93 protein-coding genes and 3 pseudogenes (2 of these 96 cut by a window edge) are annotated in these 115343 nt (G+C 49.4%); 20 read left to right on the plus strand and 76 right to left on the minus strand.

Going from position 1 to position 115343, the window contains the following annotated elements; genetic code table 11:
• A protein-coding gene (locus tag M4D81_RS19065) for an ATP-dependent DNA helicase (protein ID WP_260067672.1) crosses the window boundary here: on the plus strand, positions 1 to 147 show its 3' end. 1830 nt of this gene lie to the left of the window's left edge; only the last 147 of its 1977 coding nucleotides appear in the window; the start codon falls outside the window, past its left edge; the stop codon is at positions 145 to 147.
• Between the two features lie 332 nt (positions 148 to 479).
• Here the strand turns inward: M4D81_RS19065 and M4D81_RS19070 are convergent, their stop codons facing one another.
• The 4 genes and pseudogenes from M4D81_RS19070 to M4D81_RS19085 all read right to left on the minus strand — a co-directional run.
• On the minus strand, positions 480 to 1043 hold the full coding sequence (locus tag M4D81_RS19070; protein WP_260067674.1) for a DUF998 domain-containing protein: 564 nt from the start codon (positions 1041 to 1043) through the stop codon (positions 480 to 482).
• Positions 1044 to 1130: 87 nt separating this feature from the next.
• Positions 1131 to 1562 carry a hypothetical protein gene (locus tag M4D81_RS19075; RefSeq protein ID WP_260067675.1) on the minus strand — a complete coding sequence of 144 codons (432 nt, stop codon included), beginning with the start codon at positions 1560 to 1562 and terminating at the stop codon, positions 1131 to 1133.
• A complete protein-coding gene (locus tag M4D81_RS19080) occupies positions 1559 to 2884 on the minus strand; it encodes an alpha/beta fold hydrolase (RefSeq protein WP_260067679.1) in 1326 nt (441 codons plus the stop codon). Before M4D81_RS19080 ends, M4D81_RS19075 begins: the two co-directional genes overlap by 4 nt.
• Positions 2885 to 3357: 473 nt before the next feature.
• Positions 3358 to 3507, minus strand: a pseudogene (locus M4D81_RS19085) (ArsR/SmtB family transcription factor); the annotation flags it as partial.
• Between the two features lie 193 nt (positions 3508 to 3700).
• Here M4D81_RS19085 and M4D81_RS19090 point away from each other — a divergent pair.
• The 4 genes from M4D81_RS19090 to M4D81_RS19105 all read left to right on the plus strand — a co-directional run bounded on the left by M4D81_RS19090 (position 3701) and on the right by M4D81_RS19105 (position 7068).
• Positions 3701 to 4252, plus strand: coding sequence for an NADPH-dependent FMN reductase (locus M4D81_RS19090; protein ID WP_397376712.1), 552 nt, complete (start codon positions 3701 to 3703; stop codon positions 4250 to 4252).
• Positions 4253 to 4439: 187 nt separating this feature from the next.
• Positions 4440 to 5612, plus strand: a complete 1173-nt coding sequence (locus tag M4D81_RS19095; RefSeq protein ID WP_260067861.1) for an SGNH/GDSL hydrolase family protein — start codon at positions 4440 to 4442, stop codon at positions 5610 to 5612.
• 47 nt (positions 5613 to 5659) lie between these two features.
• Positions 5660 to 6061 (plus strand): ester cyclase, encoded by a 402-nt coding sequence (locus M4D81_RS19100; RefSeq protein ID WP_113059838.1) that lies wholly within the window; start codon positions 5660 to 5662, stop codon positions 6059 to 6061.
• A gap of 521 nt (positions 6062 to 6582) precedes the next feature.
• Complete coding sequence (locus M4D81_RS19105; protein WP_260067681.1) at positions 6583 to 7068, plus strand: SRPBCC domain-containing protein; 486 nt, start codon at positions 6583 to 6585, stop codon at positions 7066 to 7068.
• A 226-nt stretch (positions 7069 to 7294) separates the two neighbouring features.
• Here M4D81_RS19105 and M4D81_RS19110 read toward each other — a convergent pair whose 3' ends face one another.
• The 7 genes from M4D81_RS19110 to M4D81_RS19140 all read right to left on the minus strand — a co-directional run bounded on the left by M4D81_RS19110 (position 7295) and on the right by M4D81_RS19140 (position 17186).
• Positions 7295 to 8182 carry a sugar phosphate isomerase/epimerase family protein gene (locus M4D81_RS19110; protein WP_260067682.1) on the minus strand — a complete coding sequence of 296 codons (888 nt, stop codon included), beginning with the start codon at positions 8180 to 8182 and terminating at the stop codon, positions 7295 to 7297.
• A gap of 245 nt (positions 8183 to 8427) precedes the next feature.
• Entirely contained in the window at positions 8428 to 10086 is a 1659-nt protein-coding gene (locus M4D81_RS19115; protein ID WP_260067683.1) for an ABC transporter substrate-binding protein, read from the minus strand.
• A 52-nt stretch (positions 10087 to 10138) separates the two neighbouring features.
• Complete coding sequence (locus tag M4D81_RS19120; RefSeq protein ID WP_260067684.1) at positions 10139 to 11059, minus strand: carbohydrate ABC transporter permease; 921 nt, start codon at positions 11057 to 11059, stop codon at positions 10139 to 10141.
• 24 nt (positions 11060 to 11083) lie between these two features.
• Positions 11084 to 11938: an ABC transporter permease gene (locus M4D81_RS19125; RefSeq protein ID WP_311200688.1), complete on the minus strand. Its 855-nt coding sequence runs from the start codon at positions 11936 to 11938 to the stop codon at positions 11084 to 11086.
• 395 nt (positions 11939 to 12333) lie between these two features.
• Positions 12334 to 14649 (minus strand): helix-turn-helix domain-containing protein, encoded by a 2316-nt coding sequence (locus tag M4D81_RS19130; RefSeq protein ID WP_260067686.1) that lies wholly within the window; start codon positions 14647 to 14649, stop codon positions 12334 to 12336.
• Positions 14650 to 15024: 375 nt separating this feature from the next.
• Entirely contained in the window at positions 15025 to 16293 is a 1269-nt protein-coding gene (gene xynC / locus M4D81_RS19135; protein WP_260067687.1) for a glucuronoarabinoxylan endo-1,4-beta-xylanase XynC, read from the minus strand.
• Positions 16294 to 16361: 68 nt separating this feature from the next.
• Positions 16362 to 17186, minus strand: a complete 825-nt coding sequence (locus M4D81_RS19140) for a sugar phosphate isomerase/epimerase family protein (protein WP_260067688.1) — start codon at positions 17184 to 17186, stop codon at positions 16362 to 16364.
• Positions 17187 to 17318: 132 nt separating this feature from the next.
• Between M4D81_RS19140 and M4D81_RS19145 the strand changes: the two genes are divergently transcribed.
• Entirely contained in the window at positions 17319 to 18101 is a 783-nt protein-coding gene (locus M4D81_RS19145) for a helix-turn-helix transcriptional regulator (RefSeq protein WP_260067689.1), read from the plus strand.
• Between the two features lie 89 nt (positions 18102 to 18190).
• On the opposite strand, the gene M4D81_RS19150 is transcribed toward M4D81_RS19145, so the two are convergent.
• The 15 genes and pseudogenes from M4D81_RS19150 to M4D81_RS19225 all read right to left on the minus strand — a co-directional run bounded on the left by M4D81_RS19150 (position 18191) and on the right by M4D81_RS19225 (position 38543).
• Positions 18191 to 19585, minus strand: coding sequence for an ABC transporter substrate-binding protein (locus M4D81_RS19150; RefSeq protein WP_260067690.1), 1395 nt, complete (start codon positions 19583 to 19585; stop codon positions 18191 to 18193).
• Positions 19586 to 19936: 351 nt separating this feature from the next.
• On the minus strand, positions 19937 to 21835 hold the full coding sequence (locus M4D81_RS19155; RefSeq protein ID WP_260067691.1) for a family 43 glycosylhydrolase: 1899 nt from the start codon (positions 21833 to 21835) through the stop codon (positions 19937 to 19939).
• 196 nt (positions 21836 to 22031) lie between these two features.
• Entirely contained in the window at positions 22032 to 23900 is a 1869-nt protein-coding gene (locus tag M4D81_RS19160; RefSeq protein ID WP_260067692.1) for a glycoside hydrolase family 127 protein, read from the minus strand.
• Positions 23901 to 23937: 37 nt separating this feature from the next.
• Entirely contained in the window at positions 23938 to 24303 is a 366-nt protein-coding gene (locus M4D81_RS19165; RefSeq protein ID WP_311200689.1) for a carbohydrate ABC transporter permease, read from the minus strand.
• A 165-nt stretch (positions 24304 to 24468) separates the two neighbouring features.
• A complete protein-coding gene (locus tag M4D81_RS19170) occupies positions 24469 to 24684 on the minus strand; it encodes a hypothetical protein (RefSeq protein WP_397376713.1) in 216 nt (71 codons plus the stop codon).
• A 345-nt stretch (positions 24685 to 25029) separates the two neighbouring features.
• Positions 25030 to 27243, minus strand: coding sequence for an ABC transporter ATP-binding protein (locus tag M4D81_RS19175; protein WP_260067694.1), 2214 nt, complete (start codon positions 27241 to 27243; stop codon positions 25030 to 25032).
• Positions 27244 to 27266: 23 nt separating this feature from the next.
• Entirely contained in the window at positions 27267 to 27797 is a 531-nt protein-coding gene (locus M4D81_RS19180; RefSeq protein ID WP_260067695.1) for a DUF1854 domain-containing protein, read from the minus strand.
• Positions 27794 to 28087, minus strand: a complete 294-nt coding sequence (locus M4D81_RS19185) for a P-loop NTPase family protein (RefSeq protein ID WP_260067879.1) — start codon at positions 28085 to 28087, stop codon at positions 27794 to 27796. The genes M4D81_RS19180 and M4D81_RS19185 overlap by 4 nt, the downstream gene beginning before the upstream one ends.
• A gap of 15 nt (positions 28088 to 28102) precedes the next feature.
• Positions 28103 to 30138: pseudogene (locus tag M4D81_RS34705) on the minus strand (ABC transporter ATP-binding protein); the annotation flags it as partial.
• A gap of 21 nt (positions 30139 to 30159) precedes the next feature.
• On the minus strand, positions 30160 to 30930 hold the full coding sequence (locus M4D81_RS19200; RefSeq protein ID WP_260067696.1) for an alpha/beta hydrolase: 771 nt from the start codon (positions 30928 to 30930) through the stop codon (positions 30160 to 30162).
• An 87-nt stretch (positions 30931 to 31017) separates the two neighbouring features.
• Positions 31018 to 32752: pseudogene (locus M4D81_RS19205) on the minus strand (SGNH/GDSL hydrolase family protein).
• 47 nt (positions 32753 to 32799) lie between these two features.
• Positions 32800 to 34503 (minus strand): RICIN domain-containing protein, encoded by a 1704-nt coding sequence (locus M4D81_RS19210; RefSeq protein WP_260067697.1) that lies wholly within the window; start codon positions 34501 to 34503, stop codon positions 32800 to 32802.
• 36 nt (positions 34504 to 34539) lie between these two features.
• Positions 34540 to 36060, minus strand: coding sequence for a glycoside hydrolase family 43 protein (locus M4D81_RS19215; protein ID WP_260067698.1), 1521 nt, complete (start codon positions 36058 to 36060; stop codon positions 34540 to 34542).
• Positions 36061 to 36105: 45 nt separating this feature from the next.
• Positions 36106 to 37146, minus strand: a complete 1041-nt coding sequence (locus tag M4D81_RS19220; protein ID WP_397376764.1) for an endo-1,4-beta-xylanase — start codon at positions 37144 to 37146, stop codon at positions 36106 to 36108.
• 98 nt (positions 37147 to 37244) lie between these two features.
• Entirely contained in the window at positions 37245 to 38543 is a 1299-nt protein-coding gene (locus M4D81_RS19225) for an endo-1,4-beta-xylanase (protein WP_311200690.1), read from the minus strand.
• Positions 38544 to 38857: 314 nt separating this feature from the next.
• Between M4D81_RS19225 and M4D81_RS19230 the strand changes: the two genes are divergently transcribed.
• The gene (locus M4D81_RS19230) at positions 38858 to 39631 is read left to right on the plus strand and encodes a helix-turn-helix domain-containing protein (protein ID WP_260067700.1); all 774 of its coding nucleotides are present in this window, start codon (positions 38858 to 38860) and stop codon (positions 39629 to 39631) included.
• Positions 39632 to 39742: 111 nt separating this feature from the next.
• Here the strand turns inward: M4D81_RS19230 and M4D81_RS19235 are convergent, their stop codons facing one another.
• From M4D81_RS19235 to M4D81_RS19295, 13 genes are all read right to left on the minus strand, one after another.
• A complete protein-coding gene (locus M4D81_RS19235; protein ID WP_260067701.1) occupies positions 39743 to 41407 on the minus strand; it encodes a glycoside hydrolase family 43 protein in 1665 nt (554 codons plus the stop codon).
• Between the two features lie 171 nt (positions 41408 to 41578).
• Entirely contained in the window at positions 41579 to 43201 is a 1623-nt protein-coding gene (locus M4D81_RS19240) for a response regulator (RefSeq protein ID WP_260067702.1), read from the minus strand.
• On the minus strand, positions 43194 to 44945 hold the full coding sequence (locus M4D81_RS19245) for a sensor histidine kinase (RefSeq protein ID WP_260067703.1): 1752 nt from the start codon (positions 44943 to 44945) through the stop codon (positions 43194 to 43196). The genes M4D81_RS19240 and M4D81_RS19245 overlap by 8 nt, the downstream gene beginning before the upstream one ends.
• A gap of 86 nt (positions 44946 to 45031) precedes the next feature.
• On the minus strand, positions 45032 to 46717 hold the full coding sequence (locus tag M4D81_RS19250) for an extracellular solute-binding protein (protein ID WP_260067704.1): 1686 nt from the start codon (positions 46715 to 46717) through the stop codon (positions 45032 to 45034).
• Positions 46718 to 46881: 164 nt separating this feature from the next.
• Positions 46882 to 47826: a carbohydrate ABC transporter permease gene (locus M4D81_RS19255; RefSeq protein WP_007130188.1), complete on the minus strand. Its 945-nt coding sequence runs from the start codon at positions 47824 to 47826 to the stop codon at positions 46882 to 46884.
• Between the two features lie 15 nt (positions 47827 to 47841).
• Positions 47842 to 48759: a carbohydrate ABC transporter permease gene (locus M4D81_RS19260; RefSeq protein WP_260067705.1), complete on the minus strand. Its 918-nt coding sequence runs from the start codon at positions 48757 to 48759 to the stop codon at positions 47842 to 47844.
• Entirely contained in the window at positions 48756 to 51314 is a 2559-nt protein-coding gene (locus tag M4D81_RS19265) for a DUF5696 domain-containing protein (RefSeq protein WP_260067706.1), read from the minus strand. Before M4D81_RS19265 ends, M4D81_RS19260 begins: the two co-directional genes overlap by 4 nt.
• A gap of 12 nt (positions 51315 to 51326) precedes the next feature.
• Positions 51327 to 51953, minus strand: coding sequence for a Yip1 family protein (locus M4D81_RS19270; protein WP_260067707.1), 627 nt, complete (start codon positions 51951 to 51953; stop codon positions 51327 to 51329).
• Positions 51950 to 53410, minus strand: coding sequence for a hypothetical protein (locus M4D81_RS19275; protein WP_397376715.1), 1461 nt, complete (start codon positions 53408 to 53410; stop codon positions 51950 to 51952). The genes M4D81_RS19270 and M4D81_RS19275 overlap by 4 nt, the downstream gene beginning before the upstream one ends.
• Before the next feature lie 17 nt (positions 53411 to 53427).
• Positions 53428 to 54291 carry a carbohydrate ABC transporter permease gene (locus M4D81_RS19280; RefSeq protein WP_260067864.1) on the minus strand — a complete coding sequence of 288 codons (864 nt, stop codon included), beginning with the start codon at positions 54289 to 54291 and terminating at the stop codon, positions 53428 to 53430.
• 14 nt (positions 54292 to 54305) lie between these two features.
• A complete protein-coding gene (locus tag M4D81_RS19285) occupies positions 54306 to 55265 on the minus strand; it encodes a carbohydrate ABC transporter permease (RefSeq protein ID WP_260067708.1) in 960 nt (319 codons plus the stop codon).
• Between the two features lie 20 nt (positions 55266 to 55285).
• On the minus strand, positions 55286 to 58177 hold the full coding sequence (locus M4D81_RS19290) for an extracellular solute-binding protein (protein ID WP_260067709.1): 2892 nt from the start codon (positions 58175 to 58177) through the stop codon (positions 55286 to 55288).
• Between the two features lie 97 nt (positions 58178 to 58274).
• Positions 58275 to 59672, minus strand: a complete 1398-nt coding sequence (locus M4D81_RS19295; protein ID WP_260067710.1) for an ABC transporter substrate-binding protein — start codon at positions 59670 to 59672, stop codon at positions 58275 to 58277.
• 294 nt (positions 59673 to 59966) lie between these two features.
• On the opposite strand from M4D81_RS19295, the gene M4D81_RS19300 reads away from it, so the two are divergent.
• On the plus strand, positions 59967 to 60659 hold the full coding sequence (locus tag M4D81_RS19300; RefSeq protein WP_260067711.1) for a response regulator transcription factor: 693 nt from the start codon (positions 59967 to 59969) through the stop codon (positions 60657 to 60659).
• Positions 60660 to 60733: 74 nt separating this feature from the next.
• On the opposite strand, the gene M4D81_RS19305 is transcribed toward M4D81_RS19300, so the two are convergent.
• From M4D81_RS19305 to M4D81_RS19325, 5 genes are all read right to left on the minus strand, one after another.
• Complete coding sequence (locus M4D81_RS19305) at positions 60734 to 62377, minus strand: response regulator (protein WP_260067865.1); 1644 nt, start codon at positions 62375 to 62377, stop codon at positions 60734 to 60736.
• Between the two features lies 1 nt (position 62378).
• The gene (locus tag M4D81_RS19310) at positions 62379 to 64130 is read right to left on the minus strand and encodes a sensor histidine kinase (RefSeq protein ID WP_260067866.1); all 1752 of its coding nucleotides are present in this window, start codon (positions 64128 to 64130) and stop codon (positions 62379 to 62381) included.
• 103 nt (positions 64131 to 64233) lie between these two features.
• Positions 64234 to 65154, minus strand: coding sequence for a carbohydrate ABC transporter permease (locus M4D81_RS19315; RefSeq protein WP_260067712.1), 921 nt, complete (start codon positions 65152 to 65154; stop codon positions 64234 to 64236).
• Between the two features lie 12 nt (positions 65155 to 65166).
• Entirely contained in the window at positions 65167 to 66066 is a 900-nt protein-coding gene (locus M4D81_RS19320; protein WP_260067713.1) for an ABC transporter permease, read from the minus strand.
• A gap of 69 nt (positions 66067 to 66135) precedes the next feature.
• Entirely contained in the window at positions 66136 to 67845 is a 1710-nt protein-coding gene (locus M4D81_RS19325; protein WP_397376716.1) for an extracellular solute-binding protein, read from the minus strand.
• A 528-nt stretch (positions 67846 to 68373) separates the two neighbouring features.
• On the opposite strand from M4D81_RS19325, the gene M4D81_RS19330 reads away from it, so the two are divergent.
• Positions 68374 to 68583: a hypothetical protein gene (locus tag M4D81_RS19330; RefSeq protein WP_071219080.1), complete on the plus strand. Its 210-nt coding sequence runs from the start codon at positions 68374 to 68376 to the stop codon at positions 68581 to 68583.
• A gap of 786 nt (positions 68584 to 69369) precedes the next feature.
• Here M4D81_RS19330 and M4D81_RS19335 read toward each other — a convergent pair.
• From M4D81_RS19335 to M4D81_RS19405, 15 genes are all read right to left on the minus strand, one after another.
• Complete coding sequence (locus M4D81_RS19335) at positions 69370 to 69498, minus strand: hypothetical protein (protein ID WP_260067715.1); 129 nt, start codon at positions 69496 to 69498, stop codon at positions 69370 to 69372.
• 16 nt (positions 69499 to 69514) lie between these two features.
• Positions 69515 to 69988 carry an HIT family protein gene (locus M4D81_RS19340; protein ID WP_260067716.1) on the minus strand — a complete coding sequence of 158 codons (474 nt, stop codon included), beginning with the start codon at positions 69986 to 69988 and terminating at the stop codon, positions 69515 to 69517.
• Positions 69989 to 70138: 150 nt separating this feature from the next.
• Positions 70139 to 70615, minus strand: a complete 477-nt coding sequence (locus M4D81_RS19345; protein ID WP_260067717.1) for a GNAT family N-acetyltransferase — start codon at positions 70613 to 70615, stop codon at positions 70139 to 70141.
• A 65-nt stretch (positions 70616 to 70680) separates the two neighbouring features.
• Positions 70681 to 71274: a GNAT family N-acetyltransferase gene (locus tag M4D81_RS19350; RefSeq protein ID WP_260067718.1), complete on the minus strand. Its 594-nt coding sequence runs from the start codon at positions 71272 to 71274 to the stop codon at positions 70681 to 70683.
• Between the two features lie 7 nt (positions 71275 to 71281).
• On the minus strand, positions 71282 to 71893 hold the full coding sequence (locus M4D81_RS19355) for a TetR/AcrR family transcriptional regulator (RefSeq protein ID WP_260067719.1): 612 nt from the start codon (positions 71891 to 71893) through the stop codon (positions 71282 to 71284).
• Between the two features lie 374 nt (positions 71894 to 72267).
• Entirely contained in the window at positions 72268 to 74142 is a 1875-nt protein-coding gene (locus M4D81_RS19360; protein ID WP_260067720.1) for a cache domain-containing sensor histidine kinase, read from the minus strand.
• Positions 74135 to 75775 (minus strand): response regulator, encoded by a 1641-nt coding sequence (locus M4D81_RS19365; protein ID WP_260067721.1) that lies wholly within the window; start codon positions 75773 to 75775, stop codon positions 74135 to 74137. Before M4D81_RS19365 ends, M4D81_RS19360 begins: the two co-directional genes overlap by 8 nt.
• Positions 75776 to 75800: 25 nt before the next feature.
• Positions 75801 to 77057, minus strand: coding sequence for an FAD-dependent oxidoreductase (locus M4D81_RS19370; protein WP_311200682.1), 1257 nt, complete (start codon positions 77055 to 77057; stop codon positions 75801 to 75803).
• Between the two features lie 67 nt (positions 77058 to 77124).
• Entirely contained in the window at positions 77125 to 78639 is a 1515-nt protein-coding gene (locus tag M4D81_RS19375; RefSeq protein WP_260067722.1) for an extracellular solute-binding protein, read from the minus strand.
• A 157-nt stretch (positions 78640 to 78796) separates the two neighbouring features.
• A complete protein-coding gene (locus tag M4D81_RS19380; RefSeq protein ID WP_260067723.1) occupies positions 78797 to 79672 on the minus strand; it encodes a carbohydrate ABC transporter permease in 876 nt (291 codons plus the stop codon).
• A gap of 13 nt (positions 79673 to 79685) precedes the next feature.
• Entirely contained in the window at positions 79686 to 80633 is a 948-nt protein-coding gene (locus M4D81_RS19385) for an ABC transporter permease (RefSeq protein ID WP_260067724.1), read from the minus strand.
• Between the two features lie 338 nt (positions 80634 to 80971).
• A complete protein-coding gene (locus M4D81_RS19390; protein WP_260067725.1) occupies positions 80972 to 81973 on the minus strand; it encodes an NADP-dependent oxidoreductase in 1002 nt (333 codons plus the stop codon).
• A gap of 92 nt (positions 81974 to 82065) precedes the next feature.
• Positions 82066 to 82389: an ArsR/SmtB family transcription factor gene (locus tag M4D81_RS19395; protein ID WP_260067726.1), complete on the minus strand. Its 324-nt coding sequence runs from the start codon at positions 82387 to 82389 to the stop codon at positions 82066 to 82068.
• A gap of 205 nt (positions 82390 to 82594) precedes the next feature.
• Positions 82595 to 82828 carry a transcriptional regulator gene (locus M4D81_RS19400; protein WP_071219068.1) on the minus strand — a complete coding sequence of 78 codons (234 nt, stop codon included), beginning with the start codon at positions 82826 to 82828 and terminating at the stop codon, positions 82595 to 82597.
• Positions 82829 to 82932: 104 nt separating this feature from the next.
• Positions 82933 to 83421 carry a DUF6022 family protein gene (locus M4D81_RS19405; RefSeq protein WP_260067727.1) on the minus strand — a complete coding sequence of 163 codons (489 nt, stop codon included), beginning with the start codon at positions 83419 to 83421 and terminating at the stop codon, positions 82933 to 82935.
• A gap of 154 nt (positions 83422 to 83575) precedes the next feature.
• On the opposite strand from M4D81_RS19405, the gene M4D81_RS19410 reads away from it, so the two are divergent.
• Positions 83576 to 84274 carry a MerR family transcriptional regulator gene (locus M4D81_RS19410; RefSeq protein WP_260067728.1) on the plus strand — a complete coding sequence of 233 codons (699 nt, stop codon included), beginning with the start codon at positions 83576 to 83578 and terminating at the stop codon, positions 84272 to 84274.
• On the opposite strand, the gene M4D81_RS19415 is transcribed toward M4D81_RS19410, so the two are convergent.
• Positions 84258 to 84959: a type 2 periplasmic-binding domain-containing protein gene (locus M4D81_RS19415; protein ID WP_260067729.1), complete on the minus strand. Its 702-nt coding sequence runs from the start codon at positions 84957 to 84959 to the stop codon at positions 84258 to 84260. The two genes, M4D81_RS19410 and M4D81_RS19415, sit on opposite strands and share 17 nt — an antisense overlap.
• Positions 84960 to 85264: 305 nt before the next feature.
• Here M4D81_RS19415 and M4D81_RS19420 point away from each other — a divergent pair, with 305 nt between their 5' ends.
• On the plus strand, positions 85265 to 86113 hold the full coding sequence (locus tag M4D81_RS19420) for a helix-turn-helix transcriptional regulator (protein ID WP_260067730.1): 849 nt from the start codon (positions 85265 to 85267) through the stop codon (positions 86111 to 86113).
• 106 nt (positions 86114 to 86219) lie between these two features.
• Positions 86220 to 87605: an ADP-ribosylglycohydrolase family protein gene (locus tag M4D81_RS19425; protein WP_260067731.1), complete on the plus strand. Its 1386-nt coding sequence runs from the start codon at positions 86220 to 86222 to the stop codon at positions 87603 to 87605.
• A gap of 140 nt (positions 87606 to 87745) precedes the next feature.
• On the opposite strand, the gene M4D81_RS19430 is transcribed toward M4D81_RS19425, so the two are convergent.
• The 4 genes from M4D81_RS19430 to M4D81_RS19445 form a co-directional block, all read right to left on the minus strand.
• The gene (locus M4D81_RS19430) at positions 87746 to 88309 is read right to left on the minus strand and encodes a histidine phosphatase family protein (RefSeq protein ID WP_260067732.1); all 564 of its coding nucleotides are present in this window, start codon (positions 88307 to 88309) and stop codon (positions 87746 to 87748) included.
• A gap of 430 nt (positions 88310 to 88739) precedes the next feature.
• A complete protein-coding gene (locus M4D81_RS19435) occupies positions 88740 to 89447 on the minus strand; it encodes a DNA alkylation repair protein (RefSeq protein WP_071219057.1) in 708 nt (235 codons plus the stop codon).
• Positions 89448 to 89581: 134 nt separating this feature from the next.
• Entirely contained in the window at positions 89582 to 90454 is an 873-nt protein-coding gene (locus tag M4D81_RS19440; RefSeq protein WP_260067733.1) for an SDR family oxidoreductase, read from the minus strand.
• Positions 90455 to 90562: 108 nt separating this feature from the next.
• Positions 90563 to 90799 carry a MarR family winged helix-turn-helix transcriptional regulator gene (locus M4D81_RS19445; RefSeq protein WP_397376717.1) on the minus strand — a complete coding sequence of 79 codons (237 nt, stop codon included), beginning with the start codon at positions 90797 to 90799 and terminating at the stop codon, positions 90563 to 90565.
• A gap of 316 nt (positions 90800 to 91115) precedes the next feature.
• Here M4D81_RS19445 and M4D81_RS19450 point away from each other — a divergent pair, with 316 nt between their 5' ends.
• Genes M4D81_RS19450 through M4D81_RS19465 form a run of 4 tightly spaced genes read left to right on the plus strand, consistent with a single transcriptional unit; the run spans position 91116 to position 93648 of the window.
• Positions 91116 to 91574 carry a LytTR family DNA-binding domain-containing protein gene (locus M4D81_RS19450; protein WP_071219056.1) on the plus strand — a complete coding sequence of 153 codons (459 nt, stop codon included), beginning with the start codon at positions 91116 to 91118 and terminating at the stop codon, positions 91572 to 91574.
• Positions 91571 to 91981: a DUF3021 domain-containing protein gene (locus M4D81_RS19455; protein ID WP_260067734.1), complete on the plus strand. Its 411-nt coding sequence runs from the start codon at positions 91571 to 91573 to the stop codon at positions 91979 to 91981. Before M4D81_RS19450 ends, M4D81_RS19455 begins: the two co-directional genes overlap by 4 nt.
• Positions 91982 to 91999: 18 nt before the next feature.
• The gene (locus M4D81_RS19460; RefSeq protein ID WP_260067735.1) at positions 92000 to 92911 is read left to right on the plus strand and encodes an ABC transporter ATP-binding protein; all 912 of its coding nucleotides are present in this window, start codon (positions 92000 to 92002) and stop codon (positions 92909 to 92911) included.
• A complete protein-coding gene (locus M4D81_RS19465; protein ID WP_260067736.1) occupies positions 92908 to 93648 on the plus strand; it encodes an ABC transporter permease in 741 nt (246 codons plus the stop codon). The genes M4D81_RS19460 and M4D81_RS19465 overlap by 4 nt, the downstream gene beginning before the upstream one ends.
• A 79-nt stretch (positions 93649 to 93727) precedes the next feature.
• Here the strand turns inward: M4D81_RS19465 and M4D81_RS19470 are convergent, their stop codons facing one another.
• A complete protein-coding gene (locus M4D81_RS19470; RefSeq protein ID WP_260067737.1) occupies positions 93728 to 94276 on the minus strand; it encodes a GNAT family N-acetyltransferase in 549 nt (182 codons plus the stop codon).
• 298 nt (positions 94277 to 94574) lie between these two features.
• A complete protein-coding gene (locus tag M4D81_RS19475) occupies positions 94575 to 95471 on the minus strand; it encodes an AraC family transcriptional regulator (protein WP_483874641.1) in 897 nt (298 codons plus the stop codon).
• A gap of 1124 nt (positions 95472 to 96595) precedes the next feature.
• Between M4D81_RS19475 and M4D81_RS19480 the strand changes: the two genes are divergently transcribed.
• Positions 96596 to 96880, plus strand: a complete 285-nt coding sequence (locus M4D81_RS19480) for a hypothetical protein (protein ID WP_260067739.1) — start codon at positions 96596 to 96598, stop codon at positions 96878 to 96880.
• 115 nt (positions 96881 to 96995) lie between these two features.
• On the opposite strand, the gene M4D81_RS19485 is transcribed toward M4D81_RS19480, so the two are convergent.
• Genes M4D81_RS19485 through M4D81_RS19495 form a run of 3 tightly spaced genes read right to left on the minus strand, consistent with a single transcriptional unit; the run spans position 96996 to position 100680 of the window.
• Positions 96996 to 97493: an AAA family ATPase gene (locus M4D81_RS19485; protein ID WP_260067740.1), complete on the minus strand. Its 498-nt coding sequence runs from the start codon at positions 97491 to 97493 to the stop codon at positions 96996 to 96998.
• Positions 97494 to 97495: 2 nt separating this feature from the next.
• Positions 97496 to 98923: a response regulator transcription factor gene (locus tag M4D81_RS19490; protein ID WP_260067741.1), complete on the minus strand. Its 1428-nt coding sequence runs from the start codon at positions 98921 to 98923 to the stop codon at positions 97496 to 97498.
• 5 nt (positions 98924 to 98928) lie between these two features.
• Positions 98929 to 100680, minus strand: a complete 1752-nt coding sequence (locus M4D81_RS19495; RefSeq protein WP_260067742.1) for a sensor histidine kinase — start codon at positions 100678 to 100680, stop codon at positions 98929 to 98931.
• Positions 100681 to 101028: 348 nt separating this feature from the next.
• On the opposite strand from M4D81_RS19495, the gene M4D81_RS19500 reads away from it, so the two are divergent.
• The 3 genes from M4D81_RS19500 to M4D81_RS19510 all read left to right on the plus strand — a co-directional run bounded on the left by M4D81_RS19500 (position 101029) and on the right by M4D81_RS19510 (position 104672).
• The gene (locus M4D81_RS19500; protein WP_071219048.1) at positions 101029 to 102729 is read left to right on the plus strand and encodes an extracellular solute-binding protein; all 1701 of its coding nucleotides are present in this window, start codon (positions 101029 to 101031) and stop codon (positions 102727 to 102729) included.
• A gap of 96 nt (positions 102730 to 102825) precedes the next feature.
• Positions 102826 to 103716: an ABC transporter permease gene (locus M4D81_RS19505; RefSeq protein WP_260067743.1), complete on the plus strand. Its 891-nt coding sequence runs from the start codon at positions 102826 to 102828 to the stop codon at positions 103714 to 103716.
• Positions 103717 to 103781: 65 nt separating this feature from the next.
• Positions 103782 to 104672, plus strand: a complete 891-nt coding sequence (locus M4D81_RS19510) for a carbohydrate ABC transporter permease (RefSeq protein WP_071219046.1) — start codon at positions 103782 to 103784, stop codon at positions 104670 to 104672.
• Between the two features lie 307 nt (positions 104673 to 104979).
• Here M4D81_RS19510 and M4D81_RS19515 read toward each other — a convergent pair whose 3' ends face one another.
• The 7 genes from M4D81_RS19515 to M4D81_RS19545 all read right to left on the minus strand — a co-directional run.
• Positions 104980 to 105414, minus strand: coding sequence for a RidA family protein (locus tag M4D81_RS19515; protein ID WP_260067744.1), 435 nt, complete (start codon positions 105412 to 105414; stop codon positions 104980 to 104982).
• 3 nt (positions 105415 to 105417) lie between these two features.
• On the minus strand, positions 105418 to 106314 hold the full coding sequence (locus tag M4D81_RS19520; protein WP_071219045.1) for an AraC family transcriptional regulator: 897 nt from the start codon (positions 106312 to 106314) through the stop codon (positions 105418 to 105420).
• A gap of 294 nt (positions 106315 to 106608) precedes the next feature.
• Entirely contained in the window at positions 106609 to 108324 is a 1716-nt protein-coding gene (locus tag M4D81_RS19525; RefSeq protein WP_260067745.1) for an ABC transporter substrate-binding protein, read from the minus strand.
• A gap of 118 nt (positions 108325 to 108442) precedes the next feature.
• The gene (locus M4D81_RS19530) at positions 108443 to 109345 is read right to left on the minus strand and encodes a carbohydrate ABC transporter permease (protein WP_260067746.1); all 903 of its coding nucleotides are present in this window, start codon (positions 109343 to 109345) and stop codon (positions 108443 to 108445) included.
• A 71-nt stretch (positions 109346 to 109416) separates the two neighbouring features.
• Positions 109417 to 110397, minus strand: coding sequence for an ABC transporter permease (locus M4D81_RS19535; RefSeq protein WP_260067747.1), 981 nt, complete (start codon positions 110395 to 110397; stop codon positions 109417 to 109419).
• A gap of 206 nt (positions 110398 to 110603) precedes the next feature.
• Positions 110604 to 112844 (minus strand): AraC family transcriptional regulator, encoded by a 2241-nt coding sequence (locus tag M4D81_RS19540; RefSeq protein WP_260067748.1) that lies wholly within the window; start codon positions 112842 to 112844, stop codon positions 110604 to 110606.
• A 406-nt stretch (positions 112845 to 113250) separates the two neighbouring features.
• Positions 113251 to 115343, minus strand: partial view of a non-ribosomal peptide synthetase gene (locus M4D81_RS19545; protein ID WP_260067749.1) — the 3' portion only. The gene runs 67 nt beyond the window's last position; 2093 of the gene's 2160 nt are visible here — the last part of the coding sequence; the start codon falls outside the window, past its right edge; it ends in the stop codon at positions 113251 to 113253.

Raw genomic sequence — 115343 nt, forward strand, 5'->3', positions numbered from 1 at the left:
CAAGGATTAGGTAGACTCATTCGCTCATCGACGGATCAAGGGATTGCAGCCATCTTGGATGCGGAAATTTTGCTCAATCAGCATGTCAGAGATAGAGTTGAAGCAGTATTGCCGCCTGGAGCTATACTTGAAGTAGAATCGTTGTAGTTAATCCTTCGAAATCGTATTAACGTAAGCTCGGAAAAACACCTGTTCTGTAACGCAATTCAAGTCATAAAGCAGACCTGGAGCGTCTCAGAACAGGTGTTTTTTATACTGTATTATGTGTGGGAATGTTACTCATAGACACTATTTTGAGATGTAATCAATATAATTGGAACGTAATAACTGAGTAATTTTCTGGATGTCTCGATTCTCGAACAGCCACTCCAATAATCATAAGATCGGACTCTCTTCTCTCCAATCATGGTATTTCCCATAGAAAGGATATCGAAATAACTATACATGTATTTTTTCTTCTGTGTTTAACTCGATTACATTTATTTAGAAGCTCCGAGCTTGGCTCCATGAATCCCTACAATAATCAGCCACGTAATCTCCGCCAAGATTAAGAACCGTCCGAACATACCGGCTAAAACCTCCGGTCCGAATTGCCCGTCTTGCGGAATTTGAAACACAAATACCAGCATCGCGACGATTGTAATACTCGCGATTGTGAGCAGCACTCTCTTCACAGGACGCCAAACATCAAGTCGACATAACGAAAGACTAATCAGTAATGCGGCTACCGGCGTGTAGTCCAGCATCGCTCCGATTGAGTGCATGCTGCCGCTAAACGTCGCATCATCCGGACTAACGGAGATGGGATCGGTCACGAAGATGCCTGCGATTATTACGCCTATTGCACTGATTCCAAGAATAACAAGTCCGATGAAACCCGTAACCGTACGTATATGCGGGAATATCGTAATTGCTACGCTGATTTGAGCAAATGCCAGCAATCCAAAAGCCAGGTGCATCATCCAACCAAAGTCGCCAAGAGCATATTCGCTAATAAAACGCCATGTCGGATCAAATTCGGCTGCAGCAGATGCAGGCTGCATAGGAGAAGCACGAACAATGCTCCTGAGAAAATTGACGCTAGCGCGAATCTGGAAGCCGTCACCGTTAAAGGTTTTGCTACCAACTGCTTAACCAATGCCCATCCCTCCTGCTGGCGAGACTCTCGTCATCGTCGTTTCATAACCTCCCCCGCCGGGGTAATGCCATGCCCCCGAATGGGTATCTCCGTCAGAGCGGAATGCCCCTTTATAATAGGAAGGCGATCCTTTGTCTCCAGCCCAAATGACGAGTGAATCCCCTTCCAATTCATACACATAATCGAAGGTATTGCCTAACGTATCAAAATAACGGGACCGAATATCCGGACTCTTGCTTTCGCCGAAGGGCTTTAAATGCCCAATCATCTCGATCCCTTTCACTTCTTGTCCGTTCTGGGAAAGATGGACGTGTTGTATCAAAAAGTGCCCGCCTTCCATCCACTCGTAGGTTACCGTTCCTTCTGCTCCGCCGCTGATTTGCCAAGTACCGACTAGTCGGTCCAACGTTTGAATATTCGTCATGCTCCCACTCTCCTTAATTGTTCGGAATCCGATATGGCTTTTGCTACAACATCAGGAGCCATGACAACCGCGGAATGATCTTGACCGGCAAGCGAATGTGCAGCAGACTTTGGAAGAAGTTCGACAAGCGCACGTGCCGCGCCATGGAAAAGCGGTTCGCTGTTTTCCCCAGTCATAACCAAAGTAGGAATCGTAACGTTCCATCTGCCGGTTGGCAGCGGGTTCCCGGATTGCGTCGTTCCCATAATGATGCCATCATAAGCAAGAGTATGCGCCAGGGACTCCATCTTGTTCCAAGAAGGATCGGCTTTCATATAGCCGATATATTCCCCGGGAATGCCTAGAGCCTCGGATGCGAAATATTCGACTGCTTCAGACCTTTTCTCATCTTTGATTAGTCCATTCAAATGTTCGACGTAATCACTAGGTACAGGCTTACGGCTGTCGTTAATAATGAATGGCGGTTCATACAAGAAGAGTTTTGCGACTGAATCTCCTAACAAGCTCGCGGCCTCAAGCGCCAACACGGCCCCGGATGAGCTTCCGAACAAGTAAGCTTGCCCTCCGGCGACTGCAATTAAAGCCTCGATATCTTCCACTTCACGTGTGATTTCGTAAGGTGAGGTATCCGTACTGCGGCCTCGTCCGCGACGATCGTAATTGTATACGGTGAAGTTGACCGACAAATGCTCGGCTAACGGAGAAGCATCCTTATAATCAGCCGCTGCCGATGATATGAGGATGATTGCAGGGCCAGTTCCTTGTTTGGTATAAGCGATTTGTGTCCCATCTTTTGAAATAACGGTTTCCATTGAGTTTTTGCCTCCTATTAAATTTTCTAAGTATTCTTCCAGTCGATCATAAGAATCGGTGAATCCTTCAATCATGCCCATCGCTTCAGCGTGGTCCCATTGTTCGTTGGTAGCGAATCGCGTCACGATACTAATCCGCGTTCCTCCGCTTTTCTCCTCGAACAACACGGTTGTGTACATTTCACTATCCGAAACGATATTCCAATCGCTGTCAGCAAAAGTGTCTATGTACACTAGTTTTCCCGGTGCCTCTACTACGTCATATGTGGCTCTGCAATAGGCCGCCTCGCCGCTATTGTCATCCGCTTGAAGACAATACCGCCACACTCCACCTGGCCGCACATCCATTTCGTAAACGGTTGTCGTCCAGCCCATTGGCCCCCACCATTTTGTAATATGTTTGGGCTCCGTCCAGCCTTCCCATGCCAGCTGAACAGGCATCGCAACGATACGCTCGACTGTGAGTTCTCTGCGACCGCGGTTTTTACGAATGGTTGTTTCTCTTTTCATTTGCAGTCATCCTTTTCATGTAGTTTTCAAGGGAATCCAGCCTTTGGTACCAGACTTCTTGGTAGTTCAGCATGTAGCTCGCGATAAAACTGTTGATACCTGTCATAAGTCCTCCTTCTTATTCTTATAGTCCAGCATATACTCCTCGAGATTGTCGAGACGCTCTTCCCATAGAATGCTGAAGGAATCAAACCATTCATCCAGCTCCTGGAACGGTCCGGCTTCGAGGCTTTAACTGAATTGTTGCTGATCTCATGAATTTAATATACATCATTGTGTATATACGCGTCAACACATATAAAAACAAATTAACTCAAATCAAAACCCGTAAACACGAAGAGACAGCCCCGCATAGATTTAAAGCTTTACGAGGCTGCCTCTTTTGTATTGGCATCAATGGATGAGTACTTTCCTATGCCCTTATATTTTGCGAGTACTTTTCTGCTAAAGTATCGTAATTTTAATTGTTTTGGCAAAATCCTCAAATGCTTCATGAGGCCGAATCGGGACATGTCGAGGGGCTCGCAGAGATCACTCAGTGTCCGCCCGCCAGAAGCGTGAAGCAAATCTAAAAGCTTACGGCGGCTGGGATCCGCAAGCGCTTTGAATATGTCAATCTCCATCAAAACACCGCCTTCCTGTCGATTTGAAAAAAAATTCATTTGTACCGCTTGACACGTTACCTTATGGTAACGTATTATAAAAACATAATAAGTGACCTAATGGTCACATGATATCGCAAACGGATCTGTTTGTCAGCCGGTGACTTGCATATCCATTCCGACAACCATTTGAAAATGAAAGGTGATGTTGAAGATGAAAATAACCTTGATTGCAGGCAGTAACCGCACAAACGCAAGCAGCACGAACCTACTTCGGTATATTGACAGCCTTTTAGAAGCCCAGAACATATCTGTCCAATTCGTTGATTTATCGGAGCTGCAGCTGCCGCTTTTTTCACCCGACAACTGGGATTTCCATCCTAACGTTAAGCATGTATTGGAAGCAATCGCAGAGGCAGACGGTTTGATCCTTGCAACGCCGGAATACCATGGCTCCGTATCAGGAGCGCTTAAAAACGCCCTAGACTATATAACCGGAAACCAGGTTGCGGGCAAGGCAGTGCTTTCCGTAAGTTCCGCCGGCGGTCCGCTCGGAGTTAGCTCGCTGTCGCATTTGCAGACTATTGTACGCAACTTGCACGGAATTAACTGTTCGCAGTGGATTTCGATCGGATATGGATCGAACACGTTTGGTCCCGACGGCGCTCCGATAGATGAGGGAATGAGAGACCGGGTACAAGATGCGGTGAGCACTTTCGTGGATCTGACCCGTAAGCTAACACCGATAGCAGCGGCAGCAAACTAACAGCACAATCCCTATTTTAAGAGATCAGAAAGTATAAACTTCCGTAGTTTAACACCCTTATCTCGCAAGAAAAACTACAGTTAAACGCGGTCTGTCTTCTTTGAAAGTACGTCGATAGACGTTTTTCTTATCATCATTAGGTTACCAAATGGTAACGTGACACCAAAGGAGATGTTTCTTCTTGATAATGAATCAACATAAGTATTCTGACGGCCATTGGATGGGATCTTGGTTTGCAAGTCAAACGTACTTTGATGGGAACTTTGCCGAAGAGCGATTCGAGGATCAGACCATCCGAATGATTATACATCCGCATGCCTTCGGTTCAAAGATCCGCTTGAAGTTTTCAAATCTTTACGGTTCCGAGCCTGCGGTCTTCGGCACAGTAACAGCAGCATTAGCCGCAAAAGATGGGGAAACCGTTCCCGGAACTAGTCGGCAAGTTGCCTTGAATGGTCAATTCTCCATCGTCATTCCTGCAGGGGAAGAAGTTTATTCGGACCCTGTCGATCTCCAAGTAAACGAACATGTTGACGTAGCTGTCAGCGTTTATGTTCCTGAGTCGACACGAACCTCGACATGGCATTTTTCGCCTCCTAGGTCGACTTATGTCGCCGAGGGGAATCATGCCGACGATAGTAGCGCGGATTTTTTCCGGAAGAAAATTCATTCTTATTACTGGTTATCCGGTATTGAGGTTTTAACACAAGGTGAGCCTTTACGTGTCATTGTCGCACTTGGTGATTCCATTACAGAGGGGAGTACATCTACTCCAGATGCTAACCATCGTTGGCCGGATATTTTCTTTGAACGACTTCGACGAGAACATACCTCCTATCCGATCTCCGTTCTCAATGCGGGAATCGTTGGCAATCAAATATTGAAAAAGGGGCCAGCGGTTGGTCTGCCAATAGGTGGAGAAAGTGTGCTTTCCCGCCTGGATCGTGACCTGTTTTCACATTCTGGAGTTACCGATGTGATCTTTCTCGAAGGAATCAATGATATTGGACTCGGATATGCGACCGCAAATCAGATTATTGATGGAATGAGGGAATTGGCAGCCCAAGTACATGAGAACGGACTGCGCATTTTTGCTGCTACCCTCCCACCGTTTGGCGGCGCTTCGTACTACTCCAATGAGAAGGAGCTCATCCGGCAAGAAGTGAACCGCTGGATCCTGACCAACGAAGTATTTGACGGTATTATCGACTTTAACACTGCGCTGGCTGATCCGGAGCATCCCGAACAGCTGCTTCCCGTCTATGATTTCGGCGATCATCTTCATCCTAGCGATGCCGGATTCAAAGCATTAGCCGATTGTATTCCATTGTCCCTGTTTATAAAATCTGATTTGGTTTGACCCAGTACAACTGGTTTCAATAAACATTAAAAAAGGAGATGTTTTATATGAAAACGATGGAACAAAAAAATGTGGAAACAGTAAACCAATTTATCGAGGCATTTTGGAATCAGAGTGAATTGGACTCCGTGGATCGATTTCTCTCCAACGATTATCAAGAGCTTTCTTACCAATCCAAGGAAGGTCTGAAAAAATTCGCAGCAACGATCCTGGAGGCATTTCCTGATAAACAATACACCGTGGAAGAGATCATCGGTCAAGGGGACAAGGTGCTCGTGAGAATGACCGTGAAAGGTACACATCAAGGCATGTTCTTTGGAACCGCGCCAACGGGTAATACGATTGATGTCACGCTGTACCGTCAATATCGTGTAGAGGACGGCAAGATCGCAGAGCATCGAGGCTGGATCGACATGGTGACCATGTGGAGCCAAATTCGAGGCAGCTAACTTCCCATAAATATCATCACGTACTACCGATCCAAAACTTGGGTCGGTAGTACGTTTGTAAGAAACTTATCGAATCGGCAATAGGTACATGTTCTTGTCCTCCAACACCTCAGCAATCGTCTCTTACCCTAAAAACCATTGATGTTACCGGCAATGCCAGCAGGTAACAATCCCATGAGTGTAGTGAAATAGTTAAATCTTATTCAAATCGACAGTATTCCTTGACAGGAATATTCCTGTATTGATATATTGTATCCAGAAAGGAGATACGTTTATATGGGCGATACCATAACAAATAGCAGAACGACCAGGCTCCATCAACAGCAGGTTTCTATACATCTACGTGTACTTACTGATTCCAGGCTTGTTAGGTGCATCCAAGTGTGAATCGCCGTATCTAAAAGCTGGGGCCGCAGCCCATTTTGGAACTGAACGATTGGATCCATTTGTTTTCAACCAGGTTCATTGAATGCCGGGAGACGGTAATTGAGAATACCAAAAAAATTATTGGAGGAATCGCGATGTCAACTCAAATCGAAATCACTTATACTTTCAATGCTCCACGAGAACTTGTGTTTAAGGCATTCACCGAATCACAACATCTTCGGAACTGGTGGGGGCCAAAAGGCTGGGCGTTTCATGTTGCGGAAGCAGATTTCCGGCCGGGCGGTGTCTTTCACTACAGCCAGAAACCTTCTGACGGCGACATCATGTGGGTTAAATTTGTATACAGTGAAATTGTTGCGTCGGAGAAAATCGTTTACACCAGTTTCTTTTCTGATGAGGAAGGTAACGTTGTACGTGCCCCCTTTGATGCAAATTGGCCACTTGAAATCTTGAATACCATGACGTTCATCGAGGACAACGGAAAAACAACGATTACAACGATTATTGTTCCCGTATCCCCGACTGAGGAAGAGAACAAAACCTTCTTATCTTCACGTGAGACCGTTCAAAACGGATTTACCGGAACCTTCGATCAATTAGTCGAGTACCTAAAGATATAAACATTTTGGTATAGCCGACACTAAAAAACACCAACCACAGGTGATTTTTTGTTTATAACTATCCTGCCCGTTAGTTTAATACCGCCATCGATGAAATCATATTGAGAATGTAACCATGTTCTTGTCATCAGTCGGGGATGTTATCAAGTTCTTGTTATTATGATTTGACTAGAACTTGATAACATAATTAAAAACAGCCGCCCCGACAAAGCTTAAGTAGTAAAAATCATACCGGATTCGGTATGAAATCTCCACCTCGGCATCGCTTCAAATAATGAAGCGCATGAACCTGTCCAGTCATCTCAAGCTCCCCATTATATACGGGATCGTGCCAGCCTTCAATATCGATCGTTCCCTCATAGTTGCCCTGCCGCAAAATCGTGATGATGTCGGTCCAGTCGATGTCGCCGAATCCGGGCGTACGGTGCCATACATAAGGCTTCGGCCCATGAATGCCATATTCCCTCACGATATCCCAAGCAATCGTCGCGTCCTTGCCATGGACGTGGAATACTTTATCCACCCATTTCCGCAGCTGCGGAATCGGATCGATTAAAGAGACCATCTGATGGCAGGGCTCCCACTGCAGGCCGATATGGTCCGACGGGATGGCGTTGAACATCATCTCCCATGCCGTCGGATTATGGGCAATATTCCAATCCCCCGTCTCCCATGTCCCGCCCATATCGCAGTTCTCGAACGCAATGCGGACGCCTTGATCTGCCGCTCTTTTGGACAGCTCGCCGAACACCTTCGCATATTGCGGAATGGATTCGTCGATGGATTCGCCCGTCAATCGTCCGGTAAAACCGGAAACGATATCGGTGCCGAACAGATGGGCATGATCGATCAGACGCTCCCAGCTCGCCAAAGTATCAGCATTACCGCCTTCTCCGGTTAGCGGATTGCCGAAGATCCCCAGCGTCGACACGATAAAACCGTGTTCAGCTTGCAGCTCACGGACTTGCTTGGCCGTCTCCACAAGATCGGTAGCACCTGTCGTCTGCCAGAAGGTAAGGCTGAACGATTCAAAGCCGTGGGGCGCAATCTGAGGAATTACGCGTGCAGCATCCCCGCCGCCAACCAACGTTCCGATGCGCAATAAATTCGCCATGTAATTTACCACTCCCAATTTAATGTTAGTATGCGTATGCAAGTTCAGTATAACTAGATTTCCCTCCTTTTTCTCCTCCTATCTTGTGCTTCACTAGTTCAATATTGCGGGAGTTTCTAGACTTGACTCCTCCAGCACCACCAAAGCCTTGATCTTCTTCGATTCCGGCAGGAGCCAGCTGTCGCCCTCCGCTTCCTGCGCGCTGGACTCCTGCCCCCAAGAATCCGAGCTTACCGCGCCGCAGCCTACTTCGATATCGTCGATGAATCGTAGGCAGCCTGCATGATTTCTAGATAACGCTGTATGTTCAAACCCTCCAGTCCTTTCACGTAATCCTCCCAATCTTTATCCAGACTCTTGGCGCCGGTAATGAACAGCAGAGCGTTCTGGTCGACATAGTCTTTGATGTTGGTCTGCATCATGCTGGCTTCATCGGCGACCAACGGATCGACCCATAGCGCCCAGTGAGGGAATATTTCCTTCGGCTCCTTGCCTTCCATCAGTAACGTTGCCTCGTACAGGCGGCGTTCGTAACCATCGTTCGCGTAAATATCCGTGCCCTGAACCTCGGCATCGCGGTATGCCCGGTGATGGTTATATTGGGTGAGTGCTCCCCAGCTGTCATTGCGGGGCTGCTCCCCGGATTCGAGCGGGATCGATTTATAGAGAGGCTCCACTTTATCGTTGAGTGCGATTTCCCCATCCTGCGGCTTGCGCCAGCTCTTGCCCTCTTCACCGAGATAAGAGAGCATTGCCCCTTCTTGCGTATAGAAATAATCCAGCATTTTAATGGCGGCGATCTGCGTCTCTTTGCTCGCTTTATTCGTCAGAACGAAGGATGCGCCCGGATCGATCGGATAGTTGAACGTTGCATAATTGGCGTGCGGTCCTTGCAGAGGCGCAAGCGGGTTGTAGTCCTTGCTGTAGGGTGCATCTTCTCCTGTGGTTAAAAACAGCGCGGGATGCATGCCTGCTCCGGCACCCAAAAGCTGTGCGTCCGCGTTATCCCCGATTTTTTTGTACGCGCCTGCATTTTGCGTAAACGCCCCCGGGTCAATGAGTCCGCCGTCATACAGCGATTTGATGTAGGCCAGAGCTTCCCGCCATTCCGGTTTGTTCGCCGCGGTGTCGATCTTGCTCTCCTTCATGATGAGATACGTTCTGTCGTCGTTGTAAATAAAGCCGTTCATGAGGTACGGAATCACGTGAACGCCGAAATTTTCGACGGATCCGCTGAGCGGCACTTCGTCCGCCTTGCCGTTTCCGTTCGGGTCCTGCGTCTTGAAGGCTTCAAGGACCGCTTTGAATTCTTCCGGCGTCGTCGGCTGCGCAAGCCCGAGCTGATCAAGCCACTTCGTATTGATCCACATTTTATTCGGGTACGAGCAGTGGAAGCATTCGTTTAAGCCGGTCAATCCGTAAATCTTGCCGTCAGGAGCGGTGTTCATAGCCTTATAATATTCGTTGTTCTCCAGTACTTCCTTAATGTGGGGAGCATGCTCTTCGATCAGGTCGTTAAGCGAGATGATCACCCCCTGCTGACCGAACTTCAGCAAATCCGTCTGCGAGAAACGGTCCACCCAAGGAATAAGCATATACAAATCCGGATAGTCGCCGGACGCAAGTGAAATTTGCCGCTTTTCGGCCGCGCCGTCAAACGGAACGGTTATCCAGTTGAACTTGATGCCGAATTGCTCTTCCATTTTTTTCGTAAACTTGTTCGTTTTCAGATCCACATCCGAGCTTTGATGGGCAAATACGTTGATCGTAACCTTCTCACCGGAATCCTGTAAGCCGCCTTCCGTTCCTTCGCTTCCTTCGTTGACATTTCCGCCGGAACATCCGGCAAGCGCGAAAATAAGCATTAGTATGAGAACAAGCAGACGGGTTCCCGTTTTTCTCAAATCAATCTCCCCCTCATGAATTGGTTATCAACATAACGGGCGAAGCCCAGGATCAGCCCTTCACGGAGCCAATCAGCATGCCCTGCACAAAATAACGCTGTACGAACGGATAGATCACCAGCACCGGGAGGCTTGCCACCACAATGAGCGAGTATTTCATCAACTCGGCCATTTGCTGCTGCTTCACCATCTCCCCGGCGTCCATATTGCCCGTTCCGCTGCCCAGGATGAGAATGCTGCGGAGAATGAGCTGAAGCGGATAGAGCGATTGCGATTTCAAGTAAATCAGGGCATCGAAATAAGCGTTCCACTGTCCCACCGCATACATAAGTGAGAGCACCGCAATGATCGGTTTGGCAAGCGGAAGAACGACGCTGAAAATGTAGCGGATGTCACTGCATCCATCGATATCCGCAGCCTCGGAAAGCTCATCCGGGATCGAGGTCTGAAAGAAGGTTCTGGCGATAATGACCTGCCATACCCATACGGCGTTCGGAATGAGCAGCGCCCAGCGCGTGTCGATCATGCCCATCGTTTTGACGACCAGATAGGTCGGGATCAAACCGCCGGAGAACAGCATGGTGAATGTAATGAAAACCATAAGCGGCGTGCGGCCGAAAAACGACTTTTTCGACAGCGGGTAAGCGACCATGATGGTCAGGGATACACTGATAAACGTACCGGCAACGGTATAAAACAGCGAATTGGCATAACCCGTCAGCACCTGGCCGTTTCGGAACACCGCCTCATACCCTGCCAGCGATACGTCGACCGGCCACAGCCACACCTTGCCTGCAGAGACAGCGCTAGGACTGCTCAGGGATGAGCTTACGATGTAAATAAGCGGATACAGCACGGCAATTAGAACCAAGGTCAGCAAGATGTAGGTAACGGTCAGAAAGATGCGGTCCCCCAGCGACTCCTTGATCCTCACGCTCCGCCGGCTACCGGAATGGGCCCGCAATGCGTTCATGTCACTCACTCCCTTTCTCGAAGTTTACCAGAGGCTGGTATTAGAAGCCCGCTTGGCAATGGCGTTGACAACCAAGAGCAGCACCAGATTGATCAAGGAATTGAACAATCCGACTGCCGTGGCGAAACTGTAGTTCGCATTCAACAATCCGATTTTGTACACATACGTAGAAATGATCTCGGACGTGGACAGGTTCAGCGGGTTCTGCAATAAGTACATTTTCTCGAAGCCGAGCGCCATGATGCTGCCTACACTGAGAATTAGAATAATGACCGCGGCCGGCAGAATGCCGGGGAGGTCGACGTTCAGGATCTTCTGGAACCGATTGGCGCCGTCCACCTTGGCAGCTTCATATAATGACGGGTCCACTCCCGCCAGAGCAGCAAGATAAATCACGGCGGAATAACCCATGGTTTGCCATACGTCGGACAGCACGTAGACCGTGCGGAACATGCCAGGCTCTCCAAGATAATTGATCGCTTCAAAGCCAAGCGCGCCAGTAATCGTATTCACGATCCCAAGACGCGGGGACAAGAACAGCATGATGATGGACACCATGACCACCGTGGAGATGAAATATGGCGCATAGGTGACCATCTGCACGTTTTTTTTGAACCTTGCGCTCTTCACCTCGTTCAAGGCCAGCGCCAGCAGAATCGGGATCGGAAACCCGACGATCAATTGATAGAACGAAATGTACAGCGTATTTTTGATCAGCGTCGCGAACGCCGGGTTGCGAAAAAACATCTCGAAATACTGCGTACCGACCCATGGGCTGCCCCAAATCCCTTTCACCACGTTATAATTCTTGAAGGCAAGCACGGCGTTTGCCATAGGCAAGTACTTGAAGATGATGAAGTACAAGACCGGCGGAATGATCAGCAGATACAGCTGCCAATGTCTTCTGAAGCTTCGGGAGGCAAATCTCCCGATTTCCGAACGTGTATTGCTCGGGGCTCTGACGGTTTTGGACTTGGAAAATAGAGTACTCAGTTCCATCCCTCCTTCGATGAGTAGCTGCCAATGAAGCCAGAACTTATTTGGCAGCGCTTTCTTGTGCGTAATCATAAAATTGCAAGCTCGGCTTCGTAAAGGCACACTTTCTCCCGTACCGTACATTTTCGGAAACAGATGCTCTCCAAGCCTTGATTTCACTCGGTTTTTCATTGGGCGGGTTCGATTAAAAAACGTCCGCCAAGACGTTCGATCCATTCGTTTAAGCAGGCGGCTGACCTTCCTCTTTCCGCGAAAAGATTGGCGAGCCCGCCGTCTCCTTAATCGGCCATTTGCCGAAATGTGCTCGGTGACACACCGCGAACCCGCTTGAAGGCCCTCCGAAACGAATGCGCGCTGTTATACCCCACCTGCGCGGCGATCTCGTCAATCGTCAAAAGGTTCTGCTGCAGCAGCTCGGCCGCCTTGCCGATCCTCACCAGTTCAATGTAGTCCGAAGGATTCGTTCCCGTATGTTCCTTGAACATTTGGGAGATATATTTCTCGGGCTTGCCGATATGCTCCGCGATACGATAAAGCGTCAGCTCGGCGTCGGAATAACGCTCGTGGATGTAGCGGATAATCTCACCCACGGTCTCGGCGTGCATGTCGCATTTTTTCTTCCGGACATCCATGCAGATCTCATGAATGAGCTGCCCGAATCGCTCCCTGAGCTGATCTACCCCATCCGTCGTCGTAACTGCAGCGATCTGCTCTTTGATATGGTCGGTGAGCGACTCGTCGTGGAATATTCTTTGTTCGGCCAGCTTCAGAAAGGTTCCCTTGAGCTCCATCACGAACTGCTGCGTCATATCGTACGACAGCTCCCTCTCTTCAAAGTTCCGGCTGAACAGCTGGTCAAGAAGGCGGCTTGTTTCCTCGAGCTCACCCGCCTTAAGTGTATTGAGCATACGTTGTTCGGATTCAATCGGATAATAGTACAGCTCCGTAGCCTTCATCGCATCGTCGAACCGGGTGATGCCGACCGCCCCGGTATGAACGGCATACTCCAGCGCTTGCTGCGCTTCGTTGAACGAGTCGCCCACACCGTTCCAAGCGTCGAACACCGAACCCAGCCCGATCGTAATCGACAATCGATGATGCCGGTATACCGTATCGACCAGTTGAAGCAGACCGGCTTCCAGGCGACGATTTAAGTCGTCAAGTGGCTCCCCGGCAAGCGGATGCACGAAAGCGATCTGGTCCGAACCCCAGTCCGTAACCAGCACATCGGGTTCCAGCCGGCTCAAAGCCTGCCGGACGATCAACCGGGCAACGCTGAGTTCCTGGATGATTTCTTCGCTGTCGGCACTGCCATATCCGGCGACTTTCAGAATGCCTGCGCGTCCTTGCTCGCCGCGGAGCGGGACTCCCGTCTGACCGGAAACTGCCTCTAACTCGCGCAGCGTATAGAAGTCGCCAGTCAGCAGCCGTTTGATAAACGCATCCCTAAGCAGCGGGAGCTGATCGTTCAGTGAGGACTCCAACAATTTGTTATTAGCGATCAGAGCCGCGATATTGCCGGCCAGAAAATCATACTCGTTGCCGATCTTCTCCCGGGAATTGTGGTTTTGCTCGCGAAACACGGACAGGAGCGACTGGACCTTTGCACTGTGCCGGTAAGCGAGGATAAGTCCAATCAGCAAGCCAATGATCAGCGCAGTCAGCGTAAACGTCATCGTGACCCGCTGAATTCTATCGGCCTTCGTCATCAGCGCCTGCTCGGGTATTCCGGCTATATAGGTCCAGCCGTTCAGGTCGGACCGGATGGAGATCAACAGCCGTCCGTCTCCCGTGGGGCTGACCTCGCCGTTCTCATCGGAAGAAGCTTCGGTGAAGCGCTTGGCTTCCTCTTCGTCGATGCCGCGGGACAGGATCAATCTGCCTTCCCGGTCCGCAACTACCGCCCAGCCGCCGTATTGATCCACGATATTTTGCAGCAGGCTGCCCATATGATCTTCATCGATCAGTACGCCGATCATCGCCTGCGGATTGTTGAAGCTGTTAAGCGGGATCGATTGCAGAAACGTGACGGCCGGCGACTCAACAAACACCGTGTCGCGGATTTCCCGCCTATATTTCTTAAGCGGAATCATCTCGTTTAGATGCGGTTTCTTCAATACGGCCTCCTCCCAATCCTCGAACGTCAGCCCTTCAAGCCGATTCGCCTCGTAATAATGCTCGGGCCGGTAATAGAGGGTATTCGGCGTAATAATGGCATTATAATTGCGTATGTAGATGAAGAAATTGGAGAGGTAATCATTCGTGCTGCTGTACATGGACAGGCTGCGCTGCATGCGTCCCAAGCCGTAAACGTTGTTGCTGTCGAGCGGCTTGGGATCAGCGATGAGACGATAAAGATCCTGATTGATCGCAAGCTGCTTCGTGAAGGCTTCCACCTCCACCAGATGACGCTCGATGATCTCTTTTCCCAGATTTAAGGAACTCAGACTGTTTTCAATCGAACTTGATTTTGCTACTTCAATTGAAGCCCTGTACGATGCATAACCCGCAATTTGAGGGATTAAGAGCACAATCAAGTAGGAGATCAGAAATCTGCGGAACACCGGGGAGAACTTGGACCATAAACGCTGCATACGTACCCTCCTCAATAGAAAGCGTTTTCAAAAACAAGGCAATTCGATGATACACTTCACTGTTCGCAAGAAAAAGGTACAATTCCTTCCTCGGGGTACAATTTGCTTACGATATGGCTACCGGCTAGGAGAAGAATGGCCGCAAACTCCTTTACAAGGCAATAGGATAAACCGAAGTAATCGCCTAGGGCATAGGGGGAACCCAGGACTGCGCTTTGCTCCCTTTCATGCATCCAACTATAATCAGCTGAAATTTCGGATCAATTCCAGCCCAAAACAAAGAGCTGCCCTTCCAAGTCGCCTGTATGACCTGGAGACAGCTCTTTGTTAAAATGATTTACCTTTGTGATAACTACCGGTACCGTTGACGGTGAGTTACCGCCCGAGTTCGCCTACAAAGGTGGTAACGCTCTGCGCGGGAAGATGGGCCCAGTAGTTGCTCCCCGTTACATTGAGTGTCGTTCCGGGTTGAAGATTGCTGCTGCTGCTCGTGATCCACCTTGATACCTGCGAAACCGATCCGTTCTGCAGAACAAAGTTCTGATTGACCCCGGCGCTGCTCCGATTAATCGCAACGATAACGATTTTGTTGTCACCTTTATAGGCTGATACGTAAACGTTGGATTCAGGATTTTTCGTGGCATCCACCCTGACATAACCGGGGCGGACAAATTTGGAGAAATGAGCCATATTGTAGCCGCGTTTGCTGATCGTGCCGTCCTCCTTCATCGGACCGTAAGATCTGCGGATATACCACCATACGTAAGCTTGAAAATCTCCCTCTACCATCGCGTTGTGGATATGGTAAGACACATCCAGAGCTTCGGGCCAGCGATCCGCCGAGTTGTTGTCGCTGTTCGGGTAGTAAACCTCCGTCATCCAGAGATCTTTTCCCGCTCCTTTTTGTTTGAACAGCGGATAAGCGAAATTGCTAATCTGCGTGCCGTACAGATGAGCGCCGAGGATATCCATATTGGCAAGCGCCTGGGGATCATTCAAAATCGGATCCGACATATTTTTCAGATACTGGAACGATTCCGGCGCGATGACTCTCGTGTTGATCGATCCGGCATTTTCTTTCATAAAGCGAAGCATTTCCTGCGGTGTCCACCACGTCCAGTCATGTGCATAATCGGGTTCGTTTTGGACGGATATCGCATACAGATCGACGCCATTGTTTCTCATGTACGTCATGAAATCGTTAAGATGCTGGGCATACGCGGCGTATTTGTCGTAACGAAGCCGCTTTGCCGTCGTATCGCCGTTGTGGTTGAAGGTCTCAACCATATCGGCCGGCGGATTCCATGGGGAAGCAAATACGATGGCTCCAAGGGCAATGGCCCGTTTGGCCGTCTCCAGCTCACGATGCCACTGATTTCGGTCTTCATGCACGTAGATTCTTAATATTGAGAAACCTAACTGATTCGCCCCGTTTCCGAATGCGGTATCTCTCTGTGCTGCCGTCAAATCGCCGATCCATGCCGGGTGGTTGATGCCTCCGAAGCCGCGAATCACTTGCTTCTCCGAGGAGACATTGATGACGGCATCGCTGGCTGCGGCAATATTGCCAGGTGCAACCAGAATGGACAAAGCGATGGCAAGAGACAAACATACGCATAAGTATTTCTTAAACCGTAAACTCATGAGACTGCTCCTCTCGAATTTTTTGGCTCCTCAAACCAAGGTCACGCGTTGAATCAATATTCAGCCGGTCAATTCCATTCCATTGCTTGCTCCGCTAACAATCGCTTTATCGCTTTGGATGCCACAACGAAAAGCCCCGGATTCGTGAATCCCTCGAATTTTCCGGCGGCGCGCAGATGCGGCTCCAACGACATAAACCCTGAAAATCGCCTGCGGCTGAGCTCATGAATGAGCTCGCGGAGCTCGCCGTCGCCATCGCCTGCAGGTACGACGGTCCCCTTCCCCATGATGGCGTCTTTCACATGAACATACGACGTATAGTCGCCTACCAGTGGATAGGCCTCATTGACGGGCTTCACGCCGCACTGCACGAAATTCGCCGGATCAAAGGCTGCCCGCAAATGGAAGGATGAAACCGTTTGAAGCAGATCCAAACATCGCTCGCCGGTGTCTCCATAAATATGGCTTTCATTCTCATGAAGCAGAACCACGCCTTCGCGTTCAGCCAACCGAGCGAGTCGTTGCATGCGCCGTAACACCTCAGGCCGATGCTTCTCGTAGTCCCCGTCCGGAATGTAAAAGGAGAACACGCGTACAAAAGGCGCATGGAAAAACTTGGCTAGACGAACGGCACGCCGAGCGTCTTCGAGATGGGTTTCAAAGTCGTCGGTGATTTGGATTTTCCCGATCGGCGATCCGATCGAGGAGACTCCGACCCTCCGCTCCGCTAATCGTTCTTTCACGGTCAACGCTTCCTTTTTCGTCAGCTGCAGCACATTTTTCCCCCAAACGCCTCGAAGCTCAAGATAACGGATGCTTTCGGATTCTAGGACATCCAGCTGTACATCCAAATCCGGGGATATCTCGTCTGCAAATCCGGTTAACGTAATCATTGGACCCTTCCCTTTCTTAACGGATGATTTCACATGATCAAGTGGCGATACATCGGGAAATGACCATCCAACCACAGGTTGTAAATGTTCATGAGGACATTACAATTTGTTTAAAAAGGAGGCGATATCCGCATGGAGCTCGAGTATCACCCTCATCTCGTACCGAATATTTTTCTGTTCGTGGACCGCAGATGTTATCCGGATTGGAGAATACAGAAGGCCCGGATCGGGTTTCACGATTTGACGTTCGTCGTTGATGGCCGGGCAAACTACTACATTGACGGCAAAAAATTTGCAGTTGAGGCGGGCGACCTGGTGTACGTTCCGGGGGGAAGCGTACGGGAAGCCCATACATGCAAGGAATCTCCCATGCATGCGTATCCTTTCAATTTTTTCTGGGCCGAACCGCACAATCATATCCGGCTTCCGTTTGGCGTCGTAACGAAGAAATTGATCACCAAGGAGATCCTTGCCTACATCCGGGAGTTCAACCACGTGTGGATGAATAAACAACCGTTTTATATGATCCATGCCCGTGCATTGTTCGAACTCATTCTCCACCGGCTGCTTCACGGTATGCATCGCCAAACGATCATGCACATGGATCCGCGGATCAAGAAGCTGGCTTCCATCATCGAAGAACACTATGCGGAAGACTTGTCGTTTAACGACTTCGCCGAGCAGTTCAACCTCCATCCCGTTTATTTAGGGAAACTATTCAAAAAGAATACCGGTTCGACCTACAAGGAATACCTGCAGCGGATACGCGTGAATAACGCTGAAATCATGCTGATGGCCGGCGGCGTTACCGTGACGGAAGCCGCCGAATCCTGCGGCTTTCAAGATCTTTCCTATTTCAGCAAAGTGTTCAAGGAAGCGAAAGGCTATCCACCGTCTTCCGTTAAGAAGCATTGACTTGAAATCGCTTCCATCTGTAACGCTGTACCTGACTCATCCCTTCAAAATGACGGGAGGACTGGCTGTGATTCCATTTGAGGCCACGATTACTTTTTCCAAACCGCATCAATTGCTGACTGGAACGGTCCTTTATATTTCTCGACGACCGTCGAAACCGGGATGCCTTCCATAATCTCCCCTATAAAATCGTAATAAGGCATCGATGGATATCCGCTCTCGGTATCGATCACTTTAATGCTCTCACCGGCCATCTTGGCATTTTCAATATCGTCCTCGTTGCTGAATAAAGTCTCCAGCGTAGATTGTTTCGGATAGTCGTAGATCGACTCGATATCGTTGATTTTCTCATAAATGTAGACCAGACGTTCGGGATGCTCCACCGCGCTTGGAATCGTCAAGTAGTTTGGGATCGTATTATGCGAATGATAACTTGTTGCGCTTGACCCTTTCGGGAATGGGAGAAAGCCGATATCGTAATCCGGCATGTCCTTCTTGAAGTTTTCCATTTCATAATCGCTGCCTGCAAACATCAATGTGTTGCCTTGGCGGAAAAATTGGCCCGGCTCGGTCCAGTCTCCCCCTTCCGTTGGTCTCCCGACCGCCTCGGTTGCGAGGCGCGACAAGAAGTTCAGCACTTCCAAGGTTTTTGGATCCTCGAGTCCTTGCTGATCGAGAATGACCAGATTCGCTTCGTTCGAAGCCATTGCAGGAACCAGCAATGATGCGGTTGCAAGACCCCAAATATCCAACTTGCCGTCGTTATTTGAATCTTTGTTCGCTTCTTTCGCGACTTGAATGAACGTATCCCAATTCCATTTGTCTTCGTTCACGTATTCCTGCAATGGCTTCATGCCCAATTGATTCATTAACGTGCGGTTATAGAAAATGCCGGATGACGCGCCGTTGATCCCCGTCCTGAACCCGTAGCCCCTTCCTTCGTATTGGGAGTACTCGTTCGTATACTGCTGGATGAATACCTTCTCATTCTTGGTGTATTCATCCACTGGCGCGAACAAACCTTGATTGACCAGCGTCGGAATCATCCATGGCCTTGCAACCCGGATGATATCGCCGATCGGTTCGCCCGCTACCAGCGAAGCTGTCACCTTATCCTGATACTCGCCGAAATCCACGGTTACGTATTCCATTTTAAAATTATGCTTTTCCATTAACTCTTCCAAATTTCGTTTCCGATTAATGTTGTCAGGGTTGTCTTCCTGAATGGACTCGTCATACCAGGACACCCATTTGATGGTGCTGCCGCCCATATCAAAATCCATTTCCGGCGTACCGGTTATGTCTTCCTCGCTGGTTGATTCGTTTGTCGGCTGCTCGTTTGTCGCTTCCGCAGGCGCGTTAACGGCCTCTTCCGCTTTGCCGGGCTCGACTGTCTTCGCGTCGCCGCCCGAGCCGCTGCTGCATGCCGTCATGATCACCAGAATCAGGCTGCAGAACAGCAGACTGATCTTACGCATCCACATGCGTTAATTCCCCCCTTAATTTTTGGCTGCATGAATATGCAGCGCTTTCATTTTGATGCTCACCAAGATCATATAACTGCTTGCGAAAACGAACCATAGAGAAACTAAACACGATTTGTAATTACTAAAAGTGTTGATGCTCTGGGCAACGCAAAGAGCCGGAAAGTGGAAAGCGCATGAGCGTCGGCTAGACGGTGTGCCCAATCTGAATTCATCATTGGCAAAGGATTAACCTCGGGTTCACGTCGTCAAAACGCAAAAGAAGCGCTGCGTACCCGCACACGGGAACACGGCGCTTCTTTTGTTCTTCATGTTCAACAATTCGCACAACCCAGAAAAGTTGTTGTTCCGTCAGCCTTCCACCAATGCTTCCACCTGCACATCCAGGTATACGGACGCAAGCGCTGGATTCAGGTCCTTCTCTTCCGTCAAGCCCAGCATCGGTTCACCGTCAACGTCGAAATGCACGCGACGGAGACCCGAGCAGCGGGGCTCTCCGATGCCTGGACGAGCGTGATATACGCTCCAGATCGTTCCTTCCTCGTCCTTCACATAAGAATTGTGTCCTGGCCCGTATTCGCCCGGCACGCTACTGGAGGTTAGCAGCGGGTAATTTCGCTTCGTCCATTGGTTCGGGTCAAGCAAATCAGCGTCAGAACTGACGCTGAGCATGCCGACGCAATACGTGGCATCGACCAGAGCACCGGATATCGTCACGAAGATCTTCCGGTCTGTCATGAGTGCAAAGGGCCCTTCCTCCACGAACGTTTGATTGTTCGCCCAGCCGTAATCGGGCTTGGACAGCAGGACAGGCTCCGATATCAGTCTCCACGGTTCCCTCGGATCCGCCTCGGCGATATAGATCCACGAGCCCAGGTCATGCGGTACCAATTCCCTTTGCGCCCAGAACACATATAAACGGCCTTTCCGCTCTAATACGGTCATGTCCAGCGTTATGCCGGCTTGAAACAGCGGGCTTCCGTCATTCCTGGCGACCCGGATCGGGGCCCCCCAATCCGCAGCCATTCTCGGATTGCCGCCATTCTTTAACCGCATAACATGCGATTGAATGTCTTTGAATTCGCCGCTGCTGCCGGCAAGAAAAATATACAGATCGCCGCCGATGCCATGAAGTTCAGGCGCCCACAGAAATCGCTTCAGATGATCATGCATGCCTGTACCCAGGATTTTGGTTTCTTCTGCCGAGACCAGACCGAATATGGAATCCGCCTCCCGGATCGATATCGTATGGTTGCCGTCGGCATCATTGGTCGCGACAAAATAATACCTTCCGTCCCACCGAGCAATGCAAGGGTCGGCACGGTTCGTCGCCATCGGAAACGTATAGCGATCCTGCCGAATGCTTCCAGAAATGCGATAAGTTCCGGGACGGCTCCAATCGATTTCGGACGCATCCCACTCAATCGGCTTGATCGCGGTTGTGCCATCACTGTATATCGCCGTCACTTTAACGGCTTGCAACTGTTCTTTGGACGTAACGGCCACACGCTCCGGCAGTTCATTACGCACATGAACCGGTACCGTAAGCTTATGAATCAGCCTCTGAGCCACGCCTCGCGATACACGTATCGCATTGCGGGGCACTGCTCCTTCAATGTCGACGCGTCTCGGGCTTAGCGTGAAAGCTTCGCACGGCTTCGGCTTGGCAGCGTCGTCCGGGCATGTCACGTCCGCCATTTCCCTTTGATAATACCTTCCGTCTTCTTCACGCCAACGAAGGATATACCTTCGGGAAGCAAGTTCATATTCGCACATGATATCTTGTACATGAAGCCCGTTCGTTAGGTTCAACAGACCGAGCTCCCGATACTGCAGCAAGTCCGGGGAAGTGAACAAAAGCACCGAGCCCTTGCTCTGCTGATCGGGAGAACCGTCCGCTTCCGTCCGAATGGCCAGTACGCCAAAGTTTCCGTCAGCCATGTGGAACAGGTACGGATTCTTCAAACTCTTGGCGGACAGCGTGGCGTTTGAGAGCTCGGCGGCTTTAGCGAACAGCACCCCCGAGTTGTGATTAAGCTCCCGATAACTCATCCCGTCTTCGGTGTAAGCGAGATGCATGCTATATGCAAGCTTCGGGGAATAGATTTCCGGTTCAAGCGGTTCTCTCGTATAGCAGAGAACGCTGAGAATTTCATTTTCCATAAGCTGCTCCTTCCCTCCTAACGGATAAGGCTTTTCAAGAATAATCTCTTCCAGCTTTGCACTCGGCTTCGAGTAATGAATATTCACTCCGATCGTCCCGCCGAACAGGAACGTTATATGAGACCTCCGACAGCTTACATCTCTCAAATCTCCATTACGAAAATGGCAATTTTACCGATCTCGGTATCCGCCTGTTTGATCGTACTAGTCATCAGCCTAAATCTATCGCAGGAATGGATGTTGATCGGCTGGACACACAGAATATTTTATTTTTCTCTCTTCACTATAATTTTGTACGCGTTACTTTGAAGTAAATTTGATAAGGTTCGTACCCGATATCCCGAATTCGTTTGAACGTGATGGCAGGTTCCTGGTTGACTGTCTTGAAGAAATACCGCCAACTCCCCCATTCACGTTCATTTTCGTTCTCGATAGCGGACGCAATATCCTCATCCCTCATATAGAGCTGCTGTTCTGATTCGCACAAGCCTGCCAGCACTTCTGGCCCGTATCGGAAGGCACCTGTTCGTTCGTCGTCCGGTAGCGGAATAAACCGAATGCCGATTGGCAGCATAATCGAGACGGTATCGCCTTCCTTCCATGCTCTGTGAATGTCATAGAAGTTCTCGCTGTCCAGAGTCGTCCCCTGCAGAACGTCATTGACGTACACGGATGCTCCCGCCATGATCCACTCAGGTATGCGGAAGCGGAGCGTGAACGTTGTCGGTGCGGCAGCAGATACAACGAAATCGTATTTGCGAAAAGTAGGTATATTTTCATTTGTCGACGCTGTATCATTAATAGCTTGGTACCCGGCCGTGTTAGACGAGGATAGGAGGCTGCCGCTCATTTTGTCCTGCGTCTGTACGATCCGTATGAGGGTTCCAGCGATACTTGTGTGCAACTCGGAATCGAAATATTGACTGATATAGACGATATCCCCGTCCTGATAATAAATTCCCATGTTCCAGGCCGCATTCGCCTGAACCATCGTGCCGTGGCAGCAGAAGAAGCTGTCGGTTTCCGTGCTCCACTCCTTGCGCAGACCGGCCTTCATGGGGAGGAAATAGGTCAGCAGGCCGGTTCTGGGATAGTTATGCTGACTACCAGTCAAACCATATTCCTGATAATAGGCTTGCGCCATAATGCCATTGTATAGATTGTACTCGATATATTGCGCGTAGGTAGGGTCGCTAGATTGACGAAATAAGAAATCTGCTAGTCGGATCATGTTATAGACAGTACAATGCTCCTGATTTTTGTCACCTAGGCGGGCCTTCATCTTCATCTTCGGCATCCAGACCTCTCCAGCGGTTTGACCGCCTGTCGCAAGGCTTCCCCTTTCCGTTACAGCGCAATTCCAATACGCTTGGACGATGGACAGCCACCTGTCGTCTCCGGTAACCTCATAAGCTCTCGCACAGCCGAGCACTTCCGGTATCGTAGTGTTAGCATGCATATTCGTAAGCGGATCCTTGCCCTCCAGCAAGGGTTGAAACAGCCGACTGCGATAATACCGGTCTAACAGCACACGATATTTGTCCGCTCCGGTTATGTGCAACAGATCGGCCCAAACCTCAAGCATTCCGCCTGTCTCCACATCGAGAATATCGTCGAATTGCTCTCTTGTGAATGTGCCGCTCCATTCGACAAACCAGTCCGCGAACCGATCCACGATATCCAGGGCCTGCCGATTACCGGCATATTGCCAGGCATCGACCAACCCCATTAATATTTTGTGCAAATTGTATTGGGGCGCCCAGATGCTTTTTCCGCTTGCAATCCAGTGCAGATATTTTTCGGGTATCGGACCGACCCACTGACCGCCGTTATCGCGTTGGCATTCATGCAATTCATGCACAATAGCATCCAGTTTGGCCTTTAATTCGATGTCGCCGCTTTCTTCATAATGCAACGCCGCACCAGACAACCAATGACCAAGAAAATGGCCGCGCAATTGGCAGACCGGCGTTTCCCAACCGCCGTGCGCACCTTCGGGAATCGTTCTTCCATGAAATCTTCCGGCCTCCAAATGATAATTAAACAACAGATGACCGCTGTCCAGCTTCATCAGATAGCTTCTGTTCGCTCGTTCCCTGCGAATCAGTTCTTGCTCTTTCAAAATGACCTGTTTGCCTCTCAATGCTTTCATTGAGTTCCTCCTTTCGATATATCGGCAGAACGAGCTTTTAATCTTTCAGCCCGGATACCGCAATGCCTTTAATAAAGTACTTTTGTCCTAACATAAACAGCATAATAGGCGGAACGAGAACCATCGTGGCCGCCGCCATCAACAACTCCCATTGAGCTGTGTAATAGCCAATAAATTGCTGCAGGCCAAGCGCCAGCGTGAACTTAGATTCCTTGTTGATGTAAACAAGCGGGCCCAAAAAATCGTTCCACACACCCAGAAACTGAAACAGCGCAACCACAATGACGGCCGATTTGGATATAGGAAAAATAACATGCGTGAAAATGTAAAAATAACCTTCTCCGTCAACAAGAGCTGCTTCGTCAAGTGATTTAGGGATCGTTCTATGAACTGCCTTATTAATAAAATGTTAAACGCTCCGCCACCGAACCAGGCTGGCAAAATCAAGGGCAAATAACTGTTGGATTCGACCACCATTTGCCAACCGAGAAAAGTCGGGATAAGCGTGACAGCAGCCCTCTAACTTACCCATCGCTCCAGCTGTTACGCAAAACGAACAGCAGACGGATCAAACCAGCGTGGAGTGGTGGAGCATCGCTCTTACGTATTCGTAAGCTTTGTCGGCATCCAACGGTTTGTACCCAGAAGTTGATGAACCACGCACGGCTCCAGCCGGTATGTCCGACGCCGTCAGCCAGCCTGCGATCCATGTCGTTCGAGCCGCTGCAGTCAGCTCGGGCGTGGAATTCACGTTAATACCTTCGCCCGGATAAAACGCAAACAAATGGGAAATGTGCGATGACCCGGCACCAATTTCTCATAATTATCCATCCACTCCCGGCTGGCTGGAGGTAATAAGGAAATATCGGCCGAATTGAAAATAGGTTCGATCAGCCCGTTTCCTCTCAGCCCTCCCTTAAACCGTTTCAGCCTGGTCTCCGGTCGACAGCGTGTTTTTTTCCAGGCTATCTTGCAGACTTAGGGTCACCCGGATGAACAGTTCAGTGTACTCTTTACTATGTCGGGCAGCAGCTCAGAATAGGAAGCTTGGCTCAATTTCTCCAACGTTCATAAAGATCCATCTTTGTGTTTTCCATCTCGTCTATTTCACAGTAAGCATCTGGCGGCGTCATACCACCACGGAAGGGTCGTTCTTGCGGGACATGCCGCGCTGGGCGGAGATCAGATTGTAGTAAATTCCCTGCTTCTTCATCAATTCTCGATGCGTGCCGATTTCGGCGATCCGCCCCTTGTCAAGGACGATAAGCCGGTCGGCATTTCGCAGCGTAGAGAGACGATGCGCGATAGCGATCGTCGTGCGATTCTTCGTCACTCGTCTCAGTGCCTCCTGGATGGCCTCTTCCGTCTCGATATCAAGCGAAGCCGTCGCCTCGTCCAGAATGAGGATTCTCGGATCGTTTAGAACGGCCCTCGCGATGGCGATCCGCTGACGCTCGCCTCCCGACAGATTGTTCCCGTTCTCTTCCAGCCTCGTGTCGTAACCGTCAGGCAAGCTGATGATAAAATCGTGCGCGTTGGCGATTTTGGCCGCCTCAATAACCTCTTCCGGCTTCGCGCCCGGCTTCGAGTATTGAATATTCTCCGCGATCGTCCCGCTGAACAGGAACGTCTCCTGCAGCACGACTCCGATCTGCGAGCGCAAATCCTCCTGCCGGATCATCCGGATATCGATATCGTCGATCCGAATCTCCCCTTCGTTCACATCATAAAAACGGGAAATCAGATTGATCGTCGTCGATTTGCCCGATCCGGAGTGGCCGACGAGTCCGATCATCTCCCCCGGTTTCACGGTGAGGTTGATCTCCTTCAGAACAGGCTCATAAGATCGATAACCAAAAAAAACGTCGCGGAACTCGATTAAGCCCCGAATCCGGTGGCCCACCGCGTTGTTTGCATCCATGACTTCCGGCTGCTCGTCGATTACCGAGAATACGCGATGCATCGAAATGACAGCATTCGCGATCCAGCGCGGCATGAACATCAGCCAGGAAATCGGCCCGAAAATCATGGCGGCATAAGCGCTGAACTGGATCAGCTCGCCTACGTTCATCTCCCGGCCGATAATCATGTAGCAGCCGATCAGGAGTACGAGATATTGGCCGATCTGAATCAAATAATTCGAGATCGGCGATAAAACGCTGTACAATTTCTCGCTCTTGATCGCGGCTGCGGCAAATTCGCCGTTGTATTTCCGGAATCTGCGGATTTCCCGCTCTTCCTGGCCGAACGCCTTCACGACCCGGATGCCGCTTAGAACGTCGTGAAGGAATGAGTTCGCCTTATCGGAGATTCGCCACTGCTTGTGAAACAGCTTGTGCAGCACGCGTCTCCAAATATAGTAGTGCAGATAAGCAACGAACGGAGCGGGAAGGAGCACGACCAGCGCTAGCCGCCAATCGGCGGTAAAGAGCAGCGCCGCTGACGCGACCAGGATGATCAGTTGGTAGATGGCCGTTGTGCACATCTCCTGAATCAAATGACGGATGCGGTCCGTATCAGCCGTCACCCTGTTCATCAGGTCTCCTGCCCGCTGGGACGTCAAAAATCCGAGCGACATGATCTGAATCCGATCGAATACCGTTTTGCGCAAATCGGCCGCAATGCCCGTACTGACGCTGGCCATGATCCGGTTTTTGGCGATGCCGAGCAGCTCGCTGAAGGCCAGGGAGAACAGCATCCCGGCGAGGGCAAGGAAGAACACCCTAACGTTCGCTTCTTGCCCGGCGGGGGGCAGCAGCGCAGCGTTGACGAGTAGCTTCTGGAAATAGGGTCCAGCCATCGCCAGTCCCGAAGCGACGATCAGAACGCCAAGCCCAAGCATTAAGCCTCGCCAGTGCCTTCTCGACACGATAAGCAGTCGTTTGAAAGCGGCTGTTCTGCTCATGCATCGGGGACACACCCGCGTACCCGGGACGAGCGATCGTCCGCAAGCTGCACAAACCGGATCCGCTTCATCATGATAAATACGGATCGGGCGAGTGGCAGCCATGTCATTCAAGATTTGGGCGATATAGCCGTACCTGGCCGCATGCTGCATCGTCACCCGGACGACGATTCGCTTCGTCTCGTTCTCCGTGGCTTCGAGGACTGCATTGCCAACGAACGGCACCAGCTTATAATCGCTGGCGTCAGCGATGTTTCCCTCGTCTCGCACCTGGCCGTCTTGCACATAGGCCCATCTGCCACCGCCAATCGCAAGATAGCCTTCCACCCGCCGCCCTTCCACCGACAGGTCGGCCGGGACGCAATAAGCGATCTCAGCTCCGACGACTTGCCGTACCGCCGCTAGATCCTGCTCTGAAAGCGTGAAATTCAAATTCATCGATTTTCCTCCGTTACCGCCGTTTACAATCTCATTTCGACCATTCGGTATTCCTTCTCGCTCAGACGGTCCACCTGCGGGATGACGAACCGGTTTCTGTCAACATCGATAATCAGCAGGCGGTTCTCCGCCGCGAACTTGACGTTGCCGCTGCCGTTTCGCACCGTAAACCTGCACAGTCCGGCAGTCGTTGCAACTTCCCAATAGGAATAGCCGAACTCCTCGGTTACGGCAATAACCTTCGTTATTTCCGGCGTAAAATAGCGGATTATCATCTGCCTTTCAATCAGGGAAGCCGTGCCTTGGGGAAAATCGTCAAGATGGCGGATCATGCCGATCTCCTTGTTATCCGCCGTACGAATCGACAAGAATGAGCGCTGGTTCGTATGCGGAAAGGAACAATGCACGTAAACCGGCGAATGCACTTCGCCCCCGGTACAGACCGATAGCATACGTCCGTTTGTCTCCGTGAAATCCGTATTGCCCGGGGTCAAATATCGGATGCCCGCCGCATCCGCCAGCTCTTTCCCCCGATGTTCGTCCATCGTCGTCATGCGATGATCTCCCCCTTCATTCTGAGCGCTTCGTCATGTTTGCGGACCAGTTCCCTATAGACGCCCTCCATCGCCATCAGCTCGTCGTGCGTGCCCGCTTCGACGATGATTCCTCTATCCATCACAACCAAAGAATCGGATTGCCTTAACGTGGACAGCCGGTGGGCAATCGCGATCGTCGTCCGTCCTTTGACAAGCGAATCGAGCGCCTGCTGAATTTGCAGCTCCGTCTCCGTATCGAGCGAGGCGGTCGCCTCGTCTAGAATGAGCACCTTTGGGTTGTGCAGCACGGCCCTGGCGATCGAAAGCCTCTGCTTCTCCCCGCCGGACAAGCTGTAACCGCCCGATCCGACCTGGGTATCATAGCCGTCCGGGAGCTTTTCGATGAAATCGTGCGCATTCGCGATTTTGGCGCATGCAGAATGTCCACCGTCTGACAATCGGGATCGGCGTACGCGATATTTTCGGCGATGCTGCCCGAGAACACATAGACATCCTGGGATACGATCCCGATATGACGACGCAGTGAAGCAACCGAAAGCTCCTTGACATTGACGCCGTCGATCCGGATCTCTCCCGCGGTTACGTCGTACAATCGTGACACGAGATTGACCAGCGTCGACTTCCCCGCCCCTGAATGGCCGACGACGCCGATCATTTGCCCGGGTCTCGCGCGCAGGGACACCTGCTTCAAAATCGGTTTGTTCGGCTCATAGCCGAACGACACGTTGTCGATCTCGATGTCGCCTTTCATTGTCAATAATGAAACGGCTCCCGGACGCTCTGCTACGCTAGGTACGGCGTCCTGGATCTCGAAGATACGCTGCGCAGCCGCCATGCAATTGGACCACCAGCCGATAATATTATTCATGAACTGAATCGGCCCGTACAGCATCATCATATAGTTGACGAACGTAAGCACGGAGCCAAAAGACATCCGGCCTTGCATCACGTACCAACCGCCGAACGCCCAGATCAATATTCCGCCCGCCTGCGTTAGAAAATTGAGAATCGGAAACACGGTTCCGCTCCATTTATTAAAGCGCTGCTCGGCTCCGGAGAATGCATCGTTTGCCTGCTGAAAGCGGCCGATCTCTACCTGTTCTTTACCGAATGCCTTGACGACCCGCGAGCCGCGAACCGAATCGCTGATGATCGAATTCAGAGCGCTTACCTTGCGGTGCCTCCGCCATGACAAGCGCCACAGCTTCGGGAACGCAGTCCGGACAAGCCAGAAGACCAGCGGCATGGGCAGCAGGCAGATCAGCGTAAGCCGCCAATCCATCCACAGGAGCACGGCAATGATGCCGATTATATTCATCGCATTCACGATGAAGTAGGAGAGCCCGTCGACGAAAAAATATTGCAATTCCTGCGCATCGTTGTTCACGCGAGTCATAAGATGGCCGGTCTGCCTTCGCATAAAAAAATCGAGCGACAACCGCTGTAACGAGGTAAATACTGCTGCTTTCAAATCGAAGGCAACCTTTGCCGCCAGCTTTGCGATGATGGTGCCGAACAAGATACCGAACAACAGCGACAGCGTTCGGAATGCGAGAATGATCACGATGACCAGACCGATCCGCCCCGCAAAAGCGCCATTGCCGGCAAGAGCCTGGTCAAACAGCACGGTGCCCTGGAAATAAGGAATGACGAGACCCGTCGCCGAGTTCAGCAGCATAAACAACACGATAAAAAAGATGGACAGCCTATACTTGCCCGCAAATGATAGCAAACGTGCGAATACCGCATGCCTCTTCATGCATTTCGGACAGAATGGCCTGCCTTCTTCGGGGTACATCAATCCGCATGTCGGGCATGAGGCCCCGTCCGATTTTCCGTCAATTTCGAAGGCTTCAAACGGCTCGTTGTTCTTCAATTTATCGAAGGCTTGCGCAAACCGGACGGCCTGATTCATATGGCCGCTTGTGAATGCACCGATCACTCGCTCCTCCTTTTCCTTGGCAACAACCATGCCGGAAGCGACCAGATTAACGATGGTCAAGGCTTCGAGTCGTTCGAGGGGAATGCGTTCCCAAGCCCAATCGCCGGAACCCTCTTGCTCCGGCTTGCCGGCAGCTTTGCGCCGGCCGGCTGCATAACCCGAAAATGTCTTCTCCTTCGTAACGCCGCTGCCGCGAAAGATGTGGAGGTGTTCTCGGGACAATACGAGATAGCTTTCTGAAAAACCGCCGTCCGGCAGCCGGTCACACTCCATCCCGTGTAGGAGATCAGCAGCTTTTATACCGTTTTGGTCCAAAATGGACACAATGTCCTTCGGCAATAACGTCATGATTTTACCCTTTCGTTTTTGGCTGAAAGTAAAAAGCCCGGCCAACATGGCGCAAGGCTTCCTTCAACATCAGTTATCTTTAAAAAGGAGCTGGGAAAAATGATACAAATCGTTCTTCCATACGGGCCAATCGTGTCCTCCGCTTTCCTCATACCAAACATGAGGAACCCGATGCTCCGACAAATACGCGTGCGTCCGGTCGCTTATCTGCTTCAGATTGTCCTCGTCGCCGCATGACAGCCACAGCAATTTGAGCCGTGCCGACGTTTCTTCCGGATTCGGGACGAGCTGCTCCGGAGATTTCGTATTAGGAGCCGGGGAAAAAGCGCCAATCCATGCGACGCGGTCAAGATGCTTCAAGCCGATATTCAGGGATTGCCCCCCGCCCATGGACAGCCCCGCAATCGCACGGTTTTCCCGACCTGTCGATACCGAGTATCGTGACTCGATAAAGGGAATCAGATCGCTTAGCAGATCGATTTCGAATGTCTCGAATGCTTTTATTTTGTCCGGTGCAAACAGGTCCCCTTCCGCCCGATCATTCGGCATCGCACGGCCATTCGGAAACACGACGACCATGGGCGCGAGTTTCCCGTCTGCATATAGATTATCTAGAATCGTCTGCGGATCGCCATGACGGTGCCATTCCGATTCATCACCTCCGATGCCATGCAGCAAATAAAGAACGTTGTACACGTTGTCTTCCGAATATCCCGGAGGCGTGTAAATCATCGCCTTTCGATCATTGCCTACCGTTTCGGATGCATATTCCACCGTATCGATGTTCCCCCTGGCGATCTCCCGCGGAACGTCGTATCCAGCCGGTGCCGTCTCCTTCATATTCCTCTCCCCTTCATCTTATTGATTGAGCGCCGCTTTATGTCCAATCAAGCTTACCCATGGAGCGTGAAGCTATCTAATGCAATTCTATGGGACGTAACCGAAACCCAGGATCGTAAATCGCTTATCCTCGTGGCCTTCCGCCATCTGGATCTCTACCGCATGTTCTCCTGACTTCGACTCATTGTACAAAATCACGGCGCTGCAGTGCGTCCAATTGACTTCATGCGGATCGGCGGTCTTCTTCAGCTTCCCGTCTACCCATATCTTCGCGGTCCCGAATGCCCGGCTTCCCGAATCTTTATAAACAAGGATAAGACGCTTGCTCCGGATGGTCATCTTAAAGCTGGGAATCGGCCGTGTGCATCCAGTTGTGCGGAAATTGCGGTGTCCCGTATGCATGATCGTCCAGCTCCGCCATTTGCAGATCCGTGTCGGTGTCCGAAAAACCGCCGGGATTAATGCGGGCGATGCGATCGCCATTCCTGCGATCGAGCAGCTGCGTTCCGGAGAAGTCATTTCCGATCAGCGGAGGCTGTTCACCCGTCAGGTCCTCCTCGTCGATGGAGGAACGATCGGTTACTTCGAATAACCAGTCCAAACAATCGGCCATCACCCGATGGCCCGCATTGGTTGGATGATAAATGTCGTAGAAAAACTGTCTTTTCGTTATCACGTTCCCTTGCTCCTTGGTCCATCGGAACTGCTCCGTGACCGCATCCTTCACGCTGACCATCGGAAGATTGTAATGCCAACCGACCGGGGCCAGACGGTCTTGAAGATTCCAGTCGTTCACGAATACGCTGAACAGCAAAATCACCGCGGGTTTGTGATCGGCGCAAAGAGCCTTGAGCACCAGGCTCTCGTAACAATTTCCTTTCGTTTCGTCGCCGGCGTCGTTGACGGCAAATTCGATAATCACAATATCCGGCCGTACCTCCCCTTCTCGAAGCACATCCCGATCATAGCGGACGATGCCGAGCTCAGACGGCGTACCGCCTACGCCAGCTTTGACAAGACGAATCGGGCTGTCGCCTGCGGGTGCAAACCTTCGCTTGAACAGGTCATAGGATTGGTATGCGTAGCATTGGGAATGGAGGGGGACAGCGCCGGCCCCTTGGGTAATGGAACCGCCGATGTAAGCGATGGTTACGGGCTCGCCCCGCTTCGCTTTTTCGATTGCCGCCTTTAATCGTTTGTTATGCCCCGGGCTTATGAGCGATTTCTTAATCATGTCTTGATATGCTTGTGATTCCACATCGACTGGGGGGTCGACTGCAGCCTCGGGGACTTGGTAACCGTCACGCAGATAGAATACGATGCTGACCGTTGCCAACACGCCCCCTCGCTCAAACTCGAAGACGAATTTGCCTGGAACATCGTCATCCGGATGTCGATCTTCGTCCTCATCCAGAGCCAGGAGCGTTTCCGTGCCGTTGGCTGGACAGGTTATACTCTGCCGAGATCCCGTTTCGTATGGATTCGCTTTTCCCCAATTCCAAAATGTGAATAGAACGCTCGATACGTCCCGTTCATGCGCATGAACGGATATTCCGATACAGTCCACCAGCCGGCGAAGACCCCTGCTGCTCTTTAGCAGCTCAAGAATGGCTTCATCCGTCACATCCCCGGTAAATCGGGCTTTATCGACGAGCTGACTCCCGTCCAGGTATATCTCTTGCGTGTACTTCCCGTCGGGACGATTCGTCGCTTCGATGATCGTCTCATACAGGATGTACAGTCCGCGGCGTTTGACTGCAGGATCCTGCGGTGCCACTGGACCTTCCGTTTCATTTCCCGCTGGCGTGAAATGGCCTGCCATGGTTCTTCATCCTCCTCACCTTGCCGCTCTCCACCTGTACGGCAGCGTCAATTTACGTTGATCAACTGCCATTGCTGATGCAAATCCCCTCGATAAGGATTCTGCTGGAGCTTCGCTCCGTCTGCGGACGAACCATCCGCCACTTCGACGGCTTTATTGCTGTTCGCATTAAGAATGCTCCAGTATCCGTTGCTTAGCTTGATCAGACGGAATCGCTGTGCTTGATTCCCATAATCCTGCATGAGCTGTATTGCTTCCCCGTTGTTTGTGGAACCGTTTCTAACATCCATCACCTTGCCGTCGCTCGAACTGACGCTGCGAAGCCGGTATAAATTGTTGTATGCTCCCATATCGTCCGCAACCCATCGCTGGGCCGTGGCGTTATTGTCCGGCCATTGCTGCAGCTGCAGCGAATTGCTGTTTTGTCCGCCGGGGACGTCGATCACCTTCCCTGAGGCACGGTTCACGATTTTATAGGTTTCTCCCGATAAAATCCCGTTCCATATGCCGTTCCATGGATGAAGCTGCGCACGTTCGTAATACCATTCGAAGATAAAGCGGGCCATGCCGTCCCGTGCCGGATCGCCGTCGAAGAGCAGCCCTGCCGTCGGATCGGCAAACGTGCTTCTTGCCCCTGGCTGCAGAAGAAAACCGTTCATGTGGACCGCGATGCTGACGTTCCCGGCTGCCGTAAATATGGCCTTGGTGTTTTTGCCGAAGCCTTCATTCGAGCCGTTGAACAGCTCCCAGTACTCCGAGTCTCCCGGCAGCCGTTTGAACCAGGTCGTTTCCGTAATATTGATCGGATAGTTGTCCGCACAGGGCTTAATGTTGGTATCCCATTGCTGCTGGTTTATCGAGCCGTTATCCTTTGCTCCGTAGCCCGGGTACCAATGCACGGCATATCCGATGTTGTTCAGCGGATCGGTTAGCGGACGCGTGGCGCATAACTGATAATATTGATCCCATCCAAGGCCGGCGGCCCATATCACGTTATCTGCCCCTTGACTGCGGATCGTGGAAATGATGGAATTTTGAAAATTGCGCAGCGAGTCCCAAAACGCCGGAAATTCGGGATCGGACGGGTGTCCTCCCCAGCGACCGTTCGCATAAGACAGCACTGGTTCATTGATGATCTCGAACATGACGTTGTCCGCGCTTTTGATCGCAGGCTGTGCCGCAAGATATCCCCAGATTTGATTAAATTTCTCGAGATTGGCTTGCGTCGTTGCCTGATTATCCTGGAGCGTGAAGTCGAGGCCTAGCGTAACGTAGATTCCCTTGGTCTTTGCATACTGGATATAAGGCACCACGACGTTCTGCGTAAAGGACTGGAGACCGGCAAAATTATACGTTCCGGCCGCCACGTCGCCCATGTCTTCACGGTCGATAAAGAGCCTGACCTGGTTCATATACCAGCCGTGACTGTTGCCGTATTTCGGAGAGGTATCGGAAAATGTGTCGGTAATATCCTTTAAATACGCCAAAATGGCAGCATGGCGATTCCCTCCGCTCCGGTCCAGGTAGTAATCGCTTCCCTGATACGTCCAGTACGAGCCCCCGGGCTGGTGCCACCCGCTGAGGACAACGGGCTGCCCCTCGCTGTTTACCAGCTGATTGCCGCTGACGCGAAGCTTGGACATCGGCATGCCCGACCATGCTTCGGCTGCACCATTATGGAGGCCCAGCGTTGCGGGCAGCAGGAGCAGCGCGGCCAGTAACAGCTTGAGCGTCCATCCTGTTCTTTTCATACATCGATCAACTCCTCTTCACTTCGGTTACGCGCTCTAACGCTCGGCTTTTTCGTAACGAAAATAATCGAAGTCGGCATGGCCGCCGGTTTGCCTGGTCGCATAATAATAAAGCCCGATGCGATAACCCATAAAGTGATCCAAGGTATACCGCATGTTCAGCTGCCCGCCGATCGGCATCCATTCGGCCCCGTCGACAGAATAATGAAAGGAGGCCACATCTTTGCTGTTCTCAAAATCAAAATCAATTCTCAAATGCACTTCCCTGCCGCGATACCGAACCGTTTCCAGCTCCTTCTCCCTGCCGCTCCCATCGTTCACGCTCATCGCGATGAACTTGTCGCCGTTCTCCGCGACCTTGACGCCGACGGTGCCGAAATGGCTTTGCAGGGCAACAAGCCCTGCATGATCGCCGGGCTTCATACGCCCCGTGTCCAATAAGACAGTCCCCGTGCATGCCGGCCCTTCCGTGCGCTGCGTCAGCGTATTCCGAGCCTGAAGCACACTCAATGCCGTGCTCCCCGTTGTCAGTCTTAGGAAACCGGGACGTTCGGTCACGGACCATAACCGATGATCCGGGTTGTGGTTCCATTGCCAATTCAGAGCCAGCTTATTCGATTCGTATTCGAATTCATCGCTGATCACGAGCGGCTTCGCAACGGCTTGCGGCAAGTCGACCTCAAACCGTTCCGGCACCTTGCCTTCGATGCCGAACACGGGCCAATCCTCCTCCCAGGCTACCGGGACCAGGCAAGGGATTCTACCGACGGCATCATGATCCTGGAACAGCATCGCGTACCACTTGCCCTCCGGCGTATCGAACACCCCGCCTTGGGCGATTCCCTTGTTATGGTAGCCGAGATCGTCATCCAATACGATTTTTCGTTCATAAGGGCCCAGCAATTCCCGTGACCGGTAACAGATTTGTCTGCGCCGGCCGCTGCCGAACCCTGCCTTCGGCCATTCAATGAACAGTAAATAATAGTAACCGTTGATTCGATAGGCATGACAGCCTTCGCAGCGCAAGCCGATGCCCTCCGTTTCCGTTTCAAAGAGCCGCTGGTGAATTCCGTTCGGCATAAGGGCGTCTGCATCGGCGGTCAGCTCGGTGATGTAAATATCCCCGTTGCCGTAGATCACGAATACCCGGTCATCATCAAAAAGCAGGCCCGGATCATGCCGCAGTCCATCGATGACGGATCGCTGCCACGGCCCCTGGATGACATCGTCCGTGCGGTACACATAAAACCGCCCGGTATCGTTGCTGGAGAAGCAGACATAGAATTTCCCCCGATGATGGCGGAGACTGGCCGCCCAAGAGCCTTGGCCGTAGATATTGCTGCCGCCTTCCAGACGATGGGCCTCGTTGTCTTCGAACGTATCGTATACGTAACTGACGATCTCCCAATGCATCAAATCCTTGGACCTCATGATCGGACAGCCCGGCATGGAATGCATGCTGGTGCTGACCATATAATAGACGTCCCCTACCCGGATGGCATCCACATCCGGCACGTCCGCCCACATGATCGGATTCGTGATCTGCGTCTTGTTCATCTGATGATTTCTCCTTTCAACCCATGGCGACTGCCGAAATACGACTTACGATCGTACATCTTGGAATGTTGTTTCGGGATTGGCTTCCTTCAACAGGTTCCAATAGGATTCCTTCGGAAGATGGTTCTCGTCGAACACGAACGGCCAATTTTTACGGCCCCTTACCGGAAAATGATCCAGCCAGGTATAATCGTCCGCCGCGCCCCAGAAGGTTACGGAAGTTATGCTGCCGCTGTACTCTTTAAGCAGCCGGAACAATTGTCCGTAACGCTCCGCCTGGCGTTCAAGCATTTCTTCCGTCGGCGCCGCCAGATCGGTCCGCTTATCCTCATGCGCGAAAACGGATATGTCAAGCTCCGTTATATGCAACATCAGGCCAAGGCTGGCATATCTTTCGATGGCCCTGCGGATATGATCAAGCGATGGAAACTCCAGATTCCAATGAGCTTGAAGTCCGACGCCGTGAATCGGCACATCCTGCTCCTTTAATGATTTAAGGAGCTCGTAAATCTTCTCCCGCTTCTCGGATACGGATTCGTTGTAATCGTTATAAAACAGCAGCGCTTGCGGATCTGCCTCGTGCGCGTATTCAAATGCCTTGGCGATAAAATCCTCCCCGATCGAAGCAAGCCACGGGGAGGAACGAAGAAGTTCGCTTCCGCTGTCAGCAATGGCTTCGTTCACGACATCCCAAGCATGGATATCTCCGCGATAACGGCCAACCACCTCATCGATGTGCGCTTTCATCCGCGCAAGCAGCAGCTCGCGGCCGGCTTTTCCGCCGGAGCTGTTTTGAAACACCCATTCCGGCGTCTGATTATGCCATACGAGGGTATGTCCTCGCACCGCCATTCCGTTCGATTTGGCAAACGATACAATCTGGTCGGCTTGCTCGAATGTATATACATCCTCCGATGGGTGCAATCGCTCGAATTTCATTTCATTTTCCGCCGTAACGCTGTTGTAATGGTGCGTCAACAATTCCTTTTGAGTCACCATCGTGATCGGATTCACGGCAGCTCCGATGTTGAAGCTATTTCCAAAGGCTTCATGAAGCTTGGGCAGCTTCTCCACATTCATTCTCATCATTCGGCTTTCTCCTCATCACGTTTTTTTCGGTAAGCGGCATTGAGCTATAAAATTGTTTATCCATAATGCTTGCTCGACTCTGCGGTAACGTCTGTTTATAACTCGGTCTTCGCCGCCTCAACAACGGCCCAGAACGCCGGTTTGGGCTGATGTTGTTGATCGAACAGCAAAGGCGCATTGGTGCGTGCGACCGGAAAACCATGAAGCCAGGTATGATCGTCGGCGAGGCCCCAAAAGACGACACCGCTAAGGATGTCCTTGTTTTGGCGGAATGCCTTAAACAACTCGCCATATCGTTCGGCTTGCAGGTTTAGGATTTCTTGCGGGAGATCTTGGCCGTAATCGCTGCGGTCGTTCCAGGCATAAATGCTCATGTCGAGCTCGGTGACGAGATTGTCGAGGCCAAGCTCCGCGAATTTTCGCATCGACGTGATGATGGAATCCACCGATGGACCATAGATGTCAATATGCGTCTGATGTCCGACACCGTCGATCGGAACACCTTGCTCCAGCAAATCTTTCACCAGCTGAAACAAACGGTCCCTTTTCACAGGGTTATCCGTTCCGTAATCGTTAATATAGAGCTTCGCTCCAGGTCCTCCGGCTTCCCGAGCCGCTCGAAAAGCCGTTGCGATGTAATCGGTACCGGTAATTTTATACCATTCGCTCGCGCGCATCCCGTCCGGATCCCCGGGTTCAATGACTTCATTCACCACGTCCCATGACGTAATCTCGCCCTTATATCGGCCGACGATCGTCCTTACGTGGGTATCCAGGCGTTCCAGCAGCAATTTTTTGTTCGCTTCCTGGCGCTTGGGGTCTGTCTCATCCACCATCGGCTTGCCTTCCGCATCTTGGAAAAACCATGCACCAACTTGGGTATGCCAGACCAGAGTATGGAAACGGACTTGCATGTTGTTCTCCTTGGCAAATTCCACGATTCGGTCGGCGTTCGTCCATATAAACTGGCCTTCCGATGGCTGGATCGAATCCGGCTTCATTGCGTTCTCCGCCACCAGCCAGCGGACATGCTTCTTCAGCAGCTCCGACGATGGGCCGTTGGTCTGATTCGGTTCGATCGCGGCGCCGATCGGAAAATCCTCCTCAAAGAGTTCATGCAGCGAGGGAATATCTTGCGCTAAGGACTGTTGTGTCTTCGGCTCGGTTGACGCCGTTTGGTTAGTGCCCGCAGGGGATTCGGCATTCGGTTTCCCGTTCGACGCTCCGGAATCCCCTCTTAGCTCCGCTGCTTCTTCCCCCGGTTTTCCTGGAGCCTGACTTTCGGCGGGCGGCTTGTCACGGCTGCCCATTTGGGGCAGGATTAACAGGACAACGACGGACGCTGCCACCGCAGCAGCCACCGCCGTGACCACCCATCGGCCGCGTTTAGGCATACGATGCAAAGCATGACCTCCTTTCCACTTCGAGCAAGCGATAGGGATCCGGTATCGGACCCGGCCCGAATATATCATAACCTCATATTAGCGCTTACATATTATTGAAACAACCTGCCAAATTTGGGATCGTTCACCCGTCCATTCTCCGGTTGCCAATGTTCCTTACGCTTACCAGGCCCCCTATATTTCAGTAAGAAGTAAATATCGGTTAGAAATATAAAAATCGGCACATTGTGATTCGGGTTTCCATTCCCCATAATGTTAACAAACCGTATGAAAGCGTTATTACAACGAAGTTGGGGGGAAGCTTTGTGCACGATGTTCTGTTTGTTGATCTGCAATCCCATGATGAAGCAACACCGGAAATCCGGCCGGATTGGAATGAGTTGAGATGCTCGCGGCGCCGCTGCGTCAGGTCCTCCTCGTCCGCCATGCAATTCATTGCTTTGGAGCCTTACACCTTGGTGATTATCCATGCACTCGGTTCAGATTCCGAAGGTATGGAGTTATGCGCAAACATCCGGTGCGTAAGCCAGGTTCCCATCATTGTTACCGGAGGCAGCACGGATTTTTATTGGACCCGGAAAGCCTTGCAGCTGCAAGTCAACGATTATCTGCCTGCACCGTTCACGGTCGAAGAGCTCAACACTTGCTTGCGGACGATCTCGCCGGCAACCCATTCCGGTGACGGGCATCCGGATAATAGATTGTCCCATGTCCATGCGGAAAAGGAGGATCAGGTCATTCAAGAGGTCAAGGAATATTTGAAGGATTCGATGTACCAAAACATCACCTTAAAAGAAATTGCCGAGCGGATGCATTTCAACTATTCCTACTTGGTGCAGAAATTCAAGTTTCACGAGAAGATGACGTTTAACGAATATCTGCTGCAGCAGCGAATGGAGAAAGCGAAATTCTTGCTGACGCATACCGGCATGAAGATATACGAAATTGCTGATGCGGTGGGATACAACGATATGGACTGGTTCTATAAAAAATTCAAGTCTTATGCAGGAGTAAGCGCTAACATGTATAGAAAATTGCATGGCTCCCGTACGGTTCCCGTTGCCTCTGGCCAGCACTAACTTGTACGTACATTTTCACCTGAAGCACCTAAATAAGGCGCTGCTTGACTCGCGAGCGCCTTTTTAGCTTGCCATCATCACGTTATGAATGGACGGGCTGTATATATGCAATCACAGCTCAAATTGCCATGCTTCGAAATCAAATAACTTCTGATCCTGCTTTCCGGTAAATACGAAGTAAAGATGATGGATGCCGGATGCGCCTGAAACTTCAATGGATATTTCCTTACGTGGTTCGGCACCGGATTCTGGCGGTACGTTCACTGTGCCGATCCGTTCTCCTTCCGGATGGTCCAGCCGAAGCTCCAGGCTTCCTCCTCCTTCCACTCCCGAGACCCAAGCCGTAAACGCAGATGCTCCTTTTCCGAAATCAACATTGGCCACTGCGATCCAATCCCGGTCGTGGATGTCCGTGACCGCCAATATCGTGCTGTCCTGCGAGTCTTCAGCAGCAGTAGACGGATTGACTTGAATTCCGGCATTCCATGCCATCGTTACTGCCTCCGTTCGCTGGAAGGGATTGTGCGGCTGGATCCCCTTCACGCCTTCCATGTCAGCGTCTATCTCCCGGATGGTACCGTCCGTCTCGAAATAAACGCGGTTCAGATGGGTTGAGCGATAGCCTTTCGGAACTCCCATGGACTTTGACAACGTTTGGGCGTGATAGGCAATATACCAGTTCTGTTGGAACTGAAAGATGGCGTGATGATTATTCCCTCCGACCCCGAAGAAATGCCCGGGATTTTTCAAAATGGTCCCTTGATACGTCCATGGGCCCATCGGATGCTCACTGACCATATAGGCGATTTCGCCGGGAGGGGGACTGTTCTCCGGCCGCGTTCCTTCCGAGAAATTGGAGCAGTACGTATAGTAGTACTTTCCGTCAAATTTGTTAATCCCTGAATCCTCGAACATATAAGGAGCCGGAATCGTGACGGCTTCGCCAAGCACGCTGATCATATTGTCGCCAAGCTGCATGACGCGAGCCGTATTCGGCATTTCGGCTTCGCCTTCCGGAATGCCGCCGCCAAAGTAGATATAGGCTTTCCCGTCGTCGTCAACGAGCACGGCGGGATCAAACAGCCACGTGACACCTTCCACGCCCGGCGTGTTTCTTGTGATCAGCGGCTTTCCGATCGGATCCGTCCACGGGCCAACAGGGCTGTCGCTCATCAGCACGCCGATGCCGCTGGCATTGTTGGCAAAATACAAAAAGAAGCGGTCCTCGCCGTCAATCACCTTATGCGCGGCCGCTGGCGCCCACGATTGCGTTGCCCATGCGGCAGCGCCGGTCGGTCCTGCGACCTGGATTGCTCCGTGATCGGTCCAGTTGATCAGGTCCGAAGAAGAGATGACGGACAGCTTGTTGATCGTGCTGTAGCTGTTGTCCTTGACATTCCCGTCATCGTCATACTCCAATGCGTCGTACGTGTTATATAAATAAACACGTCCGTCAACTACCAGCGCATAGGGATCCGCGCCGAATTTATGGGAGACGACCGGATTCCCGTTCGGCGGAATCTTGCCGATTGCGGCCGTAGCCTCCCCGCGGGTGCTATCCGCATCCCGGCTCGCAACATTGCCGCTGCTTACCTGGCCCATCATTTCAGTTCCTGATTTGCCGGGTTTGATTTCATCACTCATCTTGTCACTCAGCTCCTGGTTAAACATTTTTGGATCGTCTTGGCCACGACTCGCTAGGTTTGCAAAAACTACGATTATGCAAACGAAAGCAAATACGGTAGATATGACCAGTAACGGCTTTCCGGGCTTCATCCCTGAACACGCCCTCCTTCATCGTTACTTGGTGACCTGTCATTCCGATCTGGTCAGTCCCATCGCGGGTCGACATGAACGGAATTGTTCGTAAAAAGTGTACCTTTTGGTAAGCAGGACAACAACCGGACATTCCATCTGAAAACACCGGGCAAATGACAGGTTGCCTGCCTATTTTACAAGATGGTCCCGGTACTCCTGCGGCGTTAAACCCGTCGCCTTTTTGAAGAAGCGGGTGAAGGAATGGGCGGCGTCGTATCCGACCAGAGGCGCCACGTCCCTTACCTTCAAATCGCCTTCCTTAAGCAGCTCCTTTGCTCTCCGGATTCGGCACTTTTCGATATATTCTGATATGTTGATTCCCCGTTCTTGCTTGAACAAGCGCGATAGATAGGACGGATTAAAATAATAGCGTTCGGCAAGATGCACAAGGGTCACGTCCTGATCCAAATGCTCCTCGATATATTGGCATACCCGATCAATAACATGCGCCGTTTTGCCTCGTTCATCCATTCGTTTGAAAGCGAAGATGTCTTCGGCCGTTCGCCTCAAATACCGAAAAGCTTCCATCATGGATTCATGGCCTTCCAAGTCCAACAGCTTTCCCCGTTCACCGGTCGGATCCTGAAGCCCTAGCCGAGTCAGCTTCGCATACAGCACAAGAGCAATAGAATAATAAGCTTGGGCAGCGTGCTGATGATGATCGTCTCCGTTCAGCACGAATTCCGACAATTGCTCCAATTCATTCATGAATTCGTTCTCCCTTCCGGCCTCCAAGTGGGCTTCCAAGATGCCCGCCTTATGGCTCGTCTCCACTCCTTCCTTGCAGTGAGGCGCCTGGGAAGAGTCGACTTGATCCTTCAGAATCATCGGAATCCCGTCGCCCATCTTTAACTGCTGCAGCCTTCGCAGACGTTCATACTGCGGTGTCACATCCTCCCACCGGCAAAGGAAGCCGCTTATGGTGAACGATACGGCAAGCCCCAGAGAATCAAGGCAGGCTTCCTGGATAAGTTCAAGCGTCCCTTCCAAATAAAGAACAAGACGATCCCCGGATGGGTTCTCGGACCGAGGCTGAAGCATCCATAATAAATCCCCGTGTTTGTCCACGACGCCGATGCTGCGGACATGCTCCTCCATAAAAGAATTCCATATCAGCCGTACCGATCGATGGCCATTTTTCTTTTCTGCATACGCTTTGCCTGCTGAATAAGCTACGCGGCCAAGAGCCAGCAGCACAGGGAGTTTCGGATCCAGCCCGATGTTTAGGGTTCGGAAATCGTCAATCATCGCTTCGCTATCCGCTCCAAACAAGCTGCTGTCCGCTACGAATTGCCGGAAGTACTCCCCCTGCTCCATCCACTCCAGCGCTTCGATCTGCATGCGGGATTGCTTGAGCCATTCATTCATGCGGTTGCCGCTCTCGATTTCATCGATAACGTCCTTCACGACCTCCATGACCTTATCAAAGCCTTCCGTCTTCAACAAATAGCGAACATTGGACATCTGAATCGCTTGATAGGCGTAATCGAAATCACTGTAGCCGGTCAGAAAGATAATTCTGGACCTTGGCCAGAGAGCCCGGATGCTCTCCGTCAATTCCAATCCGCTCATACCCGGCATGCGTATGTCCGTCAGGACGATGTCGATTCTCGTGCGCGACATCCAATTCAGCGCTTCCTTGCCGGAGTATGCCCGGCAAACATCAAGCTTCTCGGGCATCCATTGATGAAATACTTCGTACAAACTGTTCGTTATAATCTCTTCATCGTCGACGACCAGCAGTCTATACATGTCCATTCCCCTCCGTCAGCCTGATTCGAATTTGGACCCGCAGTCCGTTCAATGGACTTCTTGAAAGGACTAATCCGCTGCTTTCCCCATACGTCAGGGCAATGCGCCGATGGATGTTGATGAGGCCCGTCACTTCAGGGGATTCGGCGGATTCGGACGTCCGTTCAAGCCGCCTGTTTAGCGCTTCGATTTCGTTATTCGTCAGCCCGTTCCCATTTTCTTCGATCACGATGGAGGCTTCGTCATCATCTAAACGAAACGCTACACGCAGCAATCCTTCATCCTGCATTTTTTCGAGGCTGTGCTCATAGGCGTTTTCGATAATAGGCTGAATGATCAATCGCGGCACCTTGATGGTCTCCATTTCCTTCGGCAGCTCCCCGAATTCTACGCGGATTCGCCTTGAAAATCTGAGCTTTTGAATCTCCGTATAAATGCGGGAATGCCTCGTTTCTTCCAGCAATGGAACGTTGTCCGCATCATTGCGGGTAATGAATCGAAAATATTCTCCCAGCATGTTCGTGAACAACTCGATTTGCGTGACATCCCCCGTTTTGGCCAGGGAGCTCAGGATGAAGAAGCTGTTATATAAAAAGTGGGGATTGATCTGGGATTGGAGCTGTTTCAGCTCCGCCCTTTGCATCATGAGCTTGTGCCTGAAATCCTGGTCAATCAGATGCTGCAGCTTGATGAGCATCTGATTGAATCGATCGTACAAATAGCCGAACTCGTCCCTCTGTCCGTGCCTGATCCGGATATTAAACATGCCATCCTCCATTTTTCTGAAGCTTTGGACAAGCAGAAGCAGCGGCTTATGAACCAATTTGTACGTCGAAACCGCATAGATGGCAATCGCCAAGAGGGTCGTGCCTGCAAACAGCCATGCCCAGACATAAAATTTACTTAACGGCCGTTTCACCGCCTCAGTTGGCAAGTACGTAAACACGGATAGGTCCAGCTTGTCGGAATACACCTTGTCGATCAAATACCTGCCTGTGCCGATATTCAGAATTTGACGATTCGCATGTTGGATGGCCTGCATGGCCTCTTTCATTAAACGATCCGCCTCCTCATGGCTGGCCAGGGCAAAGCCGGACGGCTCGGAGACGATAAAAGCCCCGCTTTCCGGATATACGCTGATTTGCATCAGGGATTCCCTGAGTTTGCTCGCATCCAGTTCGATCTGAACGATCAGAAGCGGCTCTTCCCCTTTTCGAGCTCCGTATTTGGCCGCCACAAGATGGAAAGTATCGTCGATCTGCAACAGTCTTTGATTGCCGCTCGCCTCTCCTGCATAAACATGGTTATACCGTCTCGAGTCGAATGCATTCATCGCGGTCATGGCCGAAATCGTTTTATCCATGCTGCGGATATGAATGAATACGTCTTTTATGTAGACACTGCTGTTTTTGATGGATACCAGCCGCGGCAGCAAATAATGCAGGCTTGCTTTTCTTTCGACCGTGCTCATCATATCCCATGTCAGCACCATTTTGTTCAGTTCCCCATCCTGCAAAATATCGTATTGCTGAATTTCCAGCCATTCGATTTCCCGGTTCAACCCGTCCAGGTAAGCCGAAAGCTGCGCTTGCGTATTTTTGGATATTTCCTGGCTAGCGTATTGGTAACTCCAGTTATACAGATAAACACCGAGAATGATAAGCGGAAGAATGACGAAGAGATAGGTAGCGACCAGTCGAATAAAGATGGTATTACGAATGGAATTCACAGGTAACTTAAGCAATTAAACTCCTCCGATGTGTGTCAATATGCGTGTTAATCGGCCGCCTGCCGGCCTTTAAAGCCAACCGTGCGGGTGCGGCACATTTTTTATGGACGGCTTTTTTTATCCTCATGCCATTGATTCACTTCAGCCGTAATGTCAGCACCGCCAAGCCGATACCATTCCTCCACGAACCGGTCGAATTGTTCTACGGGCTCGCCGAGTATGATATTGACAAAATAATCATGCTGAAGATTGTCCAGAATCGTTTGTTTTTCAATCATCGTTTCGGTCGGCGCGCCGGCAAAAGCATCGGACAACAACTGATGGTTATCCTCGTATTGGTCGAGAATACTCATCGCACCGGAAAGCCCGTAGATCTTCTCCCAACCCCAGCCGGATTCGCCGTCTTCTGTCTTATCCAGATATCGATCGATTCGGCCTTGTATGAATCCCGGCTCGCCCTGTAACTGAGACGTCGTGCCCTGACGACGCGCTTCGGTGATTTGCCGGTAAGCCTTGAGGTTTTTATCAGCCGGGAAAGGAGTCACGGGAGACAGTCCCCACACGGGCATGACATTGTTGTAGTAAGTCTCGTACTCTGCCGTTTTGCCCCAGTTTTTTTCAAGATGCAGATTGAACATTTTGAGAATCGCTTCCGGGTAAGCAAAATCCTTTCTTACGGCGTAAAAAGAACTTGTGGTAAATTTAAGCGGAACCTTTGGTGCTATGCCCGAGTCAGTAACAATGGGAAAAGCTTGCCACTCCGCATCCGGATCGCCGCTTCGGCTGGACTGAAGCAAGAATGCTCCCCATTGCTCGCCATAGACCATGCCGATCTTCCCATCAGCAACAAGCTGTTTGGCTTTGCTTCCGTTTTTAAAAATGAATTCACTGTCGATTTCATGATGGCGATACATATCCTGAAGCGCCTTGAGCGCCTGTTTCACTTCAGGCTGAATGCCTCCGTATACGAGCTTGCCGATCTCATCTTCAAGCCATATGTTCGGGTAAGCTCCATAACCGGCCATGAATCCGGTTAAGCCCATGACGGGGTCCCACAAATATTGGGTAGCCGCTATTCCATAGGTGTCTTGTAGGCCATTTCCGTCGGGGTCCCCTTCTGTAAACGCTTTCGAAATTGCCAGGACGTCATCCATCGTTTTCGGTGGCAACAGATCCAATCGGTCCAGCCAATCCGTTCGAATCCACAGAAACATCGCCTTTTCAATGGAGGAATCGGTCTCCGGGATGCCCATCAGCTTGCCGTCGATCATGCCGGATTCCAAGGTACCGCTCCCTTCTTGGCGGTGAACTTGCTGTGTCAACGGTGAAGCATATTCCTTGTAAATCTGCGTCAGATCCTGAATCAGTCCGGCGTGGCTCAGCTGCCTGAGCTGCTGGGCATTGACCTTGACGATATCCGGAATGTCCCCTGAAGCCAGCATAATATCCAGCTTTTTGTGGTATTGTTCGCTTCTCACAGCCCATTTGTATTTGATTTGAATGCCCAGAACTTGTTCGTACAACTGACTCCAGCGATTGTCCTCCAGCGTTTCATCAGGCAATGCCTTCAGAATATCTTCCAAGCCGTCGCCGATTTCTCTCACAAACGTGACTTCGATCGGAGGATGATAAGCGCGTAATGACTTATCGCTGTATACGCCCTCCCCGCGTGTTTCCGGCCCTCGATTGTGGTCGATACCGCTGCTTTGGTGACATGACGCCAGTGTTGAACCAAACAGTAAAGCGCTTAGCATGACTTTGGAGAAGTTCTTTACGATGATCAGCAACAGAAAACACCCTTTCCTATCGATTAATTGTATTATTATACTTTAAAGGCCTCGGCCCACAATAAACATTTTTTTACTTCCTATCCCGTTATTTACGTGTTGCTCGTATGCAAACAAAAACCGCCAACCCCTAGATTCGGGGTGGCGGTCTTCAACTTGAAATGTTAACCTACGATACCCGTACGCTCGATACTTTCCACGAAATATCGCTGAACGAACAAATAGATGACGATCAAGGGAAGGATCGCCAGCAAAATGCCGGTATCCTGCACCATGCTCAAATAAAAAGGGTCTGCCTTCGACGGATCGCCGCCCAGCATAATGGACAGGTTGTACGGCAGCGATGACAGCTGGGTGGACATGACTTTGCTTGAAGTCAGATACGTCGTCGTGTAGAAGCTGTCGTTCCACTGCCAGACGAAGGAGAACAACGTCGTGGTAATGATAGCAGGAATCGCGTTCGGCATCATGATGCGGGTAAAGGTGGTTCCGACGCCCGCGCCGTCAATATAAGCCGCCTCCTCCACTTCCTTCGGAATGCCTCGGAAGAATTGCCGGAAAATAAAAATGTACAAACCGGCTTTAAGCGAATTGGCGGTCAGCGAAGTCAGAATGAACGGCCAATAGCTGTTCAACAGATTGACAGACTTGCCGGTGAGGAGCGGAATCAGGCCCATCAGCGTAAAATCCTTCAGATTCAAATAAATCGGGATGAGAATCGTGGTGGGGGGCACGAGAATCGTCAGGACGACACAGGCGAACAAAAGCTGGCTGCCCTTGAACTTCAAACGGGCAAAGCCGTAACCCGCCAGCGCGCAAGAAGCGGCCGTCAAGACCGTCGTCGTCGCGGACAGCGCAAACGTGTTGAACAGCGTTTCCCAGTAATCCATGATGCGGATCGCATCAAGGAAATTGCTCATCGTGAAATTTTCCGGAATCCATACGACGACCGGTGAATAAAGATCGGCCTTGTCTTTGATGGCCGTCGAGATTTTTTGCAGAATCGGATACAGAATGACAAAGGACAGGCCAGCGATCAATGTTAAACGTATGAAAGACCAGAGCCATCGTTTCCAGCTTTCGAGCGATAGCCACCGAGAAACCGACATTGCATTCACCTTCTTCTATTCATGGTAAAAGACCTTCCTGGATACAAAGTACGTGCTGATCAACAGGATGACGGAGATAGCCAGGAAGTAAATCCAGGCCATTGCTGAGCTAAGGCCGAAATCGAATTGGACGAAGCCCGTGGTCTTGATTAAGTCTGTCAGCTCATTTCGGGAGAACGAGTCGATAATCGTATATATCATGTTGACCAGAATCAGCGGGCTGACCATTGGAAACGTGATTTTCCAGAAGGCTTCATAACCCGTAGCTCCTTCCATCTTGGACGCTTCGTACAGCTGGGGGGATATCGTCTGTATGCCTGCCAGGAAAATAAGGATCTGCACGCCGGATTGGCTTACGATCTCATAAATACGATCCACGGCTCCCGTTAAATAGTTTACGATCGTCTCGCTTACGCCGGCCTGAAGCATTAATCGCTCGAGTTCAAAGCTTCCCAATGCGTTAATCAGCCCCCCGGAACCGGCATTCTGATCATTGATCGCCTGAACGAGGCTGCTGCTTTCCAGGGTCAGAATGACCCCGGAAGCAAGAATGACGGGCAGGAAGAATATCGATCGGGCAAAGGAACGGCCAAGGAACTTCTGATTCAGGACGACGGCCAGAAACAGACTGAAAATAACGATCAGGGGCACGTTCACCGCCATGTTCACGATCGCCTCGGTCAGCATCCGGTTAAAGCTGGTGTTGACCGTAAAGGCAGTCACGTAATTTTTCATCCCCATAAACGTAATGCCGATTCCTTCGGAATTTGCCGTTACAGTGCTAAAACTGTAGATTAGGGAAGTCAGCAAAGGGATCAGGAAGAAAAAGATAAAGCCGAGCAGCCAAGGCATCACATAAGCAACGCCCCATAATGCCTTCTGTTTCCCATAGCTTCGCTGCTTTCGCCCAAATCGCTGGGTTATGGATTTCATGGCGCTTCACCACCCGTCACATAACTTTCGGCTTCAATGGTTACGCCGTCTATCGTCACCGGTGCACGATTGTAATTCACGATGACGTAAACGCCACTCTCGTATGTCGTCTTGAACACGCCGTCAGCCAATTCGTCATGCCCGAAGATCCGCTCATGGCGAACCTTTTTCAGAAATGCATTGACTTCCTCATAGATGCGGGCGGCCTCGTCGATCCATAACGCGTAATTGGCAGAGAACAGTTCGTTATGCTCTGTGTCCTTTATTTTGTGATTAGGTTCATAGAACCATTGAAAATACACGCCAGCACCGTACTCCAGGCACTTCAAAATATATGGCTTGGCATCGGTATACGCGGACAGATTGTAAGGCGCTCCCGTGTAATCGATATGCCCGCGGATAACCATTTGATAGAACGGAATTTCCGCGTCTTCGATTTTAAAGCGGCTGCTAGACATGGGCGCATGGGTGATATCGGTTAAGAAAGGCAGTGCATAAGCGTTTCCTCCGTCAGCCATGACCTGAAGATTGGCATCTGAAACCTTGTTCAGCGCATCCAGAGATAGCTGCTCGGACTCCGTACGGTCAATTTGACGATGCTTGCGAAAATCGCTGTCCAGCTCGGCGGCAAGATCACTCAGCGAAACGCCAATAGCGCCGTATTTTCCATAATCCTTTAACAAAGCTTCCGTGTAGCTACCTATGAACCGCGGCGATATGACATAGGCCGGCGAATCGGTCCGATCCCGCCGATTCAGCGCCGGATTGAAGGAATAGATCTCTGCGGGGATGCCTCGCAGCGTTCTGGACGCCTCCTTCGCCTCGTTGAACCCGGAACCGGACAACGCGGTAAGGATAGAGACATCCGGATACAGCTTTACCCCATTCTCGTTCGCATAGGAGAGCAGACGCCGAAGTCCCTTCTCTCCTCCTACCTGTTGATCAACGGAGACGCTGCCTGGAACCTCATGATCCAGCCCTTTGTTGAACCAGCCGCTATATTTCAATTTGATGTCATGGATGCCTCGCTTGCCCATCTCTGTCAGAATACTTTGCGCTTGTTCGAACGTTGTGAGCGGCTCCAGCGCCCGATACGGAATTCCTGCAAAATGCTTTTTCTTATAAATGCTTCCTACGAGCTGAAGATAGAACGGCATATTCTCTTCATTCCTCTCGGCAATTGCCGGGAGGCCTCCCTGTTGCTCCAAGTAATTCCTGTAATAGGCGGCGAGTCCCGGATAGGAAGCCGACTGCTTGCCCACGAACGCATACCGGACCGAAAAATCGCTTCGCATCGGATTCTCCTGGAACTTCGGGAGCGAGCGCTGCTGGCCGTTCGCATCCAGGCTTAAGTCGCCTTTGTTGATTACCGTGAACGTCGGGTAGACGTAGTTATAGCTGTTCAGCCTGCCGCTGACGTCGGCATTGATCGTCGCGGCCGGAGCCCCTTCCTCGATGATGCCGATAAATGCCCCGCCTTCACGGATGATGCCGAACACCGGCAGCCTGACGTCCTGGCTGCTGTCCGCCGTTTCGATTCCGCTCATCGTTCGGTCCATTCCGTACACGCTCTGCTGGTAGGAAGGGTACCGCGTCTTGCCGTTATTAAAATGGATCAGCGCTCCCGATCCGTCCGGAACGAGGATTGAGCCCTTATCCTCCGCCCCCCCTGCACCGAAGAAGCTCAGGAACGAGATCGTGTTCACCGGATATTCAGCGGGGAAATCGATGCTGGAAACCGGAAGCTTGGCGATCAGACTGTCGCCGTCCAGCGTATATTCGATCGAGGCGTGAAATACCCGCGGTTCAGGCTTGGTCTGATCCAAATGGTTCTCCTCGATGTCCACCAACAAATCGTCCTCGGTATATCCGGCATCCTCAAAGGCTTTAAGCGCACGCTCCAACTGCAGACCTTTGAGAGCGCCGTCGGACCGGACATACACCCCTTGCTCGGCATCTTCCGTGTACGCGATTTTCAGCGTTCGCTGGCCGGCGCTGTCCAGCTTGCTTAACAGGTTCTGTTCAAAGCGGGACTTGCTGATCTTCTTGGGCATGTCGTCAATCGTTTTTTTGTCCGTGCCGAACCGGTAGTTAACGCGAACGCCGTTTGGGATTTCCTCCATGCCGAGTTGCTTGTAAGCCGCGCTGTCGGCGTGCGAATTGACCGAATTTATCTGTCCGAAGCTGTTATAAAAGTCAAGCTTCAACTGAGAGGACAACAAGCTTTTGTTCACGCCCGCGGCCAGCGGATCCGACTGATGGCCGGGGGTATTGCTGTGCCAAATTTCGCCGCTTGCCTTATGCACGACGGCGATCCCCCCCGTCTGATCGTCCGCTAGCAGCTGGAGCTGATCGTTCTCGGCAATGCCTTTCATGCCTTTGACGCTCGGATTGACGAACGATGACTTAAGGGCTGCTCCCGGCGTGAAGCTGTTGGCGGGCCCGTTGCCTTCATCGCCAGCTGCCTTTTCCGGTCCTTTATCCGTACAACCGGCCATAATCAGCGCCGTCAGCACACTGGCAGCAAGCAGCATGTATTTAGCGAAATTGCCCATCTTTCCTCCTCCTTAAGTTCTCATGACCAATTCTTGATAGATGACGGAAATAAAGGCCACGATCTGTTGGACCAAGCTGAAAAACAGCAAACTGATAAAAGCCATGAACCCCATGGCGACCAGGGTCAGCATCATAATTCCGATCGTTTTGGACGGGGAAAACTGATGCACCGTCATATTGCCGACAAACAGCAGATAAACGAACCAGAGAACCGCAACGGAGTTGGAAAAATAATAGAATGCGGTCTCTTGCAGCGAAACGAGATTGCTGAGCCAAATCCATGGAAACTGTATGATCACGAGCGGCAGGAGCGCGAAGCAGGTCGACGTAAAAATTTCGACGAATTTGCCCTCCCCGTCCATCAAGGTCGTAAGCGACCAGTTGGCCACGCACCAGAACAATATCGGCACGATCACATATACGATTTCCATGACGCTGTTCATGCTCTCAGGATTGTACACATGGACTAGAAAACCGCTGTACTGGCTCCCCAAAATGTTCGTAACGGCAACCAGGAACAATACGCAAAACGAGATGATCAACGTGAATTTTCGGTTGCGATCGTATTTCAGGTCCCAATAGCCCTCAAAGGGATGAACCATGAGATTTAGGGGAAACCGAATCCAGTCCCTGCTCATGCGGAAGCCCCCTTTCTTCGTTCCTTCACTTTCCGAAGCCTGGACGCGGCAAATATCCCGATTCCGGCCAAGAACAGCATGGTCATGATCAACGGAAAATGTTCCCTCATGACCGCTTTGCGGTATAGCAGGAATGCTTTCGAATAGTTTTTCTGATCCAAGCTGCGTTTGAAATGCATCATGGCACCCTTATAATCGCCTTGACGAAGCAAGGCTTTGCCGATCCCCGCATAGGCGAATTCCAGATTGGTATTCATGGCGATCGTTCGATTAAACAACGCAAAAGCGGTCTCTTCCTCGCCACGATAATAGCTTTTGACTGCTTCATTCAGCGTTCGACCGTATTCAGTCGTTCGGAAGACGGTAATTTCGCCAAGCGCTTTATCCAGCACTAGAAAATCCACGCCGATTCGGTCGATGGCGGCCGGCGTATGAAATTGACCCATTTGGTTTCCCAGCCCGCCGAACACGTACATCAGATGTCCGTCCCCGTTGTAAGTGAACACCCGTCCCCGCTTGCCATCGAGAACGGAGTAAATCTCGCTGTCGGCAACATCGATGTCGATCAGCTTAGAAGGACCTTCGCTGCTGAGGTAAAGAATGTCGCCCTGCGGGTCGGAATACCCCGTTCTTCTTAAAATATCGCTGCCTTGCGCATTAAGCTTCTTAATGTTATTCCCCCACTGGTCCCCGTTCGTGGCATAGATGAACCCTTCCGGGTCAATATCCAGATTCGTAAACTCCGTAGGCGTAAACATGACCATCTGGCTGCGCTGCGCCTTGGTCGAGATTTGCTTCCAGAAATATTCGATCGGATCGATATAAACGCGATTCGCGCCGATGAAGGAAGTAAACGCCCCTCCGGCATCGAATTCCATGAACCCGTCAAACACGCCGGCAGACATGACATAAATTCGCTGCGCATGGTCCATGACGACCCGCACGGGTTCGAATTTAAACGAATCCTGCAATAGCTCCGACTCCGGCGAATCGATGATCTTGATCAGTTGAAAATCCGAATCCAAGTGAACCACCCGCTTGTTACCGGTGTCCGCTACGAGCACCTCGCCGTCATCGGTCACGAAGATTCCTTGCGGTTGTAGGAATGTATCCGGCTCGCCCTCTCTTGTGAAGGAATCCACGGTGGTTACCAGCTTTAGATCATGGTCCAGCACAACGATCCGATTGTTGCCGGAATCCAGCACGTATACGCGATTGTCGGCGGTGACGTGGAGATCGCTCGGCTCTTGGAAAGCTCCGGTCCCCAGATCCGAGCCGCTTATCCATTCAGTCGCTACATAAGCGGCCGGCGCTGCCGCAGCATCGCCCCAATAGGAATAAATATAGGAGTCCGAGGCGCTCTCGGCGCTTACGTTCCCCGCTCCTGCCCCAACCCCCAATATGCAGCAGATCATGATGAGGAGAGGCGTTTTCAGTTTGCGCAAGCTGTTCATCAATCTGACATGCCTCCTTTCTAGTCCTTCATCCCTGAAGTGGCCATCGTCTGCATGACACTGCTCTGGGAGATGATAAAGAGCGTGATGGGAACGATCATCAGGAGCAGCGCAACGGCCGCGCCGACGCCGGCTCTTGCGATTCCGCCCTCCGTGATCTGTCCGAGCGCGAAGTGTAACGTCTTCAGATGCTCGCTGTAAATGAAGCTGCCCCCATCGCTGCCCCAAAGTGCCGGAAATTGTAAAATCATCAGCGTCAGCCAGGCAGGCTTCACGTTCGGCATCACAATGGACCAGTAAATCCGATATTCGCTGGCCCCGTCGATTTTGGCTGCCTCAAGCAGGGCATCGGGAATCTGCTCCATGAATTGCTTCATCAGAAACAGCCCGAGCGGAAATGCCAAGGAAGGCACGATGATGGAGGCATGCGTATTGATCCAACCCAGCCAAGACATGACCATATAGTTGGGAATCGCCGTAACATGGGGCGAAAACATCAAGGCGAGCACCACAATGGAAAACAGCGCCCTTGAGCCGGGAAACCGGTATTTGGCCAGCGGATAGGCTGCTGCAGACGCCAGCAGGATATGTCCGGCCGTGCCAATGATGGTGATCAACAGCGTGTTTACGAAATAACGAGATAAGGGCACCCACGAATTCCCCATTAACACCATCAAATCCAGGAAATTATCCATCGTCGGATTGTTCACAAAGAACCGCGGAGGGAATATGAACAATTCGTCCAGCGGTTTGAATGCGTTGTTCACCGCGTAAATCAAGGGCAATGCCATGAAGGCTCCGAACAAGGCGAGCAGCGCAAACAGCAAAATGCTAACGGGCAAAGAGCGGTTCAGCGTTCTCGGCAGCCGGAAATATCGAATCATTTTCGCAGCCAACGTTACTCACCTATCTTTCTCAACATTTTTTGCGTTAATTTGTTGGTTCCGACCATCAGCAAGAACAGGAACGTCGCAATGGCCGAGGCGTAGCCGAGTTCGAAGCGGATCGTGCCGAAGTCCATCAGATGGGTAACAATGGTGTGCGCCGCATAGTTAACGCTCGGAAACCCGGCGAGCGCGATGGAGATATCCGCGACGGCAAATGCGGTTGTGATCTGCATGACGGCCCCGAACATCAGCTGCGGCCTCATGGACGGCAGCGTAATATACCAGAGCTCCTGCCAGCGATTTTTGATGCCGTCCATCGCCCCGGCTTCGATCAGCGACTTGTCGATCGTTTGCAGGCCGGCGATAAACGCCAAAAAGCTGGTCCCCAGGCTGAGCCAAAGCTGTACGATAATCACGATCCACAGAATATAGTTTTCATTCAGGAGCCATTGAATCGGTTCCAGGATAAAGCCGGCCTTCATCAGAAACCCGTTTAAATACCCGTAGCTGTCACCGGAGAAGATGATGAGCCAAATGAAATAAACGTTGCCCGATATCGAAGGCGCATAAAAGACCAATGTCATGAACGCCCGCACTTTTGGCGACAATTCATTAATGATCCAAGCGAATACAAAACAGGCGATATAACTGACGGGACCGGTAATGACGGCGAACATCAGCGTATTTTTCAAGGCGATCATAAAGATATCATCATTCAGAAACAGCCTCGAATAATTTTGCCAACCGACGAACCTCGGAAATTCCAGCATGTTGAAGTAGAAGAAACTTAGGGCAAAGGAAAAGACCACCGGAATGACCGTAAACAGAAAGAAAATAATCATATACGGACTCATCAGCAAATAATAGTGCTTGCTGCGCTTCAACTCTGTTATGAAAGAGACCCAACGGCTGTTCTTCTGCACATTCGCTTCGGGGCTCTTTACGGTTTGAATTACTGGTTCTCCTTGCATTGACTACCGCACCTCCCCTGTTAATATGGCAAATTGAACTCCTTCCGCTTGATCTCGATTTCATCGTTAATGTACAAAATATAATCGGATAAGGCTTCGCGCGGATTTTCGCTGGCATTTACTACTTTCCTGAAAGCATTGTCCAAATGCCGGCCCGTGAAATATCCTCCAGGCACCTGCGGAATGCCTCGTACCCACCGCCATTGGTTATCCAAATTCCGATAATCCTTCACCGGCCATGGCAGCTCCTCCAACGCTTCGATGTTGGCCGTCGGATAGCGGGCAGCCTCTCCCATCAAGCCTTCCATTTCTCGGCCATACGCAATTTGCGTCTCCTTGTCGGTCCACCACTTCAGAAATTCCCAAGCGGCCGCTTTGCTCTTCGAATTTTGAAGCAGCATGACGGCGGTCGTATGGCTGGCAACTTCGTGGTTCACGGTGCCGTCCTCGCGTTCAGTCCCCGGCACAATCGTGAAATCCCACAACCCCTTAATCTCGGGGGCCATCACCGTCAGCATGTTGTACGTCGTGTAATCCGCAATCCCGATCGGCATTTCCCCGGTCCGGAAACGGTTCGGGAAATCCGCTTGCAGCGGGAACTTGTAGCTGGTATAGAACTGCGTCCACTTCTTGAAGGCCTCCATGGAGATGTCGGAGTCGAGCGCACTCTTCGTATCGTTATCGCGGTAAAACTTCCCGCCGTTCTGGTACAGCAGCATCGCGAACGTCGCATTCGGGACCAGGCTTGCGTTGGTGGCTTCCAGCGGCAAATAAAATTGCATGTTGTGCTTCTGAAGCACGGAAATCATGTCATAGATTTCTTGCCAGGTCGCGGGCGGCTTCATGCCAAGTTCCTCCAAAATATCCTTGCGATAGAACAACATCGGGAAGGTCTGCTGCTCAGGCAAGGCGTACACCCCGCCGTTATATTTGTAAGGCTCCAGCCCGCTGTCGCGGAATCGGGTGACCACCTCTTCGAAATCATCGAATTTCGTTAAATCGGCTGCAGCGCCCCTCATCGCGTAGTTGACCGGCACGTCCTCGCCGATTTGCATGGCGACATCCGGACCTTCACCGGCAAGCGTGGCTGGCAGAAGGATATTTCCCGGAACAAGCCGGAGATGCACCGGAATGCCCGACTCAGGCGTAAACGTGTCGTCGATCAATGCTTTCAGTACTTGCGCCTGATCGCGTCCGGTCGTTATCCACACGGTAATGGCATCCTCTTCATCGCCGGCGTTCCCGATGGTGTCATAATCTTCCGTATACGAAGCTGCGTAAGCGCCTAACTCATGGCCCGCGACCTCGAGAAACGACGCGTCCGGTTTGGGCAGCTTGCGATCCGGCGAATGAACGATTAGATAATCAAGCGAGATGGGCTGCTCTTTAATCTGCAGCATCCAGGTTCCGAGACCGCCCACGTTCACCTTATACGTATCCAAGCGCTTGGCGACGGTTTCGGGATTTTCGGCGAGCTCGTTCAGCTGGTGCACCATTGAATGCAGAACGGCCACCTTGTCGCTTCGCTCGCCTGTCGCTTCTTCCAGGTAATCGGCCACGCTTTGAATGATTTCGGCCTGCTCGGTGAACACCTCCACCATATCCGGAATCCGCTTCTCCAATTGATAATCCCGGAACGGATCCGGCGTATTGGAGGTGATCATTAATATTTTGCGGTACATTTCGTTCAGCTCCAGCACGCTGGATTCAATCGTCTGCAAGAGCGGCGCGATCTCGCCGAGAGACACCATCATTCGGATCCGATGCGTCCCTTTGGTGAAATGGAATAAATAAGGTTCTTCCTCGCCCAGCACGTTCATTTGCCAATCGCGGTCATAATGAAAGCGGATTCGTTTCATTTCCTCAAAGGGAAACTCCCCGTCGATCATAAGGCTTCGTGTGGCAAACACGCCCCGGAGCTGGTCCTGCTTCTGCTTCAAGGCGATTTGGTACAAACCGTCTTCTTCCACCTCGAACTCCCATTCGATCCATTGTCCCGGCAGCTTCCAGTTAACGCCTCCGATGGTGTTGATTCTGATTTTGGAAACGTCGTACGGCTCAACGGTCGGGCTGGATCTGTCGGAAGTAGGATACAAGGTCGGAGACGATTTCCGCTTGGCATCCTCCGCCTGGATCAGAATGTACTGATCCCGGGTCGGTTCCAAGCCCCCGGACTCATATTCATTTGCCAGCTCCTCGTAGGCTTTCAAGGCATGATCCTGGTACAGCTCGATATAATCAATCGCCATCGGTTCCCGCAAGGACGTTAGCGTAAACTTCTGCTTGCCCTTGTCAAAATAAAAGGAATACGGCTCATCATAGTAGCCGTACCGATCGGAGAGCGGCGCAAGCTGCCAGGAAGGCTGCTCGATCTGCCTTGGCCGCAGATCGTTTCCGCGGTTATCCTGCCTGATTACCTCGTCCCGGTTTCCCCATACCCTGTCGAATAGCACGATATCCGCTCCCTTGAAAGGCACCTTGTCATTGATAGAGAATTGCCTTTCGATCGCCGAACTCTTCCCTTCAATCGGATAATATCGGATCCGGACATGGTATAAGCCCGGTTCTTCCACGTTCACGTCCCATGAGATGGAGCCAACCTCTGGCGTGATCACGGATTTCCCTTCGGAGCCGTGTAATTTCTCCGCGATCTCGAATCCCTCCCCGGAGGTTGATACAAAGGATTCGCCTTCGATGCGGACGATGCGGTCCGGGCGGCTCGCCGATGCATGGGCGTCTAAATACTGGCTGTACCCGTCCTGCCCTTCCGTTTCTATGACCGCTTCAAAGTCGGAGGTCGCTTGAACGAAGCCTTGGTTTGTCGATTTCGAAGGGTAGAAGGCCCATAGAGACAAAAAAAATAGGACGATGACAAGTATGGCGCTACCGAAACGCTTCTTCCTGGTGTTCAAATTCTCTCCCTCCCATACGGTTAATCCATCCAATGACAGTCCCTGCCGCAGCAATGCGCTGCGCAGGGACGATCGGTTCTTCGGCTAATGTTCAAGGTTACTGACCATATACTTCGTCGATAGCCGCTTGGAACGTTGACTTGTATTTCTCAACAACGGTGGAAACGGATATCCCCTCATTCAGCTCGCCGACGAAATCGTAGTACTTCAAATTCGGGAATGTATTGTGGTCAAGAATCATCATGTTTGGCGCCACCATTTTGGCGTTATTCAAGTCGTCTTCGCTCGAGAATAACGTTTCGTACGAGGCTTGGTCCGGATAGTCGTATACGGAATCAATGTCGTTGATTTTCTCCCAGATATAAAGCAGCTGCTCCGGATTTTCGACTGCTTTCGGAATGGTAAGCGCCTGGAAGAGTGCTTCGGCAGAGTGGTACTCTGTTGCGTTCGGCCCTTTCGGAAAAGGTACGAAGCCGATGTCGTAATCCGGCATATCCGTCTGCATGCCGCTCATCTCATGGAGGGCACCGGCGTACATTAATGTATTGCCTTGACGGAAAAATTGGCCTGGCTCCGTCCAGTCGCCGCCCTCGGTCGGTCTTGCTATTTTCTCGGTAGCAATACGGGAAATGAAATGAAGTGCATCCAGTGTTGCAGGATCATCGAGATTTTGCTTATTTTCTTTGGTCAGACCCGTATTGTTGGAATACAAGGCATGATCCATAAGCGAGGAGTTTGCTAGCCCCCAAGTGTCCGACTTGCCATCGTTGTTCGTATCTTTGTTGGCTTCTTTAGCCACTTGTATGAATGTTTCCCAATTCCAGTTGTCTTCGTTCACGTACTCTTGAAGCGGCTTTAAGCCAAGTTGGTTCATAAGTGTACGATTGTAAAAGATGCCTTGAACCAGATTTGCTTGATTTTCGGTGAATCCGTACCCCCTGCCTTCATACGTGTAGTATTCGCTCGTAACCTTTTGGTTAAAGGCAATGGGATTTTTGGTGTATTCGTCAATCGGCCAGAGCAGATCCTGTTTAACCAAGGTAGGCACCGTATAGGTTTTGCCAAGGCGAACGATATCACCGATCGGCTCGCCAGCGAGCAGGGAAGCGGTAACTTTCTCTTGGTACTCGCCGTAGTCGATGGCCACGTACTCCACTTTAAAATTATGCTTTTGCATCAGGTCTTCAAGGTTCTTCTTGCGCTGGATATTGTCCGGGGTATCCTCCGGAATCGTCATATCCCACCAGGAGACGACCTTAATCGTCTTACCGCCTAAATCAAAATCCATTTCCGGCGTTCTGTAGACTTCCTCTTCCTCCTCGCTGTTGTTCCCCGTCTCGCCAGGTTCCTTCGACGTACCGTTGTCGGTGCCGCTATTCGTCTCCGATTCCACGGTTTCTTGGGTGCCGCTGCTCGGGTTGCCCGAGCCACCGCTGCAGGCTGCAAGCAGCAGAACCAATCCTAATAACAGAACCATTAATTTGCGAACACGCATCTTTAATCCCCCTCAACGTTTGATGTTTGGTCCAGATTCATCCAAAGTTTAGCGCTTACATTTCCATGCAACAACCTGGGGAAATCGGGATATTCTACCCCTGAAACGCTAGAAGGACGCCTCCTGCAACGGCTTGTCCGCCGATCTTTTTCAACCCAAGCTTTGCAAGAAGTAAAGAACGGTTAGCAATGCAAAGAAAAGCACATTGTGGAAAAGGAGCTTCGGACAACATAATGTAAGCGTAAACATTTTATTGATATTCCGCTTATTGCAATATACGGGGAGGGAGTCATCATGTCTAAGTTTCTGTATATCAATCTGGGCTGCTGCTCCGATGACATGCTTCGCCTGCAGGATTGGGACAAATGCGGGATGAACATGGAAATCTGCGATGATGATTCTGAGGCATCGCTGCATCTCATTGAAGAGAATGGCTATTCGCTGGCGGTCATCAATATGAACGGCAGCCCCAAGAAAGGGCTGGGACTGTGCGGTCGGATCCGGAGGATAAGCCGTTTGCCCATCATTGTTGTCGAGGATACCATGGAATTTGCCTTCATCCGCAAAGCGCTGCAGCTGCAGGTAAGCGATTACGTACCGAGCACGTTGCCGGCTGAAGAACTGGTTAAGAGCGTAGCTGCTGTTGCCAACCAACGCCGCACTGAGGATGGCGTCATTCACAGGGTCAAGGAATATGTGGGGAAAAAGCTGCACGAAAATATTACGCTCAAAGACATTTCAAGTAAATTCCATTTCAACCGCTCCTATCTTGGCCAAAAGTTCAAAAACTATGAAAATATGAGCTTTAACGAATATTTGTTCATTCAGCGCATGGAAAGAGCGAAAATGCTGCTGGAGCAAACGGATCTGAAGATTTACGAAATTGCGAATGAGGTGGGCTATACCGAAATCGACTGGTTTTATAAGCGATTTAAATCCTATACCGGCGTAAGCGCGAACGAATATCGTAAGATGGTCGCCTCCTAATATGCCAGCCCAATGCAAATAAGTCCTTGGGTTATCCAAGGACTGCTGCCTGACCATTCGCCAGATCGCTTCATTTATAGCGTTCCATTCCGGCTTAGCCTGACGGTTCGGTATTCCTGCGGCGTCAGGCCGGTCCATTTTTTAAAAAAACGGGTAAAGGATTGCGGCATTTCGTATCCGATCAAACAACCGATCTCGGCAATCTTCAGCTCTTCCCTCTTCAGAAGCTCCTTCGCTTTGCGGAGCCTGAGCTCGTCCATATAATCCGAAAGATTAACGCCCCGTTCCTGCTTGAACAGTCTAGATAAGTAAGATGGATTGAAGTGAAATTCATCCGCCAGCCTCACAAGGGACAGATCTTCGCTTAGGTTTTGTTCAATGAAGGAGCAAATTTTATCGATTGCGCCGGCCGCCCTCTTCTGCTCTCCGCTTTTCCGGAGCGAAAACAAAACGTCGGCAACGCCTTTCAAAAAACCGAAGGCTTCCCTCCACGAACGATAGTCTTCCAGCTTCATCAGGCCGAACGAACCGATCTCACGGATTTCCCATCGATTGATATAAGACAGAAGCATAAGCGCAACCGTATAGCTAAGCTCCGTCAGCTCGGGGTCACCACGCTCGAGTTCGTACGCTGCCGGTTCGGTCAATTCGTTGAACAGCCCCATGAACTCCTCTCTTCTGCCGGCTTCCAAATGGACAGCCAGCGCCTCGAATTTTTCGCGCAAGGACCGGCTGCGGATCGAAGCGGATGACGGGGAGCCCTCACTTGGAAACACCTTCTGGACCATCCGCGTTCCGTCCCCGGTCCGATCGTACTGGTGCCGCCTCATTTTGTCGTACATGGCGGGTAATCCTTCCCAGGCAAACGCTTCGCCGCTTAGTGTCACGGCAACCTCCGCGTCAAGAGACTCCAGGCAGGATTGCTGAATCAGCTCAAACGTCCCCTCCAGAAACATGACCGTCTGTGCGAAAACGTCCGTCCTTTCCGAATCGTTCCACCGCTTGGGCTGGAAGAGCCAGATCAAATCGCCGTATCGATCGATGAATCCGATGCTGCTCGTCCGATCTGTCAAAAAAGCCTCTGCCAGAAACTTAATCGCGAGCGCAGTCTCCCGACGGTCGACATACGTAGGGGACGTTCCCGTGGATCCGGCAGACGTTACATTGCCCAGCGCGATCAGAATCGGCATCGACGCATCAAGCGGAATATGCAGGCGTTTGAAATCTTCTTCCAATTCCCATTCGAAAAGCACATTATGAAATAACAGGTTTCGAAAATAGTCCCCGTGCGCAAGCGTTTCAAGCGTATGCAGCTGCTCTTTCGACCGCCGGATCAGATGATTCGCGCGCAGCGTTTCCTCCAATTCCTTGAGCGCTCGCTCGACCGCAGCGATCAATTTCGGATAGCCTTCGTTTTTCAGCACATATTGGACGTCCGACGCTTGAATCGCTTGATAGACATAGTTGAAGTCGTTATGCCCCGTCAAAAACACGATTTTACACTGCGGCCAATTGAGACGTATCGTTTCCATCAGTTCCAGGCCATCCATGCCGGGCATGCAGATGTCGGACAATACGATATCGACCCGTGTCCGGTTTAACAACTCCAGCGCCTCTTGCCCCGAATAGGCTTTGTAAATGTCCAGGCCAAGGTTCAATTTCCCGAAAATATCCGCGAGCCCATCGGTGATGATTTCTTCGTCATCAACAATCAACATTCTATACACCTGACGGTTCACCTCCATCGCCAAGAAGAATCGTTACGGAAAGCCCCCCAAGCTCGCTTCGCTCTGCCTGCAAACCGCTATCCTCCCCGAACGTGATACGGATTCTGCGATGAATGTTCACCATCCCCGTTGTTTCGGCCTGATCCTGTTCCACATGCAATGACTTTCGGATTTGCTCAAGCGCCACATCGGTTAACCGGTCTCCGTTATCCTCCACGATGATGCGAACCTGGTCGCCCGCCTGTTCAAAGCGTACCGCAATCAAACCGTTCTTCGTTTTTTTCTCCAGGCTGTGCTTGAATGCGTTTTCAATGATCGGTTGAACGATCAACCGAGGTACGGGGATCGGCCGCAGCTCATCCGGCAGCGGATCGAAGCGTACCTGAATCCTTCTCGAAAACCGTAACTCCTGAATTTCTGCATACATTCTCGCATGATGAACTTCCTGCTCCAATGCAACCAAATCCGATGCATTCCTCGTCACGAATTCGAAATACTCCCCGAGCAGCGTCGTAAACTGTTCGATCCGTTCCGTATCTCCCGTCTTGGCCATCGTATTCAGGATAAAAAAGCTGTTATATAAAAAGTGCGGGTTGATTTGCGATTGCAGCTGCTTCAGCTCCGCCCGCTGCGTCATGATTTTCTGCTTGTAGACTTGATCGATCAAAGAGCGCAGATTGTCCACCATCTGGTTAAACCTGCCGTATAAGTACCTGAACTCGTCTTTGGATTCATGGGCGATATGGATGCTCAGATCCCCGTGCTCGATCCTTCTGAAGCCTTTAACTAAAGCCAGCATAGGTTTGTGGATGAACTTATAGGTAGACAGCGCAAAAACGCCAAATATCCCCAGCGCGGCTGCGGCAAATCCCCAAGCCCATTTGTAGAACTTGCTCAGCGGCTTCTGTACGACCTTCTCGGGAATGAAACGATAGATCGACAGCGCTAGCTCCGGCGAGTGCGCCTGCACGGCATAGTACCGGTTCCCATTTACCGTCAGCCGCGAAGGATTGTCCGCCAGAAGCGCCGGGATTTCCCGCAGGAAAAGGGGGAAGCTATCGTTAGCCAGCTCCCCTGTCCCGTTCGAGACGGCAACCTTGGCGCTGTCTGACAGGAGCAGCGTTCCGCTGCCGTTGTACGTATTGAATTGGGCGAGCGCTTCCTGCAGCCGCTGCTCGTCCAGCTCGATCTCGACCGTGAACAGCGGCTCTGCCCCTTTGATTCCCCGCTGTTTCATGGCGCCAAGGAACAAGCCTCCGTTCCATTCAATGAGCTGAGAGCCGCTGCCAAAGACGGAACGGATTTCCCGGAAGCGTTCGGTCCTGAATTCACGCACCCCATCGCCGGCTGAAATCGTGCGGCCGATCGCCGCGATATGAACACTGACATCCTTGATATACATGCTGCTGTTCTGAACGGTATACAGCCGCTTGATCAACGAATTCATGTTCTCGGTACGGGCGATCGTCGCCATCGTCTCCCAGGTCAGGACCAGTTCATTCAGGTTATCATCCTCCAGCAGGCTGTACTGCAGCATTTTCATGCGTTCGATTTCGTTTTCCAGATCGGTCAGGTAGAATTCGGATTGCGCGGCTGCCGTCTTGGTAATGTCGGAGCTGGCCGTTTGCACGTTCCAATGGTAAAGATACACGGCAAATAACAGAATCGGCACCATAATGAGCAGAAACGTCACGATCAACCGGAGAAATATCGTATTGCGCAGCGAAAAGTCCCGTCGGAACATCAATGGCATTGCCCCCAGCATTTTTTATTCGATTATAGCCTACATTTCGTCAGGGCAGCCAGACTTATGTCGGGCAACATCGACTTGCGCTGTGTCCTTAGCCTTAGCCCTTCACGCTTCCGAGAACGATGCCCTTTACGAAATATTTCTGCAAGAACGGGTATGCCAAAATAATCGGAAGCGAGCCGAGAAAGATCTGCGACGATTTCAGCGTCCGATCGGAGATCAGCGCCAGGTTCAGCATATCGTCCCTCGACATATTCGACAGGTTTTGCTGGATTACGATCGTTTGAATATAGCTTTGCAGCGGATAATTGGACGGGTCTCCCATCAGCAGCAGTCCGTCGAACCAGCTATTCCAGTGCTCCACCATGGAAAACAAAGCAAGCGTGGCAAGCGCAGGCTTGGATATCGGGACAAAAATCGCCCACATCGTCCGCCAGTGGCTTGCTCCGTCGATGAGCGCCGCCTCTTCAAGCTCCTTCGGAATTTCCCTGAAAAAATTAAGCAGCAGAACGACGCTGAACACGGGAACCGCGCTCGGCAAAATCAATGCCCATATCGTATCCAGCATACCGTATTCTTTTATCGTTGAATACCAAGGAATCAGGCCACCATTAAACAGCATCGTGATGAAAAAGATCCAAGCGTACGCGCTCCGAAGCCGAAAAGAACGTGTCTCTTTCGATAACGGGTAGGCAATCAACACGGTCAGCAGCAAATTAAGCGGAGTCCCCAAACCGATCCTCGTGAGCGATACCAGCATCGAATCCCAAAACTCGTGGCGGCTTGCCGTATACAAGTAGGAAGCCAGCGTCACGTCGACAGGCCACAGCTTCACATATCCCGCCGAGGCCGCCGCGCTGGAGCTAAAGGAAACCGCAATGATGTGAATCAAAGGAAGAACGCAAATTAGCGAGATCAAAATCAGGAATATGGCATTGATCAGGGAAAACCACTCAAACCGTCTTTTTTGCCGGATACGGCCCCTTCCAGCCGAAGTTGGCACCAATCGTTGCTGCATCGTTTCCCCTCCTTAAAAAATCCGGTATTTCGCAAACCGATAGGCCAGAAAGTAAGAGCCCGAGATCAAAGTGAGCGAAATGACCGATTTGAAAAATCCGACCGCCGTCGCCACCCCGTACTGGGCGTCAAGCAAACCGATCCGATAGACAAACGTATCCAGAATGTCGCCGCTTTCGTATACTTGCGGGCTGTATAAATTAAACACCTGATCGAAGCCGGCATTCAGCAGCTGTCCCAGGCTTAACACCGATAACAGGACAATCACCATGCGCATGCCCGGAATCGTAATATGCCATATTTTACGCCAACGGTTAGCACCGTCGATCGTTGCCGCTTCGTATAACCCCGGATCAATTCCGGTAATCGCAGCCAAGTAAACAATCGTGCCGTACCCGAAGTTTTTCCATACGTCGGAGGCGATGAGCGTGAACGGAAACCATTCGTTATCGCCCAGGAAAAAGATTTTGGGAATGCCAAGCAGGCCAAGAAATCCGTTGACGATGCCTCCGGACGGGGAAAGGATATCAATCAGGATACCGCCAAGCACGACCCAGGACAGAAAATAAGGCAAGTAAATGGCCGTTTGGACCGATCGCTTGACCACATTGTTTTTGAGTTCGTTCAACAGGACGGCGAACACGATCGGAACGATGAGCCCCAGAATAAGCTTAAAACTCGAAATAAACAGTGTATTCCACAAAACCTGCGTAAAATTCGGCAGGCTCATCACATACTCGAAATTGTCCCAGCCGACCCATTGCTGATCGCCGAAGAGGCCTTTGGCAGGGATAAACCTCTGAAACGCGATCGTGATGCCGGCCATCGGAATGTACGAAAATAAAACGATCAGAATCAGTCCCGGCAATATCATCACATGGAGCGGCAGCTCTCTTCGCCATTTCGCTTTCATTCGTGAACCTCCAATTCGTAGGTAACAGGTTCGGAGGGAGTAACGACAAGGTGCTCCCTCCGGCCCGGATTATCGCTTCGCCTGTTCGTACCACTCGTTGACTTCTTGCGTGATTTGATCCCCGCCGAGCTTTTTCCAATCCTCTACGAACCGGTCGAAGGTGTCGATGGATTCGCCTAAAATAATCTTGACGAAAACCTCGTTTTGCATTTTTTCGAGCGTCGTCTTGCGCTCCACCATTGTCGGCGTCGGAGCGCCGACGAATTTTTCCTGCAGGAATTGGTCGTTTTTATCGTATTGGTCGGCGATGCCCATGGAGCCCTGTTCCCCGTAAATCCGTTCCCAGCCCCATAGCGCAAAGCCTTCGGATGAGCCCGATTCGTAAGCTTCCAGTTTTTCCTGGATCGTCTTGGCCTCTCCGGTTAACTTCGAGAAGTCGCCGGCATTGCGCGCCGCATCGATTTCCCGGAACGCATCCACGTTCTTCATGACCGGATACGGCGTGACCGGAGACAGCTGCCATACGCTTTCGGCTTCCGGCGGCGCAAAGTATTTATCGAATTCGGCGGTTTCCCCCCAGTTTTTCTCAAGATGCAGATTGAACATTTTGATGACGGCTTCCGGATGGGCCGCATCCTTCTTGACGGCGAAGAATCGGGTGGTGCTGAATTTGAGCGGCACCTTCGGTGCTTCCCCCGATTCGGATACGATCGGGAACGCTTGCCACTGCGCATTCGGATCGTTATCGCGGTTCAGCTGAAGCGGCCAGATGGAATTCCACTGCTCGCCGTACTCCATACCGATCTTGCCGGCCGAGATTTGCTCCGAAACCTTGCCTCCGTCTTTGATACCGAATTCTTGGTCGATCTGTCCGTTTTTGGACATCTCTTGCAAAACCTGAAGCGCCTTTTTCACTTCCGGTTGGATGCTCCCAAAGGCGAGCTTGCCGGAGTCATCCTCGATCCAAATGTTAGGGTAAGCATTATAGCCGGCCATAAATCCCTCAAGCCCCATCGCGCCCCCCCATAAATCCTTCGTAACGCCAAGTCCGTACGTATCCTGCACTCCATTCCCGTCCGGATCGTTCTCCGTAAACGCTTTCGATATGGCCAGTACGTCAGCCATCGTCTTCGGCGGCTTAAGTCCCAGCTTCTCCAGCCAGTCCGTCCGGATCCAGATGTACATCGACCGCTCGATCGAGGATTCCAACTGAGGAATCGCCATCAGCTTTCCGTCGAACGTAGCGGCGTCAAAAGCACTCGTCCCTTCTTGCAGCAGCACTTCCTTCGTCATCGGGGAAGCGTACGTTTCGTAAAGTTCCGTCATATCCATGATTTGGTCCGAATCCGCCAATTGCTTGAGCTGGGTGGCGTTGACCGGAATCACGTCCGGCAGGTCGCCGGAGGCCAGCGTCACGTTTATTTTCTGCAGGTATTGGTCGGAGGTCGGGCTGCCTTTGACTACCCACTTGTACTTAACTTTGATACCAAGCTGTTCCTCATACAATTGCGTCCATCGATTGTTGTCGATCGTTTCGTCTTTAAGCACGCCCAGCACGTTATTTTCCACGACGTCGCTAAGATCCCTTACGAACGATACCTCGATTGGCGGATTATATTTGCCGAAAGGGCCGTCATTCGCTACGGTGCTTGGATCGGTCTTGGCCGTTTCGTCTGAACTGCCGCTGCCGGACCCACTGCCTCCGCAGGCCGAAAGCAGGAGCGAAGCCATTAACAGTCCGGATATCGCCCTTCGCCATACTGAATTCATTTTTTGCATGTGCATCCCCCGTTCTATTAAATTCACCTACGCTTGGTTACGCTTTCATTATCACCGACCTCCCTTTATTCCAACAACCCTCAACTCTTTACATCACTTCTCCGCTGTTTACCCTTATGCAATTTTGTACATGACAAAGCCCCGACTGCATGATTGGAGTCGAGGCTTCACTGATCCGTAAAATATTTTATATTTTCAGTTCTCAACTTGAATGTTTGTTGACGCGTCAATAGGTCTTCCCATATCCCTCCAGAGGATATGGTTACCATCATGTATTCGTCCACATAGTCGTATTCCTATTCCATAAATAAAAAAGCAATCCGATAACCTATTAATAAAAAGAATAATATGACAATAGGCTGCCATATATAATCTTCTTTTTAGATATGAATAGAGCCTCTAATCGCCATTTAAGTTATTCGCATTGAAAATGGTTTAAATACAATTAAAACAATATAATGATTATGAACTGTCATAAGAGGATTTAATTTCAAGGGTTGTTCATGTTAAGGGTGGTGAAAAATAGCTATGCGTAAAAAAGATAGGAACGTAACAGGTATTCTATTGGCCATAATTTACTGTGTTGTTCTTTTTGAGATTTTAATTGATGCACCTCCTGGTGAAGCTCCAAATAATCCGCCTTGGGCTTACGCAATGATTCCACTTGGAGCTGTTGTAATCACTTCGCTCTTTGATTTCGTGATCAAATTCGATTTCTTCAAAAAAAAGAAAAAGTGAATGGAGTGCACATGTATTGGATCTCACGACTGCCCCGGCAGGGGTGGCCGCGATACGGTTAGTCGGTGCGGATGCGTCGCCTAATCCTGCTTCACTGCCTATCTCTTTTTATTTTTACTGATAAATAATTTTGAAAATCTCTATCGCTTGCTCGGGATTGAACATATAATTCTAAAATGTTCCTTTCGGTAAAACGATTGGATAGTTTTTCACCATTTCTTTTTCTTATTTCCGAATAGGGCTAGCTTCAGCAAATAGGCTCCGTCTTTTTTGATAAAAGGAATGGTTGCAATTCCTAATACGACGATATAAATAAATGCAACCGTAAAACAAGTTGAGGTAATTTTAGAGTATTGGAACAAACTCGGAGTATCCGTAAAGTAGCAAATCAATTTCAAGATAGATATGTTCAAGGCTATGGAGACCAACGCCACAAACCCTGAGAGTGTACGTTTTCCCTCATTTTCAAGTTTTTGGGCACGAAATAACATCGACCAGAATAAGGATGTCCATATATAATACAGAATAACAATCAAAAACCAAATAAACCATAAAAATGCTAAGATTAACAATAGTATGTTCCCCAACTCCCTTCGTTGAAATCGTTGCTGATTTTGTTGTTTGGGGGAATGCTCTAGATGACCATTGCGTTCCTTCCAATTACAGAACCTGTTCCCCGCTACGATGCTTCCTTCTAACACCATTGCTTCTACTTAAATAATCCATGCCCATCATCTTAAAAGGTTTGGTGTCTTTTTGTCCATCGGATCATTTCTCCATTCATTTTCAAATCGACAAGCTTGTAATTGATTCGAGGTTATCGTTCGAAATGAAATCACCGACGCCTTTTCTAAGCCCATCGGACAACGCAACAAACCACGTAATCTCAAGTACATCTCCTACTAGGGTTATCATTCGCTACTCCTAGACCTTAAGTGTTTTCCTTTATCCAAGAGCGCAACTTATCGGCATAGAAAGAGCGTTCATCTGGATCGGACTGAGAACCCATTGTCAGATAAAGTTGATCATTCTCATATCTAGGGTAAACATGGAGATGATAATGCCACACGTCTTGATTGCCAGCAGGTTCATTATGTTGCCGCGTAGATATTCCATCACATCCATATGTACTTTTCATTGCATATGCTGTAAGCTGAGCCGCGCGGTGAATTTCCACAGCGTAATCCATAGGGAGTTCAAAGATGTTCTCGAAATGTTGATTAGGAACAACAAGAACATGCCCTTTATTGTTTGGCCACCATTTGCTCGCGATAAATGCCGTTACCTTTTCATTCTGATAGATGATTTCCCTTTGTTTTGTTCCCTGATTAGGTCGCTCGATACCCCAAATACGACAAAATGGACATTCGTATCCTTCGGGCTTATGTGAAAATGCTGCTGTCATCTTTCTCATCCAACTCCTTTCATATTTCTCCAAACAGCTATTAGACGCAGGCAGCTTCTGTTCGTTGCGTTATTGTTAGCAAAAACGCGGCTGGCCGATCCATCCGGCAGCCGCGTTGTAGTTATTTATCAAGCTAAGGTCACCCGTCCGTTAGTTCAACCTAAACTCCATTTTTCTACTCTTCGTTGTCATTCCAAATGATGTATAAAACGAATATGCAGAAGCATTGTTCTCCGATACCCCTAATTCAATACTATCGACTTTCAGGCTTCCTCCGAAATCAATAACATATTGCATAAGTCTCTTTCCAACGCCCTTATTTCTATACGTTTCGGAAACACACAAACTATTTACATATAATAGATTTCTCGCATTTACAAATGAATTTTCCGTTATGTCTTCTTCCTTCATCACTACTAGTCCGATTATCTCTAAGCCTATGGTAGCAACAAAAATATGCTGTTTGGGATCAATTAGCTGGCTTAAGAAAAATTCCTTCCCGACTGGAGTTGAGTTTTCTTTATACAAATCGGGTCTTTCAAAAACGTGGAGATCATGAACCTGCCTAAACAAAGGTAGCAAAGACTCGTAGTCATCTTGGTGAGCGTTTCGGATAGATATATCCATATTTCTGGCCTCCAATATTTTAACATATTATATCATGATTTATTTTCGGCTTTTTCTAATCTGCATTATTTCGAATATTTCAATGATATAAGGTAGTTGATCCCGATCTTCTTTGCCCTTTTCATAGGTATTTGCCTGCGTTTATATTCTTCAAAACCTAATTTAGAATAGAGTTTCATGGCTGGAATATTGGTATCAGCAACTTCTTCAATCAAGTAAGCCTCATAAGGTGTATGCTCAAGGATATGACGAATCATTTGAGAAGCAATACCCTGCCCCCTGAATTCCGCAGCTGTTCCTACGAATTCGATTGAGCCTACACCAGGTGAAGGATTAACAAAGGGAGATTCAAATTCTTTTTTTAGGAAAATACCAGCTAAACTTCCTTTATAAAAGCCTAAATGTTTGCGAAGCTCCTTTGTATCAAGTTTAACCGAGAGTGAAGTTCCATCCGTGCAAGAAGCCATCCCGATCACTTTTCCCTTGTATAAAGCCACATAAAATTGATCCAGAGCGAACATATGAGAGAACGCTGCAGCAATCTTCTTAGGATTTTTGGAGAAAAACCCTAGCCACTGTGTGAATCCCTCTGCGAAAATTTCAGATATCTCTCGCCTCACATCAAACTTGGCCTGATCAGCTTTAACCACGTTAATCATGGTATGGTCACTCCCTTTCCTTAAATAGAAATGCGGTGAGGATAGATGGAGAGGGCATGGTAAAGTTGCTCTTTAGTAATACTTTCATCTGAGCCAATCCCTGAATTGATGCATAAAAAAGAGCTGCCATTTCCTGCGCATCACCCGAGTGAAATTCCCCACGCTCTTGCCCCTTTCGAATGAGCTGTGCCGTAGAATCAAGCAGCCTGGCATTTACCTGTAGGATCTCTTCATAATGTTTCGAGGCTGTGGCGGCTCCAGCTAATAGAGATTGATTAATAAGGATCAGTAGATGGGTTAGTTCCTCCCCGCTGATCATGTCCGTGTAGACTTCGTCGACAAACTGTGCCATTAACTTTTTAGGCGATTGGCCGGATTCAAAGAATGTAATATTGCGTTTCAATCCTGTAACCGCGTAAGCAACCAACTCGTTAAATAACTGATCCTTGTTTTTGTAATGACGATACAGCAGCCCAATGCTAATGCCAGCTGTATCCGCAATATCTTGAACATTCGTCGAGCCAAAACCTTGATTAACAAATAACTGCATCGCGGCTGAATGGATTTTCCCCCTAGTAACATTGCGCATTTCTTCAAACTGTTCCTTGCTGCGTGGCAAACAGGCCCCCTCCTTTTTAATGAATGAAATTTCACTCATTATATAATATTGAGAGTGAAACAACAACATTCAACTCCAAATTAGCGAAATCAACTTTTACTTATCTATTCGATAACCGGCCTTTACGGCAATCGGGACAGGAACTTGTACCGATAAAACAAAAAAGCCGCTAAAATAGCGACTTTCAAAGGGAACATGTTTATGAACACCGTCAATATTGTGCCGGAAATAATGATAATCAATCCAAAAATTAATACGGAATGGCTCCGAACCAGCTTTCTACATCTCTACTAGTATCAATCTCGTAAGTCATTTTCATAGCTGCTTCATGATTCAGCCTCTTTTTAGCCTGGGATACTTTGTGCAGCTAAACTTCATGAATCCCGGGAGGTCGCAAGCTCTGCCTTCATCCGAACGGTGACGGAGGTACCTACACAGAGCTTCGACGAGACGCTCAGGCCATACCCATCGCCAGAGTACAGCTTGATCCTCTCGTTCACGTTAAACAAGCCGTAGGAGCTTCCGTTGCCCGAATGATCGCCAGAGCCGACTCGCTCCTCCGTCAGCAGACGGCGGGACAGCTCCTCGTCCATGCCGATGCCGTTGTCCGAAATCACGAAAACGAGATCACCTTGGTCCAACTCCACAGTAATATCGATAAGTCCCTTCCGGTCCTTCGCCTTACGTATGCCGTGAAGCAACGCATTCTCGACAATCGGCTGCAAAATAAGCTTAGGCATACGATATGCCTCCAACTCATCCCCCGCAGCCACCTTGAAGTCGAACGAGCCGAGGAAGCGGCTCTGCTGAATTTCGAGATACACCTCTGCCAGCCTCAGCTCGTCCGTCACGCTTACGATGGTATTGCCTTTATTCAGACTAAGGCGGAAATACTTCGCGAGACTGTCAATCATCATGCTGATGTCGGTCGCGCCCTTACCGATGGCGATCCAGTTGATTGTATCCAGCGTATTGTAAAGAAAGTGTGGGTTGATCTGCGCCTGCAGCGCCGACAGTTGGGCTTCCCGTTCGCGAATCTCGGCTGTGTAGTTTTCTTCGACGAGCGTACGCACACGCAGGATCAGGTGGTCGACGCTTCGCTCCAACATATGGAAGTCACCATTAACCGCCGGTAACTCATGTAGACCGTCGATCGCATCCTTGCCCTCCTTGCCTTCCTTCCGGATGACAGTGATCACGTGGTTGACGCGCCGATTCATTCCCCTCACGATAATCGCCAGAAGGACAAACGGAAGGATCAGGAACAACGCGACATATTCGATCAGCGAGCGCCACTCTGACCTCTTTGTCAGTCGCTGCGTAGCGGGCGACAGCTGGGATTCCGTTCCCTGGGCGACAAGCTTCCAGCCCGTCGGGGCAAGCGTCGTATACAGCACGTCGCTTTGTACATTGTTCAGCAGAAGCGACTCTGTTCCTTCCGCCCCCTCGTTCAGCGCATCCAGCATGTGAGGTTCAACCGCCGTGCCGATAAGCGCCGCATGGGGATGATAAACGATTGCGCCATCCTCAGCAACAAGGTAAACTGCTGTGCCAGGGGCGAACTGCAGCTCAGATAGAATAGTGGAGACGATGTCTTGACGGACGTCGATCATGAGCACACCGGACACTTTGTCATAATCATCGGGATCCCGCAGCATACGCGCAGCAGATAATATCGTCTCGTTGGGCCCGCCGAGATACGACTCCTCGTAAACGCCCGTCCATACGATTCCGCCGTTTCCATCGATGATGGAATGAAACCACGGTCTAACCATCAAGCTATCCAGCGTGAAGAAATTGATTCTCTCTTCTGCATACAGCTTAGATTTGTCCACGAACACTCGAACATGGAACACGTCAGCATTAGACTGTACGGTCTCGACCAAATAGCGCAAATCCTCAATCACCTTGATCTGTGTACCGATGGACTGATCATCCGAATTAATCGATAAGTACGAATGCAGGTTTGCGTTCATGAATGCGGCGTCGCTTATATCCTCGATGCGCTCCAGACGGTAGGAGAGATTACTCCCGGCCTGCTTAAGCGCTTGCTGCATCGTCCGGATGACCTCGCCCCTCAGAATATCCGCAGAACGCGCGTAATAGCCGTACAAGAAAATGCCCGCCGGAAGCACAATGAGCAGCAGATACGCGATCAACCAAGAACGGGGGATCGAGAAACGGCGAATCGCCGCTGGCTGGCACAGCGGCGAAAGCAGGCCTGTTACGACGTTCCAGGATCTACGCATGAGAATCCCGGTACGCGCTAGGTGTAACACCCGTCACCTTTTTGAACAGCTTTGTGAAGTAACTGGGGTCGGTATATCCGATCGCGTAGCAAATATCATAGAACTTGTACTGCGGATCGCGCAGCAGCTTCTTCGCTTGGTCCACGCGCACCTGGGTCAAATATTCGCCGACGGTCTGTCCCGTCTCTTGCTTAAACAGGAGACTGACGTACGTGGAAGACAAATAGACCGCCTTGCCGATATCGGCCACGGTAAGCCCGCCGTTAGCGTAGTTCTGATCGATGTACCCGCGTACTCGCTCTACGACGTTTGCCACCTTGCCAGTCCGCTTCTCCCGGATGTGTTCTCTGACACTCGCCAGATACGATTCGATCAGCCCCCGCAAATCCTTTAACGTCTCCTTCGCGTACAACGCCTCCGTTAGCTCTGCTTCCATGATTTCCAGCTCGGGGTCCCCCGCGCCAAGCTCCATGAGCAGCTGTCCAATCCCAAGCACCAGCTGCATGCACAGATTGCGGCCGTACTTCAGGCCGTCCGGGCGGGTGTAGGACAAGCTGGCAAAAATCATCTCCACGGCTTCTCTAATCTTGTCCTCATCGTCCGCCTTAAGTGCGGAGATCAGCTTCTCGTTGAGCTCAAAATCGTATCTGCGCATGGCGCCGTCCTCCGGAACCGCCCCCTCCAGACTGTCCATTGTGATGATACGGTTTTTGCCGAGGTACCACTTGTAATCGGCCGCTTCGCGGGCTTGCTTGTAAGCTGGCGCCAGTCCGGATAAGCCGCCTGCCAGATCGCTAATGCCGATCGTCACGCCGATCTTGAGCCAGCGCTCCAGATTGGAGCGAAGATCGCCGGCCAGCGCAAACAATGCCTCCGCCGCTTCGGTTGCTGAATCGCCGCCGGACTCCGATCTCTGCAGCACGCCTACAAATTCGCCGGTACGATGCTCGAAGGCATACCCTCGCATATGCGTATCCAGCAGTTCCTCGTAGATGTTCAGCACCGAATACCACAGCAGCTGGCGGTCGCGCTCGGAACGGCTGGCCATCACATCGGCAAGATCATCCACGGAGACGACCATCACCCAATAGGAGGCGTCCACGGGCAAGTTCAGTCCCAGAAACGACACCCGCTCCGCCAATTCCGGCTTCGGCGCACCCTCACTGATCATGGAGAGCAGGAACTTCTCACGCAGGAGCGGCATACCTTCTTTTAGTTTAACAAGCAGCTCCTGCTTATGAATCCGTTCGGAGCTCTCCGCGTCCAGATCGGTAATGACGCGTTCAATGACCGTACTCAGCTCCTGCAAATTAACCGGCTTGAATATATAGTCGACCGCGCTGACCTTCATCGCCGACTTGAGATAATCGGCGTCGTCGTGCCCGCTGACGAATATGATCTTAATGGAAGGATATTCGGCCGAGATACACTGCGACATTGTAATGCCGTCCATGGTCGGCATCCGGACATCCGTGAGTATAAGATCTGGCTGATCGCGGGTGACCATCTCGAGAGCCACGTCTCCGTCATCCGCTTCGCCCGCCACTTCAATTCCGTAAGCAGCCCAATCGAAATAAGTGCGCAGGCCCGCCCGGACCGCCGGTTCGTCGTCCACGATAAGCAATCGATACATCGCCCGCCATCTCCCTTCTCCTATTTTAACGGCCTAACAGTCTAGCGTCTTGATTGGCAAGCTCGGCTTGCACCTTGTCGATGTCTACTTCGCGAACGGACACGCCGTCTTCGAGCGAGATCGCGGCCGCAATGCCCGCCGCTTGACCCAGCGCGTAACAAGTCGCTTGGACGCGCATCGAGGACATGGCGACATGCGTTGCGGAGATCGATCTGCCCGCAACGAGCAGGTTGTCGATATCGCCTACAGGCACCATCGTGCGATACGGTATATCGTAGCCGTCGACGCGGCGCTCGTCGGTTGTCTTGCCCGCGTCCGGGCTATGAATATCGATCTCGTAATTTGTCTGGGCGACCACATCCGGGAAACGCGTACCGCTTACAACATCCAGTTCGGTCAACGTGTACAGCCCTTCGATTTGATTGGTCTCCCTAACACCTGTCTGCGGAGCGATGTGTGCGATAGCGTATGTCTCGAAGCCCGTTCTCTGCAAATAATGCGCAATGGAGAACACCTGCTTAAGCGCTTCGGTCTCCGCGTAATTGACTTGCTCCATATCGGCTCCGTTCGCCTTGACGCGCGACATGTTAATGAGCAACACGCCGTCGTCGCGCTGCTTCCAATATAACCTGCGTCCCTGCGGGAGGTCGGATACCTCCTCGTAATAATAACAGCCTTCCGGAAGTATCTTCTCTACTGGCTTTCCCGTATCCTGCATCGTAAACATAAGTGTCATCGGCTGCGTGAGTCCATCAGACTCGCGGCCCGAGCGGTAAGGCACACCCGCGTCGATGGCTACTCGCGCGTCGCCCGTGCAATCGATGATGACATCACCTTCTATCGCTCTTAGGCCTTCGCGCGTCGAGACGATAACCGCACCGACCCCGCTGCCGCTGCGTATCGTGCCAACGAATTCACAATGGAAGTAGACCGATACGCCTTCCTTTTTCATTTTGTCATTCAAGTATTGGCGTAGCAAAAATGGCGAATATTGCGGAGCGATCGATTCGTCGTGGCCGGCGGGCAGATAGTCGGCCAGCATCTCCTTGACGATCTCGCGGTAGATGCCGGTCACATTACCGACAGGCATAAACACGCTTACGTTGGCAAGCGTCCCCATCCCGCCGAGCTGAGCGGACTTCTCCAGCAAGATCACTTGTTTGCCGCGTCTGGCCGCGCCAATGGCAGCGGCTGTCCCCGCAGGTCCGCCTCCGATGACGACGACGTCCGCCTTGGTATGGGTTTTCACGTGACGTTCGAACGAATACACTGCATTATTCATAATGATCTCTCCCTTTGATAGAAGAAGCGGTGGGCGCAAAAAAGGATCACCGCCGCTTATCCTTTTTTTATTTTGTCGTTGCGTACCAGTCGTTAATTTCCTTGGAAGCCGCTTCCCCGCCCGCTGACATAAATTTGGATTGAAAGTCGGCAAGGCCGTCGATGGACTCCGCACCGGCAATCAGTTTGACCGTATAGTCGCCAACCATTGTGCTCAATTGCTGATTCGTCTTCGAATATTGCTGCATGTACGGAGCAAGACCCAGAACGTTTTTGATTTTCACTTCGGCTGGCTGCTCGTTGTTGAGGAAGTTAAACGCTTCGAACATAACCGGGTTTTTGCGAACGCGCGCTTGCCAGTATTGCGGATAGTTTTCTTCATCCGTGCCCGCCATGTAGTTATTCGCCAGGTTGCGCTCGTCGGTGAAGATCGGCTGGATTGGCTCGTATGCTCCATCTACTATTTTATAATGCGTGCCTTCCACGCCGATCGCCATATTTTTGAACGTTTCCGGATCCAGGCTTGCATTGATCCATTTGATCGCATCTTCCGGATGCGTTGATGCTCTCGGGATGTACGTCAGACGGTCAAATCCGGCGTTTGCCGCGAAGCCGGCTTCACCGTTAGGGCCCTTAAGCGCCGGCACGAAAGCGAATTTGGCCTCCGGCTTGGTCTTCGCAAGCGAATCCGAGATGGCCGGAATGTCCGCCCAGTGAACGACGATGGCGCCAGCCACGCCGCTTGCGAATTTCTCCTTCGCCGTAGCGTCCTTGTTGGCTACGAATTCTCGGTCGATCAATCCTTTCTCGTACAGGTTGCCTAAGTAAGCGACATAATCCTTAAATGCCGGGTCCATGACACGCGGCACGAGCTTGCCGTCTACGTCGTTCCAAGTGTTGGCGATGCCGAAAGCGCCTACGAGGTTGTCAATCATCGATTGGTCGCCCTTGATCGTGAGCGGCACGTTGCGGTCACCGTTGCCGCCTGGGTCCTTCTCCTTGAATTGGGTTAAAACGTTTGTCAGCTCTTCGGTCGTCGTCGGCATGGACAAACCCAGCTTGTCGAGCCAATCCGTACGGATGAGAATGGAGCTGTTGATATCGTACGTAACGGTTACCGGGAGCGCGTATAGCTTGCCATTTACCTTAAGCGCTTCCATTGATTCCGGCTTTATAGCCGCCTTAATATTTGGGCCAAATTCGTCGATGAGCGGCGTCAGGTCGACGAGCGCACCCTTCTGCGCATAATCCGAATACAAGGCCATGTCATTATAGGAAGTGACGATGTCATACGCTTCGCCGGAGGACATGATCAGGTTCAGCTTCTCCGCCCACTTGTCTTGAGGCAGCATATCGTATTGCACTTTGTAGCCCGTTTTTTCTTCGAGCAGCTTGGCTACCGGGTATGCATTGTATTCTTCGTTCTGCCATACGTTCAGTCGCTTTAATACTGGCTTCTCCGCATCCGGTTTGGTCGTCGCTTCGTTGCCCGTGTTCGTTCCGTTGCCGGAACAAGCAGCCATCGTCATTACCAGAAGCGCAGACATGGCCATGACAGACATAAGTTTGAATGCTTTTTTCATAATGAGACCCTCCTGCAATTAGTATAATCTATATCATTAATTTTCCCACAACGTCCCGATGACGGGGCGATTCTCCGGTACCTGAAGTCATGCCATGACGTGCATCGCCGCTGCGGGTAAAGTTAATGCCTTCGGAAGCTGGCTTACATGGCTGCAATCAACCTTTAACGGAACCGATGAGCACGCCTTTGATAAAATATTTTTGCAGGAACGGATAAACGAGCAGAATCGGAATCGTGGATGCGATGACCGTTGCTGACCGGACGCCTTCCGCTGGCACGTTCATGAGATCGTCGGCCGTCTTCTCAAGCGCCGAAGATGTATCGGCATTCATGACGATGTCCTGCAGGTACAATTGCAAGGGCTTCAGCGACGAGCTGTTGATATACAGCATCGGGTTGAAGTAGTCGTTCCAATAATAAACGGCATAAAACAGACCAATCGTCGCAAGCACGGGACCGCTTAGCGGCAAAATGATACGGAACAGAACCGTCAAATTGCTCGCGCCTTCGATCTTGGCGGATTCCTCCAGGCTGGCCGGCAAGCTCTCGAAATAACTCTTGATGACCAGCATGTTGAATACGCTGATGAGCGCCGGTAGAATGAGTGAGCCTAGATGGTTAATGAGGCCCAGCTCGCGGATGAGCAGATAGTTGGGGATGATTCCCCCGTTAAACATCATCGTGAAGATGAACAAAATGATGATAATGCCCATGCCGGGGAGCTCGCGCTTCGACAGCGGGTAAGCGGTCAGCGCCGTAATGAGCAGCGAAGCGAGGGTACCGATGACCGTAATCAGCACCGATATCCAAAGCGAGTTTAGAAACTGGCTGTTCGTGACGACGAATTTCATCGTGTCGAGCTGAAAGCCGACCGGGAAAATTCCGACCTGGCCCGACAGTATGGCCCACTCCTCGCTGATCGACTTGGAAAATACGTTTACAAACGGAAGCAGTGTAATAAGCCCCATCGCAATAAGCACAACGTAGATAGAGCCATCTAGCATAAAATCTTTGACGGTTTTCCTATACATGGTCGTTCCTCCTTTACCAGATGCTGCGATTCAGGAAAGTGCGGCTGAGCATGTTGCCGATGACGATTAGCAGGAATCCGACCGCTGAATTGAATAGGCCAACCGCCGTACTGAAGCTGTAATCCTGCTGGCCGAGTCCCATCCGGTACACATAGGTGCCGATGACGTCCCCGGTCTCGTACACGAGCGGATTATACATGGTCAAAATCTGTTCCGTCCCCGCCTCCAGCAGGCTGCCGATCCGCAGGATGAACATCAACACGATGGTAGGCAGCATGCCCGGCAGCGAGATCGACCACATCTGTCTGATCCGCCCCGCTCCGTCGATGGCTGCGGCTTCGTATTGCTCCTGTTCGATGCCCGCGATCGCGGCGATAAATACGATAGCGTTCCAGCCGATTTCCTTCCACCCGGCTGTGAAGACAACCAAGCTGCGGAACAGGCTGTTGTCAGTAAAAAACGAGATCGGCTCTCCGCCGAACGAACGGATGATTTCGTTCACGATGCCGCCGCTTGGTGACAGGATGTTGAGGAACAACCCCGAGATAATGACCCAGGAAAGAAAATGCGGCAAATAAATGATCGTCTGGATTGTCCGCTTGAAGAACATGCGCCGTACTTCATTGAGCATAAGCGCGATGACGATCGGAATCGGGAACAAAATCGTTATTTTGTACAAGCTGATTAGCAGCGTATTAACTAGCACTTGCAGGAATTCATCCGATTGCAGCAACCTCTCGAACTGCGCCATCCCTACCCACTCGCTCCCGGATATGCCGCCGAAGATGTTGAAATCCTGGAAGGCGATGATGATCCCGTACATCGGCGTGTATTTGAACAATAACAAAAACATCAGACCCGGTATAAGCAGCAAATACATATCCAAGTTGCCTCTAATCAGCTTCCAACGCCGTCCGCCGGCATCCAGGAGGGTGCCTTCTCCTCCGCTGCGTTTGATCACGATCTCCACCTACTTTTCTCTGTCTTGTCTCTTATTGTAGGGAAGGCGGCCCAGAGAGAGTAGAGGTTGATCCTTTTATTTCTGGTCTTTTCCGACACAGTTTGGGAATGGACCAGGGACATGGGGGGCCCCTGTAGCTTCGCGTGCTACTTTGCCAAAAATACGGACAACTGCTTTAGATAGGGCTTAAAATCCTTTAAATCCTATCTGAAAGTGATTTATTTAGATGCAAAAAAGAGCGTTCCTGATCATTCCAGAACGCTCTTTTTACTATCACCTGCTTTTCTCTAATCATAGAAAGATATGATGTTCGCATACGCAGCCAGTAAGCACAGGTGTTACTTTATTTTAATGACCACCTTTCCTTTGGCACTTCCTCCTTGCAGGTACGAGAATGCTTGCGCAGTCTCTTCTAGAGGATACACCTTATCAATAACGGGCTTAATGTGGCCTCCTTCAATGAATTCTTTTAAAACCTTTAATTGTGTTCCACTCGATTTCATAAAAAGGAAATGATATCTTGCATGGAACTTCTTCTCAAGCGCTGTGGTCTTAAGGCTCGCGATGGACAAAATGGCCGTTTTCATCCAACCCAACTTTGCTTCTTTTCCAAATCTTGCGTTTGGCAAGCCAGAGATGGATACGATTTGTCCACCTGGCTTCAGGACACGGAACGATTTTTCCAAAGCCGCTCCTCCTAGAGTATCGAAAACAGTGTCATATCCAGTAAGCATTTCTTCAAAGTTTTCTTTTTTATAATTAATGATCAGATCGGCGCCCATCGATTTAACCAACTCATACCCTTTATCGCTTGCTGTTGTTGCAACAAAAGCACCCATTAATTTGGCCAGTTGAATGGCGAATGTCCCCACGCCTCCTGAACCTGCGTGAATCAGAATTTTTTGACCCTTTTGGAGATGCAAAATATCGGTAAAAGCTTGGTAAGTCGTAAGTCCGACTAATGGAATAGATGCAGCTTCTTCAAAGCTTAGATTCTGCGGCTTTAACCAAATATCTTCCTCGTGTACAGCAATGTATTCCGCCAATGTGCCGATACGGCTCTTGCGTGGTCTGCCATAAACTTCATCACCAGGTTTAAATGCACTCACCCGTTCCCCAACCTTAACGATAACGCCGGAGAAATCATTGCCTAAGATTAGAGGGAACTGGTAACTCAACAGGAGTTTTACTTTCCCTTCCTTAATTTTATAGTCGATAGGATTTAAGCTGGCTGCATGAATTTCCACTAACACATCATGTTCTCCAATATGAGGCATTGGTTGTTCTGTCATAATTAAGGGAACATCTTTCCCGTATTTCTCAATGGTTATAGTCTTCATTTAATATCACTCCCGTTATGATTATTAGTTTAAACAAATAAACCAATAGAACAAAAATAATCTGCCAGTTTTCCACTTAACTCTTTTGGCACTCACTGAGGCCAAGTGCACTCTGCTTCAATGGCAGTAATCAAGGTTTTGAGTTGCTCGAGCGGTTTGCGGACAGTCAATACATAATAATTTTCTACGCCTTTTTTCTCGGATTGAATAAAACCAGACTGTTTCAGCACCTTCAGATGATGGGAGACAGCCGGTCTAGATAAATTGATATGGCCTGATATCGCATTTACATTAAGTCCCGATTTGTTCTGTGCCAGCACCATAATAATAGCTTGACGGTTTTCGTCGGTCAGCACTTCCAACAGCGGGATGGACTCTTTGAATTGTTGCAGAACTTGCTCGGTTCGCTGGCTCATACGATCCATCCTCTCCGTTCATTCGTTTAATCGCTTAAACACAATTATAACTATCTGCTTAATAAAATCAAGCCTAAAGTCTCTAAAATGAAAAGTTGAGCGGAGAAGCAGAATGTTATCCGCCCAACTTTTTGACTCTTCCTTTTGTATGAAAGCAGGCCGATGTGGCTCCCCACAGGAAAATGTGGGCCTACCACTTACTCCGCTAATCTCTCTTTACTTCATATCCGTTCGGAATTAATTCATACAAGGCACCAACTTCACAACCGATGGAATCGGCGATCGATATGGCAATTTTGAGTGGCATCACTCTTTTGTTTTCAATAAAGTCGTAAACTCGTTCCGGTTTAATAAGCAAGTCTTTGGCAAGCCATTCCGCTGACTTACCGGATTCCATCAATCGTTCATTCAGCAAGCAACGTCCAAGTTCAAATTTCAAGAAGCGATGACCTCCCGTGTAAGATTATGCCTATTTAACCTTAAGCCTTGTCCATTGCCAGTATGAATATACTTTATAAAGGGAGCCAAACGATGAAGGTAAAATTATTCTTTGATCCGTCGAATTCCTCGCGCGATTTGTTCCCTCTCATGCTCGCTTAGCGAATATAATACAGGCGCCCTTGGAATGTCGAAATTCAGATGAGAATGAGGGATTTCCGTCAATAGAGTTCCAATAGGTTGTTGACCATTCGTACTACGTATAACGTTCCAGAAAATTCTGGACCTATCTTGCTCGGTTCCCCATTTTTCAAGCGAATTGCGAAATAGCAAACAATTCCCGATGACGAAATCATGCTCCTTGAGGGGCTCCGTTGCTTCGAACCCGGCGTCTTTAAGGCTATCAAATAGTGCGGGCATCAACTGGTCCAAATAAAGCCCATAGGCAGCATCCTCGATTTCACGAAAAGCGATCGTTAACTCATCAAACATCGAATCGTATAATGTTTTCCACACCGATTCGATATACTGATTACCTGCCACGCCAATCTCCTCAATGGTCATGTCGTACCAAAATACTGGTTTTAACGTCATATAAACTCCTCCTTGAACTGGATTATCTCCATCATACAACATGAAAGCCAATTGGAAGGTTTGGGAGATGAAGATGAAGGTAATCAACAAAATACCTAGAATAACATTACAATGGATTTAATGTTTGCGCATTTTTTTATGAAGGTGGGTTAACATGGACTCTCGACCGAAAAAACTGGCAGAAAAGTACGGAGTAAGCGGCAGCACCCTGCGGAACTACGAAGCGAAGGGATTGATACCTCCTGCAGAACGTTCTTCAAATGGATATCGTATGTACACAGAACGGCATGAAGCTTATCTGGCCTGTATTCAAGCCATGGCTCCCGCATTCGGTATGGAAGTAACGTGCGAGGTAATGCATTGTATTGGACGAAACGAGTTAGACGACGCGTTGTGGATCGTCAGGGATCGAGAGGTTATGCTGCATCGGGAAAAAGGAAGTTTGGATCAACTGGTAAGGGAGTTGAAATCGTATTCTGAAGGTAGCCGAGCTCACGATTTTAACCCATATTTCAGCATCCATGAGGTCTCCAGACGGACGGGGGTTCCTAAATCGGCAATCCGCTACTGGGAGCAAAGCGGCCTGTTCACCGCTATGCGAGACCCTGATAACGATTACCGTCTTTATAATGAAGTGCATCTTTTTAAAATTAGGATGATTCAGGTACTTCAGAGCTCTGTTTATTCCGAGGAAACCGTGTACTTAAAACAATCCATTGCGGGCTTAGAACTAGAGAACATCGAGCATGCGATGAAGCTTATTGAACGTATTCAGGCTTACCTGCACAAAACGATCAAACTTCAGATGCGAGCGCTCTATTTTCTATATCGCTTGATTAAAGACTACTGTTAGTGTGAAGAAGATTACAAAATAACATTGACACCGATATAAAAGCAAAAGCCATAAGGCGCAGCGTGCAAATAACGCTGCGTCCATGGCTTTCATTAGGAATTACAAGTTCTTTCAGCCAATCGGTACGAACGAACAAAAATTGATAGTTGAACGGGTTGTATGAGCTTGGAATCCCCATCATTTTCCCGTCGATCATCGCTGTTTTCATTTGCATGCCGCCGTCCATGGTCAGAAACTTTTTTGTCTCTTCCGTAGCATGCTGATCATAAATCTCTGTCAAATCCATAATCATATCCGCTTCCGTTAGTTCTTTAAGCTGTGCAGCGTTTACAAGCAAGAAATCGGGAAGATCGTTGGATGCGATCGCAATTTTTACTCTCTCTTTGAATTGGCTGATGTCTGCAATCCACTTGTTTGTAATTTTGACACCGATATCTTGTTCATAAGCGTCATAAACGGAGTTTTTGTCGAAGTCTTCACCTTCGTCAAATTTCAAGTAAGGATCGCTTGGCGAAACCGTTGAAACCTCAATGATATCCTTGCTGTTTCCTGTGCTTGTCGTTTGGGTCGGTTCCTTGGAATTTCCAGATGGTTGGTTTGGCTCAGACGACGTTTTGAAGCCGCAGCCTGTAATCGCCAATGCAAGCGTCAAGGAGATCATTGCAAGTGCCTTTTTGCTCTTCAAATTTTACCCCTCCGGTACATTTCGTTTAGTTTTCTGTAAATTGTATTGCAGTCTTTCATAATTCCAGTATAGAAAGAAGCCCCCCGCTGTTCTATATACTAGTCTTTACTTTCGTATACACCTCTTGACACCAGGCAAAAAGCAAATAATTACCGTGATTCATTTATACAACGGCAGCGTTTACTTTTCATTTAGAAACACCTCAAAATGTATGTATGAAAGTAAATAACAGTATCTGGTTGAAGTCATCCCTTGTCTATATACTTAGCATATAAATTCATGATTGTCTGGAGGCGTTGGACATAATGAGACTTCATATTGCCTATGACCATCCCATTCCTATCAATGCTTTCGAATGGACCCCTGCCACGTATCGGCAGCCGCCTCATGTGCACGCAAGTCTGGAGATCGGTCTCTGTTTAACAGGCAAAGGCTATTTTTTCTTTGGCAACAAACAATATGCAGCTAATCCTGGCGACTTATTCCTGGTCAATAATGAAGAACGGCATATTGCCCAATCTGCCCCAGACGACCCGAGCCGCTATCTATTTGTTAACTTTGATCCCGCGCTGCTGCTAGCGGAAGAGCCCGCTCTGCTGCTGCCATTTTCCTATCGTTCCACTCATTTTTGCAATCATATTATGGGCGGCTCGCCCCTCGCCAAACAGCTTACGCCTTGGGTGCTGGCTATAGCGGAAGAGCTGCGGGAGAAGTCCCCGGGTTATTTAGCAATGGCCAAAAGCGCGCTCATTCAGCTGTGCGGCCGTCTTCTTCGACATTATGACGGTTTGCTGACCGATGATGAGCGTCATCATATGGTACGTTCCGTTCGCGAGGTGCAATCGCTGGCCGCTTTGGTCGAGCATCGTTACCACGAGCCGGTTAGCTTAGGGGAATTGGCTGATGAACTTGGTTTAAGCGTCTCGCGCGTGAGTCGGGCGTTTCTGGAAACGACCGGTTATCGTTTCTCGGAATATGTTTCCTTGCTGCGCGTCCAGGCTGCCAAGCGTGAATTGGCAGGAACGGACAAAGCTGTTGCTGATATTGCATTCGAATGCGGCTTTCAAAGCTTGCCGACCTTTTACCGCGTTTTTAAAGAGACTGTCGGTCTGTCTCCGGTCCGTTATCGGCAATCTATAGGGGTTAAGGAATGAGCAAAAAATGAGAATAATGCTTTCATGATTTGAGAAGCCATTGCCGGCATGGCTGGTTATAATCAAGGCATATTTTGATTACATGGATTTCAGGAGGGCAACCGTGATGACGAAATGGATTGGACTGAGGGAATTAGTTCGGGACGAAATAAAACAGCGTGGAGAAGAAGGCTGTTATGTAGAGGGGATGACCGAAGGTCTCGAAGCAGCCGGCACAGACGAAGCAAAGCTAATGGAAGTGTATCAGGCTTTAATGGCTCTTGAACCCCGCGCGGGTTACGAGTATATCGAGCCGTCGGAATTGGAAGCTATTCGCGCCGAACGTCCGGATGGACCGAGAATCCTGTCCGGAAACTGGGATGAACTTAAATGGCAGGATAAATTTCATGGTGCGTGGCTTGGCCGTTCGGCTGGTTGTGCGCTCGGAAAACCACTCGAAGCTCCTTCCTTCATGCAAGGCTCCGGCGGAAGGCCCGGCTGGCACAATATCAAGCTGTGGTTCGAAGGCGCAGGGCAATGGCCGATTCGTCACTATACACCGGGGGATTCAACTGCAGAAGCCGAGTACGGTATCGAGATCGCAAGGTGGAGCAGCTTGGCCAGCTGCCGGGAAAACATTCGCTTTATGGAAACGGACGATGATGTTCGATATACCGTTTTCGGCCTGCTTATGCTTGAGGAACGCGGGCTTGATTTCAACTCCTGGGATGTGGGCAAGCTGTGGCATCGTCATTTGTCCTTCGGGCAGGTATTCACGGCTGAAGCGCAGTCCTATCTTAATTTCGCTCGTGTCACTTCACATATTAGCGGCGATCAGCCAGATGACTGGGAGAAACATATCCACTCTGGACGCTCTTATCTAAATCCCTACCGCGAATGGATCGGTGCCCAGATCCGTGTGGACGGCTATGCATACGGTGCTGCCGGCCAGCCCCAGCTTGCAGCTGAGCTTGCTTGGCGGGACGCCTCTTTCTCTCATGTGAAGAATGGTATTTACGGCGCCATGTTTTGCTCGGCTATGATTGCCGCCGCATTCGTTGAACGTGATATGAAGCGAATTGTTGAGATCGGATTGAGTGAAATTCCGAAACACAGCCGCCTTGCAGAAGTTATCGCTTTAGCGGTCAACATTGCCGAGGAAACGGAAGACACATTAGAATTGGTGAGTAAAATATGGGAAGCATTTAAGCACTATCACCCTGTTCATACGAACAATAATGCTGCATTATGCGCGGCTGCGCTCATTCATTCCGGAGGCGATTTTGAAAAAGGCATTACGACAGCCGTGCTTGGTGGCTGGGACACCGATTGCAATGGCGCCACCGTCGGTTCCATTCTTGGCGCATCGCTTGGAGCTGCGGCACTTCCTGCGAAGTGGATCTCGCCGCTAAACGATACGTTGTATGCCGATGTCAGTGGCTTCCACCCCATTGCCATCTCCGAATGCGCTCAAAGAAGCTATCGTGTCTTCCGAAAATTGCAACAGCATTAACATGATTAAGGATGAATCCAGTTGGAGGGGGCGGCTAGCTCCCTTCCTCTCCGTCGAGTAGCCAGATGGAGTTTCACTTTTAGACTCTCACGGAACCTTACGTGAGCCTTCGGACTCTTTTACACTTAGCGACCAACTGACTACAACTTCATTCGATATACCCCAGCCTCACCGAGAAAATCTTTTCGGGTCAATTCTTTTTCTCCAAGCAATATCCGATAATTCGTTATCGTGCCATCATGTGAAATCATGATTACTTTTTTATAGCTCTCCCCGATCCAATCTAATAACCGCTTAGCATACCCTTCAAAAATATCTTGTTCGATCCTATTAATCCCTTCTTTCCAGCAATCCAAATTGAAATCAAGAATTTTAGTATCTCCATATAGATTTGTAATTTCAGCTATAGAAAGGATGTGATCACATGCTAAAAAAGGAAGTTCGGGGTTCTGAGGAAACATTCTGGGACCAACCAATGGAGAAACAATGAAGTCCACACCATTTTTTATTATGTTTGCCGTCTCAATTGTACGTTTTGTTGGACTTACAAGAACTAAATCATCAGGATCAATTATAATTTCATTTCGTAGCTGCGTTACTTGAAATTTTCCGTATTCTGTAAGACTAGGATGCAGAGTATTTAACCGATTTGGATAATCGTTGAGATGTTCCCCATGACCATGCCGAATAAATATGAATTCCATGTCTGCCCTCCCTTTGCTCATCTCATTCCCCTATTCGTTCGTTATGGGAAATATGTTTTTGCCTTCCGATAACTGTCACACTAGATTATGTGAATCTGCTAGATATACCAAAACACGGTTAAAAGCGATGTTCTCCCCTGGTGTAGCTTGCAGAAAAACTAGCGGACATTGAGGAAATCTCTTCTCCATTGTACTCTTCTCCACTCTACCTATAGGGGGGCGAAATGAATATTTAATATCCCTTCTGACAATGACGAACCTCATCAAAATGCAAGGCCACATAATGTAGCGTATATGTATCTGAATCGTCGGCGCGATTTTGCCATAGTGCGCAGGTTTTCCTGGCGTTGCCGGACTCCGGCTACTTTGCCAGCCATACTATTAGTGGAAACCCTGGAGACTAGATCGCACATCCGCCTCCGCTATTGCGTTAACAAATGCAGGTCTTTTTCTTGCTGCCGATACGGCCCATCGCCTCGATCTTGCCGATATATTCCGTCGCAAGCGGCACTTTGCATGCCGTATTGCCGACATCCACATGCACTTTGCCGACCACCTCCGCGACTGCCTTCGCTTCCTCCGTTAATGGCTCAACGTATGCACCGACCGAAATAACGAAATTATTCATAACATAGCGGACCCAGTTGCGCTCGTCGTGGATGGTGTCGCGCACTCTTGTCAAATAACTGTGTATCTCCTCCATGTCGAGCGCTTCGTCTGGCGCAACCGATACATAATTGGCATATGTGCTCCATCCGCTTACAGCGACCAGTTCCTCCGGCGAATCAATCCACTCCACCGCCAGGTCATGCGCGTGCGGACTTTCCGCGGCTACTCTCGCTACCGTATACTCGGCAGGCGAATGCCAATTGGCTCCTGCCACCCAATGCTGCAACTGTTCTTTGGTGATCGTCTTCGGATTGATGCTAAGCCCCGCCAGGTACATCGCATCGTAGTTGCCGGATTCATAGAGCTGCAGAGCGAGAGCTTGGTCTTTTTTCACATGCTTAACGAGCTTCTTCATGTCCCCGATTTTAACGCCGAAGAACGGCTCTTTCGCACCATGTCGAATATAAGTGCTTCTCGTCTGCTCACTGCCCATGCCAGCCAATGCCAGCATAATTTCTTCATAGGTCATCTATTATTCACGCTCCCAAACATATATTTAACCTTTGAGTGGTTCGTATTTCAGAAAGCAAAATGAATGCCAGCTTATCGTCTCGTCCCCTTCCATAATGATTCGCTTAGCTGTTTTAATAACTATCATCCTTGTTACGATCTCTGCCAGAAACTTATGTGATCTTGCGCAAATTGCCGGAAGGTCCTCGGCTTCCTGCCTAACAATCGCTCAAGGTCGCTCGTCACTTTGTTAGCCATGCCGAGCTTGGTCGTCAAGTACAGCACCGTCATGACGGTTGCGAACTCCTTCGGAATGCCGCGGGCGATGATCGTTTTCTTGAAAGTGCCAGAAGAAGGATTGGAATATGTGATGCGACGGTCCAGTACATCGCTTAATATATCCGCGGCTTGCTGGTAAGTTATCGCCTCTGATCCGGTTAGTGTATACCCCCGATTCTGATGGTTCTCTGAATCCATCAACACAAGGGCCGAAGCCTCTCCAATATCTCTCGTGTCGATAAAGCTGACCTTCGCTTTCCCCGCTGGGATGAACAAATCGTCATGCTCCCGGATATCGGTCTGATGCGTCGTACTCAGGTTCTGCATGAAGAAGCTTGGCCTCATAAATGTATAGGCTATACCGGACGCTTTAATCATCTTCTCGATCTTGTAATGCGGCGGGAAAGGATTGCGTTCGATGCCCAGCAGTGACAAAAAGACGATGTGCGAAATGCATTTGCTGACGCACCGGTTTAGAAAAGGTTTCATGGCATTCGGATCAGACATCGCGGGAGGGCGGATGAGAAAAACTTTCTCCACTCCATCCAAGGCGGCATCAAAGGTCGCCGGATCCTCGAAGTCGAAGCGAACCAGCTCAACCACCTCGTCCACGACGCTCCTTGCCGCTTCCGGCCTGCTTGTCGCTCCTTTCACTGCAATCCCGTGTCGAATCAGATGCTTGGCAACATACATTCCCACGTTGCCGGTAACGCCCGTCACTAACACTTTGCCCAATGATGTCATCATGCTTGTCGTACCAGATTCGGCAGCAGAATGAAGCCGGCACCGATATAGGCGCTACAATTCTTTTTGCGAGTCATTGTTATTCTCTCCCTGCTGCTTTGTAAGTTCTTATTACTTATCCGCAAAGTTGCAGATCATCGTAGTAACCGTTTGGCGAAGCGCTTCGACTGCCTCCGAATCAACCCCGGTTAATGCAAGCTCCAAGGTACGTTCGCTGAACGGCTCGATTTCCCGATACAACGATTTTGCTTGATCCGTCAGAGCAACGCGGAACGATCTGCGATCATGTGGGTTTGGCGTTGACTGTAGTAGGCCCTTTCTCTTCAATCTCTCCACAATGCCCGACATCGTCGGGCTGTTGCGTGATTTTGTTCAACAAATAACCGATGTTTCTTCTTTCTCTTTCACGCTTTCTCCCTTTCCGTCCAATTTAGTTATCGTGAGTTTATGATTAGCATACTAACTATATGGTTGTCATGCAATCACCATTGCCTCCCCCCCTCGAGGTCAAAAGCCGCTTGCGCTTTTTTATCCTGCAGGACGGACGCCGATACATGCATCTTACTGTTCGGTTCCTGTGGGTCGCCTTTGTTTTAATGACAATTGAAAAATCGCCATCTATACTAAACTCATAAAGCGTATGGAATGGAGGAGCCGTCTATACATGAAAATCCTACTCGACATCAACCCGCGCAACGAAGAAACCACGGTGACGATTCACTGCAAAGAAATGACCCCAGCCATCCAGGAGATCCTCGAGTACCTCAATAAGAATGACACGGATTTGATCGTCGGAAAAGATGGAGAGAACCAACACTTAATTAAGCACGAGGATATACACTACTTTCGTACAGAAGGCGATGTGGTCACAGCCGCCACCTCAGAAGGAATCTTTAAAGTGAAAGAAAAATTATATGAGCTCGAAAACTCCCTTCCTTCCCATCGCTTTATCAGGATCTCCAAGTCTGTCATTGCAAACCTGTATGCAATGAGCCATTTCGAACCATCATTTAACGGGACCCTTTGTGTTCACTTTAAATCAGGTGAGAAAGAATATGTTTCGCGTCATTACATTAGCCGAATTAAAGAAGTTTTAAAAATGAACCGGAGGGAAACGAAATGAATGCATTTATTTTCAGAAGCATCATCGGCATATTCTTCGGGGCTTTTATTGCTGTTATGACTACAAGTGCGCTTATTTATTTTGGTGGACAATCGACAATAGACGGGCTGCTTTTTATTAAAGATGCATTTGGCTATATTTTTTGCGGCTGGCTGTTTACTGTCACACCACTCTATTTTAAGATCCGCTCACTTCGCCTGCACATGCAGACAGCCCTGCACTTTCTAACAGTCACCATCGTGTACTTTATATTAGGCCTATGGATTGGCTGGATTCAGATTGGTGTAAGGAACTTTTTGATATACCTGGCAATCTCTATTTTCGGTTACGCCATCGGATGGATTGGGTTTTATCTTTATTTTAAAAATGAATCGAAAAAGCTGAATAAAGATCTTAGAAGACATTGAATATTAGGAGGATCAGCCATGGAGAGTGTCATTACAGTTAAAAATCTATCGAAAAACTTTGGCGGGACCCAGGCAGTAAAGAATCTTTCCTTTGATGTTTACAGAGGTGAGATCTTCGGGATTATCGGGCCAAACGGCGCAGGGAAAACGACCACCCTCGAAATTCTGGAAGGAATCTCTGATCCAAGCCATGGGGCGGTTGAAGTTCTTGGACTTGTTCCCAATAAGCAGCTTCGGGAGTTAAACAAGAGAATTGGAGTCCAGTTTCAGGCCACTTCGATCCAGAAGAAAATGAAAGTAAAAGAAGCGCTGGATCTCTTTTCTTCATTTTACGATAACGCCACGCAAAAAGATTATTTAGTAGAATTGCTTGGCTTACGCGAAAAGCTGAACGTAAAGTTCGATGACTTATCCGGCGGATGGAAACAGCGGGTAACTCTTGCTTTAGCCACTCTGCATGAGCCTGAAATCTTATTTCTTGATGAGCCGAGCATGGGGCTTGATCCCTCAGCAAGGCGGGAAATGTGGTCATTGATCCGACTGTTAAGAGACCGTGGAAGTACCATTGTGATAACCACGCATTATATGGAAGAAGCTGAGCAGCTGTGCGACAGGGTAGCGATGATTTACAGCGGCCAATTGCAAGCTTTGAACTCCCCTCGTGAATTATTAAACGAAGGTGCTGCTGGCTGTCTTGCCTTTATCAGCGAAGAACTTGGTCCCGAATATTTAAGCTCGCTTCCCGGTGTGGAGCGCGTTGACAAGGATCAAGCCGAATTCAAAGTGTTTTGTGATGACCAGCAGACAACGGCTTATCACATTTTCTGTTACTGTCAGGAAAAAGGCATCCCTTTGTCCAGCTTCAGGTTTGAGAACGGCTCTCTTGATGATTTATTTGTTCAGTACCTAGAAAAGGAGAAGATCGGATGAACGCAATCGTAAAACTCGCCAGTATAGAAACGAAAATGTTCTTTAGAGACCGTTTAAGCATGTTTTGGACATTCCTCTTTCCAGTAGTGATGATTGGGCTGTTTGGTTCCATGTTTGTTGGAGATAACATGAGCCAAAAGGTTTTTGCGGAATATTTTGTTCCTTCGTGGATTGGTGTCAATATCGTAACCACTTCCTTTTTTACCCTGGGAACTGTTTTAACCAATTACCGGGAAACGGGCGTATTGAGAAGATATCAATCAACACCGCTCCAGCCATGGAAAATCCTCGCCGCCCATACCTTTCAAGGGACCGTCATCTTTGCTATCTCCGCCATGCTTCTTATGGTCTTTGGCATGCTGTTCTATGATTTAACCCTGCCGGCCTATATCGGAAGCACCCTGCTTTCATTGCTTATTAGCATCCTGGCCTTTTTCCCGTTTGCTTTATTTCTGACTTCCTTAGCAAAAAACACTCAGGCTGCTTCCGCAATCAGTTCATTATTTCTAAACCTGATGCTGTTCCTGTCAGGGGCGACTTTTCCGCTGGAGTTGATGCCGACGGTTCTTCAATATGCAGCGAAAATACTCCCGCTCTATTACGTCATTCAGTTGCTGCGGGGGACGTGGACAGAAGCGCCAATTACGGAATATGGCTTTGAAGCTGCTGTTTTGATTGGCATTGCGATTGTATCTGTAGTGCTTGCTACACGGTTTTTCCGTTGGAGCGGGAAGTAGAATATAATAAGGAGAACATCTTCAAAGTGAAGGCCCTTTGCGTTTCCCTGCAATTCTCGGGCCTTTGTTTTACTACTATTTAACGAAATTTAAACTCTTTCTTAAGCAATGCATATAGGACATTATCAACAAACCGATTCCTCCAATAAAAATGCTCCTTTAATATCCCTTCTTCCGTAAACCCAACCTTCTCAAGCACCTTTCTTGACCCCATATTCTCTGGTTCTACAAACGCTTCAATTCGGTTTAATCCAAGATTGTTAAATCCAAATTCAATTATCTTCGGAATCACCTCAGTCATAATACCTTGCCGCCAATATTCTGGTGTTAGTTCATACCCGATTTCAATCTTGCCATGATTCTTCGCCCAACCATGAAATCCACAAGTTCCAATTACACAGTCTTCCGATCGCAAGGTGATTCCCCAGCGAATTCCTTGATTATTCTCAAATCTCTGATTCCATCTGCGAATTAGTTCTTCTGCTTGTTCGATATTCGTGAAACTCTCCAAATCATAAAATTTTGTGACTTCATCCATTGAGAAATATTGAAATATTTCTTGTGAATCATCTTGTTTAATCTGTCTAAGTATAAATCTTTCCGTTTCTAAAGTAGGGAATTGAGACATGTTTTTGTCCTTTCATGTTTTGATATTCTATTTAACTAGTGAATCTGCGATCTCATTTATCAAACAATTCTAAAGATATCATTTAGAGTATTCTTAATCTAGAAATTCCCATAGTATTCCCCTGTCATGTTTGCCTCTACTGCCCTTTAGCCAAGTTAAGGCAGCTGATCAAATTGGTCGGCTGCCTTCTCGTCTTTATTCAACTAACGTGTCCCGTACTTCCATGTTCCTTCATACCGAACCAAAGATGATATTTATCCCTCTATGGATGATCCAGCGCTCTGTATGTCTTCATCATTCAGGAGGTTTTTCGTACCGCGAACCACAATTCTACATAATTAAGGCCATTTCTGCCTCCATAGACTTCGAATTCCATTCCATCGACCTGCTCGTATCCTGCTGTTGGAAGCCATTCTGAATAAAAGCGGTGGTATAACGATTCGATGGAATCATTAAATTGATCCCATGTAAACAGCTCTGATGGGAATATTGCCCAAGTGAGTGAAGGGATCGTTATTTCCAAGTATCCATCTGTTTTACTGGAATCGCTCTTAAATGAACACAGCATATACGGAAACGAATCATTTTCGGTTCTTCGATAACTGCACACAGCATGCACTTTATACATATCCTGACTCAGATATACAGGCAATTCACCCGCATTGGCAGTAAGTCTCTCTACTTCGCCATTGGCATGGCATTGTTGCCATAATCCCCCCGGTGTACTCGGTCCATCGCCATCACCGCTTGTTTGAAACACTCTTTCAATGCCAAATACTTGGAAAGATTCCTTGGTTTCGATCCGATAATTCATCGCCTCAACCCCTTTGATTGAAATAAGAAAGGAAAGCCGTGGATATGCTTTCAACGCGACACCTTCTTGACGAGCCGTAGTTGGATTGACACCATGCATCGATTGAAAAGCTCTTGCAAAAGAAACCGGTGATTCGTAACCATACTTAATGGCGATATCAATCACTTTCGTATCGCTATTCAACAAATCAATCGCTGCAAGAGTAAGCCGTCTGCGTCGTATATATTCCGCCAGTGTAACATCCGTAATGAAGGAGAACATTCTTTGAAACTGATAAGACGAACAGCAAGCTTGGCTTGCTATCTTCGTCAGGTCGATTTCTCCGGATAAATTTGTTTCAATATAATCCAATGCCCGATTCATCCTCGTAAGCCAATCCATTTCTATCCCTCCTCTCAATCGAAGTATAGATTAACAGCGACTTTGTATCGCAACTTTTTATGCTCAAGTAAGTTGGTATTATCACCTCTCCTCATTCAGCAGGGACAGATACGGTGGCTTTCTTCTTCACTTCGACAAGATCGTTGACTCTTGTTTACAATGCAAAAAACCTCCAAGGTTGTCTCCATATCTTACGACATGGTTGCATTCTCTTGAAGGTATTTTTAATTTGTCTCACGTTATGGGGTCAGTCCCATTACTGTTTACTCTCGTACTGCTTTTTTACTTGCCACATATCCTATAAAAGAACCAGCCAAACTGAAAGCATAGACTATTATTACAGAGATGTATCCAAATCCTTCATATGAAACCGAGGGGAAGAAATACCTTAACCCATACACCGGTCCTATAATAAATATTCCAACTGGTATTGAAAAAAGTATTGCATCTATAAGATACATTACAAAAACACATGCAACTGAGACAAGACAGTAAAAAGAGCTGAACTTAAGAAAGCGCATGCTCCGTTTGTCCCTATAATTAGTGTAACCTCCCCATGACATCCACAAAATTAAAAAGAGAATAGTGCTCACTAAGTTCATAGTTGAAGGTGTGTTGCCTTTTAGGTATGCACTGAAATTTATAATCGTAAACGGTATACTAAGAAGTAAAGCAAAGAATAATTTCAAAATCATGGCTTATTGAGGATTATAGTCATGCTCAAAGTCATGGCTTTTATATAATTAGACATCCCACTACTCCTTCGATTTTTTAATTTTTGTAATGTAATCCTATGTACGTTCACTTCTCGAAATGATTGATGATCCCCCTTCATGCATGGGGGTTATTTCCTTCAACTTAGTAAACACCAAAAAAGCAAAAAAGTTACATAAGTAAACTGAATCAGATGAAGTTCCTCAATAGAACCTCACATTGTTTCAAATCCATCACTTTACAGGCTTCACTTCTTTTACTCCCTCCTGCATCGGGTTAGCTCCCCTCATCATAATCGGCTAAAAAAGCAGGTAATTGTCAATTCCGGCCAATCTAGATTGATTGCTGTTAGAAATAAAATCTATAATGTAATAAAATGAAATTAACAATTAATGTAAGGGGTTGATTTTATGAACATATCGATCTTAGCTCTTATTCTTGTGGGGATAATCACCATTTATGCAATTGCTTTTACAATGATAATTAAGTTACTTGGCCGGAAATTTAAAGACAAATCCAATATGTATTTTTTATATGCATCCATTATCTTGGTTATCCAATCTTATGTTTTAATTCAGGATTTTTTAGGAAATCAGTCTTTAAGTTCAGTCAATATTTTATTTTTCTTAATGGGATTTATGCTGATTTTCCAAGGAATAAAACGAAAAAAATCAAATATAAAAAAATCAAAGTAAGGTTCGTACGGAAATAGAATTATCCTCATTGTGACAATATCGGTCTATAATTCTCTCCAACATTCAAGAGGCAGCAGATCTCCATGTGATCGGCTGCCTATCGTTTCCCGTTATTTCAAGCGTATTGGTGAACCCACTCTCTTATCCGAGAGGCAACCTCGGTTACATCAGTAACCGTTGTATCAATAGTAGGCATAGGTGGGTTATAGACCTCATCGGCAATTTCAAGCAATCGTTTTGCAAAGTTTTTGTGGTTTTGAATCTCTTCCTCCGACCAATTTCTTTCACGTAGACGTTTTTCGCGCGTTTCCTCATCACAATGCAGGTTTAGGTAATATACATGCTTAAAAAAAGGAAAGTCCGCACATTTTTCAATATCCCAGGGCATCATTGTTCCGCATATTATAGTCATACGTCCACTTTCAGCGATATTGCGTGCAACTCGCAGCCAAATATTTCGCATTTTCTCCCAATCGTGCCCGATAAATTCAACAAGACTATCAGGGTCAAAAATATCAAAATCAGGCATTATTCTCCGCAATTCCTTGATGACATATGTTTTCCCAGACCCACTTGCGCCTGTTACGATAAATAAAGGCAATTTGCTTTCCATTGTTATGACCTCGTCTTATACTGCTGTCTATATTCGCTCGGCAGCATGCCTGTCTGCTCTCGAAAAGTTCTGCTGAAATATTTCTCATCCTCGTATCCGGTTTGCTTGGCAATCCAGACAATTGGCCTGGCCGTTTGTTCCAGATATTCCCGCGCTTTATCGATCCGTACCTTGCGCAGATATTCATTGAAGGAAAAGCCAACGATTTCTTTGAAACATTGATAGAAGTAGCTTCGGCTCAGATTGACCCGCTTCGCGACATCGATAGCGAATAACGGAAACTCAAGTTCATCGTGCACGATCTTGACCGCGGTCATAATACTGCCGCTTACTTCCGGGCTCAGCTGCAGGCTGCCTGACAGCGTTATCCCATTTTCCCTGAATTGTTTCAGCCAGTCGGCAACCTCCCGCCAGCACGTAAATGTATCAGGCATCTTGATCTCATCAGGTTGTATCGCTCTATATAGCCGGTTCCAGTCAACTATAAATCCGTAGATCCATTGCATTAGTTTGGAGACAGGTATTCGCAGTTCTTTTAATCGACTACAAAGCTTATCAAAGGCTTCATCGTCATGGACCCAAGTAAAGGCGTGCATTAATTTCTTCACCGTGTCCGTCTCCTCTTCTCCCGGTTCAGGATGTTCAGCCAACAGCTCCATGACAGACTTCTCAATGGGATAGGGCTCATTGCCGTCGCAGTCGTAAAAAAAATCTCTGCTCCTGTAAGCCCGTATCCGTTGATGCAGATCGGATGGAGATAAACCGGCTGTATGCCGTATCCGCACCATATGCCATCCGGAGCTGCGCGTTCCGTTTGGAAGCGGCGGCAACGGGGCTTCTTCATAATGGCCTTGAGGCTGAACCTCCTTGGCAAGATCCGTCAACCACATCAGAATAGAGCCTTCCGTTTCGGCTATCCAGCCCAAGGATACGCATTCCGCAACCATTCTGCTCGTTAACGGCTCGTCCGGATACGTCAATAGCGCAAAGGCCGTTTCGCAAGAACTAACCTCTACTATCGTATCCGCCTCGTTCTTGTGCTTCTGCTTCTCTGCCACAATGCGCGAGTGAATGCGCTGAAACACTTCTTCGAACTGTTCTTTTTCAAGCTCTACCTTGGCAATGTAATCAATGGCACCCAGTCGGAGCGCTTCCTGAATGTATTCAAAATCCTGATGAAGCGTCAACACGGCGATCGCGATATTCGGATATAACTTGCGTACAACCCGAATTAATTCGATGCCCGACATCACGGGCATGGCCAGATCGGTCATTAACAGGTCTACCCGATTCGCCTTCAGAAAATCGAGCGCCTTCTCCCCGTTAGCTGCTTCGCCTACAACTCTCATTCCGAACGATTCCCAGGGTAAAAAGGACATCAGTCCCTTACGTACAAGCTTGTCGTCGTCTACGATGAGAACATGGATCATTTCGTTTATTTCCCCTCCCCAATTTGTATCGAAATGATGATGCGGGTACCTTTGCCAAGCTCGCTTGTTACCGTCAGACTCGCTTTCCCTTCGTAATGAAATGCTAACATTCGTTTGACATAATTCAGCCCGATTCCCATCCCCACTCGATGGTGCTCAGTCTGTTCCTGCTCAAGCAACGTCTCAATCGTTTCCTCAGAGATCCCCCCACCGTTATCTCGAATTTCGATCTCTAGTCTGTCATTCTTTCGAACCTCCACCTCGATCCTGCCGTTGTCATCCAGCCCGTGATACAGCGAATTTTCAACCAACGGCTGCAGAATAAACCTTGGGACTGTCACTTCGAGCAATGCATCGTCTACGTGAATATTGACATCGAACTGAAAATTGTATCGAATCTGCTGGAGAATAAGATATTGTTTCAGTGAATCAATCTCATCCCTGATCGTCGCGACACTGTTGCCTTTGCGGAGATTGTAGTAAAGCAGTTTGTTCAACGAAGTGACAAGCCTGTCGATCTCCTCCTGACCGTTCATAACGGCAAGCCAGTGAGCGGTATCCAGCGTATTCATCAGAAAATGCGGATTGATCTGATACTGCAGCTTCTCGATCTCCAGATCCGCTCTGCGCTTCTCCTTGGCCTTGATTTCAGAATACAGCTGCGTAATCTGAACCTTCATATGTTGAAATTGGTTTAACAACATCTCAAATTCCGGGATGCTCGACTGTGTGGCAGCCGCATTAAAATTGCTGCCCGCAATCGATTTGATCTCCTTATGGAAGCGCGACAGCGGCCGGTACACCATTTTCCATAGAAGCCAGCCAATCGTCAGACTGACTACGGCGAACAGCAGCGCCAGCCCAAGCATCTGCATCATCCAGCGATTTTTCTCGCGGTTGTAGTCGGATTGCGCAATAAGCGAGACCACGCTCCAGCCCTGATTGCTGACTTGTCGATACCAATAATAGTCGGACGTAATACCTGTTACCAGAGATGGCGATAGTGTATCCGTAAAAAATGAATTTTCAGGAAAGATCTCTTGAAGTTCGCTGTATGAAATTCTTCCGTTGTTGTCCAGAATTAAATGATTGGTATGCTTGCTGACTTCATCCAAATCAAGAATACTCTGAGTCAGCTTGAAACCGGACTCAATGTAGACATAGGCATCCTCCCTCTCCGGCAAGTCCACCTTTCGCAACGCGGAAAGCACATATTGATTGTTGAACCGGTCTTGACTGATATGCGGTCCAAAATAGGTGATGCCATAATACTCTGCGAGGATTGGAAGATTATCGATATGGAATGGTTGTTTCATGCCTGTATTCTCAAAAAGAGTGGTCTGATCGTCGCGTAAATAATACAGCGTTAATCCAACATTGGGATTGGTGAACGTGATGAGATTCAGCTGATTTTTGATTTCATCCGTCAGATAACTCCGGTCATACGGCTGCTTCGCCATCAAAAACATCTCAAGCTGCCTGCCGACATTCCCCTTAAAGGTCAGTTGTTGGGAGACGTGATTCAGATTGTTCAGCGTGTTCTCAAGCGACAATCTGACCTGCTTTAAATTGCTTTGAATGCCGGATTGCAGCTTCGTATTCAGAATGGATGTAATGGTGTTGTATGAAAGATAACAAGTGCAGATGAAAGGGATCAATGTTGCTGCGGCGAACAGTAAAAGAATTCTATTTTTCAAGGTCAATCGCTTCAGGTGGGACTTCCAATTCTTTTCCGGTTTCAACGCTAGCATCCCCATCGATTATTGACTCCTCCTCTCTTCGAATCAGGTCTAAGACGTGCATAAATAGAAACAGGTGGGAAAAATCTTTCTAGAATATAACACAAATAAAAATGATTATTGAGCAAAGATTTCAATAATTCAGATGCCTGAGCTGTTATCTTTCAGTTGAAAAAAACAGGGTAGACAAATGTCTTCTCCTTAGTGGGTGAAATGTCCAACCACCCGGAACAGCCGTAAATTTTTGTACATATGACCCCCTCATTTAGAAACCACCTTCTATCCTTGAAGGCGGTTTCATTGTGTTACAGTTAAATGGTCCATAGGGATAGTTATTCCATTCAATCTGATAGAAGGGGTGTAATTATGAAAAACAAGTCAAAAACGTTAGCGCTTTTACTGGCCTGCTTTCTCGTTCTGGGTGCTTGCAGCAATACAACTAATAACACGCCGGCTGCACCGGAGAAAAGCGCGGAGTCAAGCGAACCCGCTGATCCATTTGGTCGCTACGAAGAACCTGTCCAGATCAGCATCAGTATTGAAATCGATCCCACCGATAATGAATTGCCGCCTGGCGACACGCCGCTGGACAATCAATACACTCGTCAGATTAAGGAAGCGCTTAATGTGGACGTCGATCATCAATTTGCTGCCTCCGGCCAGAATCTTCGTCAGAGAATCAGTCTCGCTATTGCAAGTAACGATTTGCCGGATGCTATGGTCGTCAATGCCGTTGAGCTGCGCCAACTGGTCGAAGCCGACCAAATTGCTGATTTAACGGATGTGTATGAGCAATATGCATCCCCGGATATAAAGACCATCATTGAAAACACCAACGGTGCTGCCCTGGATTCGGTAACATTCGATGGCAAAATCATGGCCCTTCCGGGTGTGCAAGCCAATGCCGATGGCATCCACCTCATGTGGATCCGACAGGACTGGCTGGATAAGCTGAACCTTGAACCGCCAACCACGATGTCTGAACTTGAGGCCGTCGCCCGTGCTTTCGTCGAAGATGATCCGGATGGCAACGGTCAGCGCGATACGATTGGGATTACCGGACCGGAGAGTGGTGGTAAGCTGTATGCTAACTTCCTGGAGTCGAAGAACAATTTGTACGGATTTGACGCCATTTTCTCCGCGCATGACTCGTTCCCTGGATACTGGCTTGAGGGCGAGGATGGCAGTCCTGTGTACGGATCAATCCTGCCGGAGACTCGTGAGGCGTTAGCTAGTTTAAGAGATTTATATTCCAAGGGACTTATTGATCCTGAGATGGGCGTTCGTAACAAAGCGGATGAGCCCATTATCGCCGGTAAATCCGGAATGTTCTTTGCGCCATGGTGGATGGCTTATGGCCCGCTAACCAATGCTGTAAAAAATGATTCCGAAGCCAACTGGCAAGCTTATGCCCTGCCTTTGAATCAGAATGGCGAATTTAGACCACATGCTGCTACGCCTTCTACTGAGTTTGTGGTGGTTCGGAAAGATTACGAGCATCCGGAAGTTCCGATGAAATTACTTAACAATTTGTTTAAAAACGAGCAAGAGAACACCTTTGACCCAAGCAAAGGCGGTCCTGGTTACTATCCGCTCCGCGTGGTGTACGCACCATCCGATGAAATTGAATTTACAGTCAAAGCCCTCCGTGATGTGCTGGCAGGCAATAAAACCGCAGAGGATTTTGCGAATGACAAAGCCTACAAACTGCTGCCTTCGGACATCGCAAGCATCAAGACGATCAAAAACGAGCCTTACGATTCTATGGATCTTTCAACATGGAACCCTGAAGCGAACTGGGGAGCATGGACACGAGCGTACTCCATGATGGTGGGCGGCAGGCCGCTGGTTGATACCGAGTTTGAGGAGGTGCCCAGTCTTCTGTATGAGCAGACGCCATTAATGGAGAGCCGTTGGGTGAATCTGCGAAAGTTAGAGGATGAGACCTTCCTGCGCATCATTATGGGCGCGGCTCCACTGGAGACATTCGACTCCTTCGTCGAGAACTGGAAACGTCAAGGCGGCGACCAGATTACCCAGGAGGTTAAGGACGCACTTGTGAAGTAATCTTAAGGCAAATTACGAACCATATAGCCAGAGCTCCCAGCACCTGTCAGGAGCTCTGGAACATTCGAAGTAGGATTCGGGGAAAGGAGTGCTGTCATGCGAATGAAAGGTTTCGCCAAACATTATTATCTGATGCTGATCCCGGGATTTCTATGGCTGATCGTCTTCAGCATCGTTCCGATGTTCGGCATCGTCATTTCGTTCCAATATTTTAATCCAGGCAAAGGAATCCTGGGCTCGGATTGGGCGGGGCTCGAACACTTCAAGTATATGTTTTTGCTGAAGGATACGCAGGAAGTCTTCATAAATACGCTTGTCATCGCGTCCATGAAGATTGTCGCCAATCTGATTGCGCCTCTGCTGTTTGCACTCATGCTCAATGAGCTTCGTCTGATGATTCTCAGACGCTGGATTCAGACCATCGTCTATCTGCCTCACTTTTTATCCTGGGTTATCCTTGGGGGCATTGTACTTGATCTGTTCTCCTATAACGGACCCGTCAATCAACTGACTGCTTTGTTCGGATACCAGCCCAAATTGTTCTTTGCCGATTCCCAGCTGTTTCCGTTCCTCGTTGTCGGCAGTGACGTCTGGAAGGAATTCGGTTTTGGTACCATTATCTATCTTGCCGCGCTTACCGGGATCAACCCGGCACTGTACGAAGCTGCCAACATCGATGGCGCAGGACGCTGGAGAAGTCTCTGGCATATCACGCTGCCCGGGATCCGCACGACAGCCGTATTGCTTACGGTACTCAGCTTGGGTAATGTGCTTAACGCGGGCTTCGACCAGATCTTCAATCTGTACAACCCGCTCGTCTACTCTACAGGTGATATTATTGACACCTGGGTCTATCGTACAGGTTTGCTCAACCTGCAATATGAACTTGCAACCGCCGTCGGCCTACTGAAGTCCGTTGTGGGCTTCCTGCTGATATCCGTCTCGTATTATCTGGCTTACCGTTTTGTTAACTATCGCATATTCTAAGGATTCATCCTGATGCAAAGCAATGTAAACTCATCCCATTCCAACTAGAGTAGGAGGTGCTGACCGTGGTCAGAGACCGGACGTTCGGCAACCGTGTGACGGATATTATACTGATTGTAGTCCTGATAGGCATTACTTTGTCATGCGTCCTGCCGATCTGGTACACGCTCTCCCTTTCGCTTAGCTCCAACTCTGCCGCTGCGGCCGGTAAGGTCTGGCTATGGCCGGTCGATTTCAATCTCAACGCATATAACCAGATTCTCAATGACAATCAGTTCTTCCGGTCCTTCTGGACATCGACCGAGCGAGTGCTGCTCGGGGTTATTCTCAATTTTGTCATGGTTGTGCTCATGTCTTACCCGCTCTCGCGGACAGCTAGAGAATTCAAGGGGCGCAATGTGTTCATGTGGATTCTCATTTTCACGATGTTGTTCAACGGTGGTCTGATCCCGCTGTATCTGACGGTCAAAGAGCTCAACATGCTGAACAGCATCTGGGCACTTGTCCTGGTCGGCGGCGCGCAGACACTCGTCTTCAATGTTATCCTCACGATGAACTTCTTCCGCAACCTGCCCAAGGAGCTGGATGAAGCCGCCCTTGTCGACGGCGCGGGACCATGGTACATCCTGTTCAAGATCTACATCCCGCTGGCCGTGCCGGTGCTGGCGACCGTCTCGCTGTTCAGTATCGTGTATCACTGGAATGAATTCTTGTACGGTCTGATCTTCATGTCCCGTGAACAATTCTATCCACTCCAGACGTATATCCAGCAGCTTGTCGTCTCGGTTGATCCATCGACGATGTCCGAGGACCAGTACCGTCGCTTGTCGGAGTTGTCCAACCGGACACTCGATGCCGCCAAAATCTTCATCGCGATGCTGCCCGTCCTTATCGTTTATCCATTCCTTCAGCGCTTCTTCATCCACGGGATTACGCTCGGTTCGGTTAAAGAGTAGCTCACACAGCCAGGACAACAACAGGTTTCAGAGATCCATACCATTTTCTTTACATTTATATTAAACCATATTGTAAATAGGGGCCGTCCCAAACGATCTTAGATCTTGAGAAACGGCCCCTTTTTGCTGTTGCTTCATGTATAAAAAACTTTAATATAATGGGACCATGAGCTCGTCTGCCTTCCTCTTTAACACGCATGCCGTATTGATGGGTTAAGGCATATGGTGTTATCGAAAGGAGTCTGTTCTCTGTTCCCTGGTTATCATCCTTCCCCGTAACTTGGGTATCCAATGTATAATAAAAAAACTACTTCGCTGCAATGGCTTCGATCTCAACAAGCAAATCAGGCGATGCAAGAGCTTTGACAATAACTAACGTCGTCGCCGGTGGAGGAGTTGGCAAGGCCCCTGCCCCAGCCTCCATGAAGGCACCCAGTTGATTTTCATCCGTTAAATAGATTGTGGATTTCACGATGTCGTTGGCATCCATATTCGCACCTGCAAGAACTTTGTATAAATTATTGATCGCCAATTCCGTTTGTTGCCGAATACCTATACCGGGAATTCCATCCGGACCTACACCTACTTGACCTGAGATGAACAGCATTTGTTGGAATGATGTAACCTCTACTCCGTGGTGATAAATGTCCGAGGAAACCACACCTGGAGGGTTGAATTTTCTTAGCATTTTTTCCATCTCCTTTATTAGCATATCGGGATTCGTGTTCAAAGTCGGATGCATGCATTAGATTTTCCTAACGGCGAACCACAGTTCAACAGTGTGAAGGCCGCCTCTTTCGCCGCAAACTTGCATTTCCATTTCATCCACCTGCTCATAGCCTGACGTCGGGAGCCACTCCGCATAAAATCGTCGATACAACGTCTCAATGGTTTCACCAAATGCATCCGAAGCAATCGGTTCGGAGGGGAAGATGGCCCATGTTTGTGCGGGAATCGTTATGGTTGAATACCCTTTTGTGTTGCTGGTTCCGCTCTTAAAGGAACACAGCATATAAGGAAACGTGTCGTTTCCCGTTTTTTTATAACTGCAAATTCCATGTACTTTGTTTGAATCTTGGCTTACAAAACGGGGCAAGTCGCCGGCGTTACAAGCAAGTCTCTCAACTTCGCCATTGGCGTGGGATTGCTGCCAGAATTGTGCCGGCGTGCTCGGTGCATCACCACTTTCATCACTTTGAAAAACTCTTTCAATACCGAAAACTTCGAATGATTCCTTCGTTTCAATCCGATAATTCACCGCATCCACCCCCTTGATCGTAATCAGGAATGAGAGGCGTGGATAGGCTTTAAGAGCAATTCCGTCTTGGCGAGCCATTGCCGGCGTGATCCCATGAAGCGATTGAAATGCCCGCGCGAATGAAACCGGAGACTCGTAGCCGTATTTTATGGCGATATCGATCACTCTAATCGCTTTGTTATTTTGCAATTCGAGCGCGGCAAGAGTGAGCTTTCTGCGCCGAATATACTCTGCCAGCGTTACATTAGTAATGAATGAGAACATCCTCTGGAACTGATGAGACGAGCAGCATGCTCTACGAGCAACTTCACTCAGTTCAATCTCTCCAGCCAAGTTTAATTCGATATAGTCCATCGCGCGATTCATCCGTTCAAGCCATTCCATCAGATTCCTCCTCTCGACAAAAGTATAATATCCTGTCAATTTCGTACCGCAACTATTTGTGCACAAATTAGTTGCGTCTTCTTGGACAATGTAAATGTTAATTCATTGTAGTACAAAGCCGAGCATGGACAGCGCCATCAAGGGAGCCGTTACAAATATTTTCGTTTAATATTCGCATTATCCTGCCCGTTAGCTTAATGAAATGTCTGGCACCGAAATGCTATCTCACAAGAAAAAAAAGGGCCCGCTCGGTCGGTAAAGCCGACTGCGGAGAACCCCATAATGATTCATCATTTACTTTTTCGCTTCCAAGGCTTTTTGGTAGATTTCAAGGTATTGGGTTAGCTGGAGTCCGTCTAATCCCTTGACGTAAGCATCCCATTCCTTATTGATGTCTTTAGAACCGGTAATAAATTGAGCCATGTTGGACTTCACGTAATCGATCAACGAAGTCTTGATTTGTGCCGCGATCTCCGCGTCTTCCAGCGCAATAAATACGCCATTTGGGTATTGCTCCTTGGAATGGAACGGCTCATATTCCTTGGATACCTGATTCAGCCGCGTCCCATATCCATCCGGTGCCAGCGGATCTTGCGGTGCGGTCCAGGAAGCTCGATACGCATAAGTTCTTAAAGAAGGCCCGATCTGTTCCCATCCGTCATTATGCGTTGGCTTTTTGTCCGTTTTCGGAATCGACGTATATTTTGCTTGATTTCCGTTAATATCCAGCTCTCCGTCTTGTGCCTTTCGCCAACCTTTGTCTTCCGGTCCGTTCTCCTGCAGCAGAATTGCTTCTTCGGTGTAAAGGTAGTCCGCGAGGCGGATCGCTGCAATCTGCTGGTCGTTGGTCGCTTTATTCGTAATGGCAAACTGGGAATTACCAATGCCGGCAAAATTCAGGGTTTGCTGAACGCCGCCGGGCCCTTTTAGAGGTGGAACTACGACGTAATCCTTATGCCGCGGCGCTTTATCATCCATGCTGTAGGCATAACTGATCAGCGCGGTAGACAAAGCTCCCATAACGTTGTCTGGTTCCCGGTTGGCCATTTGCTGAACCGCGTCAGCGTTTTGTGTAAAGGCCGCCGGATCAATCAATCCCTCTTTGTATAACTTGTTTAAGTAAATCAACCCTTGCTTCCATTCATCCTTATTTGCCGTAAAATCAACCTTGCCGTCAATGACCCTTAGGAAGGTGCCCGCATTCTTCTCGGTATAATCATCTAAAATAAAGGAGTTCATCAGAAAGGCCGAAACGTTTCCCGCCCACATCTCATCTGATCCCGAAAGCGGGAGTTCGTCGACCTTGCCGTTTCCATTCGGGTCCTTATCCTTAAAAGCCTTCAGGACATTGTAAAATTCTTCTGTGGTGGTAGGAACGGATAGTCCCAGCTGATCGAGCCATTTCTTGTTGATCCACATTTTCAATGCGTTATCGCAGTGATAACATTCATTTACTTGGGGAAGGGCGTAAATATTGCCATCGGGGGCCGTTATCGAATCCTTCATATATGGGATATCCTGCATTGCCTTCTTTATATTCGGCGCGTATTGTTCGATCAAGTCGTTCAACGGGATAAACACGCCTTGCGATCCATACTTCATCTGTTCTTCTTTGGAGAGGTCCCCATGCAGGATGACTTCCGGATAGTCTCCACTGGCGAGCATTAGCTGTTTGCGATCCTTCAAGGCATTGTTCGGAACCAGATCCCAATCGATTTTGATGTTCGTTTTCTCTTCCAGGAACACGGTAAAGGCATTGGTTTTCATATCCTCGATGGTCGGAAACTGCGGTGCAAACATTCTTATCGTCATCGGCTGCTTCACAATCGGATAGGTGCCGACCTCTGTAAACAATTCACTTTGTTCCGGAGGCGATTCCGCCCCTGTCTCACCAGCAGCAGCGTCCGGGTTCTCCGGATTGGAGGATCCTCCACAGGCACTTAGCAGCATCGTCAAGGTCAACAGACAGATTAACAACGCGATTAAAGACTTCGTCCACCCTTTGCGCATCAAAACAACTCCCCCCATTCTTTTTCATGTTATTCCTGATCACAATCAGTAAACTTCCAATCACCCGTATCTTCCTTGAATAAAAGACCGCACCACCTCCCTTAAGCTGGGTTCCCACTTATCCTTTCAAGGAACCGATCATGACTCCTTTGACAAAGTGCTTCTGAACAAACGGATAAATGATCAGTACCGGTGCACTCGCGACCACGATCAGTGAATATTTTAATAGATCCTTCAGGCCTTGCTGCGCCTGCACCTGATCCACATTGGCCATCATCGACGGATCCACCGTGTTCAGAATCAAGACGTTGCGTAGAATGATTTGCAGCGGGAACAAGTCCGGAGATCTCAGGAAGATCAAGGCGTCAAAATATGCATTCCAATGTCCAACCGCGTACATGAGCGTCATGACGGCAATAATCGGTTTGGACAGAGGCAGGACGATGCTGAGAATGAACCGGATATCGCTGCATCCGTCCAGCTCCGCCGCTTCGGACAGTTCATCCGGGATGGTTGTCTGGAAGAAGGTGCGGGCAACGATTACCTGGATCACGCCCATGGCTCCCGGCAGAATCATCGCCCAACGGGTATCGAGCAGCTGAAGATCCTTCACCAGGAGATAGTACGGTATCAAGCCCCCGTCGAACATCATGGTAATAACCAGCACAATCATAAAGAAATGGCGGCCGTATAGCGTCCGCTTGGCAAGCGGATATCCAAACATGATTGTCAGTGACACGTTGATCGCCGTCCCTACGACCGTATAGAACAAGGAGTTCATATAGCCGACGCCGATCTGCGGGTTCTGGAATACCGCCTTGTATCCATCCAATGTAAAATCGACTGGGAAGAGCCATACCTTTCCGGACACGACGGCCTGCGGCGAGCTTACGGATGAGCTGAGAATATAAATCAATGGCACGGCCACGATGATAAGAATCAAGGACAGGAAAGCATAGATCAAAGCGACAAATATGCGGTCCCCCCGGGATTCCCGAATAGTGGTTGTTGTTTTGGGCATTTTGTTCCCTCCTTGGCACCTTTTTCATTTAGGTATGGTTTCAGTCGGCCTCGGCGACGAATTCATTCGACTCACCACAGACTGCTGCTCGACAGCTTTCGGGCGATGTAATTCACAGCGATCAACAGGAGCAAATTCACCACCGAGTTGAAGAAGCCGATCGCCGCCGAGAAGCTGAAGCTCGACCCAAGCAGACCTACTTTATACACATAAGTAGATATGACTTCGGAAGAGGCCAGATTGAGAGGGTTTTGCATTAGATAGATTTTTTCGAAACCCAGCTTCATAATGTTACCAAGATTCAGGATCAGCATGATCACTGACACGGGAATCAGGCTGGGGATATCAATCTTGAGGATCTTCTGGATTCGGGAAGCCCCATCCACCCTGGCCGACTCGTACAGCTCAGGATTTACTCCGGCGAGCGCAGCGATATAGATGATCGCCCCGTATCCGGTGTACTGCCACACATCGGACCAGACATAAATAGATTTGAACAGATCAGGCATACCCATAAAATTCGTATTGGTTACTCCCATCATTTCGAACAGCTTGCTGATCATGCCCACTTGGGGCGTCAAATTGACGATAATGATCGATACCATGATAACCGTCGATATAAAGTAAGGAGCGTAAGTTATCATTTGTACGCTCTTCTTGAACAGCCCATTTCGGATTTCGTTCAGGGCGAGCGCCAGAATAATCGGTGCCGGAAACCCGACGGCCAGACCATAGAAACTGATCCCGAGCGTATTTTTGATGTAGAGCCAGAAGTTTGGGGATTCAAAAAATTGTTCAAAGTATTTGAATCCAGCCCAAGGGCTTCCCCAAATCCCTTTAATGACGCTGTAATCCTTGAATGCAATCACGATCCCGGCCATCGGCACATATTTGAATACAATCAAGTAAAGAAAGGGGAGCAGGAGAACCAGATACAGCTGCCAGTGGCGCCTGATCCGGATCCACGTCGTTTGCGGGCGGGAGCGGGAGCCGACCTGAACAGGACCGGGTAGCCCGGGACCGCCATGTAACTTATTGTTGAGACTTCGCATCAGCATGAACTCCTTTTCGTTGTATGTTGCGGATATCGTTAGCGCCCTTTTGGATGCGGCGGAATGTATTGCCATTGTAAACGCCCGATCTTGCGATCAACAAGAAACAAGAATAAACGGGTTAACCATTTTCGCCTGCATGATTTATAACGAAAAAGGCAGCGATGAACTCGCCACCTTAACCGTTTTCTACAAAGAAACCGTTTTCAACTGTTCGTTTTGCGGAGCTGATTGCTGCGGTATTCGCCCGGTGCCGCTCCCATAATCCGTTTAAATACACGCGTTAACGAGATGGCGTGGGTATAGCCAACCCGCTCCGCAATCTCTTGTACAGAGGCATCCGTCTCCAACAACAGCTTCACTGTCTCACGCATACGTACCTGGATAAGGAAATCGACGAACCTCTGTCCGGTGTGTCCCTTGAACAACTTGCTTATATATTTGGGATTCAGCTGAAAGCGATCCCCGAGCATCTCCAGCGACAAGTCCGGATTGGCATAGTCCCTTTCGATCAGCTTGCAGATCTCCCGGATAAGCGCTGCGTACTGCCTGCCTTCTTGTAGCTGACCCACGGATTCGAACAAACTGGTCATGACCTGCTTGATTTCAATCCGCAGCTGCTCCAGTGAACTGCCATGGTCCAACATTTCCGTAAGTAGGGGAAGCCGTTCCTGGGCCCACTCGCGGTAGACATCCTTATTCATGTCCGAAAGCTCCCGGCCGACGTTGTACAGTAAATAATTCATAAGGTTAAATATCTCTTCATTGGTAAGAAGGCTGCCCTTTAACTGTCCGAACCATGCCTCATATGCCTCCTCCCACCCTATGTTCAGCATTCGGTAGGATTGAATAATCGAGCTGATTTCTCCTAGGTGAGCGTACACTTCGGCATGGCTGGTGCCAGCGATATCCTCGCTGCGGATCAGTCGGTTTTCCCCGAGTACGATTTTGTATTTAAGCGCTTGGGCTGCGCTTTTATACGACTTGGACAGGTCTTGGATCCGATAAACCTCCTCGCCGCTTCCAATCGTAACGGTAAATTTCAAATTTTGCTCGGTCCAGCCCAGCATTTTCGTGCCAAAACGGGATAAAGCTTCTCCATCTCTCTCCTCTGTCTCCTCCCCCTCAAAGTAAATGAAGGCAAGGCAGGAGGGCGACGTCCATTCCGACCACAAACGAATACTCTCCTTCATCGCAATCTCGTTCACCACGTTCCGGAGGACGAATTTCAGCAGATTCTGATCACTCGCCGTATACTTCCGGCAGAACTCTCCGTAATTGTCCATTTCAATGATGAGTAACCTAAACCGGTCCAGCGGTTCGGGTAAATTCAGTATGGCGGCTTCCTCCTGCCACTCTTCCAGACTCATATCGGTTTGTCCTTCAATCAACTGATGGAACAGATACCTTGTCCGCAGATGAAGGTCTTCCTGGTATTTTTCCTGGTATTGCCTGGATTGCTCCAGGATATGATCGAACGCCGACTCAATAAATGCGAACTCATCGGGACTGCCTTTCCATAAGCCCGCGCCCCTTACAGGCAGGGAATAGTCGCTGAATCGCTCGGCGATCCGCTCGATCGGTCTGGCATTGCGCCGAGTCACATAGATCATCCAGATGAATCCGGCGGCGATCATGAGGAGTCCGATCACAAACCACAGATTATAGAGTTCTGAAATCGTGTTGACATATCCGCCATTGATGAGACCGCTTCCATATTTCCAGCCGGTGTAGTCCGAGGTATATTCCGAGAAGAGCTCGGATTCTTTAACTTTCGCCTCACTCCCAAACAACAGCTGACCGGAAGCATCTTTAGCCTGGATAAAGCTGACCTTGGATTCGTACATATTCTCCGTCAATTTTTTCAGCGAATCCGCCGAAACGTTAACCACGATCATGCCCAGATTATTTTTCATGTATGGCGATCCCCGCACCAGACTGACCACCTGTTTGCCGCCAATCATTTTGAATTGCTCGAAGCTGCGCCCGCCGGTCCACTTCGGAGTCTTAGACACCTGATATTCTTCGATAAATTTGCGGTCAGGATATGAACCGATATAAGCGTTGGTTGCATCACTCAACACATATCCGTCCGAATATCGCACCAAGTATATGGAATCGATCAAAGGATAGTAATTGATCAATTCCTTTAGCTTCTGCACGGCCCTGATGTTGATGTAGGCATCACTTCCTGAGGTTGCCTTAAAAAAATTGTTCAAAGACTCGCTGTTGATACTCTCGAGGACGATCATATTATCGATCACTTTTAGCGATGTATCCACGATCCGCATCGCCTGTAGAGACAGCGTCTTATTGGCATTCAGCGCCTCGCGACGGCTTTGCTCACTGAACATTTGAAAGAAAACAAAGAAAATAAACGTGATGACAATCATAAATACCGGCATGTAGGACAATAGTAGTCGTTTAAACCATGATTTGCGCATCATAACCCCGCCCCTATGCAATGTGGACATGCTCTTGGTATTAATGAATTATACAACGGAGGGCAATCCCCTGTCGGTTGAAGTAACTTTAGAATAATTTTGATGATAATCCGACAGTGGCGGATGGAACAGCAAGTTTACACTCCTCACAAAAGAAAAAGCAGTCAACCTTTGTTTTAGGGTGACTGCTTGCCGTCATCATACTTTAGCTTTGACTTCTCTTTATCTGTTTTGTTCACTTTTTTCCTTCCTTGCTCCCCTGCCCAAGTTAGTGTGCTCCCATTCATCATTGGTGATGACTGGACGATAAAAATCGATAGATTGGGTCAAATGCGGTCACGATTTGCTTGGTATCCTTATCTAGCCAGATCTTATTAAGTATTTGCTGGGTTTCGTTAAGCGCTTCGTCTCAGTTGACGAGCATCGGACGAAGAAAATCAGGGTCCGGCAGAGCTTTTTTATCGACTTTCCCATTAGGGGTAAGCGGCAAACTTTCCATCTGCACCACAAGAGAGGGCAGGAAATATTCAGGCAAATTCCGGGCTAAATACGCCTTGACTTCCGTTTCGGACAACACCTGTTTCGCAACAAAATACGCGCATATTATCGGATTTCCACTTCCGTCGGCTTTGACGGCTACCGCGGCTTTCGAGATTCCGTTGTGTTCCAATAGCCGAGTCTCGATTTCTCCCGGTTCCACTCGATACCCTCGGATCTTCACTTGATCGTCGATTCGCCCGATCATTTCGATATTGCCATCCGGCAACCACATGGCAAAATCCCCCGTTCGATATAACCTTTCCCCGAGGAGCGGATGTTCCACAAACTTGGCTTCTGTCAATTCCAGCTGATTCACATACCCCCGCGCGATACCGTCTCCTCCGACGCAAAGCTCTCCTACTACTCCGATCGGCTGAAGCTTCAACTGTTTATCAAGAATATAAGCGGAGGAATTGCATATTGGTCTGCCAATTGGAATGGTCGATTCGAAATCACGTTCGATCGGGAAGTAAGTGGAGAACGTCGTGTTTTCCGCCGGACCGTACATATTGATCATCCGCAGATCGGGGCACCTCTTCCTTACGGCATTTACGTGCTTTGGCGATAACGCTTCTCCGCCGACTAGCAAGGTGTCTAACGTACGAAAGACGTCTGGATCCTGTTCGGCCAGATTATGGAACTGAGCCGTTGTCAGGAACCAAGCCGTAATGCGGTGACCGATGATGGTTTCCTTCAATTTATAAAGGTCAAACAGGTCCGTGTCCTTCATCAAATACAAGGTAGATCCGTTCAAAAGGGATCCCCAAATTTCAAAGGTCGACGCATCGAATGTTATTGTACCGGTTTGCAAAATTCGATGCTCCTTGGAAAAGTTGAAATAATTGGTATTCTTGACCAATCTTACGATGTTGCGATGTTCAACCATGATCCCTTTTGGTGTCCCCGTTGATCCGGAAGTATAGATGATATACGCAAGACTTTGCGAGGTTACTGCAGATATCGTATGGGAACAGCTGTCAAGGCTTAGCTTCGCGTTGTCCCAATAAATTACTTTTCCTTCAAATGCAATGTCAGGCTTCCAACTGGAAGGGGCCAGCAAAAATCCCGCCCGACTGTCCTCGAGCATATATTCGATTCTTTCGCACGGAGAATCGGCTTCGATGGGCATATAAGCGCCGCCAGCTTTCAATATGGCTGTAAGCCCGACAATCATACTGACAGACCGATCCGCGACAATGCCAACGACGCTCTCCGGCTTAACGCCGTGATCCTGCAGTGCTTTTGCAAGCTGATTCGCGTGATCGTCCAATTCCCGATAGGACATCTGATGGTCCTCGGTCATGATCGCCGGGCGATCGGGGGTTAAGCGGACTTGTTCCTCAAACAAGTAATGGACCGTTTGGCTGGAAGGAAAGTCCCTCTTAGTTCCGCTGAAAGCCTGAATCTTTCTCTCCTCTTCTTCTGACATCATGCGTATGTCGGCAATCACCTTCTCGGGGAAATCAACGACTTCATGCACAATTCGGCTCAAGTGGCCGCTCATTTGCTCGATCGTTTCTTTTCTGTACGAGCGGGTCGAATATTCAAGGTGTATCATGATAAATTCCTTCTTAAAAGCCGTCAAAGCAAGCTCAAACGTCCCCAACTGATCGGATTCATAAGGAGTGGCATTGGCGTTTTGCCAAGTAAACGCCGCTTTGATGAACGGGTTACCGCTCAAATTCTTTCGCATATTCCGATCTTCGAGTGCTTGCATCGTGGCATGCTTGACTTCTATCAGAAACTTACCTAATGGCTTATGTACAGTAGGAGAGTAACGTATAGGAAACATCTGTCTTTCCAACAGATACCCGATTACAGGATCATCCTCGCCGGTATATTTGGCAAGTAGGATCGCATAACAAGCCATAAGTGCCATATCCACAGTTATTCCGAAATTGAACGCAAGTTCATGGAGTTTTCGGGTCGTTGCAAAATCAAGGGAAAAACTAACCCGGTTTC

It is taken from the genome of Paenibacillus sp. p3-SID867, assembly GCF_025142895.1.
Lineage (GTDB): Bacteria > Bacillota > Bacilli > Paenibacillales > Paenibacillaceae > Paenibacillus_AQ.

Bases quoted from the DNA above. Each gene is read 5' to 3' on its own strand.
- M4D81_RS19405 (WP_260067727.1), bottom strand. From the start codon at position 83,421: ATGACGTTAAAACCAGTATTTTGGTACGACATGACCATTGAGGAGATT.
- M4D81_RS19150 (WP_260067690.1), bottom strand. From the start codon at position 19,585: ATGTGGATGCGTAAGATCAGTCTGCTGTTCTGCAGCCTGATTCTGGTG.
- M4D81_RS19120 (WP_260067684.1), bottom strand. From the start codon at position 11,059: ATGAACGCATTGCGGGCCCATTCCGGTAGCCGGCGGAGCGTGAGGATC.
- xynC (WP_260067687.1), bottom strand. From the start codon at position 16,293: ATGAGTTTACGGTTTAAGAAATACTTATGCGTATGTTTGTCTCTTGCC.
- M4D81_RS19300 (WP_260067711.1), top strand. From the start codon at position 59,967: ATGTCTAAGTTTCTGTATATCAATCTGGGCTGCTGCTCCGATGACATG.
- M4D81_RS19340 (WP_260067716.1), bottom strand. From the start codon at position 69,988: ATGACAGCAGCATTTTCACATAAGCCCGAAGGATACGAATGTCCATTT.
- M4D81_RS19530 (WP_260067746.1), bottom strand. From the start codon at position 109,345: ATGCCCAAAACAACAACCACTATTCGGGAATCCCGGGGGGACCGCATA.
- M4D81_RS19255 (WP_007130188.1), bottom strand. From the start codon at position 47,826: ATGTCGGTTTCTCGGTGGCTATCGCTCGAAAGCTGGAAACGATGGCTC.
- M4D81_RS19450 (WP_071219056.1), top strand. From the start codon at position 91,116: ATGAAAATCCTACTCGACATCAACCCGCGCAACGAAGAAACCACGGTG.
- M4D81_RS19500 (WP_071219048.1), top strand. From the start codon at position 101,029: ATGAAAAACAAGTCAAAAACGTTAGCGCTTTTACTGGCCTGCTTTCTC.
- M4D81_RS19130 (WP_260067686.1), bottom strand. From the start codon at position 14,649: ATGCAGCGTTTATGGTCCAAGTTCTCCCCGGTGTTCCGCAGATTTCTG.
- M4D81_RS19480 (WP_260067739.1), top strand. From the start codon at position 96,596: ATGAACATATCGATCTTAGCTCTTATTCTTGTGGGGATAATCACCATT.
- M4D81_RS19350 (WP_260067718.1), bottom strand. From the start codon at position 71,274: ATGATTAACGTGGTTAAAGCTGATCAGGCCAAGTTTGATGTGAGGCGA.
- M4D81_RS19445 (WP_397376717.1), bottom strand. From the start codon at position 90,799: ATGTCGGGCATTGTGGAGAGATTGAAGAGAAAGGGCCTACTACAGTCA.
- M4D81_RS19375 (WP_260067722.1), bottom strand. From the start codon at position 78,639: ATGAAAAAAGCATTCAAACTTATGTCTGTCATGGCCATGTCTGCGCTT.
- M4D81_RS19535 (WP_260067747.1), bottom strand. From the start codon at position 110,397: ATGCGAAGTCTCAACAATAAGTTACATGGCGGTCCCGGGCTACCCGGT.
- M4D81_RS19365 (WP_260067721.1), bottom strand. From the start codon at position 75,775: ATGTATCGATTGCTTATCGTGGACGACGAACCGGCGGTCCGGGCGGGC.
- M4D81_RS19140 (WP_260067688.1), bottom strand. From the start codon at position 17,186: ATGATTACGTTAACCGGATTTGCAGACGAGATATCCCCGGATTTGGAT.
- M4D81_RS19260 (WP_260067705.1), bottom strand. From the start codon at position 48,759: ATGAAATCCATAACCCAGCGATTTGGGCGAAAGCAGCGAAGCTATGGG.
- M4D81_RS19380 (WP_260067723.1), bottom strand. From the start codon at position 79,672: ATGTATAGGAAAACCGTCAAAGATTTTATGCTAGATGGCTCTATCTAC.
- M4D81_RS19525 (WP_260067745.1), bottom strand. From the start codon at position 108,324: ATGCGCAAAGGGTGGACGAAGTCTTTAATCGCGTTGTTAATCTGTCTG.
- M4D81_RS19100 (WP_113059838.1), top strand. From the start codon at position 5,660: ATGAAAACGATGGAACAAAAAAATGTGGAAACAGTAAACCAATTTATC.
- M4D81_RS19360 (WP_260067720.1), bottom strand. From the start codon at position 74,142: ATGCGTAGATCCTGGAACGTCGTAACAGGCCTGCTTTCGCCGCTGTGC.
- M4D81_RS19215 (WP_260067698.1), bottom strand. From the start codon at position 36,060: ATGAACAAGACGCAGATCACGAATCCGATCATGTGGGCGGACGTGCCG.
- M4D81_RS19320 (WP_260067713.1), bottom strand. From the start codon at position 66,066: ATGAAAGCGAAATGGCGAAGAGAGCTGCCGCTCCATGTGATGATATTG.
- M4D81_RS19520 (WP_071219045.1), bottom strand. From the start codon at position 106,314: ATGGAATGGCTTGAACGGATGAATCGCGCGATGGACTATATCGAATTA.
- M4D81_RS19240 (WP_260067702.1), bottom strand. From the start codon at position 43,201: ATGTATAGACTGCTGGTCGTCGACGATGAAGAGATTATAACGAACAGT.
- M4D81_RS19080 (WP_260067679.1), bottom strand. From the start codon at position 2,884: ATGAAAAGAGAAACAACCATTCGTAAAAACCGCGGTCGCAGAGAACTC.
- M4D81_RS19315 (WP_260067712.1), bottom strand. From the start codon at position 65,154: ATGCAGCAACGATTGGTGCCAACTTCGGCTGGAAGGGGCCGTATCCGG.
- M4D81_RS19345 (WP_260067717.1), bottom strand. From the start codon at position 70,615: ATGGATATATCTATCCGAAACGCTCACCAAGATGACTACGAGTCTTTG.
- M4D81_RS19485 (WP_260067740.1), bottom strand. From the start codon at position 97,493: ATGGAAAGCAAATTGCCTTTATTTATCGTAACAGGCGCAAGTGGGTCT.
- M4D81_RS19430 (WP_260067732.1), bottom strand. From the start codon at position 88,309: ATGGAATTCATATTTATTCGGCATGGTCATGGGGAACATCTCAACGAT.
- M4D81_RS19470 (WP_260067737.1), bottom strand. From the start codon at position 94,276: ATGTCTCAATTCCCTACTTTAGAAACGGAAAGATTTATACTTAGACAG.
- M4D81_RS19540 (WP_260067748.1), bottom strand. From the start codon at position 112,844: ATGATGCGCAAATCATGGTTTAAACGACTACTATTGTCCTACATGCCG.
- M4D81_RS19395 (WP_260067726.1), bottom strand. From the start codon at position 82,389: ATGAGCCAGCGAACCGAGCAAGTTCTGCAACAATTCAAAGAGTCCATC.
- M4D81_RS19335 (WP_260067715.1), bottom strand. From the start codon at position 69,498: ATGATAACCCTAGTAGGAGATGTACTTGAGATTACGTGGTTTGTTGCG.
- M4D81_RS19200 (WP_260067696.1), bottom strand. From the start codon at position 30,930: ATGAAGGAGACGGCACCGGCTGGATACGACGTTCCGCGGGAGATCGCC.
- M4D81_RS19515 (WP_260067744.1), bottom strand. From the start codon at position 105,414: ATGCATCCGACTTTGAACACGAATCCCGATATGCTAATAAAGGAGATG.
- M4D81_RS19490 (WP_260067741.1), bottom strand. From the start codon at position 98,923: ATGATCCATGTTCTCATCGTAGACGACGACAAGCTTGTACGTAAGGGA.
- M4D81_RS19505 (WP_260067743.1), top strand. From the start codon at position 102,826: ATGCGAATGAAAGGTTTCGCCAAACATTATTATCTGATGCTGATCCCG.
- M4D81_RS19175 (WP_260067694.1), bottom strand. From the start codon at position 27,243: ATGAATTTGAATTTCACGCTTTCAGAGCAGGATCTAGCGGCGGTACGG.
- M4D81_RS19235 (WP_260067701.1), bottom strand. From the start codon at position 41,407: ATGAAGCCCGGAAAGCCGTTACTGGTCATATCTACCGTATTTGCTTTC.
- M4D81_RS19295 (WP_260067710.1), bottom strand. From the start codon at position 59,672: ATGCGTGTTCGCAAATTAATGGTTCTGTTATTAGGATTGGTTCTGCTG.
- M4D81_RS19210 (WP_260067697.1), bottom strand. From the start codon at position 34,503: ATGAAAAGAACAGGATGGACGCTCAAGCTGTTACTGGCCGCGCTGCTC.
- M4D81_RS19280 (WP_260067864.1), bottom strand. From the start codon at position 54,291: ATGATTCGATATTTCCGGCTGCCGAGAACGCTGAACCGCTCTTTGCCC.
- M4D81_RS19305 (WP_260067865.1), bottom strand. From the start codon at position 62,377: ATGTTGATTGTTGATGACGAAGAAATCATCACCGATGGGCTCGCGGAT.
- M4D81_RS19410 (WP_260067728.1), top strand. From the start codon at position 83,576: ATGGACTCTCGACCGAAAAAACTGGCAGAAAAGTACGGAGTAAGCGGC.
- M4D81_RS19145 (WP_260067689.1), top strand. From the start codon at position 17,319: ATGGAGCTCGAGTATCACCCTCATCTCGTACCGAATATTTTTCTGTTC.
- M4D81_RS19420 (WP_260067730.1), top strand. From the start codon at position 85,265: ATGAGACTTCATATTGCCTATGACCATCCCATTCCTATCAATGCTTTC.
- M4D81_RS19180 (WP_260067695.1), bottom strand. From the start codon at position 27,797: ATGACGACGATGGACGAACATCGGGGGAAAGAGCTGGCGGATGCGGCG.
- M4D81_RS19110 (WP_260067682.1), bottom strand. From the start codon at position 8,182: ATGGCGAATTTATTGCGCATCGGAACGTTGGTTGGCGGCGGGGATGCT.
- M4D81_RS19095 (WP_260067861.1), top strand. From the start codon at position 4,440: ATGAATCAACATAAGTATTCTGACGGCCATTGGATGGGATCTTGGTTT.
- M4D81_RS19075 (WP_260067675.1), bottom strand. From the start codon at position 1,562: ATGACGAATATTCAAACGTTGGACCGACTAGTCGGTACTTGGCAAATC.
- M4D81_RS19325 (WP_397376716.1), bottom strand. From the start codon at position 67,845: ATGCAAAAAATGAATTCAGTATGGCGAAGGGCGATATCCGGACTGTTA.
- M4D81_RS19070 (WP_260067674.1), bottom strand. From the start codon at position 1,043: ATGCAGCCTGCATCTGCTGCAGCCGAATTTGATCCGACATGGCGTTTT.
- M4D81_RS19390 (WP_260067725.1), bottom strand. From the start codon at position 81,973: ATGAAGACTATAACCATTGAGAAATACGGGAAAGATGTTCCCTTAATT.
- M4D81_RS19460 (WP_260067735.1), top strand. From the start codon at position 92,000: ATGGAGAGTGTCATTACAGTTAAAAATCTATCGAAAAACTTTGGCGGG.
- M4D81_RS19310 (WP_260067866.1), bottom strand. From the start codon at position 64,130: ATGTTCCGACGGGACTTTTCGCTGCGCAATACGATATTTCTCCGGTTG.
- M4D81_RS19105 (WP_260067681.1), top strand. From the start codon at position 6,583: ATGTCAACTCAAATCGAAATCACTTATACTTTCAATGCTCCACGAGAA.
- M4D81_RS19425 (WP_260067731.1), top strand. From the start codon at position 86,220: ATGACGAAATGGATTGGACTGAGGGAATTAGTTCGGGACGAAATAAAA.
- M4D81_RS19285 (WP_260067708.1), bottom strand. From the start codon at position 55,265: ATGCAAGGAGAACCAGTAATTCAAACCGTAAAGAGCCCCGAAGCGAAT.
- M4D81_RS19465 (WP_260067736.1), top strand. From the start codon at position 92,908: ATGAACGCAATCGTAAAACTCGCCAGTATAGAAACGAAAATGTTCTTT.
- M4D81_RS19225 (WP_311200690.1), bottom strand. From the start codon at position 38,543: ATGCCTAAACGCGGCCGATGGGTGGTCACGGCGGTGGCTGCTGCGGTG.
- M4D81_RS19270 (WP_260067707.1), bottom strand. From the start codon at position 51,953: ATGAGCAGGGACTGGATTCGGTTTCCCCTAAATCTCATGGTTCATCCC.
- M4D81_RS19330 (WP_071219080.1), top strand. From the start codon at position 68,374: ATGCGTAAAAAAGATAGGAACGTAACAGGTATTCTATTGGCCATAATT.
- M4D81_RS19220 (WP_397376764.1), bottom strand. From the start codon at position 37,146: ATGAGAATGAATGTGGAGAAGCTGCCCAAGCTTCATGAAGCCTTTGGA.
- M4D81_RS19495 (WP_260067742.1), bottom strand. From the start codon at position 100,680: ATGGGGATGCTAGCGTTGAAACCGGAAAAGAATTGGAAGTCCCACCTG.
- M4D81_RS19455 (WP_260067734.1), top strand. From the start codon at position 91,571: ATGAATGCATTTATTTTCAGAAGCATCATCGGCATATTCTTCGGGGCT.
- M4D81_RS19090 (WP_397376712.1), top strand. From the start codon at position 3,701: ATGAAAATAACCTTGATTGCAGGCAGTAACCGCACAAACGCAAGCAGC.
- M4D81_RS19475 (WP_483874641.1), bottom strand. From the start codon at position 95,471: ATGGATTGGCTTACGAGGATGAATCGGGCATTGGATTATATTGAAACA.
- M4D81_RS19265 (WP_260067706.1), bottom strand. From the start codon at position 51,314: ATGGGCAATTTCGCTAAATACATGCTGCTTGCTGCCAGTGTGCTGACG.
- M4D81_RS19370 (WP_311200682.1), bottom strand. From the start codon at position 77,057: ATGAATAATGCAGTGTATTCGTTCGAACGTCACGTGAAAACCCATACC.
- M4D81_RS19440 (WP_260067733.1), bottom strand. From the start codon at position 90,454: ATGATGACATCATTGGGCAAAGTGTTAGTGACGGGCGTTACCGGCAAC.
- M4D81_RS19160 (WP_260067692.1), bottom strand. From the start codon at position 23,900: ATGAAAGCATTGAGAGGCAAACAGGTCATTTTGAAAGAGCAAGAACTG.
- M4D81_RS19435 (WP_071219057.1), bottom strand. From the start codon at position 89,447: ATGACCTATGAAGAAATTATGCTGGCATTGGCTGGCATGGGCAGTGAG.